The organism is Winogradskyella ludwigii, assembly GCF_013403985.1.
Classification (GTDB): domain Bacteria; phylum Bacteroidota; class Bacteroidia; order Flavobacteriales; family Flavobacteriaceae; genus Winogradskyella; species Winogradskyella ludwigii.
In genome coordinates this window covers 1038088-1153430 of the sequence record NZ_JABFDF010000001.1, presented here as the reverse complement: position 1 = coordinate 1153430, position 115343 = coordinate 1038088, and the positions used below count along the sequence as shown (strand labels likewise).

Genomic DNA, 115343 nt, shown 5'->3' with positions numbered 1-115343 from the left:
GTTAGGCGTGACTCTGAAGTTTTAAGAGAACAAGCTGTTTTTGCGCACGCTAAGTTCGAAAATGAAAACAAAAATCTTAGTGTAAAATTAGGATCTAGAGTTAATTATATCGAAAAGTTTGATGAATTAATTATAGAACCTCGTTTAAGTATTAGAAAAGCATTAGGACATCATTTTGAATTAGAAGCTTTAGGCGAATTTAAACATCAAAACACCTCTCAAATTATCAATTTTCAAAATGATTTTTTAGGAGTAGAAAAACGACGATGGCAACTTACGGATAATGATAGCATACCTATTATTAAAAGTAAACAAGCGTCAATAGGATTGCTTTATAAAAATAAAGGCTGGTTATTAGATGTTAAAGGGTATTATCAAAACGTAGATGGCGTTACCACACAAAGCCAAAGTTTCACTACCAAATATGAATTTGAAAAAGAAAAAGGTAGCTATGATGTTTTTGGTGCTGAGTTTTTAGTCCGAAAGAGCTTTTATAATTTTAATACATGGTTAAGTTATTCCTACATAAAAAACGATTACACGTTTAAAATGCTTGAAGAAATAGAATTCCCTAGTAATTTTGATATTACCCACGCCTTTACATTAGGAGGTACCTATAGTAATAAGTCTTGGAATATTTCTGCAGGACTCAATTATAGAGTTGGAAAACCAACATCAATACCAATATTAGATAACGACGTTGTAAATGATGCCGTAAATTTCAATAGTGCTAATAATGAAAGATTAAAAGATTATTTAAGGATTGATGCTTCGGCACTTTATAAATTTAGAATAAATAGAAGCTTACGTTCGGAAGTAGGAGTTTCTGCTTGGAACATCTCTGATATTAAAAACCCCATAAATAATTATTATAGAATTGATGATGTTGATAATGCGATAAAGTTTACAAGATATTCTTTGGGCATTACGACTAACGCAGTTCTTCGGATTTATTTTTAGAAACCATTGGCAGTTAAACGCTTATTTTGTGATTTGAGCCTGTTCAGTGTGTCGTTTATATATAATAAGTATTATATTTGTGGCTGTGTGAAATTAAGAGATGTAAGTGTCTTCCCTAATTTAATTTCGTATATTTGCATTTTATCGGTAAAATCTACCGTTTAAAGATGTTTTTACTCGATTTTATTTTGTCAGCTCAATTATTTTTATACTTTTACACCATATTTAAAAGAATGCATAAGAAATATATGTTAGCCTCAGTCTTAGTTTTTTTAGTTGGTTTTGTGTCTATGGCTCAGGACATTCCTCAGCCGCCAGCACCACCAAATCCACCAGGTCTTCCTATCGATGGAGGTATTGTATTTTTGTTTTTACTAGCCTTAGGTTATGGCATTTATAAATCTTATAAAATATCTAAACGAAGCGCTTAATTACGCAAATCATTTAGTCGTTTTACGTATTTCCCAATAACATCAAATTCTAAATTTATAGTATCACCTATTTTTAAGGTCTTAAACGTTGTATGACTAAACGTATAAGGTATAATTGCTACAGAAAAACTATTTAATTGTGAGTTTACAACCGTTAAGCTTACTCCATTTACAGTAATAGAACCTTTTTCAATAGTAATATTATTCAGACTTTTATCATATTCAAAAGTAAATACCCAACTGCCATTTTCTTCCTTAATAGTAGTGCAAGTAGCAATTTGATCGACATGGCCTTGTACAATATGTCCATCTAAACGATCACCAAGTTTCATGGCACGTTCTATATTAATAAATTCTTTTTCCTTAAGTAACCCTAAATTTGTTTTATCTAAAGTTTCTTGGATTGCTGTAACAGTATAGCTATCTTCTTTAAGATCTACAACCGTTAAACAGACTCCATTGTGAGCCACACTTTGATCAATTTTTAATTCATTAGTTATTGAGGTTTGTACTGTAATATGAAGATTTCCACCATCTTTTTCCAGTTTATCAATTGTACCTACATCTTCTATAATACCTGTGAACATAATTTGTACTTTATTTAGTTAAATTTGCAAATACAAAGTTAAAGACAAAAAATGAAAAAAGACGAAAAGATAATTGTTGGAATTTCGATTGGAGATCTCAATGGTATTGGTGCAGAAATAGTAATTAAAGCATATGAAGATCCTAGGTCTTTAGAATTAAATACACCTGTAATCTTTGCTTCGGCAAAAACAATGCAATTCTTTAAGACTCATTTTAACAGTAAAATTAATTTTTTCAGTATTGATAGTCCAGAAAAAGTAGTTCACGGAAAGGTAAATGTGGTTAATGTTTGGAATGAGCCTGTAAAAATTCAATTTGGTACAGAAGATAAGAAGATTGGAGAATATGCGATAAAATCTCTTGAGGCTGCAACTAAAGCTTTAGTAGAAGGAACTATTGATGTTTTGGTAACAGCTCCAATTAATAAGCATAATATCCAATCTGATACATTTAATTTCCCCGGACATACAGATTATTTAGCAAAAGCATTAAATGGGAAAAGTTTAATGTTTATGGTTTCAGATAGCTTGCGTGTAGGACTTTTAACAGATCACGTTCCGCTTAAAGACGCTAGTGAGGCCATTACAAAAGAACTCATTAATGAAAAAATCGCGACCGTTACTAAATCTTTAAAACAAGATTTTGGTATTAGGAAGCCTAAAATTGCGGTTTTGGCTATTAATCCACATGCTGGAGATAATGGTGTTATTGGTAATGAAGATGATACAATTTTAAAACCGACGTTAGAAAAAATAAAATTAGATGGTACCTTAGTTTACGGACCATATTCTGCCGATAGCTTTTTTGGTTCTAGTAATTATACAAATTTTGATGCTATAATTGCTTCGTATCATGATCAAGGATTAATTCCTTTTAAAACTATTGCTTTTGGCAAAGGAGTAAACTATACTGCAGGTTTGAGTAAAGTGAGAACATCACCAGATCATGGAACAGCATACGAAATTGCAGGAAAAGGAATCGCTGATGAAAGCTCAATGAAGCAAGCCATCGTAACAGCGATCCAAATTTTTAGGAATAGAAAAGAGTATAATTACTATAGTAAAAACCCTTTAAAAAAGGCTTCTCGATAGTTATAAACAAAATTTGTTGATATCTAGGTATTAAGTAAGGAATATTTTATATATTTGCACGCTCAAAATGAATGTGATAATGAAGGCATTAAAATCTTATACGATCCCTTTTGTAGGATTAAAAGTAGGAGAACATCATTTTGATTATCAAATTGATAATACGTTCTTTCAACATTTTGATTATGATGAATTCAACGCAGTTGATATAAAAATTGACCTGAAATTTGAAAAAAAATCAACACTTATGGAGTTGTATTTTTCGGCAAAAGGGTCAGTAAATGTAAATTGTGATATTTCAGATGAGCCTTATAACCAGGCTGTTAATGATGATTTTAAATTAGTCGTTAAGTTTGGTGATGAGTATAATGATGAAAATGAAGAAATCTTAATTGTATCACACGGCGAGTATGAAGTTAATGTGGCACAATATATATATGAACTTATAATTTTAGCAGTTCCTATAAAAAGAATTCATCCAGGTATTGAAGATGGCACGTTGCAATCAGATATACTTTCAAAACTAGAAGAATTAAGTCCTAATAAGGACCATAAAGTAAAAACATCAGAGGATATTGATCCTCGTTGGAATAATTTAAAGAAACTATTAACGGATAAATAACATTTAAAATGGCACATCCAAAGCGTAAAATATCGAGAACAAGAAGAGATAAAAGAAGAACACATTATAAGGCTTCTGTACCTCAAATAGCAACTTGCCCAACAACTGGTGAGGCACACTTATATCATAGAGCTCATTGGTTCGAAGGTAAATTATATTACAGAGGTCAAGTACTAATTGACAACTCTGTTGAAGAAGAAAATGTAGCATAATTACTATGCATGCATACAAGAAAACGCTCCTATGTGAGCGTTTTTTTTGTTATTATTTTTTCAATACCGCAAAAACCACTTACTTTGCATTGCAATTTACATTCACCAAAATAAAGGGAAATTGATAAAACGTTATAAACGTTGTCAATTTTTCATACTTTTAATTAATCTAAAAGCTAATAATGAGTAAAATCACAGCGGCAATTACAGCTGTCGGAGGCTATGTTCCTGAGTATGTTTTAACTAACAAGATACTAGAAACAATGGTCGAGACTAATGACGAATGGATTACCTCGAGAACAGGTATAAAGGAGAGAAGAATCCTTAAAGAAGAAGGACAAGGCACATCGTTTTTAGCTATAAAAGCAGCGGAAGATCTTATTCAAAAAAAAGGTCTTGATCCTAAAGAAATAGACTTAGTTATTGTTTGTACAGCTACACCAGACATGAAGGCCGCAGCAACTGCAGCATATACAGCAACTCAAATAGGTGCAGTAAATGCATTTTCTTATGATTTGGAAGCTGCATGTTCAAGTTTTCTTTTCGGCATGTCAACGGCCTCTGCATACATAGAGTCTGGTCGTTACAAAAAAATTCTTTTAATAGGAGCTGATAAAAATTCATCATTTATAAATTATAAAGACAGAGCAACGTGTATTATCTTTGGAGATGGAGCAGGTGCTGTACTTTTTGAACCTAATGAAGAAGGTTTAGGTTTACAAGATGAATTATTAAGAAGTAACGGAGAAGGTAGAGATTTTTTGCAAGCAACCTATGGTGGTTCTGCATATCCTATAACTGAAGATACTTTTAAAGAGGGCAAGCATTATGTTTTTCAAGACGGAAAAACTGTATTTAAAAACGCAGTTTTTAATATGGCAGATGTTTCAGAAAAAATAATGAAAAGAAACGATCTTAAAAATGATGATATTTCTTGGTTGGCAGCACATCAAGCTAATAAACGTATTATTGATGCTACAGCCAGCAGAATAAATCTTGAAGAAGATAAGGTAATGATGAACATACAGAAGTATGGTAATACAACATCTGCAACCTTACCTTTATTATTATTTGACTACGAATCACAACTTAAAAAAGGTGATAAAATTATATTTGCTGCCTTTGGTGGTGGATTTACTTGGGGCTCAATTTATTTTAAATGGGCTTATAATTCCTAATAAAAACTAACTAACAAATATCTAAACATTATGGATTTAAAAGAAATTCAGAACTTAATAAAATTTGTAGCAAAATCTGGCGCAAGTGAGGTTAAGTTGGAAATGGACGACATTAAAATTACCATTAAAACAGGTTCAGAAGATACTACAATTGTACAGCAAATACCAATGCAGGCAGCACCAGTTATGCAGCATCAAGCACCTGTACAAGGCGCAGCAGCTCCAGTACATGAAATTCCTGTGGTAACAGCAGCAGCTGAGGATTCAAAATATGTTACTATAAAATCACCAATCATCGGTACCTTTTATCGTAAATCGGCTCCAGACAAACCTGTTTTTGTTGAGGTAGGAACTGAGATTAAAGAAGGTGATGTCCTTTGTGTTATTGAAGCAATGAAGTTATTCAACGAGATAGAATCAGAAATTTCTGGTAAAATTGTAAAAGTACTCGTTGACGATGCATCTCCAGTTGAGTTCGATCAACCATTATTTTTGGTAGATCCATCATAACAATTAAAAATTCCAATCCATATTCCGGTAGCTATCGGATCCTAAAATCTTTAATTTTTTAGGAATTGGAGCTTGGAAAATAAATTTTTAAAACTGAAGTTATGTTCAAAAAAATACTAATTGCCAATAGAGGAGAAATAGCACTGCGTGTTATTAGAACCTGTAAAGAGATGGGTATAAAAACTGTAGCAGTTTACTCTACAGCAGATGCAGAAAGTCTTCACGTTAAATTTGCTGATGAAGCCGTTTGTATTGGACCGCCATCAAGTAGTGAATCTTATCTAAAAATATCAAATATTATTGCCGCTGCAGAAATTACAAATGCAGATGCTATACATCCTGGTTATGGGTTTTTGTCTGAAAATGCAAAATTCTCTAAAATATGTGAAGAGCATGGTATAAAATTCATTGGAGCATCTGAAGAGATGATTGACCGAATGGGTGATAAAGCCAACGCTAAAGCAACAATGAAGGAAGCAGGAGTTCCTTGTGTGCCAGGAAGTGATGGTGTTATTGAAACCTTTGAAGACTGTAAAAAGGTCGCTAAAGCAACTGGTTATCCAGTAATGCTTAAAGCATCTGCAGGTGGAGGAGGAAAAGGAATGCGTGCGGTTTGGAAAGCTGAGGACCTTCAAGATGCATGGGAATCTGCGAGAGCAGAATCTAAAGCTGCATTTGGTAATGATGATATGTATATGGAAAAGCTTATTGAAGAGCCTAGACATATCGAAATACAAATTGTAGGAGATTCTCGAGGTAAAGCTTGTCATTTATCGGAACGAGATTGTTCAATACAAAGACGTCATCAAAAGTTAACAGAAGAGGTACCTTCTCCTTTTATGACTGATAAGCTAAGAAATAAAATGGGTAAAGCTGCTGTGAAAGCTGCTGAATTCATTAAATATGAAGGAGCCGGAACTGTAGAATTTCTAGTCGATAAGAATAGAAATTTCTACTTCATGGAGATGAATACGCGTATACAAGTAGAGCACCCTATTACAGAACAAGTAATTGATTTTGACCTAATTCGCGAACAAATTTTAGTGGCTGCAGGTATTCCAATTTCTGGAAAAAATTACTTACCACAACTGCATTCTATTGAATGTAGAATAAATGCAGAAGATCCATTTAACGACTTTAGACCTTCACCAGGAAAAATCACAACATTACATGCTCCAGGAGGTCATGGAGTACGTTTAGATACTCACGTATATGCAGGTTATACAATTCCTCCAAATTACGATTCTATGATTGCAAAGTTAATAACTACAGCGCAATCTAGAGACGAGGCTATTAATAAGATGAAACGTGCATTAGATGAATTTGTGATAGAAGGTATTAAAACTACAATTCCTTTTCACAGACAATTAATGGATCATCCAGACTATTTAGCGGGTAATTATACTACTAAGTTTATGGAAGACTTTAAAATGCAAAAAGTGATTGAAGATTAATGTAAAGAAGATTTATAAAAAAAAGACCATCTATTAATTTAGATGGTCTTTTTTATAAACAAATTCTAAGAGCATAAATTCTTTCAAGGAATATTATTGCTATAAAAATGAAAAAAAGGTTGTCTATTAATTTAGACAACCTTTTTTGTATGTTCAATTTGTTAGTGTCTAGTTAATCACTAACTTTTTATTTACTGTACTTGTACCACTTTTAATTTTTACCATATAAACACCAGTTGATAGGTCGCTTAAATTTAGTTCTTCATTAAATTGATTACCGGTATGTTTAAAATAATTTGAATATACAGATCTTCCTCTAATGTCATATAAATCTACATTCACATCATCTAAAGAGTCAAACTTAATTGTTACTGAACCATTAGATGGGTTTGGGAACATTGAAAAGCTGTTTTCTAGAGAGTTTTCATCAATAGAAAGTAATGTTTCAACTTGTTCACAAACAGTTAAAGACCAAGAGTTTAATACTCCAGTATCTTGAGCAGCTGTATCTACCAAAGCTAAAATCCATTGCCCATTTACAGATTCTCCATCATATGCAGAGAATGAATTTGACGTTAATACATCTCCAACGGTAGGATTAGCACAAACAATACTTGGTGCTGTGTCAAAAAGTTGAATATTTAAATTATCAAAATCTCCACATGTACCCGCAGAAAAAGCAATTACTTGTGTCTGATTAGGCGTAGGTGATTGAAGTAAAAATTGTAAATCTGAAATATAAGTGTGCGTAACATCTAAGCCAAGTTTTAAGAATTTAGTTCCACCAAGTGTACTTGTAGAATTTGTTGTTAATCCTAATGCGCTATAGCTAGTGTCATTATCTGGTATAGCAAAATTGGTAGTAGAAGTATAAACCTCACTACAATCTGTAGTAACTGTATAATCAATAGCAAAATCAATAGTGTTAATCGCAAAGAAAGGTGCATTTGTAGGTTGTATTCTAACTCTACAATAAGGTGCTGGATTATCAGGAACCGTTATTGTAGCCGATCCATTATTTGCAACATTTGAAGCTAGTGTTATAGGGTAAGTTAATCCTCCATCAATAGATAATAAAATATTAACATTAGATGCACCTGTCATTGTGTTCGTGCTATTCACATCCCATATAATATTTTCTGTTGTATTACGATTCCAAATAATACCTTCTGTACTTTGAGAAGTAACTTCTAGAGGCCCTTTAGTAGCATCCCAAGTAATTCTCATATCATCAAAACTATTTGCGCCTCCATTGGCTGCGTTGTCTCTAACCGTTAATCTAAAATCTGCGAAACGTCCAACTGTAGGAACTTTTTCCCAAACATTACCATTGACTCCATTATCAAGTAAATCTTCTAGTTTTGGAAATGTTCTCGATGTATCAGTAGAAGGATTATATGATCTAAATAAAGGTTCATTACTATTTGTACTAGTAGGACTTGGATAAGCAGTTGATCCGTTATTCTCGTCAAATTGTTCCCAACAGTAGTTTAAGTTGTCTCCAGGATCTCCATCGGTTGCAGAACCAGTTAAAACAAAAGGAGTTCCTACTGGAAGCGTTATATCAGTACCAGCATTAACATTTGGGATAGCATTACCTGTAGCTGTTTCAACATCACATGATCTTGATTTTGCATGTGTTGTAATTTGTTGTATACTGATAGCATGAAAATAAGGGTCTGAGACGTCTTGTACGTCTGTCGCTCCAGTTATACCAGCATAACCCATTATAGTTGTTCCAGAACCAGGTTCCATTTGTGATATGCCATTACCTTCGCTTTGGTGAGTAAATGTATGAACTCCTCCAAATTGGTGACCCATTTCATGAGCAACGAAATCGATATCCCAGCGATCTCCTATAGGCACTGTACTAGTTGTGAAACCACTTCCTTTATGGTTGAAGTTTTGTACAGTACCATTTATACACACACAAGCAATACATCCAGCGTTACCATTATTACCAATACCAGCATATAAGTGTCCAACGTCATAATCACTATCATTTAAGTTAGCATCTAATGTATCTGCTAAATCTTGATTATAATCACCATCATTAGTTCCGCTATAAGGATCAGTTGCTCCATTTAAATAGATATTGACGTCATTTCCTCCTATTAATATTAATCTAACTGCAAAATCAAGTTCATAAACAGAATTTATCCGTGCTAAAGATGTCGTGATTGCAGCATTTACAGATGCCAAAGTTCCACCATGGTAATCTGCATACTCTCCTGTTGTAGATATCGCTATTCTAAAGGTTCTTAAAATGCTGTCATCAGCAGCTCTATTAGTTGAATTGGTAACATTTTCTTCTTCAAAGTTTTCAGGAGTTGAACATTCAAAATCTTTTCCAAATTTCGCATCATTTCGTTTGTATATAGCAGATTTATTTGTGCCTGGTATATTTTGAACGATAAGAGAGTTTGAGCGATCACTAGTGATGATAATTCCATTAACACCATTATAAGGAGTCGCAGTAAGTCTTATATATTCTCCATTATCTCCATAACCAGCATACGATTTAATTTCTGGGTATTTCGTTTGTAATTCGTCTTCCATTAAAGAAGACTCCTTCAAATTATAATTTATAAATTTACCTTCCGAATTTGGAAAATCAAATTCAGTGTAGGATACACTATTCAATTTTTCTTGTAACCTAGCAACATCAAAGTCATAGACACTAGCCGTTAAAGGCACATTAATTTCTAACATTTTAGAAACATCTTCTTTACTTATTTTCACTTCCGTGAAGGTACTTTGTGCAAAACTCACAAGTCCTATAAACGATAATGTAAATAGTAATGAAATCTTAAGGGTAATTCTTTTCATAAAACAGTTTTAAGTTAAACCATAATTGTTCTTATGTAGGGGGAAAAATTATGGTGAATAAAAAATAATGTACTAAGGTAATTATATTTTAATAAATAGAGAAAAAATAGGCAGGTTCGTTAAACATCACTTATTTTTATCCAATGAATTTATCCTATTGGGAAATAAAAAACTGGTTATCTAACATCGATTATACAATTGTTGGAAGTGGCATCGTGGGCCTTAATTGTGCCTTGCAACTCAAACAGCGATTTCCAAACGCCAAGATTTTAATTCTTGAAAAAGGAATACTTCCGCAAGGAGCGAGTACTAAAAATGCAGGTTTTGCATGCTTTGGAAGTTTAAGCGAAATTATAGATGATTTAAACCACCATTCGGAAATTGAGGTTTTAGACTTAATTAAAAATCGAATTGAGGGACTTCAATTACTTCGTAAAACACTAGGTGATGACGCTATAAGTTATAGAAATCTTGGAGGTTATGAATTGTTCTTAGATTTTGATGAACGGTTATATAATTTATGTCTTAATAAGCAGGAATACATTAATCAACTTTTGCACCCCTTATTTAATAAGGAGGTATTCTCATTCAAAGACAATAATTTCGGATTTAAAAATATACAATCACAATACTGTTTTAATTCATTTGAAGGCCAGATTGATACAGGGAAAATGATGGATGCTCTATTGTATAAAGTGCAATCCTTAGGCATTAAAATATTGAATAATTGTGTTGTTGATGATTTTTCAGAAGATTCAAATTCTGTAAAATTAAAAACGAATCATTTTACGCTTTCAACTCAGAAACTTTTTATAGCCACAAACGGATTTGCTGAACAATTAAATATCTCTGATGTTCAACCAGCAAGAGCACAAGTTTTAATTACTAAACCCATTGATAATTTACATATTGAAGGAACATTTCATTTAGATGAAGGGTATTATTATTTTAGAAATATAGACAATAGAATCTTGTTGGGTGGAGGCCGAAATCTAGATTTTAAAACTGAAGAAACTACGGTATTTGGAGAAACACAAATCATTCAAAATAAACTAGACGACTTGTTAAAAACAACTATTTTACCTAATACTAAATTTGAAATAGACCATCGTTGGAGTGGCATAATGGGAGTCGGAAAGCAGAAAAAAGTGATAGTAAAACAATTATCAAACAATACGTATTGCGGAGTACGTTTAGGAGGTATGGGAATTGCAATCGGTAGCACCATTGGAAAGCAGTTAGCTCAATTATTAGATTAATTTATGAAAAAATTATTTCGGTTTTTTGCCAAACTTCTCTTTTGGAGTATCATTTTTTCTGTTGGTTTGGTGGTTTTATTTAAGTATGTACCTATCCCAACAACACCATTAATGGTTATTCGTTATTTTGAAAATACTGATGATACTAAAAATTGGAAACACGATTGGGTTCCCATAGAAAAAATATCAAAAAATATACAACTCGCTGCTATTTGTAGTGAGGATCAAAAGTTTTTAAACCATAGCGGTTTTGATATTGAAGCCATTGAAAAAGCCTACGAATACAATAAAAAAGGAAAACGTATTAAAGGAGGAAGTACCATTAGTCAGCAAACGGCAAAGAATGTATTTCTGTGGCCGGAGCGTAGTTGGTTGCGAAAGGGTTTAGAGACTTATTTCACCTTTTTAATCGAACAAATTTGGACTAAAGAACGTATTCTCGAAGTGTATTTAAATAGTATTGAAATGGGACCAGGTGTTTACGGTGTGGAAGCTGCTTCACAGTATTGGTTTAAAAAACCGGCTTCTCGTTTAGATGCTTATGAAGCTGCCGCAATTGCTTCTATATTACCAAACCCAAGAAAATATCGTGCAAATCCAGCGACATCATATATTCAAAAGCGAAAACAATGGATTGTAAAACAGATGAAATTCTACGGAAAATTTGACTTAAAGAAGCAAAAATGAATTTAAAAGAAGAATTATATAAGTCCTGTATAAAGTTTATTGACGACCGATTATTAACGGTTACAACAACGATTTCAGACATCCAAAATTCACTGCAATCTGAAACCAAAAGTAGTGCAGGAGACAAGCATGAAACGGGTAGGGCAATGTTGCAATTAGAACGTGAGAAAGCCGGTCATCAATTATCTGAAATTGAAAAACAAAAAGAAATTCTTCAGAACATTAATACCGAATCTAAGCATCAAAGAGTCGCATTTGGCAGTGTGGTGTTCACATCAAAAGCCAATTATTTTATAGCTATTAGTGCAGGTGAAATCAGTTTAAAAGATTGTAAAATTTATGCCATTTCGGTGGCGACACCAATGGCACAATTATTACTTTCAAAAATGGTCGGTGATACAATACAATTTAGAGATGACGTGTTTACTATTACTAAAATAGAATAGAAAACGTTAAACTATTTTTCTTTTTTTGAATTCTTATGTAACTTAACAAGATAGATGTCATAGCAAATAATGTTATGCCCTACTTAAAGATTCAATGAAGAAAAAACACTTTGATGTTATCGTTATTGGTGGTGGATTAGCCGGATTAACAAGTGCAATTCATTTAGCGAAATCTAAATTAGAAGTCTTACTCATTGAAAAAAATGAGTATCCAAAACATAAGGTTTGCGGAGAGTATGTATCTAACGAAGTATTGCCTTATTTAGAATTTTTGGGTTTTAATCCTTTTGAATTCGGTGCAAAACAAATTTCTAATTTCGAATTAACCACACATAACAATAAAAGCATTGTAGCTAATTTACCGCTTGGAGGTTTTGGCATGAGTCGCTATGAGATGGATTTTCAACTGTATAAATTAGCTATTAAAAACGGTGTTTCCGTACTTCAAGATTCTGTAGTGGATGTGAATTTTGAAGCAGATAACTTTCAAGTTAAAACAAAAACGAATCAAAGTTTTCAAGCAAGAATAGTTATTGGAGCATATGGCAAACGCTCAAATTTAGATGTTCAGTTTAATAGAAAATTCATTAAAAAGAAGTCACCATATTTAGGAGTTAAAATTCATGTTTCAGGAGATTTTCCTGAGGATAAAGTTGCATTACATAATTTTAAAGGAGGTTACTGTGGTGTTTCAAAAGTAGAAAATAACCATATTAACTTATGTTACATTACTAATTTTGAAGCTTTCAAAACCTACAAAGACATTGCAACATTTCAAGAAGAAGTACTTTTTAAAAATTCCGAATTAAAGACACTTTTTAAGACTACAATACCACAATTTGAAAAGCCAATAACCATAAGTCAAATTTCTTTCGAAACGAAACAACCTGTAGAAAACCATATCATAATGTGCGGAGATACAGCTGGTATGATTCATCCATTATGCGGAAATGGTATGGGAATGGCAATAAGAAGTGCCCAATTAGCATCTGAATTGATTATTGATTATCTTCAAGGAAAAATTGAATTGCGCAAAACACTAGAAAATCGATACACTAAAAGTTGGAAGAAAACTTTCGGTCTAAGGTTAAAAGCAGGACATAGCATTGCGTATTTGTTTAGACAAGATTGGTTAGCACCAAAACTGTTAACGGTATTGCGATGGTTCCCGTTTTTAATGCCAATGATTATTAAAATGACACACGGTAAACCTATGAAAGTGAAATGAGTTTATTTTTAGATACCAAATTAAGAAGTAACAAAACCGAAATCATGGACGATTTTTCTCTTAATGGAGAATTGCTTCGTGATACTTTGGATAAACTCGGTAACATTAATAAATGGTTGGGTGGCAATCGGGTAACTCTAAATGGCATTGCTCAACTTTTAAAAAATCAACCTAAAAATAAAACCTACACCATTATAGATTTAGGTTGTGGTCATGGAGATATCTTAAGGTTAGTCGCAAACTATGGAAGAAAGCATCAGTACAATTTTAAATTAATTGGAATAGATGCTAATGCAGATGCTATTGCTTATGCTAACGAATTGTCAACTGATTTTCCGGAATTAAGCTTTGAAAGCATTGATGTTTTTTCAGATCAATTTGAAGTTTTAGATTTTGATATCGCTTTAACCACCTTGTTTTTGCATCATTTTAAGGATAAGGATATTTTAAGCTTATTAAAACGTCTTTCAACAAATGCTAACTTAGGAATCGTGGTTAACGATTTGCAGCGTAGTAAAATAGCTTATAGGTTATTTCAATTATTAGGATTAACAATTTCTAACGATATGATAGTTGAAGACGGATTAACTTCAATTTTAAGAGCGTTTAGTCGAAAGGATTTGGAAACATATTCTAATACATTACATCTAAAATCAGAGATTCGTTGGCAATGGGCTTTTCGTTATCAATGGCTTATTCGAAGTTGAGTATTTATGCAAGTTTGTTTAAAAACGAAAAATAAAAATCGCCTTTAATAGAAAATATATGGCAGTAAAAATAACAGCAGTAGCAAAACAATTACCAAAATACAGCAGAGAAACTAAAGATATTTTACCCTTTGTTGAGTTATGGTTAGATGGCCAAGAAGAACGTTTTAAACGAAAAGTCTTAAAGATTTTTGAAAATGCAGCGGTAGATAAGCGATATTCTATTATGGATCCTGAAGAGGTTTTTGTAAGTACCTCTTTTGAGGAAAAAAATGATATTTATATTAGAGAATCTATAAAATTAGCGGAAGCGAGTTTACAGAAAGTCTTAGATAAAGCAAATTTACAACCTACAGATATCGACTATATTATTACAGTAAGTTGCACAGGGATTATGATTCCGTCGTTGGATGCTTATTTAATAAATAGCTTAAAAATGAAACAAGACATTGTTCGTTTACCAGTGACAGAAATGGGATGCGCAGCAGGAGTTTCGGGAATAATCTATGCTAAGAATTTTCTAAAAGCAAACCCGAATAAAAGAGCTGTTGTTATTGCAGTAGAAGCGCCAACTGCAACTTTTCAGCTTAATGATTTTTCTATGGTAAACATAGTCAGTGCAGCTATTTTTGGAGATGGCTGTTCAAGTGTAATTCTATCATCTTATGATCATGAAAAAGGACCCGAAATCAAAGACGAAGCCATGTATCATTTTTATGATGCCAACCACATGATGGGTTTTAAATTGAAAAACACAGGCTTGCAAATGATTTTAGATCAATCTGTACCACAAACCATTGCAGATCATTTTCCAAAAATTATACATCCGTTTTTAGAACTAAATAATTTAACTATTGAAGATATTGATCATTTGATATTTCATCCTGGTGGAAAAAAAATAGTGCAAACCGTTGAAGATTTGTTTGGTGCTTTGGGTAAAAACATAGATGATACCAAAGAGGTTTTAAGATTATTTGGTAATATGAGTAGTGCCACTGTTCTCTATGTTCTAGAGCGTTTTATGGATCGAGATTTACCAAAAGGAGATAAAGGAATTATGCTAAGTTTTGGGCCAGGTTTTTCCGCACAACGTATTTTGTTAGAGTGGTAATGATATGATAAAGGAAGACATCATAAAACGGCTACCTTACCAAGCACCATTCTTATTTGTTGATGGTATTGATGCTATTTCAGAAAATGGAATAACAGGGCACTACACATTTAAGGAAGATGAAAGTTTTTACGAAGGCCATTTTAAAGATCATCCCATAACACCAGGCGTGATTCTTATAGAATGTATGGCGCAAATTGGTTTAGTGTGTTTGGGTATTTATTTATTGAACGACGAATTAAATGTTTCAAGTCAGACAAAAATAGCTTTAACATCTCATCAAATGGATTTTTATTTACCTGTTTTGCCTAATGAAAAGGTAACTGTAATTTCAGAAAAGGAAGTCTTTCGTTTTAATAAGTTAAAATGTAAAGTGAAGATGCTAAATGAAAAGGGAGAATTGGTTTGTAGAGGTACAATATCAGGAATGATTAAAGTTTAATTTATACGGAGTTGTCAGCTTTCAAAAATCAGATAGCTTTTCAGAATTATAAATTTTTCCCTTTTAGAAAGGTTAAAACAAGATGAAAAATAGAGTAGTCATAACAGGATTAGGAGTTGTAGCACCCAATGGAGTTGGAGTTCCCGATTTTACAAAAGCTTTAAAAGAAGGTAAGTCCGGAATCACAGGTCACGACAACTTAAAAGATTTTAAATTTTCATGTCAGATTGGTGGTATTCCTCAAATTTCGGACGAAAAAAAAGCACAATATTTCACGGATTTACAATTAAGAGGATTTAATAGTTCAGGGATTTTATATGGATGCATCGCAGGTATTGATGCATGGAAAGATGCTGGTTTTGATATGGATTCTGAAAGCCAATTAGATTATGATACAGGATTAATTTTTGGAGCAGCAACCTCAGGCGTTGAAAAATTTAGAGAGGCAATTTATGGTGTGGACGATGGTAATGTAAGACGTTTAGGAAGTACAGTAGTTTTGCAAACCATGGCAAGTGGTGTAAGTGCTTATTTAAGTGGTATGTTGGGTTTAGGAAATCAAGTAACCACAAATTCTTCAGCCTGCACTACAGGAACAGAAGCGTTATTAATGGGTTATGAGCGTATTCAAAATGGAAAAGCCAAACGTATGTTAGTTGGTAGCTGTAGTGATCATGGTCCTTATATTTGGGGAGGCTTTGATGCCATGCGCGTTATGACGTATAAACACAATGAAAGCCCAGAAGAAGGATCGAGACCAATGAGCGCCACAGCTAGTGGTTTTGTGCCAGGAAGTGGTGCGGGAGCTTTACTGCTTGAATCATTAGAAAGTGCTTTAGAACGTGGTGCTAAAATTTATGCTGAGGTGTTGGGAGGTGAAGTAAATTCTGGTGGTCAACGACAAGGTGGTACACTAACAGCACCAAACGCTGAAGCTGTGCAACGTTGTATAAAAAAAGCAGTTGAAAACTCTGGAATTACAGCAAAGGAAATTGAAGTGATTAATGGACATTTAACAGCAACAGCAAAAGACGCATTAGAAATTGAAAACTGGACGAAGGCTTTAAATAGAAGTGGAACTGATTTTCCATTCATCAATTCTACAAAATCGATGATTGGGCATTGTTTGGCTGCTTCAGGCTCTATTGAATGTGTTGCAAGTATTATTCAGCTGAAGAATCAGTTTGTAACACCAAATATTAATTGCGAAGATTTACACCTAGAAATTGAAGCGCTTGTAGATTCAAATAAAATTCCAACAGAAAAAATGGATGTCAATTTTGATATTATTGCGAAGGCAAGTTTTGGTTTTGGTGACGTGAATGCGTGTGTAATTTTCAAGAAATTTAGCCATTAGCCATTAGTAATTTGTAATGATATCGCAATTAGATCTTAGAAATAGTTATTAATTATATTGTAATCACTTTATGTAACTTTACAATACAGCATTACACAAAGTTTAATTTAGCCAACATTCTCTTTTGTAAAAGAAATAAATATGACGAACGACGAACTCATAACAAAATTAAAAGCCATCATTGCACCTTACGTTCAGGATGAAAAAGCTTTTGAAAATCTTACTGAAGACACAGATTTTATAAATGATCTAAAAGTTAATTCAGCAAATCTCGTAGATATCATTTTAGATATTGAAGATGAATTTAATATTAGATTAGAAAATGAAGACATGGAAAAAATGCTCGATGTTAAAGCTGCTATGCTAATTATAAACACAAAATTAGAGGCCTAATGGTTGGCAATGATATTGTTGATTTAGAGGAAGCAAATAGAATGTCTAACTGGGAACGACCTCGTTATTTAGAAAAACTATTTACCTCAAAGGAACTGCAATTCATACGCGATTGTGAAAATCCATTTCTTACGGTTTGGAGATTGTGGAGCATGAAGGAAGCAGCTTATAAATTATATACACAGCAAAATCCAAGTAGATTCTATAACCCTAAAGGTTTTGAATGTGATATTAGTGACCTCAATGGAATTGTAAAATTTAAAGATTTTGAATGTAACGTTAAAACTCAAATAGCTTCAAAATATATTTTATCTGAAGCCCGATTTATAGATTCTGAAATGACTTCAAAAATTATAGAATTAAAAGGTAAACTTCGAAAGAGTCACAGCGATATATTGAAAGAAGCATTGTTAATTCAGCTTTCAAAATTACATCAGCTTTCAAAAGAAAATTTCAAATTTCAAAAATCAGAATTTGGTATTCCTACAGTATTGTGTAATTCGGTAAAAATTCAGGTCAGTATAAGTCATCATGGTTGTTTTGGTACTTATGCGATTTAGCATAAAAAAACCGAGACTTTTAGAAAAGACTCGGTTTTTTAATTTATAAAATTTTATAGCTTATTTAGCTTCTGCGTATCTACGCTCAACTTCGTTCCAGTTAATTACATTGAAGAATGCTTCAATATAATCTGGTCTTCTATTTTGGTAGTTTAAATAATAAGCGTGCTCCCACACATCTAATCCTAAAATTGGTGTTCCTCCACAACCAACTCCAGACATTAATGGGTTATCTTGGTTTGGAGTAGAACATACTTCAACTTTTCCACCTTCGTGCACACATAACCAAGCCCAACCAGAACCAAATTGTGTTGCAGCTGCTTTAGAAAAAGCATCTTTAAAAGCATCAACAGAATCAAATTCTGCTTCAATAGCATCTTTTAAGTCTCCAGATAAACGTCCTTTTCCTTCAGGATTCATAACCTCCCAAAATAATGAGTGATTGTAAAATCCACCGCCATTATTTCTTACAGCTTTATTGTCTTTATCAAGGTTAATAAGAATGTTCTCTATAGTTTTTCCTTCTAAATCTGTACCTTCAATAGCTGCGTTTAATTTATTTGTGTAGCCTTGGTGATGTTTAGTATAATGAATTTCCATTGTGCGAGCATCAATATTTGGTTCTAAAGCATCGTAAGCATATTTTAATTTCGGTAATTCGAAAGCCATAATAGTAGTTTTTAATTGGTTAATAAATTGTCTCAACCCAAATTTACAATTTTGTCAGTTAATTTCTCTTAATAAACTATTAAGATTCCCTATTTTGGTATAAAAATTATCTCTTGCAAAATTCAGCCTTTAAAATATATAATGCTTCGGCAGGTAGCGGAAAAACATTTACGCTGGCAAAAGCCTATCTAAAAATCCTTGTTCAGTCTAAAAGTTTAGATCAATTTAAATCTATTTTAGCCATAACCTTTACCAATAAAGCGGTTGGTGAAATGAAAGAACGCATTGTAGATATGCTCAAATCTTTTTCTTCGGAAGAAAGCTTAAGCAAGCCACATCCAATGTTTGTTGCGATTTGCGAAGAATTAGCAATTAAGCCCGAAGTACTTCATGTTAAATCAAAACAAATTTTAAAGCATATTATTCATAATTATGGTGCTTTTGATATTTCTACCATCGATGGTTTTACGCATAGAGTAATTAGAACTTTTGCGCACGATTTAAAATTACCAATAAATTTTGAAGTTGAACTCGATCAGGAAAGACTTCTCAATGAAGCCGTTGATAGTTTGATTGCCAAAGCTGGAAGTGATAAAGCTTTAACTAAAATTTTAGTAGATTTTGCCATTGAAAAAGCAGACGACGATAAGAGTTGGGATATTAGTTTTGATTTTAATAAAATTTCTAAATTATTAGTAAATGAGAATGACCTTTTTGCAATTAATACGCTAAAAAAGAAAACGCTCGAAGATTTTAAGGTTTTAAAGAAGCAATTAGCACAACAAGTTATTGAGGCAGAAGACCGTATTGTAAACACGGCAAATTCGGCTTTAATTTTAATAGATGAATCTGGTTTACAATACAATGATTTTAGTGGTAGTTATCTCCCTAAATATTTAAATAAAGCCAGCTCTAGACAGTTTAATCTAACATTTGATACAGCGTGGCAGAATACGTTGGTTGAAGGTAACGTGATATATCCAAAACGAGTTAAGGGAGATGTAGCATCAACAATAGACAGTATTCAACCACAGTTGGCAGAGGCTTTTTTAGAAATTAAAGCTTCATATTATCAGTTGCTACTCAAAAAAGGGTTTTATAGAAATATCACTCCACTTTCAGTTTTAAATGCGATTAAAAATGAATTAGACGTTTTAAAATCGGATCAGAATAAAATGTTGATTTCAGAGTTTAATACTATAATAAGTAAAGAAATAAAAAATCAGCCAACACCGTTTATATATGAACGTCTAGGTGAAAAATTTAAACATTATTTTATCGATGAGTTTCAAGACACCTCTAAAATGCAATGGGAAAATTTGGTGCCTTTATTAGAGAATGCTCTTTCTGCGGCCAATGGTTCTGCCATGTTGGTTGGAGATGCCAAACAAGCTATTTACAGATGGAGAGGTGGTGAGGCAGAACAATTTATTAAACTTTATAATAAAATTGATAACCCGTTTCAGCTTGAAGCAGATGTACTTCCGTTAGAAACCAATTACAGAAGTACAAAAGCTGTAATTGACTTTAATAATTCGTTTTTTGAATTTTTAAGCTCACATACGTTTAGTGAAATAGTGTATGCAGATCTCTATGAAAAAGCCAAGCAAAACAAAAATAATACAGAAGAAGGCTATGTAAATCTTAATTTTTTAGACATTGATAAAGAAGATGATGTCCATGAAATGTATGCTAATCAAGTATTAGAAACCATAAATGAATGCCAAAACAATGGGTTTCCATTAGACGATATTTGTGTATTGGTAAGAAAGCGAAAAGAAGGTGTGGCAATTGCGAATTTTCTTAATGAGAATGGTATAAAAATTACATCGTCTGAAACGTTGCTTATAAAGAATTCTGATAAAGTAAATTTTATCAATTCGTTTTTAAAGTTGCTTATTCAGCCTAATAATGATAGCCTTAAAGTTGAGGTGCTATCTTTTTTAGCAGAACAACATCACATAGAAGATAAACATCAATTTTTTGTCACCTATCTGAAGGATAATCTTGATGATATGTTTACAGAATTAAAAGAATTAGATATTTACATAGACAAAAGACAATGTCTACAATTACCACTTTATGAACTTGTAGAACATATTATTAGACTCTTTAATCTTAACGAAGTTTCAGATGCTTATCTTCAGTTTTATTTGGATGTTGTTTTAGAATTTACACAAAAGCAAAATTCAGACCTATCTGCTTTTATTAATTATTTTGAAAAGAAAGAGGATAATTTAAGTGTGGTAACACCTGAAAATATGAATGCGGTTCAGATTATGACTATTCATAAATCAAAAGGATTAGAATTTCCAGTGGTTATATTTCCTTATGCAGATCTTAACATCTATCGAGAATTAGAACCTAAGGTTTGGTTCCCGGTAAAAGCAGAAGATTATAATGGCTTTAATACGCTTTTGTTTAATTATAATAAAGATGTAGAACATTTTGGAGATGCAGGAGCACTTATTTATAATACACACCAATCGCAATTAGAGTTAGATAACATTAATTTGCTTTATGTTGTGCTAACCAGAGCGGTTGATCAGTTGTATATTATTTCAAAAAAGGATATTAGTTCTAAAGGTGTTGTAAACGAAAAAACGTACGCTGGTATGTTTATTAATTATTTGCAGCATAAACAACTTTGGAATGACGACCAATTAAATTATAGTTTTGGAACGTTGAGTCCCAACTTAAATATATCTGAAACAGAAATAGGTTCTCAACCTCTTAAAATGATTTCTGTACCTAAAGAAGCTCATAATTTAAATATTGTAACTAAATCCGGATTACTCTGGGACACACAGCAAGAAGCCGCTATTGAACGTGGTAATTTAGTACACTTAGTGTTATCTAAAATAAAGACGAAAGAAGATATTGATTTTGCCTTTAACGATTTATTAGTTTCAGGAGATATTACTAAAGAGAACAGCGAAGAACTTAAAACCTTAGTGTTATCTGTGATGGATCATCCTAAATTAAAGGCTTATTATCAAGACGGTTTTAAAGTTTATAATGAACGGGATATTATTACCAAATCTGGTCAGCTTTTAAGACCAGACAGACTAAATATAAATTATAAAAAGGAAGCTATTATTATAGATTACAAAACTGGTAAAGAAGAAGAGTCTCATTCTAATAAGCTTAATGAATATGAAGCAGTTTTAAATGAAATGAATTTAAATGTAATTCATAAATTATTAGTGTATATAAATGATACTATTGATGTTCTTGAAGTATAAATTTCATAGTATCTTTGTTTAATAATCAAAATCTAAACGATGTACGGAGATATCAAATACCAATTACAGCAAGAAATAGAATCTATAAAAGAAGCAGGCCTTTTTAAGGAAGAGCGTATAATTACATCTCCTCAAGGAGCCGAAATTACACTTAATACAGGACAAAAGGTTTTAAATTTCTGTGCAAATAATTATTTAGGATTATCCTCTCATCCTGATGTTATTCAAGCGGCAAAAGACACAATGGACACACATGGTTTTGGCATGTCTTCAGTTCGTTTTATATGCGGTACTCAAGATATTCATAAAGAGCTAGAACAAAAAATTGCGGATTTCTATGGTACTGAAGATACTATATTATATGCCGCGGCTTTTGATGCTAACGGTGGTGTTTTTGAACCTTTATTAACTAAGGAGGATGCTATTATTTCAGATTCTTTAAACCACGCTTCAATTATAGATGGAGTAAGATTATGTAAAGCAGCAAGATATCGTTACCAAAATAATGATATGGCAGATTTAGAGACACAACTAATTGAAGCTAATGCCAATGGTGCACGATTCAAAATTATTGTAACCGATGGTGTATTTTCAATGGATGGTATAGTCGCATCATTAGATAAAATATGTGATTTAGCAGATAAATATGAAGCGATGGTCATGATTGATGAATGTCATGCTACAGGTTTTATTGGAGAAACAGGTATTGGTACCTTAGAAGAGAAGGGAGTTCTTGGGAGAATAGATATTATAACCGGAACTTTAGGTAAGGCATTAGGTGGTGCCATGGGAGGTTACACAACGGCTAAAAAGGAGATAGTTGAGCTTTTACGTCAGCGTTCTAGACCTTATTTGTTTTCAAACTCTTTAGCCCCAGCTATTGTAGGTGCATCTATTAAAGTGTTTGACATGTTAAAAAATGACACCACTTTACGAGATAAAGTAGATTGGAATACAAAATACTTTAAAAAAGGAATGAAGGCAGCAGGTTTTGATATTGTAGACGGAGATTCTGCCATTGTACCTGTAATGTTATATGATGCAAAATTGTCACAAACTATGGCTAATATGCTCTTAGAAGAAGGAATTTATGTTATTGGTTTCTTTTTTCCTGTTGTTCCAAAAGATAAGGCGAGAATTAGAGTACAACTCTCTGCAGCTCACGATAAAGAGCAATTGGATGCGGCAATTTCGGCATTCATTAAAGTTGGACAAAAACTCGATATTATCTAGAATCAATCAAATCTTAACTCATACACCTTATTTTAGGCTACTATTGCAATATTTTTATACTTTTGTCTTTGTTAATAAACTTTAACAACTTATTTTTGCAAACAATTAACACTTAAAAAATTAAAATTAATTAGATTATGAAAAATCTTAGCAGATTATTTTTTGTCGCAGTGCTTATCGCAAGTTTTAGTACTACTAACGCTCAAGACAAGAACAATCCATGGGCCATTGGATTTGGAGCCAACGCAGTTGACTTTTTCCCAGTAGGAGAAGATGCGCCTCAAGGAGAATATTTTGACGAATATTTTAACGTAACTGATCACTGGAATATTCTTCCTTCACTTTCAACAGTATCTGTTTCTAGATACCTTAGCGATGGTTTTACGTTTACTGCAACTGGTGCTATAAACAGAATTGACAAATTTGGATCTAATTCAGACCCTATTACAGGAAAAGAATCAACTAATAAGGTTGATGATTTAACTTACTATAGTTTAGATGGTAGAGTTTCTTATAGCTTTATGAATATTATAAACTCTAAAACATTTGATCCTTATTTAGGTGTTGGTGGTGGTTACTCTTGGTTAGATGAAATAGGAGCTGGAACTTTAAACGGAACTTTAGGTTTTAAATACTGGTTAACTGAAAACTTCGGTTTTGATGTTCAGTCTACATATAAGCATTCATTTGAAGATTACTTACCAAAGCATTTCCAACATTCAGTTGGTGTTACATTTAAGTTTGGTGGTACTGATACTGATGGTGATGGTGTTTATGATCAAGATGATGCTTGTCCGGAAGAAGCTGGTTTAGAGATCTTCAATGGTTGTCCAGATTCTGATAATGATGGTATCCAAGATTCTAAAGATGATTGTCCATATACTGCAGGTTTAGCTGAATTTAACGGTTGTCCTGATACTGATGGTGATGGTGTTGTTGATAAAGATGATAAGTGTCCAGAAGTTGCTGGTCTTAAGTCTTTAGCTGGTTGTCCTGATGCTGATGCTGATGGTGTTGCTGATGCAGATGATAAATGTCCTAACGTAGCTGGTCCTGTAGCTAACAATGGTTGTCCTTGGCCAGATACTGATGGTGATGGTATCTTAGATAAAGATGATAAATGTCCTAACGAAGTTGGAACTGTTGCAAACAATGGTTGTCCTGAAGTTAAGCCAACAGAAGAAGTAATGGAAACTTTAAATAGTTATTCTAGATCTATCTTATTTAACTCTGGTAGAGCTACTTTCCAAAAGCAAACTGACCAAGTATTACAATCTATGGTAGCTATCTTTAAAGAATACCCTAGAGCTAATTTCTCTCTTGAAGGTCATACTGATTCTGATGGTTCTAAATCTATGAACCAAGCGTTATCTGATAGACGTGCAAATGCAGTTAGAGATTATTTAATCGCTAATGGTATTGCTGCTGATAGATTAACTGCTACTGGTTTTGGAGAATCTAATCCAATTGCTAATAACAGAACAAGAGCTGGTAAAAAAGAAAACAGACGTGTAGAGGTGAAGTTGAAAAACTAATTATATCTCTAAAATATATTTTAAAAACGCTCCGAAGTTCGGAGCGTTTTTTATTTTTATAGAATGATACCTTTTATAAAAACAGTACTACAAGATCTTCATTCCAAAAAGTTAAATCTCGAAGACTTACACTTTATTCTACCAAGTAAACGTGCAGGTGTATTTCTTAAACATCATCTCTCTACTTTAATAGAACAACCCATATTTACACCAGAAATTCTTAGTATAGAAGAATTTGTAGAGGAATTATCGGGACTTCAAAATTTACCGAATACAGATTTATTATTCAGACTCTATGAGACCTATAGAAGTCTTACTCCAGAAAACGAACAAGAAACGTTTGAATCGTTTTCTAAATGGGCTCAAATCTTATTACAAGACTTTAATGAGATTGATCGTTACCTTATACCTCAAGAACACATTTTTAATTACTTAAATGCTATTAAAGAGCTTAATCATTGGTCTGTGGAAGCCAATCAAACAGATCTTATAAAAAATCATTTAAAGTTCTGGAAACATCTCAAAGAATATTACGCTGTATTTACTGAAAACCTTTTAAATTCAAAAAAAGGTTATCAAGGACTTATTTATAGAGAGGCAGCAACAAACGTTGAGCATTATATAGAGAACTCTAATGGTAAGATTCATGTATTTTTAGGATTTAATGCTTTAAATACGTCAGAGTCTCAGATTATCCAGGCCTTGCTAAAAAATAATTTAGCACATATCTATTGGGATATTGATAAAGCGTTTATAGATGATGCCGTACATGATGCTGGTTGGTTTACCAGACAACATAGAAAACAATGGAATTACTTTAAGACGCAACCTTTCAATTGGGTTACTAATCATTATAGCGATAAAAAGAGCATTCAGTCTATTGGTATTCCTAAACACATTGGTCAAGCCAAGTATATTGGGCAATTGCTAGAAGACTTAACGCAGAAAGAAACGAATTTATCCAATATTGCGGTGGTTTTAGGTGAAGAGCATTTATTACTTCCTGTATTAAATTCAATACCTAAAAATATATCTAAGCTTAATGTTACTATGGGTTTGCCTTTAGAGTTTGTTCCTCTAGCGTCATTATTTGAGCAGTTGTTTGTGCTTCATAAAAACAACCCAAAACAATTTTATTATAAAGACATTATAGCGTTGTTATCTCATCCGTCAGTTTACCCATTATTTGATGAGGATACATTTAATACTGCAAGTAATATTGTAGCACATATACAAAAGAATAATCTAGTATATATTACAGAGAGTGAATTAAGAGAATTGGCCAAATCTCATACTAAACAAATTGATTTATTATTTAAATCTTGGGTAGATCAACCTGAAATAGCTTTAGAGCACTGTTCAGATCTCATTTTTGAAATGAAAGCCAATCTTGATAGCAATAAGCAAGATAATAGTCTCGAATTAGAATATTTATATCGTTTTAACACGTTGTTTAATCAACTTACACAATTGAATACAACCTATAAATATCTAAATTCTATTACATCCTTACAGACGATATACAGGGAGCTATTAAGTTCAGAAACTTTAGATTTTAAAGGAGAACCATTAGAGGGACTTCAGATTATGGGAATGTTAGAATCTCGCGTTTTAGATTTTGAAACCGTTATTATAAGCTCCGTTAATGAAGGGATTCTTCCATCAGGAAAAACAAATAATTCCTTTATTCCATTCGATGTAAAAATTGAAAATAATTTACCAACATTCAAAGATAAAGATGCGGTTTATACGTATCACTTTTACAGACTTCTTCAACGTGCTAAAAATGTGTATATATTATATAATACGGAAATTGATGCTTTAAAAGGTGGTGAAAAGAGTCGGTTTTTAACACAACTAGAAATTGAAGGCATTCATGATATAACAACTACAGTTGTCTCCCCTAACGTTCCTATTATAGAACAAAAGTTCACGGAAATAATTAAAACACCCTTAGTTGTAGAGCAAATAAAAGTATTGTCTTCTAAGGGCTATTCACCGTCATCTTTAACCAATTACATTAGAAATCCGATAGATTTTTATTATGAAAAAATATTAGGTATTAAAGACTTTGAAGAGGTTGAAGAAAACATTGCTGCGAATACTTTAGGTTCTGTTATTCATAATTCTCTTGAAGATTTTTACAAACCCTTAGAAGGATCACTTTTAACACTAGATTATCTTAAAAAAATGAAGAGTCAGATTAAAGATATGGTGACTTTTCATTTTGAAAAACTCTATAATAAAGGAGGTTTTTCTAAAGGTAAAAATCTAATTATCTTCGAGATAGCGCAGCGTTATATTTTAAATTTTATTAACTTAGAAATAGAAAGTCTTAAGGCTGGTAATGAAATAAAAATCCTTTCGATTGAGGCAGACGAATCTATAGATATTCAAATTGAAGGTTTAGATTTTCCTATTAGATTAAAAGGAAAAGTTGATAGAATAGATCAATTTAATGGAGTTACAAGAGTTGTGGATTATAAATCCGGAAAAGTAGAGCAAAGCAAAGTAGAGATTGCAGATTGGGAAGATTTAACTAAGGACTATGTAAAGTACAGTAAATCGTTTCAAATTTTATGTTATGCCTACATGATGCGACAAAAAAACTTGATAGAGTTACCTATTGAAGCTGGGATTATTTCATTTAAAAACTTAGGTGAAGGCTTTTTAAAATTCGGTAAAAAAGAATCATCTACCTCAAGAAAAAAAGACCAATTAATAACCGATGAAACTCTAGATAATTTTGAAATAGAACTCAAAAAACTGATTATAGAAATTTGTAATCCAGAGGTTAAATTCATTGAAAAAGAACTTGATTAATGCATATTGATAAAAACATAGTATTAGAAAGAAATGGTAAAAAGCCCATCTTGATTGATGCGTTTTATTCTGAAGAGAAAATTAATCAACCTTTAATTATATTTTGTCATGGCTATAAAGGTTTTAAAAATTGGGGAGCTTGGGATTTAATGGCAGAAACTATTGCAGAAGGAGGATTTTGTGTTATAAAATTCAATTTTTCACATAATGGTGGTACTATGGAAAACCCAATTGATTTTCCAGATTTAGAAGCTTTTGGAAATAACAATTACACCAAAGAGCTAGATGATTTAGATGCTATTATTACGTGGTCTCAAAATCATTTTAAAAATATTTTAAATATAAATACTAACGATATTTGTTTAATTGGTCATAGTAGAGGTGGAGGAATTACGATACTAAAAGCCTCAGAAGATATACGAATTACAAAACTAATTACTTTGGCTAGTGTAAGTGATTTTGGGACTAGATTTGGCTCTGACGAAGAACTAAAGAATTGGAAAAAAGAGGGCGTTAAGTCCGTTTTAAATGGAAGAACCAAACAAGAAATGCCACATTATTATCAGTTCTTTGAGGATTTTAAGGTTAACGAGAATCGACTAGATATTAAATCTGCTGAAGAACGATTAAAAATTCCACATTTAATCATTCATGGATCTAATGATACTTCGGTAAATCTTAGCGAGGCCAGAGCATTGCACCAATGGAATCCTAAGAGCGAATTAAAGATTATTGAAGGTGCAGATCATGTTTTTAATACAAGACACCCTTGGGAAGAAAATGAGCTTACTAGTGAATTAAATAAAACGATCAGTGAGATTATATCATTTTTAAACTGAGAAACGAAATGTTTTAGGCGACATTCAGATTATGTGTAAGGATACAAGCACTAATTTTTTCAAACAGTAAATCTCTTTTAACCGGTTTAGTAATATAATCATTCATCCCTAACCTTAAAGCACGTTGTTTTGTCTCTACTGTAGCGTCAGCAGTTACAGCGATTATTGGTATATTACTTATTATTTCGCCTAAATTACCACTTCTAATTATTGCTGTCGCTTCATAACCATCCATTATAGGCATTTGTAAATCCATAAGGATTAAGTTGTAAGTTATATTTTTAAGGGAGGTTAATGCTTCTTTTCCATTTTCAACCAAGGTGATTTTGACATTAGGAAAACTACTTAATAGCTTTTTTATAACCAATTGATTAAGCTTATTATCTTCTACAACAAGTATATTTAAAGCAGGATTTATAGTCGTAATTGCTTTTATCTTTTCTGCAGGAATTTCATCAACTATACTTTTTAGAGGAATTTCAATATACACTTCAGTACCTTTTCCTGCTATACTCTCAACTTGTAAATTTCCATTAAATAAATTAATCAAATGTTTTGAAATGGTAAGACCAAGACCAATACCACCAAATTGACGTTTATTATTTAACCGCATTTGATTAAAGCTATCAAATATGTGTTCTTTATTTTCTTTGTCCATTCCAATACCGGAATCAGAAATTTGAAAATAGAATCTAGAAATACCATTAGATTGTGTTAAACACTTTAATTTAAAATGCACATGTCCTTCAGTTGTAAATTTTACTGCATTGGTTAAAACATTATTTATAATTTGGGCAAAACGGTCAGGATCACCAGAAACTTTGGTAGGAACTTCAGAATCCATTCGAAAGCTGTAATCTAGCTTCTTTTTTTCTGCTTCTAATTTCCAGTTATTGCTAATTTCTTTTAAAATTATCAATGGATTAAATTCTTCTTCATTAAGTTGAAGTTCATTTTTCTCTATAAGTTCAAAATCTAAAACGTCATTTACGTGACTAAGTAAACTCGTTGAAGCATTTTTAATAATTTGATACTTCTCATTATTTTCTTCATTGAGATTAGAATCTGAAAGCGCAGATTCTACCATTCCCATAATGGCATTGATAGGTGTTCTTAATTCATGACTAATATTAGACATAAAATACGTCTTTAGTTCACTGATTTCTTCAGATTTCTTTAGCGCTAATGCTTGCGATTTTTCATTCTCTTTTCTTAATTTTTTTATAAGATTAGTCATAGATAATGATAAAAGAATGACTTCTATTCCTGATCCAAACTTAGCGCTGTTTAATGTGTAGAAATTACTTGGTAAAAACCCTAAATTATTCATTATAAATCCAAGTAATCCCAAAACCAAAAACATAATCCCTAAACTAAAAAAGGTATCTACAGAGATGCGTTTGTGCCACATTGTAAACACAGTAGCTAAAATAAGTATTAAACTAAATAAACCATTTATATTACTCAATACATAAGCTATTTCTAAAGTCTTTGTATTGATAAAAACCATTAGTAATACAACCGCTAGACTTATATAAATAGCGTTGTATAATTTTTTAAAATGTGATAGATTAAGTGCCGCTTTCAAAAAATATTCACAATATTTAAGTAAAAAGAAGTTTGAAGAAATAGCTGTAATTAGTACCATTCTACTATTAAAAAAACCGCCATTTGGAAATATGTATTGATAAATAAAGCCATCTAAAGCCGCTTGCATTAAGGCAATAGAAAATACATAAATGCCATAATACAAAAAGGTTTTATTTTTTAAACTGTTATAGAAAAAGAGGTATATAAAACCGGCTAATAGTAACACACCATAAAATAGACCTAAAAAGAATTGTTGTTTATAGTTGGTAATAAAAAATGAGGTTTCATCGTATAAAGTAAGCGGAAGATTTATAGCCTCTCCGTCACTGGATATTTCCATGAAGTATAATTGTTCACTATGAGCTTTAAGCGTTAGTTTAAAAATAATTTGTCTATGTTGTACATTTCGTGAACTAAACGCATTTTGATCACCATTCTCGTATTTAATTATTTCAGGTTTTATCTCATACAAATTTATAACGTCTGTAATGGGTCTGCCTGTTTGAAAATAATACGTTTTATCTGTATTAGAACTGTTTTTTAATATAAATCGAATCCAATAATTATCTGAAGTAAAGCCAAAATCATGGTTAGCAGATTCTAATTTTTTATATGCTAATTGTTCATTATTTAATATAGCATCTATAGTGTAGATTGTTTTATCTACATCGACATATTCAGAATATTGAAATAATTGACCAGTTGAACTTTCAGGATCGAAAGCTGGTTGTTGAGCATACAAATTGCATGCTAATAAGTAGGTTATTAGTAGTAGGATTCGTTTCATGTAGGGCATTAAACTTCTGCAAACATACAAAAAAAATCAGCCATTTACGTTTTGACGATAAAAAACGTTTTTAAACGATATTTTTATTTCGGTTTTGTGCCAGAACTATACAGTAGCTTCTTTAAACCATACTTATGTATAGCCTCTATTAGCATATTGTTTAATTATATCTCTATTATACGTTTCTGCTACTGCGCTCCATACGATATTATCATCTCGGTTTTTCGTTTGATTGTATGCTCCTTGCATAAAAGTCTGTGATTCTATGGCATGTGCATTTTCTTGCTCAACACCTTCACCGCGGATAGGTGCATATAATGTTAAGATTTGCGTTGGATAATTCAATTTTTTGAAAATTCTGATATATTGAATATAAAAAAAGGTTTCAAAGTTAAAAAACTCTGAAACCTCATATCTTATAGTGGAGAAGATCGGGCTCGAACCGACGACCTCTTGACTGCCAGTCAAGCACTCTAGCCAACTGAGCTACATCCCCAAATTTTAAATTATTTTAAGCCACTTAATACTAAAACAGGAATTTTAGTACTGTGAAAGTCTTTCTTTAAAATGGTATTGTTTTCCCAAAGCTTTTTAAAGAAACCTCTTTTACGTCTAACAACGCATAGTAAATCTGGATTATTCTCTTTATGATGCTCTAAAAAGGCCATAAATGTTGTTGGGCTATCAGCTTTTTTTGTTGTAGAAATAATAGACTGAAGTTCTTCATTAACATCAAAATCATGTTTTTTATGATGTGGTGTTTTTACTAAAAGTAAAGTTACAGCAGCATTAAATTGTGTTTTTATAGACTTTAAAGGATACAATACATTCTCTTTTTTAATCGTAGCAGATTTTAAAGCCAATAACAGCTTTTCAAATGGCTGAAACGAATAACCTTCAGGTACAATTAAAGCTGGAATTTGGGTTTGTTTTATAATCTTGCCAGACGTTTTTCCTAAATAAACTTCGTCTTTTATAGAGTTGGTACGTGGTTCTAAAATTATTAAATCAACATCTAAGGCTTTACATACTTTCTCTATAGTATTAATCAATTTTCCTTTAAATGTTCTGGCAACTACATTAACACCTTTAGTATCAATTGATGCAATATGACTTTCTAAAAAGGATTTAGACTCTGCTTCTAAAATATGATCAATCTTAATCATTGTACCTGCTTTGGTGTAAACATTATATATTTGAACCACATATACTTTAGCGCCAAATGCTTTAGCGAAATCTACAGCATATTGCAAGTGCGATTGTGCGTTTTTTGAAGAACCAACAGGGACTAATATCGTTTTCATAATTAGAAAATTGAAATTTATAGTAACAAAAATAAACATTATTAATGATTCGGATAGCAGAAGAAAAAGATATTGATGGCATTATTAGTATTACAAAAGCTTGCGCCAAGGCTATGATTGCCAATAAAATTTATCAATGGAATGAACATTACCCAAATACCTCTGCTTTTAAAAATGATATAAAACGAAATGAACTTTATGTTATAGAAATCGAAGCTGTAATTATTGGTTGTATTGTTATTTCTACGTTTATGGATTCAGAATACAAACCAATACAATGGTTAACACCAACTCACAACGCTATTTATATTCATCGTTTAGCCGTTCACCCAAATATACAAGGAAAAGGTTATGCTCAAAAATTAATGCTATTTGCAGAAGAATTTGCTATTGAAAATAATTATAGCTCTATTCGATTAGATACCTTTTCTCAGAACAAAAGAAACCAAAAGTTTTACGAACTTCGCGGCTATAAAAAATTAGGAGATATTCATTTTCCAAAACAAAGTGAATTCCCTTTTCATTGTTACGAATTAGTATTGTGAGTATAACACTAAAACAGATTAATAAATTAGCGATTCCAGCCTTAATTTCTGGAGTGTCAGAGCCTATTTTGTCTTTAACAGATGCAGCCATTATTGGAAATATGGAATATAATGCCACAACATCGTTAGCAGCTGTTGGTATTGTTACCACATTTTTATCGATGCTTATTTGGGTTTTGGGACAAACTAGAAGTGCTATTTCATCAATTATATCTCAGTATTTAGGAGCAGGAAATATTGAAGCCGTGAAAACCCTTCCTGCTCAAGCTATTTTTGTGATTACAGCGCTGAGCTTACTAATTATAGCTGTGACCTATCCCTTTGCTTCTCAAATATTTCAGCTTTATAATGCTAACGGAGCCATTTTGGATTCTTGTGTAGATTATTATCAAATTCGGGTTTTTGGGTTTCCATTTACCTTATTTACTATTGCAGTTTTTGGAACGTTTAGAGGGCTTCAAAACACCTATTTTCCTATGTTAATTGCCATAATAGGAGCTTTGGCTAATATTGTCTTAGATTATATTTTTGTTTATGGTATTGAAGGCTACATGCCAGCCATGCATATAAAAGGAGCGGCTTACGCAAGTGTTATTGCACAACTAATTATGGCGCTACTTTCGGCATTTTATCTACTAAAGAAAACAGATATTCCTTTAATCTCAACATTGCCTATTAATCCAGAAATGAAACGTTTTACACTAATGATTTTTAATTTATTCATTAGAACCATCGCGTTGAATATCGCCTTATATTTTGGAACTAGTTTTGCCACAAAATATGGTGACACTTATATTGCAGCCTATACCATCGCTATTAATTTGTGGTTTTTAGGTGCTTTTCTTATCGATGGTTACGCAAGTGCTGGTAATATTTTATCAGGAAAATTATTTGGTGCAAAAGATTATAAAAGTCTTATTGATTTGAGTAATAAATTAATTAAATATGGAATTATAATAGGATTATTAATAGGTTGCTTAGGTGCGGTTTTTTACTATCCAATAGGACATATATTTAGTAACGATGCAGAAGTTCTAGAAGAATTCTACAATATATTTTGGATTATTTTAGCGATGCAACCCTTATGTGCCTTAGCTTTTATTTTTGATGGCGTTTTTAAAGGACTTGGTGAAATGAAATATTTGAGGAACGTTTTACTGTTTTCAACACTTGTAATTTTTACACCTATTATCTTTTGGATGGATGCTTTAAACTATAAACTTTATGGCATTTTTATAGCATTTACCTTTTGGATGATTGCACGTGGTTTACCTTTAATTATAAAATTTAGAAAAACATTTATTCCCCTAGCTCAAAACACTTAAATTTGGTCTATAAATTATTTTCTATAAATGAACTTATTAATTACTTTACTACAAGACGTTAGTGTTAACGAGAAACTAAAAAATGCACCAGACGATAGTTATGGCATTGGTGTCTTTATTGGCACATTATTACCTTTTGTTGTTTTGGTTATTATAGCATTTGTAATTTATAGATATAATAAAAATAGATATAAAGATGAATAGTATGCTTCAGCCTAATAGCATACAAAACTCAGACATTTATAATGTTGGTTTCGGTATTGGCTATATTTTAGGAATACTTATTCCTTTTATTATTTTAGGAGCAATAATTTTTTTCGCTTTCAGATATTTTAAAAATAAATCAAAAAAATAAATATGGATTTTTTTAGCTTTTTAGGAGGAAACGGGTTATTTCTTATCTTAGGTTTGGTACTTATTATTGTATATTTCTATAACAAAAAGAAACGACGATAACACGTTTACTAACGTGTTTTTAACCAACCTGTAATACTCAGTCTTTGCGTATTTACGGGTTTTACTTCGTGCTCTAATTCTTGGCTTTCAAAAATTACGACTTTACCAGGAAAAGGATACACTATTTGGTCTTCACCATCTAAATATAGTACTAATTCACCACCATTTTCTGGTTTCCAGTCTTCACTATTTAAATAACAAACAAAAGATAATTTACGTCTATCATCATTCTGAAAAGTATCTAGATGACGTTTGTAATACGTGTCTTTAGGATAAATAGCATAATGAAATTCTTTCAGGTTAATTCCAAGAAAACACGTGCGATTAAGATAATCTTTTAAATCGTTAATTTTATTGAAGAATAACTCTTCTGCAGAATTGATAGCGCGTTCATCTATCCAAAGAATTATATCACCACGTACCGCTTTTTTTACCAATTCATTAGTTCTGTTGCCAATTGCCGATTTTTTAAACGCATCTTCATCATGCTTTAAGAGCAACGAATGTCGCAATGCAATAACCTCATCCTCTGAAAAAAAGTCATCAACAATGCTATATTTTTGTAATGAAATATCTGAAATAATACGCTCGTACAGCAGATTTTCAGCAAACGGAATAGCTTCAAATAAACTATTCATGGTAAACTAATATAACAATTGAAATTCATAGTTTCTAAAAAAATTGCGCAAATGTAATCTAAAAACTGATTCGCTTAACATTTATAATATCTTTGCAGCACAAATAAATTCGCATGAGCAACATACGCATTACAAAACAGTTTTCTTTTGAAACAGGTCACGCACTTTACGGTTACGACGGCAAGTGTAAAAATGTACATGGTCACAGTTATCATTTAAATGTTACTGTTATTGGTAAACCTATTTCTGATTCTAATAATGTAAAATTTGGAATGGTTATAGATTTTGGCGATCTCAAGAAAATTGTAAAAGAAGAAATTGTCGATGTGTTTGATCACGCTACAGTTTTTAATAAAAACACACCACATGTAGAGCTGGCTAAAGAATTACAAGCTAGAGATCACAACGTTTTGTTAGTAGATTACCAACCAACAAGCGAGATGATGGTCATTGATTTTGCTGATAAAATTAAACAACGCTTACCAGAAAATATAGCCTTACATTCTTTAAGACTTTCAGAAACTACGTCTAGTTTTGCTGAGTGGTATGCTTCAGATAATGAATAAACCCAACCACATTATACTTGCCAAAGGAAAAAAAGTCTACTTCTCATCAGACAATCATTTAGGTGCACCAACACCTGAAATGTCTCGACCTCGCGAAAAAAAATTCGTGGCTTGGTTAGATGAAATAAAAGAGGATGCAGCAGCAATTTTTCTATTAGGTGATTTATTCGATTTTTGGTTCGAGTATAAAACTGTTGTCCCAAAAGGATTTACAAGAACATTAGGAAAACTAGCTGAAATTTCAGATTCAGGAATCCCAATTTACTTCTTTGTAGGCAATCATGATTTATGGATGACCGATTATTTTAAAACCGAATTAGGTATTACTGTTTTTCATAAACCACAAGAATTTACATTTGGTTCTGGTACGTCTACTGCGCTCAGCGACCAAACAATTTTTATTGGTCATGGTGACGGCTTAGGCCCAAAAGACAAAGGTTATAAACGCATGAAAAAGGTATTTACCAATCCGTTTTTTAAATGGCTATTTAAATGGATGCATCCAGATATTGGACTCAGAATTGGGCAATACATGTCTGTAAAAAATAAAATGATTTCTGGCGATGACGACGCTAAATTTTTAGGTGAAGACAACGAATGGTTAGCCATTTATGCTAAACGTAAACTTGAAGAAAAACATAGAGATTACTTTGTGTTTGGACATAGACATTTGCCATTAGAAATTCAATTGAACGAAAAATCAAGATATATTAATCTAGGAGATTGGATTCAGTATTATACCTATGGCGAATTTGATGGGAATTCTTTTGTATTGAAAAAATATTAAACTGTTTCCTCCTCTTTTTCGTGTTCCTCAATATCTTGTCGCAAATCTAGTTTTCTAAATGATGGAGAAACCACAGCAGTTGTTATAACAGTAATTAAGGTCATGGTTCCTCCAAAAACAACTGCAGTTGCAGTACCCATTAGTTTTGCGGTTAAGCCACTTTCAAAAGCACCTAGTTCGTTAGACGAACCAACAAACATTGAATTCACAGAAGATACACGTCCACGCATATGGTCTGGTGTTTTTAACTGAAGAATGGTTTGTCTAATCACCATAGAAACTCCATCTGTAACTCCACTAAAGAATAAAGCGACAACAGATATCCAAAAGGTTGATGATAATCCAAAAACTACAATACAAGCTCCAAATCCAAATATGGCAATCAGTAATTTCATACCTGCATTTTTGCTAATGGGAATATAAGCTGTAACCAACATAGTTAAAAATGCACCAACAGAAGGTGCAGCGACTAAAACTCCAAACCCTCTTGGACCTACTTTTAGTATGTCTTCAGCAAACACAGCTAAAAGTGCTACAGCTCCGCCAAATAAAACAGACACCATATCTAGAGTTAAGGCTCCTAAAACGGCTTTAGTTTTAAATACAAAATTGACACCTTCTTTTAGGCTTTGTATCATCGGTTCTCCAATATTAGGATTTAATATTGGCTTCTTTTTTACTTGAAATAAAACGACTAATGCAAATATTATCAACCCAAAAATGATACATAAAGACCAATGTACACCAATCCAACTTATAGAAAAACCAGCAAAACCAACACCCAAAACACGCGACATTTGCCAAGTTGAGCTATTCCAAGTGGCAGCATTTGGATAGATTTTTTTAGGTACAATTAACGCTACTAATGAAAAAATTGATGGTCCAAAAAACGAACGTAAAAAACCTCCAAAGAACACCAACCCATAGATAGAGTACAAAATCGCTTTGGTTGACCATGATTCAGAAATTTCTGGTGATGTTAACCAAAATAGACCAAAGCTAATTAAAGAAAATGCTGCAATGCAAAGTGCTAAAAGGTTTCGTTTTTCTTTCTGGTCTACAATGTGGCCTGCAAATAAGGCCATTCCTAAGGCCGGAATAATTTCCATTAAACCAATTATACCTAATGATAATGGATCTTTGGTTAATGCGTAAACTTGCCATTCTATAACCACAAACTGCATAGACCAACCAAAAACCAAAGCAAATCTAACTAGTAAAAAAATATTGAATTCTTTGATTCTTAATGCTGCGTATGGGTCGTTTTTTGCCACTCTAATGTAAAGTTAAGAGACCTAGCAGGTTTTAAAAACCTAGCAAGTCTGCAAATGATTGGGTACAAATGTAAAATAAGCTGAGGTTTATTTTACATTTCAATTAACTTAAAAGCAACACGTCTATTTAATTGCTGACCTTCTTTGGTTTCATTTGTTGAAATAGGTTGTGTACTTCCAAAGCCAAAGGATGTAATTCGGGTTACATTCAAACCCTTTTCAATTAAATAATCTACAACAGCTTTTGCACGTTGCTCTGATAATTCTTTATTCCTTTTATCTAGACCAACATTATCTGTATGACCATAAATTTCAACTTTTAACTTGGGATTAATTTCTAAATGCTTGTATAGTTCATTGAGTTCTACTTCAGAAATAGCTAACAATTCGGCTTTATCAAAATCAAATAATACATTTTTGAAGGTGTAAATCTCATTAGTGTTTATAGTCGGTTCTTCAGTCGTTTTGATAATTTTTTTTCTGACGTTATCTTTTCCTGATGGTTCAATTGTAACGTCATCTATGTAGTAATAAGAAAACAAATAAGGACTATTAGAAAGTTCTTTCTGTTTTTTAGTCTTAGAGTTTTTATGAAAATTACCAATAGAGAAGTAGTTCTCGTAACCTTCGGCTGTAAATTCGAAAGTATATGCCATCCAAGACTCTTTATTAGAAAAATAAATATTATCAGGATTTGAATACATTTTAAACTTTCCTTCAGTCGCTTTAGACGGTTTAATAGCCTTATCACAAGCATTAGAATGATGACAAGGTTTTAGTTTTTCTTCCGTAATTAAAACTTGAATATCTTTTAAAGCATAAGACGATTTATCTGCTAAACTCAAATAAAAAGTCATTTTGTATTTCTTTCCTTTTATTAATGTTTTAGAAAGTTCTCCTTGAACATATTCTCTGTAGTTTTTGTCTGTAAAAAAATACATACCAGCATAAGTAGAACCTGTTTTAGGCATTTGAAAACCATTATAGTTTTTGGCACCATTATCCTCACTGCAGGTATCAAAGAAATCAGTAGAACCATAATTTGGAATAGACCAATCTAAAATACCATCATTAAATCCTCCTAAATATATTTTGCATTTATAAGATGAATGCGCTTCAAAACTTGGGTTTAAAACTAAGTTTTGACTCGTTGAAATGAAGCAACAAAAAAGAAATAAGAATCGAATTGATTGTTTCATGTCTAATCAACGAAGAGTTGTAAGTTTTATTCTTTTATATCCTTCAATTTCAATTGTAAACTCACATTGCCATTCCAATGGTTTTCGTCTATGGAATACGCTGCGCTAAATGGTCTTTTGCTTTTTATGATATCAATTTTATCGCCTAAGCCAAAGCCAATACAAACAATTTTATCATTGAATGATTGGGTTACAGTTAATCGAATATGCTTATTGTCTTCGCCAACACATTTTCCCCAACCTGTATCTTTAAGGTTTTGCGACATAAAGGTTGGTGACAAGTTTCCTGGCCCAAAAGGTGCAAATTGCTTTAGGATTCGCATGAGTTTATCATTGATTTCGCCTAACTCAATATTCAAATCTATTTTTAGTTCGCGTGTTAATAACTTGGGGTCTATAGTTTCTTTGACTACACTTTCAAACTTGGCTTTAAAAGCTTCGTAATTTTTTGGATCTAAAGTTAATCCAGCTGCATATTTATGACCTCCAAATTGTTCAATATGTTCTGAGCAGGCTTCCAATGCATTATAAACATCAAAACCAGAAACTGAACGTGCAGATGCTGCTAATTTGTCTCCACTTTTTGTAAATACTAAGGTTGGTCTGTAATAGGTTTCTATTAAACGGGAAGCAACAATACCTATAACTCCTTTGTGCCAAGTTTCATGATAAACAACGGTTGTAAAACCTTTTTGTTCATTATCTTTTTCAATTTGTATTAGAGCTTCTTCTGTAATGCGTTTATCGGTTTCACGACGGTCTGTGTTAAATTCGTCAATGTCCATGGCATATTTTGCCGCTAAGTTAAAATCAGTTTCTGTTAAAAGTGTTACAGCATGGTTGCCGTGTTTCATTCGTCCGGCTGCATTAATACGTGGTGCAATAATAAAAACTACATCTGTAATGGTGAGATAGTCTTTTTTTACCTCAGCTATAATAGCTTTCATGCCTGGTCTTGGGTTGGTATTTATAACATGTAAACCCATATAAGCCAAGGCTCTGTTTTCATCAACAATTGGTACAATATCTGCACCAATTGCTGTGGCTACCAAATCTAAATATTCTACTAAATCTTCAACCGTTTGACCTTGGTTTCCGGCTAAAGCGGTAATTAATTTAAAGCCAACTCCACAACCACAAAGTTCTTTAAAAGGATAATTGCAATCGTCTTGTTTTGGATCTAAAACAGCAATGGCATTTGGGATTTCTGCACCTGGTCTGTGGTGATCGCAAATAATAAAATCAATACCTTTTTCATTCGCATAAGCAACTTTGTCTATGGCTTTTATACCACAATCGAGCGCAATAATTAACGAAAAATCATTGTCGTCTGCAAAGTCAATGCCTTTATAAGAAATTCCGTAACCTTCATCATAACGATCTGGAATGTAGGTGGCAATTGTGTCAATTCTTGTTTTTAAATATGAAGACATTAAGGCTACAGACGTTGTGCCATCGACATCATAATCTCCATAAACCATAATGTTTTCGCCTGCTTCAATTGCTTTTTCAATTCTAGCAACCGCTTTGTCCATATCTTTCATTAAGTATGGATCGTGAAGTTCATTAAAACTTGGTCTGAAAAAAGTTTTGGCAGCTTCGTATGTATCAATGCCGCGTTGCAGTAATAATGTTGCAACGATATCATCAACGCCAAGTGCTTTCTTTAGTGTTGCCACTTGTGTAGTTTCAGGTTTTGGTTTTAATGTCCAACGCATAAAATTTATAATTGATTTTATTTTGCTATTATGTGAAAATGAATATTGGTTTCTACGGTTGCAAATTGTCTAAACATTTCCATAACTCCGCAATATTTATCGACGGATAAGTTTACAGCACGTTCGCATTTTTTTTCATTTAAATCTGAACCATAAAAATGATAATCTACAATTACTTTATGGTAAATCTTTGGATGTTCTTCGGTTAATTCGCCTGAAACTTCAATTTTAAAATCATCAATTTCAACTTTCATTTTATCTAGAGTAGAAATTACATCTAATCCAGAGCAACCTGCTAAAGATGATAGCATCATTGCTTTAGGAGCCATACCTGAACCAGTACCTCCAAATTCTTCTGAAGCATCCATCATTATTGAAGACCATCTAGGATTATCAGATTCAAAGGTCATGTTTCCTCTCCAGTGTGTTGTTATTTTATCAGCCATTTTATTTTAGTTTAAAAATTAGAACGAGTATCTTGTCCAATCAAAAATACTACTAAAAAAATAACTATGGCATTAGTAACACCTTTGTCTGCGGACCATGATTTAGAAACCAAAGAATTAGCTGAATTTTTTAATGAAACGCTTGGGTTTTGCCCAAATTCAGTTTTAACCATGCAACGGAGACCAGCAATAAGCAAAGCTTTTATTAATTTGAATAAGGCTGTTATGGCCAATGAAGGTCGCGTAACCTCTGCTTTAAAGCGAATGATTGCTTGGGTAAGTAGTAACTCTACGGGTTGTCGCTATTGCCAAGCCCATGCCATTAGAGCTGCAGAACGTTATGGAGCAGAACAAGAGCAGTTAGATAATATTTGGGACTACAGAACACATTCCGCTTTTTCTGAGGCAGAACGTGCTGCACTCGATTTTAGTTTAGCAGCTTCACAAGTGCCAAATGGAGTAGATGCAGATATTAAAAAGCGTTTATATGAGTATTGGGATGAAGGTGAAATTGTAGAAATGTTAGGTGTAATTTCTTTATTTGGATATTTAAACCGTTGGAATGATTCTATGGGAACTTCTATTGAAGAGGGTGCTGTTGAAAGTGGAAATCAATATTTAGGAAAACACGGTTATGAGGTTGGTAAGCATGATGGGTCGCAATATTGATTTGAATAAAATTGACAATGAAATTTTTAAAATTCACACTCTTAATCTTAATAAATTCATTATTGCTATTTGGCTGTAAGTCTTCTGAAAAGGATAAGAATGATGATTCTTTCACTTTTATAGAAAGAGGTGCTTACACAATTAATAACTATAATGGAATAGATTATTATATACTGAATAAGACGAGAGAATTTATGGATGGCTACTATGTCGTAGGAGATAAAATGTCTAAATGGGAGGAGTTTGAATTTAAAGAAGGGGTGTTAAATGGTGATTATATTGTTTTTCATCCCAATGGAGAAATGTTTTCTCACACAAAATATTTTAATGGTAAAAGACATGGTGATGAGTTGATGTATTACATTGATGGAGTTCTAAACAAAAAGAGTAGCTATAATAATGATATCTTAGTGGGTAGTCAATATTCTTATTTTGATAATGGAAAAATACAATCGGAATCAAAAATTGAAGACGGAGAACCTATAGAAACGCAAAATTTTAATTTGTTAGGGCACATAGTGTCTCAACGTTTTATAAAAGACAGTAGAACAATAACGCAAAAAATTGTTGAAGGGAAAATCTATTCTGAAATGGTATCATCTAATTATGATAATTATGAAACTGTAAAATTTTATAATGAAGATGGTACAACTCACTTGTACTTACAACGTGTTGAAGAAAATGATACCATGTTTATACTTGAATTAAATGAGGATGGTAAAGAAATAAAACGTGTTGATGTAAAGGCTAATCCGCAAGACGGTTTGAAATATTTTAACTTGTTTAATTAAAATAAAAGCACAAGATTTTATAAATGACCTCACTAGAAATAGTGAGGTTTTGTTTTTTTTGAAAAAAAAGTTAGAATGAAATCCTTACAAAAAAACTGTATTTCCGTTATATAGATAAGTGGTCAAACCATATCAATTCTGATATAAAATGACAGATTTAATTTATCTTAAAATTGAAGGGAATATGGAACGATATTTAATATTAATAGCAATAGCAGTGATCATAGATAGATTGGGAATTGGAAAAATTTTACAAATTATTTTTTTAAGAAATCTATATCTAGAGGCTGATATTAAAGACTTGGAAAGCTTTATTAAGAATACTAAAACAAAAATTACTTTTCCAAAACTATGGAAGTAATGAATTTACCTTCTTCTGCAATTCAGGGACTACCAATTCCTCAAACCAAGGATTTTTACTTCTCCAAAACCGATTGGTTGGTGATGGATGTGGAATCGGAAAATAGGTTGGTAAATAGTCTTTATAATCTCCAACGGTTTCTGTTAATGTTCGTTTTGCTTTCTCTTTTAAATAGTATTTCTGTGCGTAGGCGCCAATTAAAATAATTAATTCAACCTTTGGCATTTTATCTAATAAGGCATCGTGCCACTGTGGTGCACATTCAGGTCTTGGTGGTAAATCTCCTGTTTTCGCTTTTCCAGGATAACAAAAGCTCATTGGGATAATCGCAAAATTTTCTGTGTTATAAAATTGCTCGTTAGTAACATTGAGCCATGTTCTTAATTTTTTTCCGCTTTGATCATCCCAAGGAATTCCAGATTCGTGAACTTTTGTTCCTGGTGCTTGACCAATAATTACAATTTTAGAATTTATATGTGCTGTAGCAACTGGTCTTGGACCTAACGGTAAATGCGCTTTACAAATGGTGCATTGGCTTATGTTGTGCAGTAAGTTTTCCATTTTTTATTGTTCATCTTTCATCATACTTTTTAAATCATTAGTATAAGAAGGGTATGTAAATATCTGTTTTTTAAAATCGCTAACCGTTAAACCATTATTTATGGCCATTGCAAACATATTAATATTTTCATTGGCTTGATTGCTTAGTAAGCTTGCACCTACTATTTTTTGAGTACGTTTATTAACTATAATTTTATAAGCATAAGCTTCTGCATTTTCTTTTTTGGCATTGTACCAATCAGTAGCCTCTCCTTTATATATAGTTACGTTTTTATACCTGCTTTTTGCGTCTTCTTCAGAGTACCCAACATTTGCTAATTGTGGTTTGGTAAAAACTACAGAAGGCACTAAAGGGTTTTCAAAAGCTTTAGAATTCTCCTTAATAATATTGTGACCTGCTATATAACCTTGCAGACCAGAAAGTGGTGTTAATGGTAAAGATTTACTAGATACATCTCCACAGGCATACACATTTTTATGACTTATACTTTGCATAAAATCGTTGACCAAAATTCCAGATTCATCTGCTTTTATATTGGCATTTTCTAAACCTAACATTTCTGTTGCAGGAACACGACCTGCTGTATTGAAAATTTTTCGAGCTTTTATCGATTTTGTTTTTCCTTGGTTTTCATACGTTAGCTTTAGGTTTTTCTTTAATTTTTCAACAGCGATAGGTTTGGTATTAAACATAAATTTTACTCCATTATTTTCTAAAACTTCAGTTAGCTTTTCAACTAAAAAAGAATCAAATTGTGTGAGTGCTCTGTCTCCAACGTCAACCATTGTGACCTTACAACCCATTGTAGAAAGCATGTAACAGAATTCCATACCTACATAACCAGAACCAATGAATATAGCAGAATCGGGGATTTTTTTCAAGTTAAGAATGTCATCGCTAGTTTTTAATAAGTCAGAACCTTTAACCTTTAATGTTCTTGGTACATATCCTGTAGCAATTACAAATTTATCTGCTGAAACAGTTTTGCCTTCGACTGTAATTTCATTAGGACTTATGAATTTTGGGGATTGATGATAGAGGTCAATGCCTAAATCCATTAAATTATTTTCGGTTGAAGCAGGAATAGATTTTGTAAATGACGCTTTGAATTTCTGAACGGCTTTCCAGTTAATTTTTGGCGATTTAGAAATACCTAATTTTTTAAGTTGATTAGAGTGTTGCACTAAGTCTGCAAACTGCATCAATACCTTTTTTGGATCGCAACCTCTTGTAGCGCACGTACCTCCAAATTCACGATTATCTGAAATAGCAACTGATAATCCTGCTGCAACAGCTGCTTTGGCAGCAGTCTGACCTGCAATTCCACTGCCAATTACAAAAATGTCATAATGTTTCTTTTTACTTTCCATGCTTTTTCTAATTTGAAATAGAAAATTATGAAATATGATTGAAAAGAAATGATGCAGTAGGTTTAAAGCTTAACCCAAATACGAAATATCTAATATTATTTTTTATTTAACGGAAAGGTTTCAAAATGTAATCCTTTAAAACCTGTCTTTATAAAATTTCTAATATTTTGATGTCCTGTTTCATTTGGATTGGTTAATACATCATCAAAGTAATGGGTTCCAAAACACGCTAAAGTTTCTTCTTCTGTTAGTTTTTGGTCTATTGCAAAGGCAAATAGCTTACAAGATCCAGAATTTTGTTCTTCAGTATTTTCTAAGGTTCCATTGGTGAAAGCTACTGGTGTAAATTGGTAATAGGTTTCAATTATAGCCATGGTCTCAGAAAAATTAATCTGTTTTGGATTAGTTTTAAGCTTGATTAAAAAATCTTCTAAACTCATATTTTATTTATGTTTTCCTCCAACGACTATGACAATTTCACCTTTTGGTGGTTTATTAGTATAATGTTCTAAAACCTCTTTTGCAGTTCCTCTAATGGTTTCTTCGTAAAGTTTCGTAATTTCTCTGGATACAGAAACAGGTCTGTCTTCTCCAAAATACTCACAGAAATGACCTAATGTTTTTATTAGCTTGTGTGGACTTTCATAAAAAATGATGGTTCTTGTTTCTTCTGCTAGTAATAACAATCTGGTTTGTCTTCCTTTTTTAACAGGTAAAAACCCTTCGAATACAAACTTGTCATTAGGTAAACCGCTATTTACTAAAGCAGGTACAAAAGCTGTTGCTCCTGGTAAACAATCGACTTCAATATTATGTTCTACACAGGCTCTAACTAATAAAAAACCAGGATCAGAAATGGCAGGAGTACCAGCATCGCTAATTACAGCAATGGTTAATCCTGCTTTTAATTTTTCTATTAAATGATTCACCGTTTTATGCTCGTTATGCATATGATGGCTTTGCATTTGGGTGGTGATTTCAAAATGCTTCAAAAGTTTTCCTGAAGTTCTGGTGTCTTCGGCTAAGATTAAATCCACTTCTTTTAGAACATCAACTGCTCTAAATGTAATGTCTTTTAAATTTCCTATTGGTGTTGGGACTAGGTATAACTTCATATTTCTAACGTACTTAAAACCAAATTTACAATCTTTTCTATATCTTAACGCAACCAATTGTAATATTTGACGTCTTTATATAAAGTTAAAGGATTTGGTAGGGGAATTTGGCGTTTACCTGTTATATAATTGAGATTTCACTTGATAAATTGAATTAATCAAAACCACCATTTTATGATTGGAAAACAATTCCGCTTATTGTTTTTATTTTTTTTCTGTTTACAAGTCCATAGTCAAACCACAGATTTATCTATTGTTATTGAGGCCCAGGATTTGGGAGGTACAGCAATCTCACAAATAAATGTTTATGAAGATTTTCAATATGTAGTTACGGTTTTAAATTCCGGAAATGCTGTTGACGATGTCGCTATTTCTATAAATTTTGATCCAGATTTAGCGATCATTTCATATAATTCTCAAAATAGCAGTGTTGGTGCTTCAGACATTTCTAATATCTCTGTAATGGGTAATGTTTTAGCAGCTTCAATTGCTACAATGCCCAATAACTCAAGTGTAGAATTACTTGTTTTAGTGACTTCGCCAACAAGTGTAGGTGGTATTACTGCTAATGGAACTGTGAGTCCACCATCTACAACTCAAGATATAAATATGAGTAATAATCAATCTATAATATCTATAGATGTATTAGATATTGAGGTTGATTTTTCTGTGACACATTCTCAAATTCAACCCAATGAAGGAACAGCGATTAATGCATGGGGAGATGAGGTAACTTATCAATTTGTAATTACTAATAATAGTCCTATTGATTATCCTGTTTCAATAATCAGAGGTAATTTAAGCTTAGGTTCACCTCTAGAAAATGGTCAACCTTTTGCTGAGTTTATCTCTCTCAATTGTATTGAAACGACCAACGGAACTTTGTGTCCGGATTTAAATGGTTTTACAGGAGTGTCATCAGTTGTTAATAATTCCAATTTGTTATTTGCCTACGGAACAGCTTTAGAAATAACGGCTGGAGGAAGTATCACTTTTGAAATGGTTTACAGATATACCAATTTTTCTTGTTCTTCAGACCCAATGCCAATAGCTGTAGATAGTGTAATTAGTGTTGAGTTAAATACAGGAAATACAACTTCTGTTTCTTCAAATAGCGTTACTACAGATTTGCTTTTAGCAGATGCTTGTCCTGAAACGGACCTTTGTATAGCGACGGTTCAGACGAATCCAGATATTTCCGTAAGCTTAGATTATGGACAAGACATTACGTTTTTAACTACAGTTTGTAATAATGGACCAGCAGGAACACCTATGCGTTTCTTTTTTCAGAATTTATCTCCGTTAACTTGGACAATCAGTTCTGTTAATTGTATAGGAACTACAGGTCCTGTGGCTTGTAGCGATTTTGGAATATCTAATAATGGACAAATTTGGGTAAGTAGTGATTTTTATTTAGAAGCTAATACTACTATCACTATTGAAACAGTTGTAAGTTATATGGAGCCAGAGTGTAGTACGAGTATAAATGAAGTTCAAGCTTTAATACGTAGTGCAACTAATATTTTAGATAGCCAATTAGTAGACTCTAATCCTGATGATAATTATTTTTCAAATTTGCTTAGTTTTCCGTCTGTAGATCCATGTCCAGTTGAAGATCCAATAGATTTACAGGTTACTAAAATCCAAACGAGTCCTGAATTGCCTAATGGAAGTTCTCTGCAAAATACTGCCGCATGGGGTTTAGTAAGTTATGAGATTACGGTTACAAATTCTAGTGAAGAAGATGCTAGTATTGAATTGCAAGATTATCTTCCTAATCCTGGGAGTTCTAACCCTTTAATGTATGGCACGTTGGTAAGTGTTGAGTGTATAGAAACAACAGGAACAGCGGTATGTTATGCCATTGAGAATGCTAATGTTGGTGAGACATTAAACGGAATATCAGATAACGGAGGTTATGATAATTTCTGGGAAATTACATCCGATGAAAATTGGGAATTACCAGCAAATAGCTCAGTAAGTTTTAGTGTTACTGTAGATTGGTTGCCCACATGTTCTTCAGGTGCTATCATAGGAACTAATATGGTAACGGTTGGTTTTACTAATGGTTTAGAGGACAGTAATCTTGAAAACAATACGGCTTCAGTAAATACCTATTTTGCTCCTTGTTTAGATTTGGTGGTACAAACGTATCCAGAATTCTCCCAAGTTGATATTAACCAACCTTTTAATTGGATAGTAGATATTAGCAATAGTACCGCAAGTTCTAATGCTGTAAATGTTGTTTTAGAAAACACATTAAATCCTATGTTTACCATTGTAGGCAATCCAACATGTATGGTAACTTCGGGTAATGCAACATGTATTACTAATTTTAGTATTGTTGGTAATTTTATAACCGGAATAATTCCAATAATGGATGCTGGCTCTACAGTTAGGATTAGTATTCCTGTAACAGCTCCAAGTGTTGGAGGTGCTTTTAATAATATTGCAGAAGCTATTCCTGATGCTACTAGCAATCAGGAACTAACGCCAGAATCTAATATTTCAATTAATAGTGTTCAGGTTATTGCACCTGTTTTACAGAAATCATTTACTCCAGATACGATTGTTGAAGGAGGCCAAAGTGAATTAACCTTTACAGTTTTTAATGTTGCTTCTAATCCTATACAAAGTAATATTTCATTTACGGATAATTTACCAATGGGTTTGTTGCTTTCGAGTACTCCAATGTGGATAGTATCTAATGGTTGTACAGCCACATTTGTAGGTGCTGCTGGAGATGCCTTTGTTGGTATAGAAAACTTAGTTTTCCCTGATGGTGTAGAAAGTTGTACATTTTCTGTTTTAGTTACTGTGGCTAATGCAGGAACATATCTTAATAATTTTCAGAATTTCTCTAATAACAATAATATAGATACGTCTCAAACTAATGCCACGTTAAACGTTACTACTGATACGTCTGATGTGGATATTGAGATTATTAAAACCGTTATGCCTAGTGAAGCTGCTTATGGTCAAAATGTTGAGTTTACCGTTTTAGCAACTAATTTAGGGACTACAACAGCGACATTAATTGAAGTTGTAGATGCTTTACCTCAAGGTTTTCAATATGTTTCGGCAACCGTAAGTTTTGGTGTTTTTGATGCTATTAATTTAAGTTGGAATATCCCAAGTCTGGATGCCAATACATCGGAAACTTTAGTCTTAACAGCACGTGTTGTTTCTTCTGACGATTTAACTAATGTTGCACTATTGAATAGTGTTAATGAAGTAGATAGAGATGCTACAAATAATGAAGACGATGCAACCGTAGAAATTTCTAATTGTTTAACAATTCCTGAAGGTATTTCACCAAATAATGATGGTAGCAATGATGTGTTAAGTATTCCGTGTATAGAAGACTATCCGGAAAACACATTTAAAATATACAATCGTTATGGCACACAAATTTATGAAGCCAAAAGCTATTTGAATACTTGGGATGGTAAAGCTAATATGGGACTTTTAAAAAGCTCGGGTTTATTACCTGTTGGAACTTATTTTTATGTGCTTGAAATCAACGGTTTTAATAAACCATTGATAGGTTATGTTTATTTAAATTATTAATTAAATTTCCCTTCAACTATTTCCATAAATCGCGCTTCATATTCTTCTTTGCCTTTCCAATCGTTATAATCTGGTTTTACGTATTCTAAAATTAATTTTTGGGCTTCTTCTAAAGAATTCGTTGTATTAATTTGAGAAATTACACGATCGTAATCTTCGTTTTGTCCTTCAAATAAATGCTTTATAAATGCTAATTTATCATTAAGTCCAATATTTAAACGTTTGCCTTTTAGCTTATCGTTTAGAGATTTTTTTTCTGATGCTTCTTCGCGTTTTTGTGCATCTTCAATCGGTTCAAATTCAGGGATCTTTTCAAAACCAGACGTAATGGTTTCAAATTCTATAGCAGCAGGAATTTCTACTTCTTTGGGTGTTATTTTTTCTAAAATAGGCTCTTCAGGTTCTGGTTCTTTGGGCATGTGTTCAAACATATCCTTAATTTTGGTCATCACAGGCTCCATGATGCCATCGTCTTCAACCTCATCTAAATTTATGTAAGTTCTATCTTCAACTTCTACATTGTCGCTTACTTTATTATTGAAAGCTGTATCTAACATTCCAAAAAATGAAGAGTCATGACCAATGGTTGGCATTTTATCTTCAAAATTATCTTGAGCGAACTTTAAAATGGTCAGTTTTTCGTAAAGTTCAGAAACTTCTTTATGTAATTGTACTACATCTTCTCGTCCTGTTAGTTTTAGAATCCTGTGTGCAATACTAACTAATTCTGATTCTAATTTCTTTTTCATCTTTTCCTGAATTTTACTTTTGATTTTTAATAAATTTGCATGACCTTTATAAAAACGAAGACTAGCTTCGATTTAGTGCTAAAATTACAAAATGTTTCTCGAAAATACAGTAAATCAGAAAGAACAATTTGGGTGGATTGAAGTCATCTGCGGATCTATGTTCTCCGGTAAGACCGAAGAGTTAATTAGACGATTAAAACGCGCGCAATTTGCAAAACAAAAGGTGGAAATTTTTAAGCCTTCTGTAGATGTACGTTACGACGAAGAGATGGTAGTTTCTCATGACGCTAATGAAATCCGATCGACTCCAGTGCCTGCTGCTGCTAATATTCCAATTTTAGCAGATGGTTGTGACGTAGTTGGTATTGACGAAGCTCAATTTTTTGACGACGAGATTGTACGTGTTTGTAACGATTTAGCTAATAAAGGTGTGCGTGTTATTGTTGCAGGATTAGATATGGATTTTAAAGGCAATCCGTTTGGTCCAATGCCATACCTTATGGCAACTGCAGAATATGTTACCAAAGTACATGCCGTTTGTACAAAAACAGGAAATTTAGCACAATACAGCCATAGAAAAACTTTAAGCGACGAGTTGGTTTTACTTGGTGAAGTAGATGAGTACGAACCTTTAAGTAGAGCAGCTTATTTTAAAAGTATACAAAGAGATAAGCTAAGGCAGTTAAAAGTAAGTGATGCTAAAGAAATAGACTCTAAAGAATAAAATACCTAATGTCTAAAGCTCAAGAAACTGTTCTCGAAATTGATTTTAGTGCACTTACACATAATTTCAACTATTTAAAATCTAAATTACAACCAGACACTAAATTTTTAGCGGTTGTTAAAGCGTTTGCTTACGGAAGCGATTCTGTAGCAGTTGCAAAACATCTAGAAACGCTTAACGTAGATTATTTTGCAGTCGCGTATACTAATGAAGGTGTTGCTTTAAGAGATGCCGGAATTACAACTCCTATTATTGTACTTCATACGCAGCCCGTAAATTTTAAAACGCTTATAGAGCGTTGCTTGGAGCCAAGTATTTATAATGCAAATGTGTTAACTGAATTTATAAAAACAGCAGAAACACTATCACAGAAGAATTATCCAATTCATATCAAATTTAATACAGGTTTAAATAGACTCGGTTTTAAAGAAAATGATATAGACACTATTGTTTCTAAACTAAAAAATACAAACTCAATTATAGCTAAGTCTTTACTTTCGCATTTAGCAGCTAGTGAAGATGCTAACGAATTAGATTTTAGTAACCTTCAAATTAATCGTTTTAGAGCTATTGCTGAAAAATTTAAAGATCAAATAGGTTATAAGCCTTGGTTGCACCTTTGTAATACGTCAGGAATTCTTAATTATCCTGAAGCGCATTTTGATATGGTTAGAAGTGGGATTGGACTTTATGGATTTGGAAACTCTGATAAGGAAGATAAAAACCTAAAACCAATAGCCAGTTTAAAATCTGTGATTTCTCAAATTCATAACATTGAAAAAGATGAAACTGTTGGTTATAACAGAGCTTACATATCTAAAGGTTTTGAAAGAACGGCAACCATTCCTATTGGTCACGCAGATGGTATTAGTCGTATTTATGGTAACGAAAAAGGTTATGTCATTATTAATGGAAAAAAAGCATATATCATTGGAAATGTATGTATGGATATGATAATGGTGAATGTTACTAATATTGATTGTAAAGAAGGAGATGAGGTTGTCATTTTTGACTCTACCAATGTTGCAAGCACAATTGCAGAATCTGCAGGAACAATTTCTTATGAAATATTGACCGCCATATCACAACGTATAAAACGTGTCTTTAAACCTTAAAAAAGACCTTTTTAATTATGATGTGACTTTTTTAATTAACTTAGTGTCTTACTAACACATTAACTAACTATTAAAAATACAGAATTATGTTAAAAGAATTTAAAGAATTTGCAATGAAGGGCAACCTTGTAGACATTGCAGTTGGTTTTGTAATGGGTGCTGCTTTCAAAGAAGTAGTTACTGCATTTACAGGAGGTATTGTATCGCCATTAATTGGTATGATCTTCGATTCCGATTTCAAAGCACTAAGATACCAATTAAAAGAAGGTACATTAAATGATGCTGGTGAAGTTGTTGGAGATGTTTTCTTAGAATACGGAACATTTTTAACTAATGTTATCGACTTTATCATTGTAGCATTTGTAATGTTTCTTGTTGTTAAAGGTGTTAATAACATGAAGAAAAAAGATGAGCCAGCTCCAGCTGCTCCTGCAGGACCATCTGAACTTGATATCTTAAAAGAGATTAGAGATTCATTAAATAAATAACATACGTATAGCGTTATCGCTACACTATAATTTTTAATTAAACCCAGACTGAAAAGTCTGGGTTTTCTTTTTAGGGTAAATAATTGTTAAATTAATAATTGAAGCCTATAATTTTTATCACATGTTTAAGGTTCTATTAACTAATTTAGTAAGGAAATAATATAATTTTGTAAACTTTAAATTTATGACCGTCAACCAAATCGTTTTTAATGACGGTTTTACGGGTTTAAATTTCGAACAACAATAAATAGAAACAAATGAAAGTAGCAATTGTAGGTGCAACAGGTTTAGTAGGAAATGTAATGCTTAACATATTAGAAGAGCGTAATTTCCCAGTCGATGAATTATTATTAGTAGCTTCAGAGCGCTCTGTAGGTAAAAAAATAAAGTTTAAAGGCAAGGATATTGAGGTTATTAGTATTCCTACTGCTATTGAAGCAAAACCAGATATTGCACTCTTTTCTGCAGGAGGTAGTACATCTTTAGAATGGGCTCCAAAATTTGCAGAAGTTGGTACTACGGTTATCGATAATTCTTCGGCTTGGAGAATGGATGGATCAAAAAAATTAGTGGTTCCAGAAATTAATGCGAATGAATTATCTAAAACCGATAAAATTATAGCTAATCCAAACTGCTCTACCATCCAAATGGTAATGGCATTAGCACCTTTGCATAAAAAATTTAAAATTAAGCGTATAGTTGTTTCTACGTATCAATCCGTTTCTGGTACAGGTGTAAAAGCAGTTGAGCAGATGGAAAATGAAATTTTAGGTAAAGAAGGTGACATGGCTTACCCTTACCCAATTCATAAAAATGCTATTCCACATTGTGATGTTTTTGAAGAGAATGGTTACACCAAAGAAGAAATGAAATTGGTAAATGAAACTCAAAAAATATTAAGCGATCCTTCAATTGCTGTAACGGCAACTGCAGTAAGAATTCCAACAGCAGGAGGCCATAGTGAAGCTATCAATGTAGAGTTTGAAAATGATTTTAATATTGCTGAGGTAAGACAGCTTCTTAGTGATACAGATGGTATTACAATACAAGATAATTTAGAGACAAATTCGTATCCAATGCCAATGTATGCGCATGGTAAAGATGATGTTTTTGTTGGTCGTTTAAGACGAGATGGCTCACAACCTAATACTTTAAATATGTGGGTTGTAAGTGATAACCTTAGAAAAGGTGCTGCCACAAATACGGTTCAAATAGCAGAATACCTTATTAAAAATGCGTTAGTTTAAATCTAAAGTATTTGGTTTAGAGTATTTAAAAAAAGAGCAGTAAAACTATTGCTTTTTCAAATTAGAGTAAGACTTTAGGATTTTGATTTTGTCAAAAAACTAAAGTCTTTTTTTTTAATGTTTTATTATGTTGAAAAAATCGAATTACAAAAAGTTATCACGCCTTTCCGGTGGACTATAGTATTTTTGTGTTTTGTAAAACTGAAAGTATGAAAACCACTCCTGTAGATTACCCTAAAACTAATAAAACAGATACAATTGATAATTATTTTGGTCAATCTGTAGCAGATCCTTTTCGTTGGTTAGAAGACGATCGAAGCAAAGAAACTGAAGCTTGGGTTAAATCTCAAAACGAAACGACAAATAAGTATTTAAAGAACATTCCATATAGAGAAGCGTTAAAAGAACGCCTTACTACACTTTGGAATTACGAAAAAATAGGATCTCCATTCAAGGAAGGTGATTACACTTACTTTTATAAAAATGATGGTTTACAAAATCAATATGTCATTTATAGATATAAAACAGGAGACGACCCAAGCACAGCTCAAGTATTTTTAGATCCTAATACATTTAAAGAAGATGGTACTATTTCTTTAGGAGGTATAAGTTTTTCTAAAAATGGAAAAATCTTAGCTTATGCTATTTCTGAAGGAGGAAGTGATTGGAGAAAGATCTTAATAATGAATACCGAGACTAAAGAAATCATAGAAGATACTTTAGTGGATATAAAATTTAGTGGCATGTCTTGGTTTAAAAACGAAGGTTTTTACTACTCTAGCTACGATAAACCAAAAGGTAGCGAATTGTCTGCAAAAACAGATCAGCATAAAGTTTATTATCATAAATTAGGAACAAAGCAATCTGAGGATCAATTAATTTATGGAGGTACAGTAGCAGAAAAGCATCGATACATTTACGGAGGTGTTACAGAAGATAATCATTATTTAGTAATTACTCCTCGTGTTTCAACCTCAGGAAACAAGCTTTACATAAAAGATTTAACAGTTGAAAATGCTCCATTAGTTGAAATATTAGGACACACGAATTCTGATTCTAATATCATAGAAAATGTTGGCTCTAAACTATACATTATGACAAATTTGGATGCTCCAAATCAAAAAATTGTAACAGTTGATGCCTCAAGTCCAAGTCCAGAAAATTGGGTGGATTTTATTCCTGAAACTAAAAATGTATTGAGTCCTTCAACAGGAGGTGGTTACTTTTTTGCCAATTATATGGTAGATGCCGTTTCCAAAGTATTACAGTACAATTATGATGGTGAATTAATTAGAGAAGTTAAATTACCTGGTGTAGGAAGTGTTGGTGGTTTTAGTGCTAAGAAAGACGATAAAGAATTATATTATTCATTTACCAATTACGTAACTCCAGGAAGTATCTATAAATATGATATAGAAAAAGGAGTTTCAGAACTCTACAGAAAACCAAATATTGATTTTAATCCTGAAGCTTACCAAAGTAAGCAGGTGTTTTTTAGTTCTAAAGATGGTACTAAAGTGCCCATGATAATTACACACAAAAAAGGATTAGAGCGCAACGGAAAAAACCCAACAATTCTCTATGGTTATGGCGGATTCAATGTTAGCTTAACTCCAAGTTTTAGTATTGCAAATGCCGTTTGGATGGAACAAGGTGGTATCTACGCTGTACCTAACTTAAGAGGTGGTGGAGAATATGGAAAAGCTTGGCACGATGCTGGGACAAAATTTCAAAAGCAAAATGTATTTGACGATTTTATAGCCGCTGCAGACTTCCTTATTTCAGAACACTACACATCTTCAGATTACTTAGCTATAAGAGGTGGTTCTAATGGTGGATTATTAGTTGGTGCAATAATGACGCAACGTCCAGACTTAATGAAGGTAGCATTACCAGCTGTTGGTGTTTTAGATATGTTGCGTTATCATACATTTACTGCTGGTGCTGGTTGGGCTTATGATTATGGAACTGCAGAGGACAGCAAAGAAATGTTTCACTACCTTAAAGGTTACTCACCTGTTCATAATATTAAAAAAGGAATTGAATATCCTGCAACATTGGTAACTACAGGAGATCATGACGATAGAGTAGTGCCTGCGCACAGTTTTAAATTTGCCGCCGAGTTGCAAAGTAAGCAAACGGGTAACCATCCAACACTTATAAGAATAGAAACAAATGCTGGTCATGGAGCAGGTACACCTGTTAGTAAAACTATTCAAGAATACGCAGATGTATTTGGGTTTACGCTTTACAATATGGGTTTAGATGTATTACCAACTAAATACACAAAAAAAGTGAAAAGTTAGTTTGAATCAAATCGTTTTAGGAGTAAAAATGTACGCTGTAAATAACTGAAAGAAAAGAGTCTAAAAAAACGTTTATATTTGGTAGGGATTTTAGGACCTAAACTGTCTTATTTAATAGTACAAGATTATTGCAAATGAAAAAAAAGTACTTAAGTCTCTTTCTAATAGTTTTATTTTTGTTTTCATGCGGTGAAGATGATGGCTTAGTGCCTTTAGTTATTGAAACCAATCCGGATAGTTTAACTATAACCCAAAATTCAGAAATTGAGATCTTTATATTTTTAAACGATTTAAATATTCCTTCCATTGGTGAGTTGTCTTTGAGTCTTCCTGCAAAAGGAACTGTAACTATAATTAATACTAATAATACACCCAATAATCCTAGCGATGATCATATTAAATACACCGCTAACCCAAACGAAATAGGTTTAGATAATTTTGAATATACAATTTGTAATGCTTCAGGAGATTGCAAAACCGAAGAAATTTCTATTACAATTACTTCAAGTTCAAATGTACTTTATGATATAGAAAGTATGCCATTCTCATCCTTATCCGATTATCAGTTTTTTGAAGGTGATCTAAAAAACCTAGAACCTACCTATGGTGTAATTCCTTATACATTAAACTCAACATTGTTTAGCGATTATGCTAAAAAGAAACGTTTTATATGGATGCCAAATAACAGCAAAGCATCATTTGTAAATGAAAATGAACTTTTAGATTTTCCTGTTGGAACCATTTTAATAAAGAATTTCTATTATGATAATGTGCTTCCAAATAACACAACCCAAATTTTAGAAACCCGATTAATCATCAGAAAACAAGAAGGTTGGGTATTTGCTAATTATGCGTGGAATTCTGATCAGTCTGAAGCAGATTTAGATATGAATGGAAGTTTTAAAGATTTACAATGGGAACAGGATGGCGAAGTAAAATCGGTACAATATAGAATTCCTTCAGGAGCAGAGTGTCACACGTGTCATAAAGTGATGGAAGTTGCAAAACCTATAGGTCCTAAGGTTAGAAATTTAAATTTAAACTATATTTACAACGATGGTGTTGTAAATCAATTAGATAAGTTAGTTAGTGTTGGTTATTTAGAAAACACGCTTCCAGATGTAATTAGCAAATTGCCAGACTATTACGATACTAGTGAATCATTGGATAATCGAGTAAGAGCCTATTTAGATATTAATTGTGCGCATTGCCATTCAGATGAAACACATTGTGCTTATCGTCCAATGCGCTTTGATTACTCTGAAACAAGCGATTTTACCAATATGGGTGTTTGTGTAGATGCAGAAACGGATTTAGGATTTGGCCTTGGTAATATTGTAGAACCTGGTGATCCTAGAAATTCTGTATTATACTTTAGATTAAGCTCTACTGAACCCTCAAATAGAATGCCTTTACTAGCACGTACAATTGTGCATGAAGAAGGTGTGCAACTTATAGAAGAATGGATAACCACACTAAACATAAACTGTAATTAATATAATTAATATGAAAAGACTATTACTTTTTACAATACTATTTATTTTGTATAGTACGCATAGTAGTGCACAACAATTAAATCAATCTGCAAATTGGCCTAATAGTCAGTGGGTACTTTCTGGAATCTATGACGGAACTTATTTATACGAAGATCCTACAGCGTCTAGTGCATCATTTTCTTTTGATGATGACAATGCTGGAAGTGGTTCTAATAATACTATAGCAACGGAGTCTCCCATTATTAATCTTTCTGATGCTTACAATGCAAATGAAAATGAAATAATAGTAGATTTTACTTATGTTTTGAATATTTACACCTCAAATGGTGCTAACCAATTATTGTACTTACAATATTGGGATAGTGATACTAGTTTATGGACCAATTGGGGAAGTGAACTTATAGCTAATTCAACAAGTTCAGTTGATTATTGTAATGCTATTTCTAGTGACTATATGAGTGACCCACTTAATATATCTGGTTTTTCAATCGCACAATTAACCGGATTTAAATATCGTTTAGTATATGAAGATTTAGAGTCTTGGGGTTGGGGTTTTTGTGTTAGTTCTCCTTCAATTAGTTCTTCTATTCCACCTGCTTGTCCAAATGTAAGTTCAGTTTCGTTGAGCAATATTAATGCAGTAAGCGCAATGGTTAACTGGAGTGCAGGTGGATCTGAAACGTCATGGCAAGTAGCAGTACAATTGGCTACAGACGGAGTTCCAACAACCTTTAATACTTCAGTAAATGCGTCTTATAGCTTTACTGGGCTTTCTCCTATGACAGATTATAAGGTGTATATTAGAGCAAATTGTAATGGAGGTGGTAATAGTAATTGGATTACAGCAAGTTTTACAACTGGAATAGATGTTTCTAGTTATCCTGTAGCATTTACACCAAATCCAATAAGCACTTCTGGTTCGTACGATATCGCACTTGTAGATTTAAATGGTGATTTTTTAGATGATATTGTCTCTGTTAGTTCTAGTAATTTAAATATTCATTACCAATTAGCTTCTGGAGGCTTTAGCATGAGTAATGTAGCAACACCTAATGCAGATTTTTTACCAAGTTGGAGCTTAGCTGCAGGTGATTTTGATCGTAATGGATATAATGATCTTGTATATGGAGGTGGATCAGGGGTTACATTTATGAAAGCAAATAACACAGGTACAGCTTATACCGAAATATCAGGATCGGATTATGTATTCTCTCAGCGTTCTAATTTTGTAGATATTAATAACGATGGGAATTTAGACGCTTTTGTATGTCACGATGTTCAGGCAAATGTGTATTATATTAATGATGGTTCTGGAAATTTAACCTTTTATCAAGGTCCTAGTTCTGAAGCACCAAATGGAATAGGTACAATTCCTGGTGGAGGAAATTATGCAACAGTTTGGATAGATTATGATAATGATAGAGATATGGATATGTTTATTGCCAAATGTCGTGGTGGATCGTCTACAATTAGTACAGATGAATTATGGAGAAATGATGGTAACGGAGTCTTTGTAAACGTTGCAGATACAGGTTGGTATAATACTAATTATCCTGGAGTAGGTCATAATAACTCTTCAAATTTAGGAGATAATATACAAACATGGTCATCTGCATGGGCAGATTTTGATAACGATGGTGATATGGATGTGTATGTAGGAGCAAGTAGTACTGAAAATGGAGATTCTAAATTGATGCGTAATAATGGAGATGGTACATTCACTAATGTAACTGCTGGTTCCGGAGTTTTAGATGCATCATTGGGTATAGAAAATGCTCCAGCAGATTTTGATAACGATGGTTATGTCGATATATTGAGTAATGGAAATATCTTATTTAATAATGGAGATTTTACATTTACAAATTATGCAGATAGTGGTATTGAACAAAATATACCACCAAGTGGTGCGATTGGAGATGCTAATAATGATGGTTTCTTAGATGTGTTTAGTAATGGTCAAATTCATCTTAATAATTCTAATTCTAACAATTGGATAAAAATAAATACTGTAGGTACTATTAGTAATATAAATGGTATTGGTGCTAGAGTAGAAATACAAACAACCAACGGCACTCAAATTAGAGATGTTAGAAGTGGAGAAGGTTTTGAGTTTATGAGTTCACTAAATACCCATTTTGGTATTGGTGCATTAACCAGTATCAATAGCATTACTATTTATTGGCCATCTGGTACCGTAGATTTTATTGCAAATCCAGCGATTAACACTATGCATGTTATCACCGAAGGTTCTGCGTTAAAGGTTATAGATGAAACTTTAGTAGATGTTTCTATATATCCTAATCCAGTTGAAGATATACTTACAATTAAGACATCTGCAGATGTTATCAGTAAAATAGCAACAGTATTTGATATTAATGGAAGACGTGTTCTTAGCATGAAGCTTAAATCGAATACCATTGATGTCTCAAGTTTAACAGGTGGAGTTTATTTTTTAAGATTAGAATCTGAAGGTAAAATCATGAAACGAAAGTTTATTAAGAAATAACCTTAGGTTATAAATATTTAAAAACCGTTTGAGAAATCAAGCGGTTTTTTTTATTCTAAATCTTTCTTGAAACCTTATTTTTGTAAGATGCTTCAAGTAAAAAACGTCACTTTCGGATATTCTAAAACAAAGGTTTTAAAAGCTATAGACTTTAAAGTTAAAGCAGGGGAAAATCTAGCCATTATAGGAGAAAGTGGCTCTGGGAAAAGTACCTTATTAAAACTTATTTACGGGGAATACGATTTAAAACAAGGAAACATTTTCTGGAAAGATGAAGAGATTCTCGGTCCAAAATATAACCTAGTTGTGGGTTACGATTTTATGAAATACGTAACTCAGGAATTCGATTTAATGCCCTTTACAACAGTAGCTGAAAATATTGGTAAATTTCTTTCTAATTTTTATCCTGTAGAGAAACAAGAACGTACAAAAGAACTCATAGAGGTTGTAGAGCTTGAAGCGTTTGCAAACACTAAAGTAAAGCTTTTGAGTGGTGGCCAAAAACAGCGTGTTGCTATTGCAAGAGCCTTAGCCAAGCAGCCCGAAATTTTGTTGCTAGATGAGCCGTTTAGTCATATTGATAATTTTCAAAAGCAAGGATTGCGACGCAATGTTTTTAATTATTTAAAGGCTAAAAATATAGCTTGTATCGTTGCTACTCATGACAGAAACGATGTATTAGGATTTGCGGATCAAATTATAGTCCTTAATGAGTCGGAAATTATAGCTAAAGACACTCCTCAAAATTTATATAAAAATCCTAAGCTTCCATTAATTGCATCATTTTTTAGCGAATTTAATGTGATCGAGCCTTATGGGATCGTTTATGCTCACCACATTAAAATTGTTGATAAATCGGATTTAAAAGCGGTTGTAAAAAGATCTTATTTCAATGGAAATTCTTGGTTAGTTGAAGCCATTTATAATTCAGGTTCTATTATTGTAGAGCACCATATTGAATTAGAAAAAGAGAAGCTAATTTGTCTAAAGGTTTTAACCTGATGGGTTTGTAATAAAAAGTTAATGTTTTTTTTAATTTCTTGTCTTAAGATTTAGTAAAATAACTTCATTTACTAAACGACAGAAAATGAAAAAGGATGAACAGTTGTTCACCCTTTTTGCCCCAAATCTACCATAAACTTAACCTACTTATGTTATGGTGACTCAAATATAAGCGGACATTAGGTTACTATTCAATTTTTTGGACAAACGACCTATATATTAGTCTAAACGTGGAAATAAGCTTATTTATAAAAGAATAAGAGTAGGATTTAGCGTTATGTTGGAATCAAGAGTTAAAAACACTATTTAAATTATGGGCATAAAAAAAGGTGAACAGATGTTCACCTTTTTTTGCCCCAAATCTACCATGAACTTAACCTACTTATGTTATGGTGAGACCAATGTAAATTTAATTTGTTAAAACGAATCAGAAATCGGACTAAATACATTTTAATCCGACTAAAGACTTATTTTATCGGATAATATGTCTTTTAGGTATCAATTAGTAAGCACGTTCGTTATTTCCTTCGTAAAAATTAATAAAAGCTCTATTGACTACTCTATTACCACCAACAGTAGGGTAATCTCCTGTAAAATACCAATCCCCTAAGTTTTTAGGACATGCTTTGTGTAGGTTTTCAACAGGTTGAAAAATAATTTTAACTTCAGCATTTATATCGTCACCTCCAAGTAATTCTGAAATCTTATCTGAAATCTGTTCGTCTGTAAAATTAGCATAGATCTCTTTTACATAATTTATAATATTCTTATCCTTCATTTGAACTTGCGCTATACATTTCTTATAAATATCCTCTACAATATGATATTGATTATTATCTTTTAATAATTCTAATGCAGCTTTAAAAGCAATAAGCGTTTCAAGGTTTGCCATGTCTATACCATAACAATCGATATAACGTATTTGAGGAGCAGAGGAAACCACAACAATTTTCTTTGGGTTTAATCTGTCCATCATTTTAATAATACTCTTTTTAAGTGTTGTACCTCTCACAATACTGTCATCAATGATAACTAAATTGTCTGTTGGCTTTATAACACCATAGGTAACATCATAAACGTGAGCAACCAAATCATCTCTACTACTATCTTCGGTAATAAAGGTTCTTAGTTTTACATCTTTAATGGCTATTTTTTCAATTCTTGGACGTTCCGATAGGATTTCCGTTACCTTTTCGGAAGATAATTTTCCATCTCCATTTAGAATAGATTCTGTTTTCTTTTTGTTAAGATGATCTTCAACCGATTCAATCATCCCAAAAAATGACGTTTCTGCAGTATTAGGAATATAGGAGAATACACTATTCTTAGTGTCGTTATTAATCGCCTTAAGTACCTTAGGCATTAATAAGCGGCCTAACATTTTTCGTTCTTGATAAATTTCCGCATCACTACCTCTAGAAAAATAAACACGTTCAAAAGAACATGCTTTGCGTTCTAATGGTTCTAATATTTTCTTGATTTTAGTTTCTCCAGATTTCTTTGTAATTATAGCATGACCAGGATCGAGTTCTTTAACCTCCTCAAATGGTACATTAAATACAGTTTGTATTACAGGACGCTCTGATGCAACAACTACAATTTCATCATCTTTATAATAATAAGCGGGTCTAATTCCAGAAGGATCTCTTAATACAAAAGAATCTCCGTGACCTAACAAACCTGCCATGGCATAACCTCCGTCCCAATTTTTTGCAGCATGTTTTAATATTTTGCCCACTTTTAAACGCTCTGCTATTAAAGGTGAGCACTCGTTTTTATTATATCCCTCTTTTTTAAGGTCTTTGTAAATTTTAGAAACAGCATCATCTAAAAAGTGACCGATTTTTTCCATTACAGTAATAGTGTCGGCTTTTTCTTTTGGGTGCTGTCCTATTTCAATTAAATTATCAAATAGCTCATTAACATTAGTCATGTTAAAATTACCAGCAACAATAAGGTTTCTGTGCATCCAATTGTTTTGTCTTAAAAACGGATGAACACTTTCTACACTATTTTTTCCAAATGTTCCATAACGCACATGACCTAATAGCACTTCACCGATATATGGAATATTCTTTTTTTGTAATGCAACATCGTCTTGGTATTCTGGATGCGTCGTTAACTCTTCGTTAATACGTTCATTAATTTGAGCAAAAATATCCTGAATAGGTTGTTGCGCAATAGATCGTACACGGCTAATGTATCTTTCTCCAGGTGCTGTATCTAATTTAATACTTGCAAACCCAGCTCCGTCTTGTCCACGGTTGTGCTGTTTTTCCATCATTAAATACATTTTATTAACACCATAAAAAGCACTGCCATACTTTTCTTTATAGTATTCTAAAGGTTTTAATAGTCTGATAAGTGCAATTCCGCACTCATGTTTTAAAGCGTCGCTCATGATTAATTTTCCGCTACTTGTTAATTTATATTTGGAACAAAAAACGCGCTCAATTTAGAGCGCGTTAGTTTAGTTTAATTCGATATCAAATTGTGTTAGACTCTTAAATTGGTCTAAGCGTTTATATATTTCTTTATCTGTTATGGTTTGCATACGCTCTGTGCCAAATTTTTCCACACAAAAAGAAGCTAACGTAGAGCCGTAGATTACAGCTGTTTTCATGTTTTCAAAAGAGAAATCGCCTGTTTTTGCTAAATATCCAGCAAAGCCACCAGCAAATGTATCACCAGCACCAGTTGGATCAAAGACCTCTTCTAATGGTAAAGCAGGTGCGTAGAACACATTGTCATCATGAAACAATAAAGCTCCATGCTCTCCTTTTTTAATAACTACATATTTTGGACCCATTTCTTGGATCTTTCTCGCTGCAACTACCAATGAGTATTCGCCAGATAATTGTCTAGCTTCTTCATCATTAATAGTAATAACGTCTACGTTTTTAATTACCGAAAGCAAATCGTCTAAAGCGATATCCATCCAGAAATTCATGGTATCTAAAATGGCTAATTTAGGCTTTTCAGTCATTTGGTTTAATACACCTTGTTGTACAGCTGGATGTAAATTACCTAGCATTACAACTTCTGCATCTTTATAATTCTCTGGAACAACAGGATTAAAATGTTCTAATACGTTGAGCTCAGTAACTAAAGTGTCACGAGAGTTCATATCGTTATGATATTTACCACTCCAAAAAAACGTTTTACCTTCTTTTACGACTTCTATTCCCTCAATATCAACATTCTTGTTTTTTAAGAGGTCTAAATATTCCTGAGGAAAATCACCACCAACAACAGAAACTGCTGCAGAATCAACATTAAAATTTGAAGCTGATAAACCTATATAGGTTGCTGCTCCACCAAGAATTTTATCGGTTTTACCAAAAGGTGTTTCAATAGCATCAAAGGCTACAGTACCAACAATTACTAATTTACTCATAAAGGAAGTTTGAATTAAGTTGCAAATTTACGTAAAATATATTCCTTGTGAAACACGAAACGTGACAATACCAATTGGGTTTTAATTCTTGCGTAAGTAAATTGTGTCTGCTTTATCTAGAAGTGAGATTATGAGCATTTAACTTATTAATGATATGCTGTGTTTACTGAAAATAGTACAGCGGGTATTAAGATTTTATAACGAGAAAGCCACAATTTTTAAATTGTGGCCTTTTATATATGTTAGTACTTAATTAAATTAACTTATAATTTAACAATACCTATGTGTAATAAATCACCATTGACGCTGCCGGCAGTATTACCAATATAATAACTAATATCTATTACATCGTTAGCCTCAAACACATATTGAAATGTGCCAGAAGCTCCAAAATAATCTGGTGAAGGCAGGTTTACGACACCTCTTGTCATGTATCCAGTACGTGTTCCGTTTGTAAACACTGCAAAAATGTATTTTACACTACCGGCTTCTAAATTTCTAGTAGCCCAACTTGCATTAATTAAATAACTTCCTGCTTGAAGAATTTTTATTTCACCATCACCCAACACTTCAAAATAATCTAAATCATTTTCTGTAACCTCAGAAGCACCTAAAGGAAAATTATCAAAATTAGTAGTGTTACTTGATGTTGTAAGGCTAGCTGCATTCAGATTTTTATACATTGTTAAGGAAGGGGTGCCTTCAGATTCTGTAGTTAAACGCTTCCAACTTGTTGAGCTTAATTCAAAGACTTCAAGGCTCTCTGTAGTTGTATTATAGATAGTAAGACCTTCTGCTGGTGATGCAATAAGATCACGTTCTGCAGTTGTAAGTCTAGGTAACAGTAATCCTTTGTCTGTACTTTGTAATTCTAAAATACTAGATGCATCTGGAGTGTCTGTGCCAATACCTACTTGAGCAAAAGAAGCAGTTGTGAGTATTAAAAATAGGCCTAATAGGGATAAATTTGATTTCATTATTCTTAAATTATAGGGATTAACCGACAAATAAACATTAAAAAACATAAAGTATCAAATCTCATAGAGTATTATTTTTTAATATTAACTTATTAAGTCTTACGTATCAATATGGATATTAATATTTTCCTATTAATCAGGTTTGTATTTATTTTGGTATAACTATCTGTTTTGTAGTGTTTTATTGTTTTTTTATATTTTTAAATATTAGAAATTAGTCTCATTTCATTTGAATAATATAAAATATTAGCGTTTATTTGTTGGTTAATCCCTATAATTTACTGAAGATGAAATATTTCTCTTTTCCCCTATTGTCTATTCTTTGTTGTTTAAATCTTAATGCTCAAGATTTATCTAGTACAATGACTGTGACTGCAGGCACACCAATTATTATAAAATCTGGTACTACATTTGATGCCGGCGAATTAAACCTAAAATCTAATTCAGATAGTTTTGCTAGTGTACTAAGTGAAGCTGGAACTATTACTACAGCAACAGTTGTTAATTACGATAGATACGTAAATGAAGTTGGCTCAGGTGCCACTGGAGGAAATGATTTAGTGTCATTACCAGTTAAAGCCTCAGGAGCTACGTTTGGCGATCTTTTAGCTTATACTGCAGATTATGGTGTAACAACGAATTCAACGACAATGCCAACTAATGGTGCTGTTTATGCTTTTGGTCCTTACAATAACGTTAATCAATCTTATACAAACTATGCTAACGCTACTGTTGGAAATGGAGATGTATTAGAGCGTGCTGTAGGTTATAGAGCAGCATCTAATGTTGCAGGTGGTGAAACATTACGTTTTACAGGTACAATTTCTACAGATACAGAAACCGTTAGTATATCAACATCTGGTATTAATTATTGGAACTCTGTAGGAAATCCATATCCTACGTATTTAGATTCACAAGCTTTTTTACTAGAAAATGCATCAAGTTTAGATGAAGATGCTACTGCAATTTATGCCTTTCATGGCGGAACAAATGCTGGTGGTATAGGTACTATTGGGAATTTTACAATAATTAACAATGTGTCTAATACGTCGTTAAAAATTGCACCTGGTCAAGGGTTTTTAGTTGCTAATTCAGGAGCTTCTGCAAACGATATCAACTTTACAACAGCAATGCGTGTTTATAGTGGTGGAGACGATTTTATATTAGGAAGAACTGAAGAGGTTAATAAAATGTTGAGATTAAAAGCAGAACATGCTGATGCTAACTTTGCGACGGAAATTTATTTTAATAGTAACTCTACTCAAGGATTAGATCCTGGTTATGATGCTGCAGTATATGAAGTTGGATCTTTAAGTTTTGAATTGTATTCTCATTTAGTAGCAGATAATGAAGGTAAAAATATGGCAATTCAGAGTTTAGCAACTGACGATATTAATGATGTTGTTATTCCTTTAGGTCTGGAAACAGTAGCAGGACAACAAGTGACTTTTAGTATAGAGCATTCTACATTACCAGAAGATGTTGAGGTTTATCTTGAAGATAATGTTGCAAATACATTTACCCTATTAAATACAGGTGATTATACGTTTACAGCAAATACTGCCATTTCTGGAACTGGAAGATTCTATTTAAACATAGGTGCTATTACGTTGTCTCAAATTGATAATACTAGTAATGATTTAAGTTTATATACTAATAATCAAATGCTATTTGTAAAAGGTCAATTGTTAGAAACAACACAAGTAAGTATTTATGATACTCTAGGACGTTTAGTAATGTCTTCTAATCTTGAAGCAGGATTAGATACTAATACTATTGATGCGAACCAATTAAGCACAGGAATTTATGTTGTTAAATTAGCAAACGGCACACAAGAACTTAGTCAGAAAGTGATTCTTAAATAATCAGAACAATACATTTTTTTTAAGGGTTCGTTACTAAGCTAAAAACTTAATAACGAACTCTTTTTTATTTGGATAGAGAAGTAGGTATATTTATTTTCTGCCGAAATCCGCAGGGATTTCTCCCCAAGCTTTTGTTTCCCATTTTACAATAGTCGTAGAGTATTCATTTGTTTTTAACCATTCTACAGCACGATCTACTAAATCGTAAACGGGTTTATTTTTTGCACTACGTGGAAGCTTAGAATTACATATTTTTTTACGTACCCAACTCATTGCCGTTCTAGAATCTGTGTACATAATGCGTTGGCTATTGTGTTGTTTTAAGAAAGCGAGACCATGAACTAAAGCTAAGAATTCACCAATATTATTGGTGCCTTGTTCAAAAGGACCTTGAATAAATAGTTGCTTTTTTGTTTTAGTATCCACACCTCTATATTCCATGATACCTGGATTACCACTAGAAGCGGCATCTACAGCTATAGAATTATAGTTAGGTAAGCCAATTTTTTTAAGTTCTGCGGCAGACAGTCCGCTACTAAAAGTTTTGTTTTTTCCTATAAAATCAAAGTAATTTCCTTTTAATGCATTTTGAGCTTCAGTAAGTGTTGGAAACGATTTGTATTGCGCACCTTGGTAATCTTTAATTTGCTTTTTACAGGCATTCCAGGATTCAAAAACTCCTTTTTTATGACCGTTCCAAACCGTATAATATTTTTTTTTCTTTTTACTCATCGTCAGTTTCCGTGAAAACGGAAATCCTATTTTAGATTCTTACTTTAATAATTTATTTACAATTAATGGAAAATGCTCCATTTCTAATAAATGAATTTTTTCAGCGACATCTTCAACAGAATCCGTAGGCAAAACACTACATTTTGCTTGAAAAATAACCGCTCCTTCATCATAATTTTCATTTACGTAATGAATAGTTATACCTGTTTCTGTTTCTTTATTATGAACTACAGCATTGTGAACATTCATTCCAAACATCCCTTTTCCTCCATGCTTTGGTAAAAGCGCAGGATGTATATTAATAACCTTATTATTGAACTCTTTTAATATGAATTCAGGAAATTTCCAAAGAAAACCAGCTAAGACAATTATGTCTGGTTGAGCTGCTTTTAAAATATTTAAGACATCTTCAGATTTAGAAAAAGCAATTCTATTAAACGATAATGCACTAACATTTAGTTTCTTACAGCGGTCCAGCACTTTGGCATGAGGATTGTTAGTTAGTACTTGAATAACAGACGCAGTATCGCTGTTGTGAAAAAACTTAATTAAATTTTCAGCATTAGAGCCACTTCCGGACGCAAAAATTACAACACGTTTCATTTACAGGTATATTTCTTCTATAATTATTCCAACAAAAAAAAGAATAATAATTAACAATTAGGGCAAAACAAAAATACTTTATCTTTATTTTTACTAAATAAAAAAACACATTTTAACGGTAAAGGTGAATATTCAAATAAAGTTTTTTACTTTTGCCATCTAATTAAAACTTAAAATTAAATAAATTATGTCAGACATTGCATCAAGAGTAAAAGCGATTATCGTAGACAAGTTAGGTGTTGATGAAAACGAAGTTGTAACTGAAGCAAGCTTCACAAACGATTTAGGAGCGGATTCATTAGATACTGTTGAATTAATAATGGAATTCGAAAAAGAATTCGATATCCAAATACCAGACGATCAAGCTGAGAACATAGCAACAGTTGGTCAAGCAGTTTCTTATATCGAAGCAGCAAAATAATAACTCTATTTTATGGAATTAAAGCGAGTAGTAGTAACGGGTTTAGGTGCACTTACACCAATAGGAAACACAATAGATGAATATTGGGATGCTCTTATTAATGGTAAAAGTGGTGCCGCTCGTGTAACGCATTTTGACCCTGAAAAGTTCAAAACACAATTCGCTTGTGAAATAAAAAACTTTGAAGTTACTGACTTTATTGATAGGAAATTAGCACGTCAAATGGATAAGTTTTCGCAGTATGCAATGGTCGCTTCAGATGAAGCAATTGCAGACTCAAAACTAGATCTAGATGCGGTAAATAAACTTAGAGTTGGAGTCATTTGGGGAGCAGGTATTGGTGGTTTAGAAACATTTCAAGACGAAGTGTTAAACTTTGCTGCTGGTGACGGAACACCTCGATTTAATCCACGTTTTATTCCAAAAATGATTGCTGATATAGCACCAGGAAACATATCTATAAAATATGGTTTTATGGGGCCTAATTATACCACAGTCTCTGCATGTGCTTCTTCTGCAAATTCAATGATCGATGCTTTAAACACTATACGTTTAGGGTCTTGTGATGTGATTATAACAGGAGGAAGTGAAGCTGCAGTTACTATTGCTGGTATGGGAGGGTTTAATGCTATGCACGCAATGAGTACTCGAAACGAGAGTCCAGAAACAGCTTCTAGACCATTTGATGCTACCAGAGATGGTTTTGTATTAGGTGAAGGAGCAGGAGCTATTGTTTTAGAAGAGTACGAACACGCAAAAGCTAGAGGAGCTAAAATCTACGCAGAAATTGTAGGTGGAGGTTTATCTTCTGATGCGTATCATATGACAGCGCCTCATCCTGAAGGAATAGGTGTTGTTGCGGTAATGAAAAATTGTTTAGAAAATGCTGGTTTAAAGCCTGAAGATGTAGATCATATAAATACTCACGGTACATCAACACCTTTGGGTGATGTTGCCGAGTTAAAAGCTATATCAACAGTATTTGGCAGCCATGCTAAAAACATAAATATTAATTCTACAAAATCTATGACAGGTCATTTGTTGGGTGCTGCTGGAGCTATTGAAGCAATTGCTTCTATTTTAGCGATGAAGCATGGTATTGTACCACCGACAATTAATCATAATACGGTTGACGAAAACATAGATCCTGAATTAAATTTAACACTCAATAAGCCTCAGAAACGAAATATTAAAGTCGCAATGAGTAATACATTTGGATTTGGCGGTCACAACGCTTGTGTAGTATTCAAAAAATTAGATTAAATCCCGAATGAACTTCATTCGTAACATATTAAATTCCCGCTCTCAACAAGAAGACGGGAATTTTTTTTTAGAACTCAAAGAGATTTTAGGCTTTAAACCTAAAACAAAATCACTATATATTACGGCATTTACCCATCGTTCCATGAATATTAAGGACGATAAAGGGGATGCCATTAACTATGAACGTTTAGAGTTTGTAGGAGATGCTATACTTGGCTCTGTAATTGCTGCTTATTTGTTTGAAACAGTACCGCATGGTGATGAAGGTTACCTCACCAAAATGCGTTCTAAAGTAGTAAGTAGAGAGCACCTTAATAAATTAGGTGAAGAGTTACGGCTTATTGATTTTGTAGAAACTAGAATTCCGAAATCTAATTTTGGAAACAATATTCATGGCAATCTTTTTGAAGCTTTAGTAGGTGCTATTTACCTTGATAAAGGTTATGGTTTTTGTAAGAAATTTATCTATAAACGTGTCATAAATCCACATGTAGATATAGAATCATTAGAAGGTAAAGTAATTAGTTATAAAAGCTTACTGATAGAGTGGTGCCAAAAAGAGAAGAACACTTTTAATTATGAAGTGTATGATGACACAGGCAAGGATGAGTTAAAACATTTCTCTGTGAAATTGAGTATTAATGATAAGGTGATTTCAAAAGCAAGAGCGACCTCTAAGAAAAAGGCAGAAGAAAAAGCATCTAAACGCGCATTTTTTGCATTACAAAAACAGATAACTAAGTCTCAATAGAGTATTTTCTTTTTTGAGCAATCAAATCAATTCAACTATATCGTTTTCGTAGATTTTAAGAATTAATCTTAACTAATTCTTAATAAAATTGAGCGTTAATTATACTATATTTACCGTTTAAGGTTATAATTGCATGGCTTTACACAAACTTCTGGTAGATGATTTTGACGATGATTCCTATAAACTAATAGCTATTCATACTAGGTTAGAAGATTATCGATTGGCTTATTTACTTAATAAGTATTTAGGTCTTAAGTTTAAGCGTAAGGATCACGATATAGACTTTAAGTATTTAGAGTCTTCGTACAGTATTTTTGAATGGGATAATGAAAGCGAATACGTACTGTGGAATTTAATTTCTAACGTCTGTAAGAAAGAACAAGATAGTTTATATAGTACAGGAACATTATTTAGCGATAATCAAAAAGTGCTCACAACATTTAATCTAATTTCAGAATACAAAAACGTAGATTATTTTCTTAAAATTTCAGAAGAAATACAGAATGTGGATGAGAAACTCATCTTGAATAAGTTAAAAGCTATTCCTCAAATTATAACAAGTTATACGGTAGATCCGTTAAAAATAAAGTCGAAAGACCATTTAATATTTTGAATTGATGTTAAACAAGAAAACAAAAATAGTTGCAACCTTAGGTCCAGCAACAAGCACGAAAGAAGTATTGAAAGCAATGCTAGATGAAGGGTGTAACGTATTTAGAATTAATTTCTCTCATGCAGATTATAAAGACGTTGAAGAGCGTGTTAAAATGATTAGAGAGCTTAATGAAGAGTATGGTTACAACGCATCAATTTTAGGAGATTTACAAGGTCCTAAATTGCGTGTAGGTGTTATGAAAGGCGAGGTCATTGTTAATCCAGGAGATGAGATTATTTTCGCTACAGGTGAACGTTTTGAAGGTACAAAAGAGCGTGTTTACATGACTTATGATAAGTTTCCGGAAGACGCAAAACCTGGTGAACGAATTCTGTTAGATGATGGTAAGTTGCATTTTGAAGTGGTTTCAACAGATGGGATATCTGAAGTAAAGGCTAAAGTTATTCAAGGAGGACCACTTAAATCAAAAAAAGGAGTTAATCTTCCTAATACAGATATTTCACAACCAGCTTTAACTGAAAAAGATATTGAAGATGCAATTTTTGCATGTAAATTAGGTGTAGATTGGATAGCGTTATCTTTTGTGCGTCATGCCGAAGATTTAATGCAATTAGAAAAGTTAATCTCTGAATATAGCGAACATAAAATTCCAATTATAGCTAAGATTGAAAAACCAGAAGCTGTTGAGAATATCGATAAAATCGTTGCCTATTGTGATGGTTTAATGGTAGCTCGTGGTGATCTAGGTGTGGAAATTCCTGCAGAGGAAGTGCCATTAATTCAAAAGCAATTAGTGTTAAGAGCTAAGCGTGCTAGAATTCCTGTAATTATCGCAACACAAATGATGGAAACGATGATTACAAGTTTAACACCAACACGTGCAGAGGTAAATGATGTTGCCAATTCTGTTATGGATGGTGCAGATGCTGTAATGTTATCTGGTGAAACATCTGTAGGTCAATATCCTGTGCAAGTGATAAGACAAATGGCAAATATTATACGTAGCGTTGAAGATTCTCCGCTTATTGAAGTGCCACAATCTCCTCCGCATATTCGTACTAAACGTTATATTACAAAAGCAATCTGCTATCATGCCGCAAACATGGCAAACGAAATTAATGCAAAAGCGATTTCTACGTTAACAAATAGTGGTTATACAGCATTTCAAATTTCGGCTTGGAGACCATCTGCTCATATTTTAGTATTTACATCTAACAGACGTATATTAACGCAACTAAGTTTACTTTGGGGTGTTACAGCATTCTACTACGACAAATTTGTAAGTACAGATGAAACTATAGAAGATGTAAACGCTATGGCTTGTAAAAAAGGCTATTTAGAAGTGGGAGATATGCTTATTAGTTTAGCAGCAATGCCAATACAAGATAAAGGTATGGTAAATACATTACGTGTTTCTGAAATTGAAAGTTGTAGTTTTTAGTATAATTTGACTAACTAACTTTCTGTAATACACTTCAGATTTTTATACATACAAAAGCCTATCTAAATACTACTATTTAGATAGGCTTTTAATTTATACAATACGTATTTATTTTTCATCAATCCAACCCATAATAGCATTGGCTACAAATCTTGGTTCTGGTGGTAAGGCATAAATATCTTTTTCGTAATTTTTATTGTATGGCGAAATATTCATAATATTACCATCTACGACAAGTGTACTACTTCCTCCTGGATCAAAGCCCATAGCTTTATCCATTCCGTATTTTAAAAGAATATCTACCATATCAAAATGTGTCGCACCAACAGATTCTCTTATTCTACCATTTACCATTAGTACCATTAATTTACCTTCTTTAGTAATACCTACGGCAATTTTTGGTCCACGCATATCTGTAAAATCTAATCGTGCTGCCTGAGTTTTTATAGAATTAGTAGTTTTCCAGCCCTCTTCTTCCATATCAAGAATCTGTTTACCTTGATCAATTAACATAGGTCCAGCTTCAATAGCATATGAGATTTCATCCCATTTGTAAGGGTTTTCATTTGGCTCTAGTAAGTGTATTGATAATGGTTTGCCTTCTGTAAACATGGCATCAGAAAATAATGCGGCTGGAATGGATAACGTAATCCCAACAGGTATCACAGCAACCGTTTCTTTCGGCTTTGTTTTAATAATTTCTTTTACAGTATTACCTGCTATTCTTACAATGACATTTCCATTGCCTTCAAATGTACTTTCAGCATAAGATAAATCATAAAAACAAGGCTCTGTACCATTATGATTATTATAATTAGAGCTAGCAAAAGTGAGCTCTTGCTTTTTCTCTTTAATTATAAAACCTGCTTTACTATTCACTTTTCTGATATCTACGTCACCATTTTTATAAATGATAAAGGCTGGTTTATTGAAAAGAGGTGGACAAAACACCTTATTATCCATAATTAATAAGCCTAAAGGCGAACCAATATAGGTTTCAGGTAGACCTAATTTTCCAACCAATTCTGGATTTAAAATATAACCACCATTCCAGGCTAATTCTATTTTGTTAGGGTTTTTGCTTTTCTTTTTATACTCTTTAACAAGCGCTGGTACATTTTTAGGTTCCTTGTTGGCAATGTGTGCAGCAAATTTCCAATGGTGTTTTTTAGTGTCAATTTCAGCTAAAACACCACTCCAAGGTAAACCGTCTTCATAAACACCACCTGCATAAGATGATTTTACCTTTTCAACCGTTTTAGATAATTTTAAGCCCTCTTTAATTTGAGTTAATAATTTAGCAATAGGTGTTCCGTTTTCAATAGCATCTTTAGTAATTAAACTTAACAATTCCTTTTCGCTTAACGTATCTTTTAAATCTTGGTATAAATCACTTTTAAGAACGATATCAAAATCTTTGGCCGTTTGTATTGGCGTCGGATATGCTAAAGTTGTACGTACTCCTGCTGGTACAAACTGAATAAAACCGCTGCCTTTAGGAATACCCATAATTTTGGCTGTCATTTCATACAAGACTTTACCTATATGAAAATGATCGATTTCTATAATATCGGTCATCATAGCAGCAGACTCTCCGTTGGTAATTAAAAAACCATCTGCAGCTTTAATATCTCTTAAAATCTTTATAGCTTTAGCTCCCATTTGTGGAAAATGTACACCTTCTGACCACTGTTTTGTTTCAATAATTTGAACAACGCCTGCTCTATACAATAAACCTAACTCTGGCTCTTTTCCGCTTTCTAAATAATCTTTAATATCTGCACTGGAGAACCATTTTGTAATTCTTGGCTCGTGTATAAAAATGTAAATTTTCTCTAACTTATCTACATTTGCTTCAAGTATTGCAGAAGTTAACTCTTGCTGTATGGTTAAATTTAATTGTGCACGGATTGGTTGTAGTACAAAATACTCTAATTCATGTTTGATATAACGACCAGGAAAATAGCCTTTAGGTACATTTTTCTTTAAATTCTTGGTAAGGATTTTTCGGTCATCAATACCTAAATACTTACTATTGGTAAGCTGAAAAAGCGCTAATTCCCAATCGGCAAAAAACTGTGGTGCTAAAGTTAAATCGGGTAAGTTTTTTGGTTTAAAAACATCTGTATAAATCATGTTTACTAAACCAGTAATTTCCTGAAGTGTAAAGGCTTGATACGCATACGATTTTTTGTTTCTATGACGATAGGCTAGAGCATGATCATGACGAATAGAAATTTCGCCATCTACGTATTTAAAAATATCATCGATAGCATTGTAGTATTTGTGTATAACTTCGAGATTAGTATTTACCAAATCTGGAATGTCATTTTCCATAGTTCTAGCATAACGCATTACGCGTCCTTTTACCAATTGCTGTTCAACCCTAAAAAAACTAGGATCAATTAACGATTTTAAATAATGCATAAACGATAAACGACCATAACCAGGTAAGTAATGTCTCGTTTTTTTATTAAGAATAGCATTGAGATCTTCGTTTTCAAAATCTACAGAAGCTTTGTATTGTTTTAGCAAAGTAATTACTTGAGTATTATCTTCTATAGAAACTGAAGCTAGCTGATAGTCCATACGTTGTAAAATATAGCGTATGTTTTCTTCCAGAGATTCTAAACTGTAACGCTTTTTAATTACACTTCTATTATGCGTTACATCTACCATTCTGTTTTGTGGATAAAACACATGGTCACAGATTTTTTCTGCTAACTTCTTAGGTACTTTAGAGCCTTTAAATTCTAAAACATTAAGTCTAAGCGATTCATCTAAATGACGACCAATAACTTCATCATAAACCTCTCTTGGTTCATATTGTCTACAGAAAATTGGTGTACCACAGGCTGCTGCTTCTATAATTGGTAATCCGCGTCCTTCGGTCTGGCTTGGTAATAAAATTAAAGAGGCGACATCAAAAAGCTGTTTAATATCTAATGGTTTCTTATGTTTCTTTTTAAAATCATGTTTATCGAATTCACTAAATAGAAATCCAAGTAATACTCTAGACTTAAATTCCTTTGGAAGTTCTTTTAAGAATTTTTTAAAATCTTTTTTTAAATCGTGATAATAGTTTTGTTGTCCATGCGGAATTGGTCCAGAAACAATTAATGATAATTTTAATTGCGGATTGGTAATGAATTTTTCAGCAAAAGAATCGTAAGAAAATAAACGGGTTATAAGTTTGAAATTTAACTCAATAGATTTTCTACTTATAACTCTTGTTGGTTGTAAAAACACGATGTTGTTATTTACAAAATCGAATTTTTTAATGTTTTTATGACCTAATAATATAGGTTTTAATGATCGTTTACTTTCGGTATGATGTGCTGCTGTATGAACTGTAATGGTATCTTTCTTGTTTGCAAAAATTGAAGATACTTGCATAAACGCTTTTATAATATCGCGTTTACTCATTTGGTGTAATTTGGTATCTACTGCTGTACCCAACAAAGCGACATTGGCAGGATTATGACCATTAATATTTATTAAATGATCTTGCTGAATTCTATTTATATTCACATTCATCCAAGAACGACTTTCCCAAGGGTAAACCGTTTCTATAATTGAGAAAAATTCACCTACATGTGCATTATGAAAAAAGAAATCTCTTGGTCCTTTTTTGAGTCCTTTTTTCTTAATTTCTATGGCTCTGTTACCACCTTCCCAATAAAAATCATGATTATTATTAATTACAGGAATCCCTAAATATTCTGAAATTAAAACCGTTGCTAATGCTAAAGAGACATTACCAGGATTTGAACAGACATTAATAAGGTATAATAATGAAATGTCATTTTCTTCGATATAACTTCCTAGTTTTTCTACAAGGACTAATACTTCTTGCCAAAACTTACCAATAAGATTATTGTAGGCTTCACTACCTCGTTGCATTTTAATTTGAAAGAAGTCTTTATATAAAGGCCAAGCATCAAAAGCTTCCATTTCTGGAATTACTTTCTTAAAAGCAGTTTGTGGTATTAACTCATCTGCTTCCTCTTTAATTTCTCCCGCAATAAAATGAATAGGAATATCTGGGTATATATTTTTAAATGTTTTGGCATACTTTTCAGTCTCTACAGTAATACCATCTATGGTAAAGTAAAAGGTTAGAAAAGCGATACCGCCTTTTTCTACGCGTGAATCAAATGTAGACGTGTTATCTTTTAAAGATGATGATAAGTTTCGCTCTTTAAATTTATCAATAAATAAACCGAGATCAAACCACGTATTTATTTTTTCATTTTTAAGTTCATTTAAAATAGTAGAGATTCTTGTTGTTTTATCAGTCATTCTTTTGTTTTCTTAAAATGTAAATAGGCTACTTAATTTTTCTTCTAATACTTCATATGAAAAATGTTTTTTACCAATATTAAAATTGTATTCTCCAATTTCTATGCATCGTTTTGGGTTGTATATAATGTCAGACATTTGTTTTACACTTTCTGGTGTGAGATTACTGTCTTTAATCATTACGGTTTCAAAACCTTTGTTTCCAATATCTTGACTATAAACAGGTTTGTAGTCATTTACAAAAATTGGTTTTTTAGCTAGTACTGTTTCTACAAATGCATTTCCAAAACCTTCATACGTACTAAAATATGTTGCTGCTCTTCCGTGTGCATAAACATCAGATAAATCTTTATGATCTAAAACCTTATGTGCGGCAAAAATGACTTGACTAGATAAGTTTAACTCATGAATTTGATCTATTAATTCATTGTAATATTCTTTATTTTCATCGTCATTATTATTACCTGTTATTACTAGTTTTAATTTCTTATCGTTTAATTGATCTATTAAAGAAATAGCAGTTTCAATACCCTTACGTCTTACAATCCGTGTTACTTGTAATAGCGCAATTTCATCTTCTAAAACACCAACATCTCTAAGGAAAAATTCATTGTCTTTCGTTGGTACCCCGTACACACGATTAAAATCCATAACATTTGGTACCAAGGTGGCATCAATATCAAATCGGTTTTTAAAGGTTTCTACGCCAAACGTATTAATAACAGCGTGTTTAACATCTGGTAGTAGTAATGGAAAATTATTATCTACATAAGTATTTATTTCTTGATGTACAGATACATAGCGTTGTCCGCGTTCCCAATGAAAATCGTGATCATGAGTTACAACAGGTATGCCGCTTGTTTTAATTAATTTTTTAATAGCAACACCCATAGATAAGTGGCATGGCAAAGCAGATGCATTTTCTGAGAGTATAACATCAATCTTCTTATCAGCAACCCATTTTCGCATGGCTAGATGAATCTTGTTAGAGGCTTTCTCAACATGTTCTAGTAAGGCATCAGGATCTCTATCTGGTTCAAAAAATGCTTTACGTTGTCCCCATTCTGCTTCTACAGAAAAGAACGATAAAGCAGGAAACAAATAATCGTGATCATAATCCATGTCCCAGGATTCAAATTCTCCAGACATGATAAATATCTCATGACCGAGTTTTTTTAATACATCTATCCATTTCTCCGTTTCTAGAGCAACACCATCTACACCACCAATTCTTCCGATAATAATACCTATTCTCATGTTTTATAAATAAAGATTCGTATTCTTTAAATATACATTTTTAAGAAAGGTTGAAACTATTTTTAAAAACGGTGTTTAATTAATTATCACTTCTAAAATTTAGGTAAGTTTAAATTGTGTGTAATGAAATATATGTTGTGTATCTTGATAAAATGACAATTACAAATTTCATTTTTTTTAAGAAATATGAAAATATCCACTAAAAGGACGTGAGTAATATTTGTATTATATTAACAAAATATATAGGAATATGATATGTTTTAGATTAAAACTCAAATTTTAATTGAACAATAACAGCCGTTTTGTCTTTTTTTGAAGCTGTAGATTTTTCTGATTCAGTATTTAAATTTGATAGTGAAATACCTAATAGCCTCACAGAATTTTTTAAGGTGTCTTGATATAATAATTCTTTAACCGTTTCTAAAATTAAGTTCTCATCACTTACAAAATAGGGTAGGGTTTTACTTCGTGTTTGTAAAGTGAAATCGCTATATTTTATTTTAAGTGTTACGGTTTTTCCTGAAACTTTACTTTTCTGAAGTCTTTTGGAAACTTCAGCTGAAATATGTTCCAATTTTTCAAGCATAAAAATTTCAGACGATAAGTTTTCACTAAAGGTACGTTCTGCAGCGAGCGATTTACGTATTCGATTTGGTCTTACTTCACTTCTATGAATTCCTCTAACCACGTTGTAATAGAAACTACCCGATTTACCAAAATGTTCTGTTAAATACTCTAAGGATTTTGATTTTAAGTCTTTACCAGAAAAAATTCCTTTTTGGTACATTTTTGCCGCTGTAACTTTACCTACACCATAAAACTTTCTTACATCTAAATCCTCTAAAAACTGAATAACATCTTCTGGATTTACGGTTTTCTGTCCATTGGGCTTATTATAATCACTAGCTATTTTAGCTATAAATTTATTTATAGAAATGCCTGCCGAAGCCGTTAAGCCTACTTCATCAAAAATCTGTTGTCTAATCTTTTTAGCAAGTAATGTAGCGCTTGGTAGGCCTATTTTGTTTGCTGTAACATCGAGATAAGCTTCGTCTAAAGATAAAGGCTCAACGAGATCTGTATACTGATGAAATATGGCTCTTACTTGGTTAGAGATGTCTTTATAGCGTTCAAAATCTGTTTTGACGAATATAAGATGAGGACATAATTTTATGGCTAATTTGCCAGACATAGCACTTTTTACGCCAAATTTTCGTGCTTCGTAACTAGCAGCACTGATAACTCCGCGTATACCTCCGCCACCAACAGCAATTGCTTTACCTTTAAGTTCAGGATTATCCATTTGTGCTACGGAAGCATAAAATGCATCCATATCTACATGAATTATCTTTCTTATTGGTAAATCGTTAAGCATGCTGTAAATTTAGGCATTATATGTCTTCTATATATTAATTAACAATCACTTGTAATGTTAGAAATTGAAAGAAAATTTTTAGTGAACTCAGAAGCTTTTAAATCAGAGGCTTTTAATAGTTATACTATAAAACAAGGTTTTTTAAATACGGATAAAGAAAGAACTGTCCGTGTGAGGTTAAAAGGAGATAAAGGATTTTTAACTGTTAAAGGGCAATCTACAGCAAATGGTTTATCTCGTTTTGAGTGGGAGAAGGAAATTTCTAACACAGATGCTGAAAGTCTTTTACTTATTTGTGAAAGTGGAATGATTAATAAGACACGTTATGAAGTGAAATATGGGAACCATATTTTTGAAATCGATGAGTTCTATGACAATAATTTGGGTTTGGTTATTGCCGAAGTAGAGCTGAATTCTGAAACCGAAACTTTTGAAAAACCGAAATGGTTAGATAAAGAAGTTACGGGTGATATAAAGTATTATAATTCTCAATTAAGTAAAAAACCTTACACTGAGTGGAAATAAAAAAAAGCCTATCATTCTAAGAACGATAGGCTTTTTTATGTAATTAACGTTTTACTTATTCTGCTGGTGTACTTCCACTAACAATAATAAACTCTGAACGTCTATTTTCTGAATGCTGTTGTTTAGTACAATTAGTACCACAATCTATTTTAGGTTCAGATTCACCTTTACCTTCTCCTGTAATTCTAGCTTCATCAATTCCTTTCGAAATTACATACTGAACAGTAGTTTTTGCTCTACGATCTGAAAGACCTTTGTTATATGATGCTGGTCCTCTTACATCTGTATGAGAAACTGCGTTAATCACTAACTCAGGATACTTTGTCATAATTTGAACTAATTTATCTAATTCGAAAGCTGCTTGAGCTGTGATGTTAGATTTGTCAAATTCAAAGTATATAGGTGCTAGTTCAATACTTGCAGGTGCTATTAACACTTCAATTGGATCTAAAGAAATTTGAACATTATTTTCTTCTTCGTTAGAACCTTTTACAGCTACTTTTTTACTGTCAAAACCGTCCATTACAACTTCTAGTTCCGTTTCTTCTTCACATTCAACCATGAATTCAGCAATACCTTCAGCATTGGTTGTTTTTGAAACTAGTTTATTTCCTTCATCATCTAATAGAGAAACAGCTGCTCCACTAATTGGCTCACGTGTTTCATCGTCTAAAACAGTAGCGCTAATTAACACATCACAAATGGGTTGTAATTTTTTAAACTGGTAAATATCATCACTACCTTTTCCGCCTTCTCTGTTAGAAGATACAAAACCATCGTTGTTTTCTTCATCTATAAAAAATGCGAAATCATCTGCATTACTGTTCACGGGAATACCAACATTTCTTATAGGTGCTATTTTACCGTCAACTTCTTTGGTGTAAAAGACATCTAATCCACCAAGACCTAAATGACCGTTTGATGAGAAGTATAATGTGTTGTTGCTACTAATGTATGGAAACATCTCTTGTCCTGATGTATTTACTTTCTGACCCATGTTTACAGGTTCACCTATAGTTCCGTCTGTATCTATTGCAGCTTTATATATATCAAAGTCACCAAAACCTCCTGGCATATTTGAAGCAAAGTATAATGTTTTGCCATCTGGACTTACTGATGGATTTTTAACAGAATAATTTTCACTGTTAATGTCTAAGTTCTCTACCATATCCCAATCGTCACCTAATTTAGTCGCTTTGAATAAATATAATTGGCTAAATCGTGTGCTGCTTAAAGAATCTTTTTGGTAATCTTTTTCAAAATAACTTTCTCTAGAAAAATACATTGTTTTACCATCTGGAGTAAAAGTTACTAAACCTTCATGATATTTTGTATTGATCCATTTATTGGCCAACGTCGCTTCTTGGTATGTGCTATCTGTATTTTTAGTTAGTGTATAGATATCTAAAAATGGCTGATCGTTCCATCCATATGTCTTACGACTATCATTTCTACCAGAAGTAATATATAATTTACCATCGTTCATTGTACCTCCAAAGTCTGATTGTTCAGAATTAAAGTCTGCATTTTGAACATTAAACTTTTTACCTTGTTCTAGTATTTTTGGAAGGTAATCAGGATTTTTTCTAAATGCTGTAGCTCTATCATCTGCAGGACGCATCGTTGCAAACTTATCCATTTGTTGGTTTGAAGCTTCGTATTTACCGTTTGCTTTCAACATTTGTGAGTACTTATAAACCATTTCTGGTGTATCAGATGTCTCTAATGCTTTAGCATACCAGCGTTCTGCTGCTTCTGTATCAAAAATATTGTAATAGCTTTCTGCTAATTGTCCGTAAACGTATGTGTTAGCGTTTCCGTTTTCTATAAGCTTATTGTAGCTTTCGGCCGCCTTCACAAATTCGAAACGTGCAAAGTATTTATCTGCTTTTTTAGTTGCTTTACTTTGAGCAGTTAAGCAAAAGCTACTCATCAACGTAATAAATAATAGTGTATTAAAGTTTTTCATAATTGGTATAGCTTAACTGATTAAAAGTATCTAGGTGAACGAGAAACGCGTCTTGGGAAATTAAGATCAAATAAGAACATAATCTCGTGAGATGCTGGTGCAAATGCTTTGATATCAGAAGATATAGCATCATAAGCATAACCTATTCTTACTGATGGTGATAATGCGATATTTACTAACCCTGAAAATGAATCGTCTAATCTGTACGATGCTCCAATTTCAAATTTCTTAAAGAATCTTGCATTTACGTTAACATCAAATGATGTAGGTGCATCAAATGCAGATTTAACCATAACCGATGGTTTTAACTCTGTATTTGGCGAAAGATCAAACACATAACCACCAGTTAAGAAGTAGTGTTGTGTTTCTGATCCTATTTTGCGTCCATCATTATCTAAATGTACTGATGATAATAAATTAGGTACAGATAATGATACATAGTATTTTTCTGTGTAGTAAAAGAATCCTGCTCCAATATTTGGTGTAGTAGAACTAATGTCCTGAGCAAAAAATGGATCTGTATTATCTACCACTTCTACATCAGAATTTAAGCCTATATCGTGAAATGTAGCTCCTGCTTTAATTCCAAAAGCTAAGCGATGTTCTCCACCTAAGTTTAAGGTATATGAAATATCTGCATAAGCATTAGTTTCGTTAACAGGCCCAACTTTATCTGAGATAACAGACAAACCTATACCCAAATTGTTTCCAATTGGTGCATGTCCAAAAAATGTTCCCGTTTCTGGTCCACCATCAATATTGGTCCACTGATTTCTGTATAATAATCCAAAAGAGAGATTTTCTCTTGATCCTGCATAAGCAGGATTGATAATATTCATATTATACATGTACTGTGTGTACTGAGGGTCTTGTTGCCCATGCATCTGAAAAGCTAAAAGCAAGACCGCTATAATAGAGAGTTTTTTCATTATAATAAGTTGATTCTGTTAATTGATTATCTGTTTATGTATACCCAAGCACTTTTCGAATTGTTACCACCTTCGTAAATTACAGTATAGAAGTATGTTCCTACTGGTAATTCGTTACCATCATTTGTCTGTCCGTTCCATTCATTTGTATAGTTTTTCTTAGAATATACAAGTTTTCCGTATCGGTTATATATGTTTAATTCAGTAACACCAAAACTACTTAGATCAAAATAGTCGTTTATCATATCATTGTTAGGTGATATACCTTCTGGGAAGATACAAGACTCTAATTCAATCACTGATGTTGATATAAATTCATTTGTACAACCAGAATCATTAAACTGAATCACGGCACTGTATTCTCCTGCTGTAAGTACAGTCTCTAATGTTAAACCAGTTTGACCTGAAACTAAAACATCGTCTTGGTACCATTCAATGGTTACATCAGCTGCTGTAAAGTTTGTTGGTGTAAGACCAATAGTTACAGGAACTGTTGCATCTGGACAAACTTGGTAAGCGTATTGAGGATCAAAAGTTGCTAATGGTACGATGTTAACTTCAATTTCAAAGTCTATTGTTTCATAACACTCAGTAACAGGATTTTCTACTCTTGCATAAAGTGTTCCTCCATCACTGTTATACGGACTTGGTAATGCATTATCACCTGAATCAGCATCTTCTTGAGATGTGTGGTATGTAATATTCATCCCTGTTTCTGTAGTTACAGCATCATTAATAGCGATTAAATCAAAATCTGTAAAGCCATCAACAGCCCCATCTAAATCATCACAAACAGGTGCTATAGTTGGTTGTGTTACTGTTGGTCTTGAATTTACTACTAATTCTACTTGAGAGAATGCACGACATCCAAAATAGTAATCATTTGCAATTTGATTAGTGTCTTCAATTCTTATAATTAATGTTTCACCTCCAGCTGAGTTGTAAGTAAGTGGTAAAGGGTTCTGTGTTGAATTTGCATCAGATGTATTTGTATAAAAACTAATAGTGAAACCATCTACAGCAAGTTCTGCTGATAATGCTGCTAAATCAAAATCTTCAATTCCATCTGCTTCTGGACCATCACAAACTGTAAGAGTTTGAGGTGCAATTGGGTCTGGTGCCATATATAGGTTTACAACTACAAGTTGAGACAAGGCAGAAGAACCACATTGATTATCTGTTGCTTGGACTTGGTAATTTGCAGATTCTGTTACTGTAAGTGATTCCGAAGTTTCTCCTACCATTACTTCTCCGTTCTTAAACCAGATATATTCATCAGCAAAAGGTGAGTTAGTTTCAATTACAACAGAAGCAGTGTCACAAAGATTAGCTTCTACAGGTGTACTTGGATCAGAATCTACATCTTGAAACAAGACTTCGTTACTTACAATCTCTGCTGAAATGTCTGCAGTTACTGTTCCTACATCAGTTCCGCCTAGATTTGTTTGCTTCACTTGAATTACACCACCATGTTCGTTGGCTATAGCGTCAAAAGTATAATTAGTTACAAGTAATACATATATTTCTCCTTCAAGAGCATTAGTTAAAGTAATGTTTTCAGTTGCAAGTCCAGAATAGCTACAGTCAACTATATTTCCAAAAGGATAGAATGAAGCATTCCCAGTGTTAGAAGGACAAGTAGGGCAATCAACTTCTAAATTTAAGGCACAATAATCAGTATCTGTATCAAAAGGTCCCCATAAAACAAAATCAACATCTAGTTCATCACCAATTGGGTTATCGTTTGCATCAAAGGCCGTATTTTGAACGATTTCGATTAATATTTCTCCAGAACTACCAATCTCTAAAAGACTATATGTTGGGTTTGGAATTGTTCCTAAACAAGCCACATCTGTATCATTGTCGATTCCTACAGTGTTAGGTGTATATAGTATATCACTATCTGTACCACTGCAATAATTCTGTGCCAAATCACAAGCAATATTTACAGGAGCTGTGTAAGGTGTAATACATAAATCAAAATTTGTTGTTTCATCGTCAGAACCTCCAGAAAACACTCTTACATAGTAAGTGTCTCCTATGGTTAGGGCTGGTGTAATTGTAGAGTACTCATTACCTTTACAAGCTAATTCTACTAAGTTATCACATGTACCTCCGTATACGGCATGATCTATATCGCTAAAATCTGGGAAGTTAGCAATTGATATAAGTTGAAACTGATCTTGTGCAACAAACTGAAACCAAACATCATCGTCAGGGTTTCCTCCACATGAAGATGCGGGAACACCAGAATCTGTCGCTGCTAATAAGGTTCCTGGAGTACTTTGTACACAAATAAAGTCACTGTTTACGGCTGCAATAGTTGCATCACAAGGATTGTCATTATCTGGTGGACAAGCTAAAAGTTGAATCGCTGCACTGTTTATTATACAGTTAGCATCGTCATCATTACTTACAGTAATAATTACATCTATACCAAAATCAAATGGTCCAACTTGGTATACAGCCTCTGCAGTAACAGGCGTAGTATCTGCGTTAATATTGTTCGATATTGTTAAACTGTTAGCATCTCCAAGACTCGATACATCTACATCGATTAAAAACTGATCTCCGTTTTCACAATCATCAATAACAGTATACGTTGCTTGAGGATTAATACATGTCGCACAAGATACGGTGTAATTAATTCCACCATCCATCTGTGTACTACCATCTGCACAACTAATTATGTTATCAGAATTGATATAGTATGAAATAGTATCTCCTGTTGATTGAAATGTTAAGCCAGAGATATCACCAGCATTTCCAAAATTTCCATTTCCAAAACCTGGAGGTCCTGGTTCGTAGCCAATGAATGGTGTACCATCAGAGTCTAATACAACTAATTCATCATAGTTGTTTTCTATAAAACCAGAATTGAACGTTAAGTTTAGAGGAGTTGATCCATCAGAACTTGTAAACGTAAAAATTAGAGGCGTTGTCTCTCCGTCGTTATCGTAACAGTAATCTTGAGTAAGTGGTCCGTCTACAGCACAGTCTAATACAAAGTTAGATTGTGGTGTTGTAGTAAAAGTAAAAGGCCCTTCAAAGTCTGAATTTTCACTTCCACATATTGCTTGAACATAAAAGTCATAACTCGTGTTTTGAGTCAAACCTGTTAAGTTATATGGGTTATCAGTAGTGTTATTAACTATTGTACCTGTACCAGGAGTAAAGCCTTCAATTTCCCATTCTATATTCCATGAAGTTGCGCTACCATTTTCTGTCCATCCTAAATCTGCAGAACTTTCAGTTAGGTTAGCAGCTTCTAAGTTAATAGGAAAAGGACAAGTAGGTCCTTCTTCGATACAAACGTCTGCTGTACCACTTTGAGCATCTCTCCATATTACGGCGTAATACGTATCTCCTGGTGTTAAACCACCAATAATACCTGAATTTTCACCTGCATCTAATGTGTTATTTGTACAACCAGAAACGGCAGTACCACCACAAGCATCTAAAACCTCTAAACCTATACCAGCAGCAGCGCCACTAAAATTAAAAACTACAGAGCCTACAGCTGGTGCTGTAAAGCTTACCCAATAGCCATAATCTGCAAAACCATCACATGAAGCATCCTCGCCACTAGCGGCTAAATCTGCTCCATTAGCAAAATTTAATGTTGTTGGAGTCGCTGTATCACAATCTACTTCTACAGTCATTGGAAAGGCATCTGCACAAGTTTCTCCAGGTGTTGCTGTGAAAAATGTAGATGGCCCAGATACTGTTGATGTTTCTGATCCAGCACAATTACTTGATACATAAAAGTCATATGCTGTACCAGCAGATAATCCGGTTAATGGATATGTTTCTGTAGTTAGACCACTAACTGGTGTTCCGGCGCCAGGTGTGAAACCTGTTGGTCCCCATTCTAAGTCCCATGATTCTCCTGATGCACCACCATTCCAAGTTAAATCTGCAGCGTCTTGAGTAATAGTATTAGCTACAAGAGTAGAAGGTGGAATACAATCTGGTGCATCAGTTACGTTAATAGTAAATTCCATTGTAACTCCCCAAGCAGCACTAAAGCATGGATTTGGAGGGTTTTGTACAAAATCTGAAGTGCTAATTCTCATATTGTATACACCTAATGGTACATCTGGCATAGTAAATGAAGCATCTAATGTAGATGGAATTCCAGGTGCACTTAAGCCAGTATAAAATAGTTCGGTTGCAGTGTCATAAACTAAATCGTTATTAAAATCTATATAAACATACGTATTGTAGTCGGTGAAATCTCCAACAGCAAATGTAATTTGTAAATTAGCCGTAATTGCTGCAGCTAAATCTACAGTAGGTGATGTGAAATCTTCATAAAATACATCTCCTGCAGATATAAATGTTTCGTTACCTAGTACCACTTGGTTAATACCTACTCCGTCATTTGATATTGGTAAAGACTGACAATAAGATGTAAAGAAGTTAAAAGGACCAGCCCATTCGCTTGTTCCATCAGCAGCACCACAATCTGCTTGGTAATACACATAATAATCTGTAGCTTCTGTAAGACTTGTTAATGACATTGCAGGAGTTCCTGTAACAGTCGCAGATCCTTCTTCTTCACCATTTCCTGGTGTAAAATCTGCTCCGCTACTATATTCTACATTCCATATGGTCTCGGCATCACCTGCGTTCCAAACTAAGTCAACAGCAGTTGTTGTTAAAGTACTTGTTGCCATACCTGAAGGTACCACACATGTAGGGCTTTCAAATAATGTAACTACTATATTAGACCAATTGGCATCAGATCCAGTCCAACTTTGATTAAAAATCAATTCTAAATAACCATCGGTTGATGGGTTGTAAATAGCGGCAAAATCACCAACAAAAGTTACTACTGCGTCGTTACCTAGGGCACCGCTAGTTGTAGGTGGAGCTATAAATACAGATCCAGCAGTTGTGTTCACAGTAAGTTCAGCCTCGTTAGAATAAGGGTTACTAGCACCTGCAGTCCAATCAAAAGTGATTGAGAAAGAGTCATACGAGCCTGATGACGATGCTGGTACAGCAGCTGAGTTAGCTAAATCGTTTAGATTAATCGTAACTGGTGATCCTTGAGGTACGTTTATTGGGCCTACGATCGGATCAAAATCATACTGAGCATTAGCTGTGAGGAAAAACCCTAGCATAATTAAAAATAGAGTAATCTTTTTCATTATTAATCGGTTTGTTAGAAATTATTTTATTTTCCTTATAACTGGTTGATTATAAAGAGTTTTGTTGGTGTTTGCGATAAGTTGTATTGTATTTTACACAGTAAGCGCTGGTTAGACGATTCTACTATGCGAATTCGAATATATAAAAAATGAGTATTAACAGCTTGTTAACACTTGTAAAATAGATTAACTACCGTATTAATCGACAAAGGGATATAGTATTTTTTAAGAAGGCTTCAATTCAATAAAAACGGGGAAATGATCACTATAACCTCCCTTATATTTTTTGCCTACAAATGTCCTAAATGGCTGTCCTTTATACTTACCATGATTCTGTGTAAGTATTTTACTGTTAAAAACTTTAGCGTTACTAAAAATTAATTTTGAATTATTAGTATCAAAGAAATTTGTAGTGAATAAAATTTGATCAAACAAATTCCATTGAAAATTATGACTTAGACTACCGTTATCCCGAGACCAGACCGTTTTAAATGGATTATAAAGATTACTTTCTTCTTCGAGTAGTTTTATACTTTTACTATTTGGATTATCATTAAAATCTCCCATAACAATAATTTTGGCATCAGAATTTTCTGTTTTCAACGTTTTTATAATCGCATTTACAGCATTTGCACCAGCAATACGTTTAAATTCGGTTTCCTTAACCCCTTCTCTTCGAGATGACCAATGGTTAACTATAATATTAATGTTTTCATTATTTAATAAGCCTTGTACCAACAGAATGTCTCTTGTGTAGTCTTGCATTCCTTTTTCATTTTCGAGATATACAGAAAAGGTTTCGGAATGTTCCACTTTAAAAATGTCGGGTTTATAGAGTAAGGCGACATCTATACCTCTTTCATCCATAGAATCGTAATGAATAAAATCATAGTTTTCTTCTATTAGATTCTTACTGTTTATTAAGTCTGAAATTACATTTGCATTTTCAACTTCGGCTAAACCAATAATTACTGGAGCAATTTGATTATCTTCATTTCCTATTTTAGGAATTATAGAGCCTAATTTTAATAGTTTTTTTTGATAGCGTTTTGGAGTCCAGCGTTTTTGGGATGTTGGCAAAAAATCGTTATCATGTGTGTGTGGATTGTTTTTTATGTCGAATAAATTTTCGATATTATAAAATGCAATAGTATAAGGGTTAGAATTATTATCCATAGGATTAAATATAGGTTTTTAAAATAATAATAGGACTAATCCATTTGCTTAACTTTGTACTTTAATTAATTATGATAGAAAAAAAAGATATAAATTTAGAAAAAGCAGTACTTATAGGTGTTGTCACCCAAGATCAGAACGAAGAAAAGTCTAAAGAATACTTAGATGAATTAGAGTTTTTGACCTATACTGCTGGTGGTGAGGTTATAAAACGTTTTACTCAAAAAATGGCACTACCAAACCCTAAAACCTTTATTGGTACAGGGAAAATGGAAGATGTAAGGCAGTTTGTAGAAGCCAATGATATTGGTACTGTAATCTTTGATGACGAGTTAACTCCGGCTCAAGAACGAAATATTAGTAAAATTTTAAACTGTAAAATTCTAGATAGAACAAATCTTATCCTCGATATTTTTGCTCAACGTGCGCAAACTAGTTATGCGAGAACGCAGGTAGAATTAGCGCAGTGCCAATACTTACTCCCGCGATTAAAAGGGATGTGGACACACCTTGAGCGTCAAAAAGGGGGAATTGGAATGCGTGGACCTGGTGAAACCGAGATTGAAACGGATAGACGTATTGTACGCGATAAAATTGCACTTCTAAAAGCTAAGATAAAGACCATAGATAAACAAATGGCAGTGCAACGTGGTAATCGTGGTAAAATGGTTAGGGTCGCATTAGTAGGTTACACCAATGTTGGTAAGTCTACTTTAATGAATGTGATTAGTAAAAGTGATGTTTTTGCAGAAAATAAATTGTTTGCAACACTAGACACCACGGTTAGAAAAGTAGTTATTGGAAACTTGCCTTTTTTAATGAGTGATACTGTTGGATTTATTAGAAAATTACCAACACAATTGGTAGAATCTTTTAAAAGTACACTTGATGAAGTTAGAGAGGCAGACTTGCTACTTCACGTTGTAGATATTTCACACACTAATTTTGAAGAGCATATTGATTCTGTAAATCAGATTTTAGACGAAATTAAAAGTAAAGACAAGCCAACCATTATGGTTTTTAATAAGATTGATGCTTATGAACCAGAACCTTTTGATGAAGAAGATTTGGTAGAAGTCCGTACAGAGGCCAATTTTACTATTGAAGAATGGAAAAAAACTTGGATGTCTAGAGTAGGTGATAATGCTTTATTTATTTCGGCAATAAATAAAGAGAACATGGAAGAGTTTAGAAAACGAGTTTATCAAGAGGTTAGAGAGATCCACGTAACGCGCTTTCCATATAATCATTTTCTATATCCAGACGTTGAGGATATAGAATAACCAAGTTATACGAATGCTTTATGAGTGCTTACCTAAGTCGCACGATGTCTATGATAAAAAAAATCTGGAGTAATAAATGGATAAAATGGATGCTTATTTTGGCCTCTGTTGCTGTGCTATTTCTTATTGGTCTATATATTAGCATATATGTTGGTTTATTCGGAAAAGTTGCAAGCTTAGAAGACATTAGTTCTATTAAACAAGAACAGGCCACCCAGCTCTTAGATAAGGATGAGAAGTTAATAGGTAAATATTATATCTACGACAGGCAACCTGTAACGTTTGAAGATTTACCCAAACATCTTATTGAAGCCTTAGTTGCAACAGAAGATTCTCGTTTTTATGAGCATGATGGTATAGATAATATTAGTCTAATGCGTGTGTTTGTTAAGAATTTAATTCTTCAAGACAAATCTGCAGGTGGTGGAAGTACCATAACCCTTCAGTTGGCTAAAAATTTATATGGAAGGACAGATTATGCGTTTTTCAGTATGCTTATCAATAAATTTAAAGAATCTATTGTAGCACAACGTATTGAAGAGGTTTATTCTAAAGATGAAATTTTAACCTTATACCTTAACACCGTTCCATTTTCAGATAATACTTATGGTATAGAGAGTGCATCGCTTAAATTCTTTAATAAATCGGTTAAAGATATTTCTGTTAATGAAGCCGCTACTTTGGTTGGCACACTAAAAGCCAATACCTATTACAATCCTAGAACGCATTTAGATCGCAGTAGAGATCGACGGAATATAGTTTTAAGTCAGATGAAAAATTACGGTTATCTTTCTCAAGATTCCCTAGCTTATTATTCAGATCAAGCATTAGAATTAGATTATCGATCTTTTAATCATGATTTAGGTTTGGCTCCCTATTTTAGAGCCGAAGTAAAGAAACAACTCGAGTCTATTTTAGATACATTAATAAATCCTGAAGGTGAAAAATACGATCTTTATAAGGATGGCTTAATTGTTCATACAACGTTAGATTTTAAAATGCAACAGTTGGCAGAAGCGGCAACGAGAGAGCATATGAGTAAGCTTCAGGCTAATTTTGAAAGGTCTTATGGTAACAATTCGCCTTGGGAAACCAACTCTAAGTTATTAAAAAGTGCGATCGCTAAATTACCTCAAGTAAAAACTTATAAAGCAAATGGACTCAGCGATGCGCAAATTAAAGATTCCTTAAGTGTTAAACGATCTACAGATTTATTCCGTTGGAAAGGGGATACCATTAAAAAGATATCTACGATAGACAGTTTAAAGCATTATCTGAAATTCTTAAACACTGGAATGTTATCTGTTGAGCCAACCACGGGAGCAGTAAGAGCTTATATTGGAGGTATAGATTATCGCTATTTTAAATACGACCACATTTCGCAAAGCGAACGACAAGTAGGCTCAACTTTTAAACCCTTTGTGTATACAGCAGCTATTGATAATGGTTTAGATCCATGTACTTATTTTTCATTAAACAAAGTAACGTACACGGATTATGATAATTGGACACCAAGCAATTCCGGAAGTGATGAAGAAGATATTTATATCAATTATACTCTAGAGAATGCCTTAAGTAATTCTGTAAACACCATTTCAGTTAAGGTATTGGAAGAAGTTGGTATTAAAAAAGTGTTAGAGCAAGTTAAAAAAATGGGTATTTCAAAGCAACTTCCTAATGAACCATCGTTGGCATTGGGAGTTGCAGAAATTAGCTTGAAGGATTTAACAGGTGCTTATGCAAGTTATCTTAATAACAGTAAAGCGGTAACTCCATATTTTATTACTAAAATTGAAGATAAATTTGGAAACGTTATAGCGACTTTTAAGCCTGAAATCTCAAAAAAAGAAGCGTATAGTGATTACACAAGACAAGTGCTCTTAGAGATGATGAAATCTACAGTAAATAAAGGAACAGCATCTCGATTAAGAAGTACGTATGGTTTAAATAACGAAATTGCAGGAAAAACAGGTACCACACAAAACAATAAAGATGGCTGGTTTGTTGGCTTAACACCAAATTTAGTGACTATAACTTGGGTAGGTAACGACAATCACAGTATTGGATTTAAGTCTACAGGAATGGGACAAGGAGCTAATTCTGCTTTACCAATTTTCGCTAAATTTTATCAGAAATTAAATAAGGATAGCGATTATAAATCTATAACGGGAGCCAAGTTTGAAAAACCATCAGAACAAGTTTTAAGCGATTTAGATTGCGAACCTACCAAACGTGATGGTTTTATAAAAAGACTCTTTAAGAAAAAGAATAAGAAGAAAAAGTTCAACTAAAGTAATATAAAGGCATAAAAAAACCTGTCTAGATAACATCTAGACAGGTTTTTATTTATAAAAAGTTGTTGTTAGAAACCGTAGCTTAAACCAACAGTGTAATAAGATTGTAACTTGTTGTCAGCATCTTTTAAATCAACAGCTTGGTAATTAGCAGCTTCTTGTTTGTTGCTTCTTAACGCAAAATCAAAACCTACACCAATCATTTTCCATAACTTGTAGCTAAATGAGTTAGTCCACGTAAAGTTAGATAGATCGCTATCTTCATAGCTTTGGAATGTTGAGAAGTTAGATTTGAAAGAAATTGCTCCAATTTGTCTTGTGTAATCTGCTACAATTTTAGCACCTGCAGAAGATTCAAAAGCTGCATCATTATCAGCAAATACAAAGTTGTAGTTTAATGGGTGAATTACCACGATTAAATTATTAATTGGAGTCCATGTTGCACCAACACCAAGATCTAAAAATCCGGGATCATTAAAGTTATCTAAAAGTGTTGTTCTATATTCTGCTAAACCAGAAATAGCCCATTTTTCATTTAATTTACGACCGTAAAGAGAAGATATATTGAATACATCTGTTGTTGATTCGAAGTCTTCGCTATCTGTTTCGATATCTTTGTTGTCTAACTTCACCCAGTTTAGGTTCATTGTTAATGAGTTTCTCCAGAAATATTTGTCTTCAATCTTATTCGCGAAACCGTTAAAAGTAACACCAATGTTTCCAGAAGAGTTATTTGGAGCAGCTTGAGAATACCACTCGCTAAAATTAGATAAGCTACCACCTATAGTACCAAAAGCACCCAATTTCCAACCTGGAAGGGCATCAATTTGTGCTTGTAAAGCATTAGCTTCTCCTTGAAACTTATCTGCTTCAGCTTGTTTTTCAGATTTTTGTGTTTGTAATTCTTCTTTAGTTTGCGCAAATGCAAAGGTCATAGCAACTAAAAAGAAAGCTGATAAAATTAATTTTTTGTTCATAATGGATTAAAATTTAATAAGTAATAATTTTTTTTAATTTGAATTTACAAAAATAAGTGATTATTGATTTTAGTGAAATGATTTAAATCATTTACTCACTACTATTAAGACCCTAAAACTTTAAGAAAGTCACAATTTTAAGGTGTTATTTTTTTTTAAATAAAGGAACGGAAGAACAGGCCTCACCAAACATAATAGACTTTGCAATTGGCTTTAATTTTTGCGATAATAATACAAGTGCATTTGTAGGTACAGGTTTGTGAGAACAGCCTTTAATTATTACAGGAGAATCTTTGTATTCTGAAACATCTAAATTAGATATAATTTCAGCATATAAAATAGATTCTAAGTTTTCTAAAGTACCAGCAATAGCCAGTTTAGAATAGTTTTGAAGCTCAATAGAAATTAGCATGTAAGCCCAATCTGGTACAATAGCATCTGTAGAGCAATGCAATGCCATATAACAATCTTGGTATTGCGACCAATTATGTGCAGAAACAAAAGCTCTAAACTCTTTTTCGCGAAGTACTAAGCCTTCAAGTAACCAGTCTGAAATATCAAAAAGAACACGCTTACCATTTGGATAAAAGTCTTCTAAATCTATAACTTTTAGCTTGCTGTTGGCAACTCTATTAATTATTTCGTTTTCCATTTTTATATCTAGAGTTCGAGTGGATGTCTAAATCTATTACTAAGATTAGCAACTGAAAATGGTCTGCTTGTTTAAAGCATTCCAAGTTCTAATTTTGCTTCTTCGCTCATTAATTCTTGAGTCCAAGGCGGATCGAATGTGATTTCTACTTCAGCATTTTTAACTTCGTTAATAGACTTCACTTTTTCTTCAACTTCTAGAGGTAGCGTTTCTGCTACAGGACAGTTTGGTGTTGTTAAGGTCATTAAGATTTTTACTTCTAAATCTTCATTTACAAAAACATCGTAGATTAATCCTAATTCATATATATCTACAGGAATTTCTGGATCGTATATAGTTTTAATGACTCTTAATATTTTTTCTCCTAATACTGCTGTATCTACAGTTTCTTTACTCATAATTTTATGGTTGAGAGGTTAAGATATTTAATAAATGCCAACTTCGCGTAAGCATAATAAAAACTTATTTTAATTGTGTTTGGTATGCAATAGCATACAGTTTTAGTTGTTTTATCATGCTTACTAGGCCATTTGCTCTAGTTGGTGATAAATGTTCTTTTAGTCCAATTGCATCAATAAAATCAGTGTTGGCTTCAAGAATGTCTTTTGGATGCTGATTAGAAAATACTCTAATTAATATAGCAATAATCCCTTTTGTAATAATAGCGTCGCTATCTGCCGTAAAGTTTATTTTGTCTTCATCTAAATCTGCATGAACCCAAACTTTGCTTTGGCAACCTTTAATAATATTATCGTTGGTTTTGTATTTTTCGTCAATTAAAGGTAAGTCTTTTCCTAAATCTATCATGTATTGGTAGCGTTCTTCCCAATCTTCAAACATAGAAAACTCATCAATAATTTCGTTTTGAACTTCTTCAATGGTCATAGTCTCATTCTTTTCTGCAAAATTACAAAATAGCTACTGTTTAACTGTGTTTTCTTTAACGGATAACACTTTATTAACTAAAGCTTCAATAGCTTGTGGTGGATTGCCATGATCAAAAGTAGGTACAAGATATTCTACATCCTCTATTTTTATGGTTAACGAAGCGTGAGGTGCTCCATCAAATTGAAACTTTTTAGAAGGTGGTATTAAATCTTTAATAGATTCTAAATCCAAATCATCAATCAACTGTTGTATCGTTTCCCAATCTTCAGTTTCAGTTTTATATTTATTTGCTTTTTGAATGTTTCTGTCTTTGTAGATTAAAATTTCAGATTTTGAAATGATAACAAAATCAAACAGATTTCTTGATGAAGCTTTATAAGTAACCGTTGTATTATCAGTAGAATTTAAAGCTAAATCTTTTTGGAAATCTATGACCTTGTGTGTTGCATTTATTAAAATCTTGTCGTTTTCTGAAAAAGAAATACTACTGTCTTTAATTGAAAATGAATTAACCGAATTTAAAGATTTAAAAAATTGATTTTCAAAAGCCATTATATCTTTTTGACACATTTTTTTTGACGAACCAATAGTTCCAAATTTTATGGTGTTGTTTTCGGTTTGATAAGTTCCAAAGAAATTGTTACAAGCTGCATATCCTGAGACGCTCTTTGTGGCATCATCAAAAGTAATAACCATCTTGTTAGTAGAAACATCAGTATCTCCAAGTTGGGTTATATAATAAGTTCCAGAAAGTGTTTGTTGCATCTTATTGCTGTTTTCAATAGCTTTCTTCGAAGAATCACAAGAATTCAATGTGGTTAAAAGCATGAATAAACTAAGTAAAATTTTCATCTATATATTGTTTATCACTGTAAGTTACATATTTAATGCCAAAGTTTAAGATAGCATCATTATTGCTTTTTTAAGTGCAATAATAAAAGCATCAATTTCTTCTTTAGTATTATAAAACATAAACGAAGCTCTAATGGTGCCGGGAATTTTATAGAAATCCATTATTGGTTGTGCACAATGATGACCTGTACGTACCGCAATTCCCATTTTATCTAAAATGGTTCCAATATCATAAGGATGAATATTAGCAACATTAAACGAAATTACAGATGTTTTTTCTTTTGCTGTGCCATAGATTTTTAGACCTTCAATTTTAAGTAATTGCTCAGTTCCGTATGCTAAGAGTTCATTTTCGTATGTGGCAATATTTTCAAAACCTATACCATTCATATAATCTAAAGCAGCTCCAAAAGCAATGCCGCCAGCGATGTTTGGTGTTCCTGCTTCAAATTTATGTGGTAAATCTGCGTAGGTTGTTTTCTCAAAAGTAACTTCGGCAATCATTTCGCCTCCTCCTTGGTATGGTGGTAATTTATTAAGCCACGCTTCTTTTCCGTAAAGCATTCCAACGCCTGTTGGACCACAAATTTTATGAGCGGAACATACATAAAAATCAACATCTAAGGCCTGAACATCTGGTTTTAAATGCGGACAAGATTGTGCACCATCTACCAAAACAGCTGCACCAACAGCATGTGCTTTTTCTATAATATATTCAATAGGGTTTATAGTTCCTAAAGCATTCGAAATATGATTAACAAAAACTAGCTTGGTGTTTTCGTTTAAAAGGGCATCATAAGCAGACATAACTAATTCGCCATCTTCATTCATGGGAATGACTTTCAAAACCGCTCCTGTACGCTCACAAAGCATTTGCCAAGGCACAATATTACTATGATGTTCTAATGCTGAAACAATAATTTCATCTCCCTTTTTTAAGAGTGAAGAAAAGCCGTTAGCCACTAAATTAATGCTATGCGTTGTGCCAGCTGTGTAAATAATCTCGTGAGCGTGCTTAGCGTTAAAATGTTTCTGAATTTTTAGACGTGCTTGCTCGTAAGCATCCGTTGCTTCTTGGCTTAAACTATGTACGCCTCTATGAATATTAGCATTGTAATTACTGTAATAATCTACAATAACATCAATGACTTGCTGAGGGGTTTGCGAAGTTGCAGCATTATCGAAATAAATGAGTGGTTTTCCATTAACCGTTCGATTAAGGATTGGAAAGTCTTTTCTTATTTTTTGTACGTCTAACATGTGTTTCTTTTAAAGCTGAAACCTCAAAGGTTTTAAAATCTTTGAGGTTTTTTTTATATTAAAATTTCAAGTATAATTAGCCTAGATAGATAATGAAACTAGCCAGAACCGTTTATTTAAACTTTACAAATCAAACCCAATATTTACACCTAATTTTTTAGCGATAATCTTAGTAATTCTATTTTTAAGTTCTGGTATTTTAACTGAATCCATAACGTTATTACTAAATGCAAACATTAATAAAGCGCGTGCTTCTTTTTCTGGAATACCTCTAGAACGTAAATAAAACATAGCACTTTCATCTAACTGACCAATAGTACAACCATGAGAACATTTTACATCATCTGCAAAAATTTCAAGTTGAGGTTTGGTATTGATGGTAGCCTTGTCGCTCATCAAAACATTGTTGTTAGCTTGAAATGCATTAGTTTTCTGTGCTAATTTTTCAACAACAACTTTACCATTAAAAACACCTGTTGAGCTGTCGTTAAAAATACCTTTGTAATCTTGGTGGCTTTCGCAATTTGGCTCAATATGATGCACTAAAGTGTTATGATCCACGTGTTGCTTATCTCCAATAATGGTGATGCCTTTCATTGTGGAATCAATACGCTCACCATTTTGATAAAAGTTAAGATTGTTTCTTATTAATTTTCCACCAAAAGAAAACGTGTGCACTTTAGCTAAGCTTTCTTGTTTTTGATTAATGTAAGTATTATCAATTAATGACGCACTCTGCTTATCATTCTGAATTTTATAATAATCTACAATGGCACGTTTATTAGTAAATATTTCAGTCACCGAATTCGTTAAAACAGGATTGTCTGTTAAACTCTGATGACGTTCTATAATCTGAACATGTGCATTTTCATTTACAATAATTAGGTTACGAGGTTGTAGCATTACTGCAGCTTCGTTTCCTGTAGAAAAATGTATGATTTGAATCGGTTTTTCAACGACTTTATTCTTTGGGATATTAATATATGCACCTTCATGAGAAAATGCTGTATTTAAAGAAGATAAACCGTCTTTTGTAGCAATTTTATTGAAATAATTATCAATAATCACCTTGTATTTTGGTTTTGTTAAAGCAGCAGACATTAAGCATACATCCAAACCGTCATGTGTGGTTTGTGATAAGTGCGAAGCATATTTTCCGTCGATAAAAATTATTTTATAAGCATCAATTTCATGTATAAAATATTTCTTTACATCTTTAAATTCAATGTCGTTTTCAATCGTAGGAAAAACGCTGTAATCGGGTTTTAAAATTGAATTCAACGATGTGTATTTCCAATCTTCTAATTTCTTAGTAGGGAATCCTTCTGCTTCAAAGGTCTTTATAGCTTCAGTACGAATGTCATGTATGGGCGAGTTCACATCGACTGTGTCTTCAAAAGCCATAAATGACGATACTAATTTTTCTTTTAAACTCATGTTTGTCAGTTGTTAGTCGTTAGTTCTTAGTCTTTAGTGGTTTTGTATTCCATATAGACTTATTACTACTTACTAAATTATGCGTTTACTTCTTCTTTAATCCAATCGTAACCTTTAGCTTCTAACTCATGTGCTAATTCTTTACCACCAGATTTTACAATTTTTCCATTTAATAAAACATGAACAAAATCTGGAACGATATAATCTAACAGACGTTGGTAATGTGTAATTACAATTACAGCGTTGTCTTTAGATTTTAGTTTATTAACTCCATTAGAAACAATACGAAGTGCATCAATATCTAATCCTGAATCTGTTTCATCTAAGATAGCAAGTTTAGGCTCTAACATTGCCATTTGAAAAATCTCGTTTCTTTTTTTCTCACCACCTGAAAAACCTTCATTTAAAGAACGTGATAAAAATTTACGATCGATTTCTAATAATTCGGATTTCTCACGAATTAATTTTAGCATTTCTTTAGCAGGCATATCTTCTAAGCCTTTTGCTTTTCTTGTTGAGTTTATCGCTGTTTTAATAAAGTTAGTAACACTAACTCCCGGTATCTCTACAGGGTATTGAAACGATAAGAATACACCTTTGTGTGCGCGTTCTTCTGCAGCTAATTCTTCAATGTCTTCATCGTCTAACAGTATAGAACCTTCAGTAACTTCGTAATCTTCTTTACCTGCGATTACAGAAGCCAAGGTGCTTTTTCCTGAACCATTTGGTCCCATAATAGCGTGAACTTCCCCTGGTTTTACTTCTAGATTAATGCCTTTTAATATGGCTTTGTCGTCTATACTTGCGTGCAAGTTATTTATTTTTAACATAGTCTTAATTTGCTAATTTTATAACGTCTTTTGATTCTGGATCAGGTGCTTCTACCTTTAAAATTTCTTTTATTTCAACGCGGTATTGCCAACCTTCCTCGTCTTTATTCTTTTCTGTTTTTTTAACTCGAACTGTAACAGGAACCATATCTGTAGGTTCTGTTTTAAATGCTTTTACTTGCGCTTCTAGCAATTTCATGTTCTCATCAATTACCACACCGTAAATTTCACCAGTTGTTTGCAACACAGCTGCATCTCCGTAATAAACAAAGTCTCCTTTTAAAGTAATAATTCCGTCGTTTTGATCGTAAGATTTTGCACGATTCTCTTCTAGATTTACTTCTGATTTAGTTTCGTTTTTACAAGCGAATACCACCAAAGCAAGGATGATAATTAGGTAGGTTTTTTTCATATTAATATGTATTGTTCGTTACTTAAGAAGTGTGTTACCCAACACTACCTTCTAAACTAATTTCTAATAATTTTTGAGCTTCTACAGCAAATTCCATTGGTAATTTATTGAGTACCTCTTTACTAAAACCATTAACGATTAAAGCAATTGCTTTTTCTGTATCAATACCTCTTTGGTTACAGTAAAATATTTGATCCTCTCCAATTTTACTTGTCGTGGCTTCGTGCTCAATCATAGCACTTTTATTTTTTGCTTCTATGTATGGAAACGTGTGTGCACCGCATTCATTACCCATAAGTAAACTATCACATTGTGAAAAATTACGCGCATTATCTGCACGAGAACCAATTTGAACTAATCCACGATAAGAGTTTTGTGAATGACCAGCTGAAATTCCCTTAGATATAATAGTTGATTTTGTGTTTTTACCTAAGTGAATCATTTTGGTACCTGTATCTGCTTGCTGGTAATTATTAGTTACCGCAATTGAGTAAAACTCACCAACAGAGTTATCACCTTTTAATATACATGAAGGATATTTCCATGTTACAGCAGAACCAGTTTCAACTTGTGTCCAAGAAATTTTTGCGTTTTTCTCACAAAGTCCTCTTTTGGTTACAAAATTGTAAACTCCACCTTTTCCTTCTGCATTTCCTGGATACCAGTTTTGTACCGTAGAATATTTTATTTCAGCATCATCCATAGCAATTAGCTCCACAACGGCTGCATGCAATTGATTTTCATCTCTACTTGGTGCTGTACAACCTTCTAAATAACTCACATAACTACCTTCGTCTGCAATAAGAAGCGTTCTTTCAAACTGACCTGTTCCTCCTTGATTAATTCTGAAGTAAGTTGATAATTCCATAGGACATTTTACACCTTTTGGAATATAACAGAAAGACCCATCACTAAATACAGCCGAATTTAAAGCCGCATAAAAGTTATCTTTTGTTGGTACAATGGTACCAATATATTTTCTTACAAGTTCTGGATGCTCTTTAATAGCTTCCGAGATACTCATAAAAATAATGCCTTTTTCAGACAATGTTTTTTTAAATGTTGTTGCAACAGAAACCGAATCAACTACGATATCCATAGCTACATTATTCATTTTCTTTTGCTCATCTACTGAGATACCTAACTTTTTGTACATCGCTAAAAGATCTGGATCTACATCGTCTAAAGTTTTATTGGGATCTACAGCAACAGGCGCAGAATAATAAGCAATGGCTTGAAAATCTGGTTTTTTGTAATGTACGTTTGCCCATTCTGGCTCAGCCATTTCCTTCCAGAGTTTAAAAGCTTCAAGTCTCCATTCCGTCATCCATTCTGGCTCTTCTTTTTTCTTAGAAATAGCACGAACAATATCTTCATTTAATCCAATAGGAAAGGTTTCAGATTCAATATCTGTAAAAAAACCATATTCGTATTCTTTGGTTTTTAATTCTTCCCTTAAATCGTCTTCAGTATATTTTGACATAATTCTTTATAGTTGTTTGTAATAGCCTTCATTTAAAGAAGGTTGAAATAGGATTTTTATAACGAAAATGATTCGCCACATCCACATGTGCGATTTGCATTTGGGTTATTAAAAACAAAGCCAGTTCCATTTAAGCCTCCAGAATATTCTAGAGTAGTGCCAATGAGATAAAGAAAGCTCTTTTTGTCTACGATTATTTTAATATCGTTAACTTCAAAAACCTTGTCATCTTCGGCTTGGGTTTTATCAAATTTTAAATCATAAGATAAACCAGAGCAGCCACCACTTTTAACACCGACTCTTACGTAGTCTGTACTTGGGTTGTAGCCGTCGTCAGTCATAAGTTCTATGACTTTCTTTTTTGCGTGTTCAGATACTTTAATCATACCAGTTAATCTAGATTAGTTCTAAATAAAATGCAAATATACGATATAACAAATGCATTACAATAGGAGCTAACATTATATTAGCATATGACCTGATAAGGTTTAACTATTAAAGCTTATATAATTTTGAAAATAAGGGTTTACAATTAAGCGTGTTTGTGTCTTGCCTTGAAATAATATATAAGAATATTAGGCAATACATGTCTAGGGAAGTGTTGTTAGATGAAACGACACTTTTGCAATGTTTTTGGCTTGTTAACAGAAAAGAGTACTGTTATATGGCGATTTTTGTCTTTGGATAACGACGTGTTAAGCGATATAATTCCTCTAAAGTGTCTTTAATTTGGCTGTTTTGAACTGTATTTGTTTCAAAATTTCCATGATGATCTGTAACAGTTGTAGTACCGCAATTTGAACATGTAAGTTCAATTGTATGGTCCATATTGGTTTTGGATCTTTCATAGTTATGGCCAAATATGGCGCATGGTAAAACTCTGGTAGAAGTAGGTTTCATAATTTAGGGTATTTTGGGGCTTGCAATTAAATAAAATCATATTTAAATCAGGTCGAAATACGTGTTTTTTCGATGAAATACATCAATTTTATAGATTTTGACATAAAAAGTAGTTTGTGATTAAAGAATTCTCATCAAAATAACCACTCGTTTTTATAAACTGAATAACGGTTGAAGCTCCTCTATCATAATTAGTTTGCGTTTATGTTGTAGTAGGTCATTTTGCACAATGGGTTATAGGTGATTTTGCGTCTTTAATATTTAATCCAATTAATAAATTTGGTATTAAATAGATACTATTCAAAAAAAGCACAATATTTTTGCAGTATGATTGAAGATAAAAACCCGCAACGTACTCCGTTAAGTGAATTAGGTGAGTTTAAACTCATAGAGCATTTAACTAAACATTTTAAAATGACTCATAAATCTACTATAAAGGGGATTGGTGATGATGCTGCTGTGCTTAATTTTGGAAAGAAGCAAGTGGTGGTCTCTACAGATTTGTTGGTAGAAGGTGTGCATTTTGATTTAAGTTATGCTCCATTAAAGCATTTAGGTTATAAAGCTATAGTGGTTAACCTTTCTGATATATACGCTATGAATGCTGTAGCCACGCAAGTTACTGTCTCTATAGCGGTTTCTAATCGTTTTCCTTTAGAGGCTCTAGAAGAGTTGTACGCAGGGATTACTATGGCAGCTAAATTGTATAATGTAGATGTGGTTGGTGGTGACACAACCTCTTCAACTTCTGGTTTAATTATTTCTGTAACGGCTATTGGTGAAGTAGAAAAAGGTCAGGAAGTATTAAGATCTGGTGCAAAACCAAATGATTTGTTGGTTGTTTCTGGTGATGTTGGTGGTGCTTTTATGGGCTTGCAAATTTTAGAACGTGAAAAAGAAGTGTTTAAAGTAAATCCGCGTAATCAGCCAGATTTATCAATGTACACTTATATCATTGAGCGTCAGTTAAAACCTGAAGCTCGAAAAGATATTGTTGAATTACTAAAAGAGCTAGACGTTAAACCTACGAGTATGATTGACGTTAGTGACGGTATTTCTTCGGAAGTTATACATCTGTGTAAAGAAAGTAAGGTTGGAGCAGATGTTTATGAAGAGAAAATTCCATTAGATCCTCAGGTGATTTCTAGTTGTGAGGAATTTAATTTAGACAGTACTACAATTGCTTTAAATGGTGGTGAGGATTACGAATTATTAATGACCATTGCTCAAGACGATTTTCTTAAAATTAAAGGCAATCCAAATTTAACAGTTATTGGATATATAACTGAAGAAGACAGAGGAATGCATTTGGTAACACGAGGAGATGAAAAAATTCCGATTATTGCTAAAGGTTGGAATGCACTTAAAGATCAATCATAAAAAGCTTTTGTCCTTTTTCTAGACGCTTATTATGTACACGATTTAATACGGTGTTAATTTCTTTGAATTTTGGTGTTAAGGGAATAAATTTTCCATTGCCATCAATGGTCATTTCAGACTTACAATTTTTACACTTATACTCTTTTACATGATAAGTAACATTTTTGGACACTTTATAATCGTGGCCAAATAATGAGCAATAAACATTTTTCATTAACTAGTTTTCTTAGAGAGTTTAGGATCAATTGTCAGGGATTCTAAATATAAGAAAATTAGCTGCTTAAAGGTTGGTCGCAATTAATAAATCGACGAACTGAGTCTTTTTTGCTTTAAAAGTATTAATCTGTTGTTGTAAATACGTTCTAAAGCCGAGTTTATATCTTGATGTTTCGGTGTTAGCTCTGTAAGTTTACCATTGCTATTTGTTGTGAGTTGTTTTTTACAACATTTACAAGTGTACTCTTTTACGTGGTTGGTGACTTTTTTGGTTATTTGATAATTATGACCAAATAAATCACAGAAGATTTTAGTAGGTGCCATATTAAACTTGTTTACAATATATTTTTATTTCATATCATAAACTTATAAAAATAATTGAAACAAAACGTTAAAGGGTTTTAATTTTCGATAAAGAGTAATAATTTGTAAGTCAATTCTTTAGTATTTTCAATATAGCTCATGTGTCCTTCAGAAAACACTATGAAATCAATATCTGTTTCTTTAATGTCTAGAATAAGTTGGTCTTTATTAATTAGGGTATCTTTTTTTCCGATAATAATTAATTTTTTACATGGTAAGTTTTTGAAAAGTTCAAAACAATTAGGTCTTAGTTTCATGCCTTCTTGTGCAGCCATGTAGCCTTGAAGTGATATTTGTAACGCTATCTGAAGTGCTTTTTTGTAGGCGATATTAAATTTAGCTTTACTTTCTGGCGTGAATAAATTAGAAAATGACAAGTTAACAAGAACCTCAAAATTTTGCTGTGCCATTTTACAAGCTCGAGTTCTAAGTTCTTTTCTAGTTTCGTCATCGGCTTCAAACGTAGAATTCATTAAACATAGTCCTTTAAATAATTTAGGATGTTTGTCTGCCAAAGCCAAAGCCACATAACCTCCCATAGAGTGGCCTATAAAATGAGCATTTTCAACATTTAAAGATTCTAAAACGGCTAAAACAGCATCAGCCATTTGCTCCATGGTATGTACATAGCCTAAACAATCTGTTTTGCCATGTCCTAAAAGATCAATACATATAACTTGATGGGATTTTGATAAGTCAGGAATTAATTGGTCCCACATTTCTACAGTTTCAAGAAACCCATGAAGTAAAACAATACAAGAACCTTGTCCGTAGACTGTATAATGAATATTGCTGTTTTTATAGTCTAAAATCATAGCTGCAAAGATAAATTTTGAAAATAGTTCTACCTATAATCATTTGTACATTTAGTATATTTACCCATTGCAGTAATTATTAATGATAATTCGATGGGATTATATGCCAAAATTGGTATTGTAATTAAGTATAATAATGCTTTTAAAAATTTTTCGGACGATCTAATAAATAACAATACAAATGATTAGAAAACAACTACTCACTTTTATCTTTTTTATAAGTGTTCTTTCAATAACAGCTCAAATTGAAGAAGCGCAACTTGATATTTTAATTAAAGAAACTTTAACCACTTTTGATGTACCTGGTATATCTGTTGGGATTTTTAAAGATGGAAAAGTAGTTTATGCTAAGGGTCATGGAGTTCGGTCTTTAACGAATAAAAAGGATATGAACGACGAAACTTTGGTTGGTGTCGCTTCAAATAGTAAAGGATTTACGTGTTTTGCTTTAGCCATGATGGTTGATGCTGGTAAATTAAATTGGGACGATAAAGTACGTCAGCACATTCCAGAATTTCAACTATATGATGCTTGGGTAGCTGAAAATTTTACGGTTAGAGATTTAGTAACACATCGCAGTGGCATGGGATTAGGAGCAGGAGATTTAATGTTTTTTCCTGAAGGAAGCGATTTCGATATTAATGATGTTATTAATAATGTGAAATACCTAGAGCCTGAAAGTTCTTTTAGAAGCGAATTTGCATATAACAACAATATGTTTATTATCGCAGGTGAAGTTTTAAAACGTGTTAGTGGTTTGTCTTGGGAAGAATTTATTGAAACCAAAATTATGAAACCTGTTGGGATGACGAGTAGTAAGGCGTCTTACAACCGTGTTTCGGATAAATCTAATATTATCGATGCGCATACAATGGCTGAAGGTAAGGTGATTCAGATTCCTCACGATTGGAGTGAAACTGCAAATCCTGCAGGTGGTATTGTGAGTAATGTGCCAGATATGTTGGCTTGGGCAAAATTCTTAATGGATGATGCTGTTACTTTAAATGGTGAGCGTTTATTGAGCGAAAAACAATTTCACGAGCTTTGGCAATTACAAACACCATTAAGTGTGTCTCCAAATGATTCTTATAATTCTAATTTTAAAGGTTATGGTTTAGGTTGGTTTCTTGCTGATGTAAAAGGTGGTCATAAACAAGTTTATCATACAGGTGGATTATTAGGAACTGTGACACAATTTACAATGATTCCAGATCTCGATTTAGGAATAGTGGTATTAACCAACCAAATGAATGGTTCTGCTTTTAATACTATCACAAATACAATTAAAGATTCGTATTTAGGTTACGAAGATAGAAATTGGTTAAAAAAATATGGTGATCGAAATACAGATTATATTACATATAACGATAGTATAAAAGCTGCTGTTTATTCTAAAGTTGAAAAGGCAAAAAAACTTAAAAGTTTGCCAAAACCAGAACAGATTGTTGGGACTTATACGGACGATTGGTTTGGAGACGTCATTGTTTCTCATGATGTAAAAAAAGGGTACACTATTAAGAGTGAACGTTCTACAAGATTGATTGGAGAGTTGTTACCTTTAAACGCGACAACCTTTGTTGCTAAATGGAATAACAGAAGCTACGATGCAGATGTTTATGTTCAGTTTACTTTTAATGAGGAAGGTGAAGCAGTTTCCGCTACCATGAATTATATTGCGCCAATTACCGATTTCAGTTTCGATTTTGGAGATTTAGAACTTAAAAAAACCAAATAATTGAATATTCAACGTAAAGAACTCTTAATTACAAGTTTTGCTTTGTTCTCTTTATTCTTTGGAGCAGGAAACTTGTTGTTACCTCCTTTATTGGGCTATAATTCTGGTGAAGATTGGATTTGGGTTACGATTGGTTTTATGATTACGGCCGTGGTAATTCCTATTTTTGGAATTCTCGCACATGCCAGATTACAAGGAACTTTATATGACTTCGGAAAAAAGGTATCTCCTGCATTCAGTTTAATTTATTGTATTTTAATTTATGTTATTGCAGTTGCAATTCCATCTCCACGAACAGCTGCAGCAACACATGAGATTGCTATTTTTCCTGCTTTCGGAACCTCTCCTTTACTTACGAGTGCTATTTATTTTTCGCTGGTCTTAGTTTTTGTGCTTAACCGTTCTAAAATATTGGGTCTTATTGGAAAGTTTTTAACACCATTTATAGTGTTGATGTTACTGGCTGTTATTGTAATTGGTTTATTTTCTTCGTCACTAAACACAGGAATCGCTCAGTTTGAAACACCAATTATTACAGGGATTTTAGAAGGCTATCAAACTTTTGATGCCATTGGAGCTGTCGTTGTTGGCGCCGTGATTATTATATCCTTGAATTTTAAAAACATGGAGGTTGAGGTTTACAACTCTAAGCGGACTTTAATCCGAAAATCAGGATTTATAGCCGGTTTGGCATTATTTATAATTTACGCTGGTTTAATTGCTATTGGTGCTTATTATGGCTCTGAAATTAATATCAATTCAGAATTAAGTAGTGATATGCAACGGGCTAATTTATTGCGTGATATTAGCATTTCGTCCTTGGGTGAATTTGGAAATACCGTTTTAAGCATTTTAATTTCTCTGGCTTGTTTTACCACTGCAATTGGAATTATAGCTGGTGCTGCAGATTATTTTAAAGGTTTACTCAACGATTCTCAAACTGTTTATGTTGTCACAGCAATTTTGGCGAGTGTTCTAGGAGTGGTTGTAGGTCAGCTCGATTTTAATTCAATTATTGTCGTTGCTATTCCGGTGTTATTGTTTATTTATCCTATTACGATTGTACTAATTTTGTTGAATGTATTGCCCGAAAAATTAGCGACATCATTAGTTTTTAGGGCCGTTGTAATTGCTACGTTTATATTTAGTATTCCAGATGTTGTTGGTTTTATTAGTCCATCAGAAGGTTTAAAAACGTTAACGAGTTATATTCCATTTGCAAATCAAAGTTTGGGTTGGGTTTTACCTGCATTTTTGGCTTTTGCTATTACTTCTATGTTTCAATTAAAAATGAAAAGCGAGTAATGAAATACATGGGAAGTAAGGCGCGTTTTGCCAAAGATTTATTGCCAATTATTCTAAAAGACCGAAAACCTAAACAAACATATCTCGAACCTTTTGCAGGAGGTATGAACATGATTGATAAAGTTGATGGCATAAGAATTGCCAATGACCAACACCAGGAACTCATGGAGATGTGGCAAGCATTGATTTATGAGAATTGGGATCCACCAAAATCGGTAAGCGAAGACGACTACAAGAAAATAAGAACCAACCAAGACCAATATCCAAAACATCTAGTCAGTTATGTTGGTTTTAATTCCTTTGGAGGTAAATGGTTTTCGGGTTACAGGCGAGATAAGCAAGGTAAACGTGATTATTGGAGCGAACATTATAGAAATATTACTAAACAAGTCCCAAATTTAGAAGGTGTCATTTTATCTTGTAAATCGTATACGGAATTAGAGATTCCAAAACAAAGTATCATCTATTGTGATCCTCCGTATGAGTCTACAACGAAGTATCGTGACGGATTCAACCACGAGCAATTTTGGGAATGGTGCAGACAACAAAGTAAAGCGGGTCACCAAGTTTTTATAAGTGAATATAATGCACCAGAAGATTTTGAGTGTGTTTGGGAAAAGCCGGCAAAAACAACATTTTCATGGCATGCGGAGAATTTAGCTCCTAAGGTTGCTTTAGAGCGATTGTTTATTTTTAAAGGCTAAAGTCCGTGTAAAAATTTAATATTCAAAAAAAAAACTCAATTACCAATATTTTAGTCCTGTCACTTACACGTCTTTATTAAACCTCCTAAAAATTGTAATCTTCTTTTTGGTGTTAATGAAATAGACTCCAGTAAGTAAAATTGCTGCGGCTATTATGGATTGCATAGAAAAGGTTTCACCTAAAAAGTACCATCCTAACATTAGAGCTACAATTGGATTTACATATGTTGAGGTCGCTACTTTTTCAGGCGATACCTTACTCAATAAATAATTAAAAGCAGTAAAAGCAACGATACTTCCAAAAATGATAAGTATTCCCATGGAATTGATGATCTCAGTATTCCAGCTAGAAAAAGGGAGTCGTTCTTCACCAACACCAAAGCTGCCAATTAATAATATACTACCTCCAAATAGCATTTGGTACCCTGTGTTAACAAAAAAGTTGGAAGGTAAGTCGGCTTTTGAAACAAACAGGCTGCAATAGGCCCAACTTAGCATACAGATAAAAATCATAATCATTCCGGTAACCATACCTTCTTTTCCAATCATTTCACGTTGACTGACTAATAAATAAATACCGATACACCCAATTACAACACCTAGTATAGACATGGGTTGAATCTTTTTACCTTCTAGAATTCGTAATAGTATTAATACAACCAAGGGTTGTGCTGAGATTTCTAAAGCAGCAAAACCGCTATCAACAGACTTTAATGCCCAAACGACTAAACCATTTCCGATGGTTAAAAACAAAAAACCGGCAATTGCTGTATTTCGTAATTGTCGCTTTGTGATTTTTAAAGGGATTTTTAAAAATTTGGCAATAGTGAAAATCAAGATACTTGCGGTAATAAATCGAATAGAAGCAGCATATAGAGGTGCTAACTGACTAACTAAAATTTTGTTCAATAAATATGTGGAGCCCCAAATGACATAAATCGAAAAAAATGATAGTAGTATATAAAGACGTTCTTTAGTCAATTTCATGTCCTATAATTTAGGGATTAGCGGTAATCAAAAAAACTTGCAAGCTACATAATGAACTTACAAGTTTTTTAATATTTAAAGATATTTTAGAATTAAGAATTCATGATGTCCTCAATCTCTTCTGCTTCAATAGGAATATTACGCATTAAATTAAAAGGTTCTCCTGAATTTTGAATAACCACATCATCCTCTAAGCGTATGCCAAAACCTTCATTAGGAATGTAAATTCCAGGTTCAACAGTAAAGACCATATTGGCTTGCATTGGTTCTGTTAAAATGCCGTAGTCGTGCGTATCTAATCCCATATGGTGAGATGTTCCGTGCATAAAATATTTTTTGTACGCTGGCCAATCTGGATTTTCGTTTTGCACATCGGCTTTATCTAATAAACCTAAGCCTAAAAGTTCTGAAGTCATCAGTTTACCAACTTCTACATGATATTGTTCCCATAATGTTCCTGGAACTAGCATTTTTGTGGCATCATTTTTTACGCGATTCACGGCATTATAAACGGCTTTTTGTCTATCGTTAAATGTCCCTGAAACCGGAATAGTACGCGTCATATCACTAGCGTAATTTGCATATTCTGCACCAGCATCAATCAATATTAAATCACCAGCTTTACATTCTTGGTTGTTTTCAATATAATGTAAGACGTTAGCATTGTTTCCCGATCCAACAATAGGAGTATATGCAAATCCTTTAGAGCGGTTGTTTAGGAACTCGTGCATAAATTCGGCTTCGAGATTGTATTCCCAAACTCCGGGTTTTGTAAATTTTAAAACACGTCTAAATCCTTTTTCTGTAATATCGCAGGCTTGCTGAATTAAGTCTAATTCGATCTGGTCTTTTACAGAACGCAGACGTTGTAAAATAGGATTGCTTTTTGCGACACTATGCGCAGGATATTTATTAAGTAGCCATTTTGTAAAACGATCTTCGCGTGTTTCAGTTTCTACATTAGCTCTGTAATGTTCGTTGGTGTTAATGTAAACCGTGTCGCATTGCGTCATTAATTCAAACATCACCTTTTCCATATCTTGTAGCCAATACACGGTTTTTATACCAGAGGTTTCAAATGCTTTTTCTTTGGTTAGTTTTTCGCCTTCCCAAACAGCAATATGCTCATTGGTTTCTTTTAAGAATAAAATTTCACGATGTTTTGCTTTTGGACAATCTGGAAACAAAACCAAGATGCTTTCTTCTTGGTCTACACCACATAAATAAAAAATATCACGGTGTTGTGCAAAAGGTAAAGTACTGTCTGCGCTTATTGGGTAAATATCGTTAGAATTAAAAACGGCCAAACTGCTAGGCTTCATTTGAGCCATAAAGTTTTTGCGGTTTTTTATAAAGAGTTGTTTGTCTATTAAATTGTATTTCATGAGAATAACATTTTATGTTTTGTCACACTGAGTGCAGTCGAAGTGAATTCTATGTAGGAGTGCGAAGTTTTTGTTGATTTCAGTTCAATATCAAAAGTAATGAAACTAAAACCGCAAGCAAAAGACAAAGCTTACAATCTGATAAATTTTAGGAGGATTTTAAGACGTTTTATTCTGAAAAGCTTAATTTCATGGCATTAAAAATCCAACCACTATGTATAAGTCAAAATTCCTCTCGCTCACATTTTTTATAAGTTCATTTTTTGCCTTTTCTCAACAACCTGCAACTTCTGCAGAAATGATTAAGGAAGCATTAATTCAGAAACAAAAAATGACGGAAACATCATTAGTGAAAAATGTGCCTTTTAAAAATATTGGACCAACAGTTATGAGTGGTCGTGTGGTAGATGTGGATGTGAATCCAGAAATGCCATCCGAATTTTATGTTGGTTATGCATCTGGAGGTGTTTGGTATACAATTAATAATGGAACAACATTTGCTCCGATATTAGATAATTCTGCAACACAAAATGTTGGAGATATTGCTGTAGATTGGAAAAATAGAACCATATGGGTTGGTACAGGTGAAAATAATAGCTCACGATCTAGTTATTCAGGCATCGGAATTTTAAAATCTAACGATAACGGTAAAACTTGGCAACATGTTGGTTTGGAAGATTCGCATCATATAGGTCGTATTCTTATTAATCCTAAAAACCCAGAAGAAGTGGTCGTTGGTGTTACAGGTCATTTGTATTCGCCAAACGAAGAACGTGGTATTTACAAAACTACAGATGGAGGAAAATCATGGAATAAAACACTATTTGTAGATAATATGAGTGGTATAATTGACGTACAACATGCACCGAATAATTTTGATATAATGTTTGCTTCGTCTTGGACAAGAGATCGAAAAGCATGGAATTTTACAGGAAGTGGAAACAATTCAGCAATATATAAAAGTGTAAATGGAGGCGATACTTGGGAAAAGGTTTCAACAAAAAACAGTGGATTTCCAGTAGGAGAAGGAGTTGGTAGAATTGGAATCGCGATGTTTGACGAAAACACGATTTATGCTTTACATGATAGTCAATTCCATAGAACAGATAAATCTAAAAAGACAGAATCTTCAGGATTAACAAAAGACGATTTTAAAACCATGAGTGTTGAAGCATTTATGAAATTAGAAGATAAAAAACTGAATGAATATCTTAAGACTAATGGTTTTCAGGAAAAATATAGAGCCTCTAACGTCAAACAATTGGTAAGTAGTGGTTCTGTAAAACCTATAGATTTGGCACATTATTTAGAAGACGCAAATGCGATGCTGTTTGATACACCTGTGATTGGTGCTGAGGTTTATAAAAGTACAGATGGAGGTGGAACTTGGAACAAAACTCACGAGGATTTTATCGATGGTTTGTATTACAGTTATGGTTATTATTTTGGTGAAATTCGAGTAGATCTACAGGATAAGAATGGAATTTATATTATGGGAGTTCCAATATTGAAGTCAAAGGATGCAGGTCAAACCTTTACATCTATTAGTCGTGAAAATGTGCATTCAGATCATCAGGCGCTTTGGGTAAACCCTAAAATGCAAGGGCATTTAATTAATGGAAATGATGGTGGACTCAACATGAGTTACGATGATGGTGAAAATTGGATAAAGTTAAATTCGCCATCTGTTGGTCAATTTTATGCGATTAATATTGATAATGAAAAACCGTATAATGTTTATGGAGGTCTTCAAGATAACGGAGTTTGGGTTGGTGCAAATAATGCAAGAGAAGATAAAAGTTGGCATCAACGCGGTCAATATCCTTGGGAATCGATTATGGGTGGCGATGGTATGCAAATTCAGATTGATAGTCGTGATGCGAATATTGTTTATACTGGTTATCAGTTTGGGAATTATTTTAGAATTAATAGAGACACTGGTAAGCGGGAATACATTCAGCCAAAACATACTTTAGGAGAAACACCTTATCGATTCAATTGGCAAACACCAATATTATTATCACCTCACAATCAAGATATTTTGTATTTAGGAGGTAATAAATTGATGCGATCTATGAATAAAGGCGATGATTTTGAAGCTATAAGTAAAGATTTAACCAATGGAGGGAAAAAAGGCAATGTGGCTTATGGTACATTAACATCTATTAGTGAAAGTCCATTTCAATTTGGATTAATTTATACAGGAAGCGATGATGGAGTTGTAAGTATTACTAAAGATGCAGGTGGCAGTTGGACTAATATCTCAACCACATTACCAAAAGATTTATGGGTAACTAGAGTTGTTGCTTCTCAGCATAAAAAAGAACGGGTTTACATCACTTTGAATGGTTATCGTTGGGATGATTTTAAAGTTTATGCTTATATGAGTGACGATTATGGGCAAACTTGGAAAGACATTGGAGTAAAAATTCCAACGTCTCCAGTTAATGTAATTAAGGAAGATCCTGAAAATGAAAACCTATTGTATTTAGGAACTGATAATGGAGCTTATGTATCTTTTGATATGGGGAAATCTTGGGAAGCATTTTCAAAAGGCATTCCAAATGTTGCTATTCATGATATTGTGATTCAACCCGAAGCTAAAGATTTATTATTAGGAACTCATGGACGTAGTATTTATAAAACCAATATTGAAGCTTTACAGGTCTTAAATTCGGATATGAAATCACAACCTATTGCATTTTTTGATCTGGAATCTGTAAAGCATTCTGGCCGTTGGGGAAGTGCTTGGAGTTCTTGGGATGATGGTTTTGAGCCTGAAATAACGATTAAATTTTATAGTGATTCTTCAGGTGAAAAAACTTTAAAAATCTTAACTCAAAAAGGAACAGAATTACATCGTATCCCTGTTGGTGTAGATAAAGGGTTTAATTATGTGAATTATAATCTAGAGCTCACCGAAAAAGGAAAGAAAGCTTTAATGAAGGAAAATAAAGAGATTCACTTTAAAGAGACAGGTAATAAAAAGCAGTATTTGCCAAAAGGTGACTACGTAATTGAAATTGAAAAAGGAAAAACAGCTCTAGAAATCAAGTAATAGAGGGTTCTAGATTAAATTCATTCTAAATAATTTAATTATACTATGGCACAGTTGGGAAAATGTTAATTGCGCTGTATCTTTGTTAGACTAAAATAAACTAGATTTACAATGAGCGGAATTCTAAATTCGTCGATTGGAAGAAAGTTTGCCATGGCACTTTCGGCACTCTTCCTAATGATTTTTGTACTACAACATTTTGTTATTAACCTTTTTTCTGTAATAAACCCGGATACTTTTAACGAAATATCTCATTTTAT

The 115343-nt window shown here is 32.9% G+C and carries 98 protein-coding genes and 1 tRNA gene (2 of these 99 only partly in view); 54 read left to right on the top strand and 45 right to left on the bottom strand.

The window, feature by feature from the left end; genetic code table 11:
• Positions 1-960, top strand: partial view of a TonB-dependent receptor gene (locus HM981_RS04825; RefSeq protein ID WP_179337439.1) — the 3' portion only. 1539 nt of this gene lie to the left of the window's left edge; the window shows 960 of its 2499 coding nt (coding positions 1540-2499); its start codon lies beyond the left edge, outside the window; its stop codon occupies positions 958-960.
• Between the two features lie 233 nt (positions 961-1193).
• Positions 1194-1391 carry a PID-CTERM protein-sorting domain-containing protein gene (locus HM981_RS04820; protein WP_246286106.1) on the top strand — a complete coding sequence of 66 codons (198 nt, stop codon included), beginning with the start codon at positions 1194-1196 and terminating at the stop codon, positions 1389-1391.
• Here HM981_RS04820 and HM981_RS04815 read toward each other — a convergent pair.
• The gene (locus tag HM981_RS04815; RefSeq protein ID WP_179337438.1) at positions 1388-1978 is read right to left on the bottom strand and encodes a riboflavin synthase; all 591 of its coding nucleotides are present in this window, start codon (positions 1976-1978) and stop codon (positions 1388-1390) included. The two genes, HM981_RS04820 and HM981_RS04815, sit on opposite strands and share 4 nt — an antisense overlap.
• Positions 1979-2029: 51 nt before the next feature.
• On the opposite strand from HM981_RS04815, the gene pdxA reads away from it, so the two are divergent.
• From pdxA to accC, 6 genes are all read left to right on the top strand, one after another.
• The gene (gene pdxA / locus HM981_RS04810) at positions 2030-3070 is read left to right on the top strand and encodes a 4-hydroxythreonine-4-phosphate dehydrogenase PdxA (protein WP_179337437.1); all 1041 of its coding nucleotides are present in this window, start codon (positions 2030-2032) and stop codon (positions 3068-3070) included.
• A 79-nt stretch (positions 3071-3149) separates the two neighbouring features.
• Positions 3150-3689: a YceD family protein gene (locus HM981_RS04805; protein ID WP_179337436.1), complete on the top strand. Its 540-nt coding sequence runs from the start codon at positions 3150-3152 to the stop codon at positions 3687-3689.
• An 8-nt stretch (positions 3690-3697) separates the two neighbouring features.
• The gene (gene rpmF, locus HM981_RS04800; RefSeq protein ID WP_179337435.1) at positions 3698-3901 is read left to right on the top strand and encodes a 50S ribosomal protein L32; all 204 of its coding nucleotides are present in this window, start codon (positions 3698-3700) and stop codon (positions 3899-3901) included.
• Between the two features lie 182 nt (positions 3902-4083).
• The gene (locus HM981_RS04795) at positions 4084-5079 is read left to right on the top strand and encodes a beta-ketoacyl-ACP synthase III (protein WP_179337434.1); all 996 of its coding nucleotides are present in this window, start codon (positions 4084-4086) and stop codon (positions 5077-5079) included.
• Between the two features lie 30 nt (positions 5080-5109).
• A complete protein-coding gene (gene accB / locus HM981_RS04790) occupies positions 5110-5589 on the top strand; it encodes an acetyl-CoA carboxylase biotin carboxyl carrier protein (protein WP_179337433.1) in 480 nt (159 codons plus the stop codon).
• A gap of 101 nt (positions 5590-5690) precedes the next feature.
• Positions 5691-7043 carry an acetyl-CoA carboxylase biotin carboxylase subunit gene (accC, locus tag HM981_RS04785; RefSeq protein WP_179337432.1) on the top strand — a complete coding sequence of 451 codons (1353 nt, stop codon included), beginning with the start codon at positions 5691-5693 and terminating at the stop codon, positions 7041-7043.
• Positions 7044-7211: 168 nt separating this feature from the next.
• Here accC and HM981_RS04780 read toward each other — a convergent pair whose 3' ends face one another.
• On the bottom strand, positions 7212-9872 hold the full coding sequence (locus tag HM981_RS04780; RefSeq protein WP_179337431.1) for a zinc-dependent metalloprotease: 2661 nt from the start codon (positions 9870-9872) through the stop codon (positions 7212-7214).
• A gap of 143 nt (positions 9873-10015) precedes the next feature.
• On the opposite strand from HM981_RS04780, the gene HM981_RS04775 reads away from it, so the two are divergent.
• From HM981_RS04775 to HM981_RS04730, 10 genes are all read left to right on the top strand, one after another.
• Positions 10016-11131, top strand: coding sequence for an NAD(P)/FAD-dependent oxidoreductase (locus HM981_RS04775; RefSeq protein WP_179337430.1), 1116 nt, complete (start codon positions 10016-10018; stop codon positions 11129-11131).
• Between the two features lie 3 nt (positions 11132-11134).
• Positions 11135-11818 (top strand): monofunctional biosynthetic peptidoglycan transglycosylase, encoded by a 684-nt coding sequence (gene mtgA / locus HM981_RS04770; RefSeq protein ID WP_179337429.1) that lies wholly within the window; start codon positions 11135-11137, stop codon positions 11816-11818.
• A complete protein-coding gene (locus HM981_RS04765) occupies positions 11815-12264 on the top strand; it encodes a GreA/GreB family elongation factor (RefSeq protein ID WP_179337428.1) in 450 nt (149 codons plus the stop codon). The genes mtgA and HM981_RS04765 overlap by 4 nt, the downstream gene beginning before the upstream one ends.
• Before the next feature lie 94 nt (positions 12265-12358).
• Entirely contained in the window at positions 12359-13492 is a 1134-nt protein-coding gene (locus tag HM981_RS04760) for an NAD(P)/FAD-dependent oxidoreductase (protein WP_179337427.1), read from the top strand.
• A complete protein-coding gene (locus tag HM981_RS04755) occupies positions 13489-14199 on the top strand; it encodes a methyltransferase domain-containing protein (protein WP_179337426.1) in 711 nt (236 codons plus the stop codon). Before HM981_RS04760 ends, HM981_RS04755 begins: the two co-directional genes overlap by 4 nt.
• A 58-nt stretch (positions 14200-14257) precedes the next feature.
• Complete coding sequence (locus tag HM981_RS04750) at positions 14258-15310, top strand: type III polyketide synthase (protein ID WP_179337425.1); 1053 nt, start codon at positions 14258-14260, stop codon at positions 15308-15310.
• 4 nt (positions 15311-15314) lie between these two features.
• Positions 15315-15752, top strand: coding sequence for a 3-hydroxyacyl-ACP dehydratase FabZ family protein (locus HM981_RS04745; protein WP_179337424.1), 438 nt, complete (start codon positions 15315-15317; stop codon positions 15750-15752).
• A gap of 82 nt (positions 15753-15834) precedes the next feature.
• Positions 15835-17109 (top strand): beta-ketoacyl-[acyl-carrier-protein] synthase family protein, encoded by a 1275-nt coding sequence (locus HM981_RS04740; RefSeq protein ID WP_179337423.1) that lies wholly within the window; start codon positions 15835-15837, stop codon positions 17107-17109.
• A gap of 141 nt (positions 17110-17250) precedes the next feature.
• On the top strand, positions 17251-17502 hold the full coding sequence (locus HM981_RS04735) for an acyl carrier protein (protein WP_179337422.1): 252 nt from the start codon (positions 17251-17253) through the stop codon (positions 17500-17502).
• On the top strand, positions 17502-18062 hold the full coding sequence (locus tag HM981_RS04730; RefSeq protein WP_179337421.1) for a 4'-phosphopantetheinyl transferase family protein: 561 nt from the start codon (positions 17502-17504) through the stop codon (positions 18060-18062). Before HM981_RS04735 ends, HM981_RS04730 begins: the two co-directional genes overlap by 1 nt.
• 60 nt (positions 18063-18122) lie before the next feature.
• Here HM981_RS04730 and HM981_RS04725 read toward each other — a convergent pair whose 3' ends face one another.
• Positions 18123-18731, bottom strand: coding sequence for a superoxide dismutase (locus tag HM981_RS04725; RefSeq protein ID WP_218846278.1), 609 nt, complete (start codon positions 18729-18731; stop codon positions 18123-18125).
• Between the two features lie 113 nt (positions 18732-18844).
• Here HM981_RS04725 and HM981_RS04720 point away from each other — a divergent pair, with 113 nt between their 5' ends.
• The 5 genes from HM981_RS04720 to HM981_RS04700 all read left to right on the top strand — a co-directional run bounded on the left by HM981_RS04720 (position 18845) and on the right by HM981_RS04700 (position 28406).
• The gene (locus HM981_RS04720) at positions 18845-21976 is read left to right on the top strand and encodes a UvrD-helicase domain-containing protein (protein WP_179337420.1); all 3132 of its coding nucleotides are present in this window, start codon (positions 18845-18847) and stop codon (positions 21974-21976) included.
• A 39-nt stretch (positions 21977-22015) separates the two neighbouring features.
• Positions 22016-23209 carry a glycine C-acetyltransferase gene (gene kbl / locus HM981_RS04715; protein ID WP_179337419.1) on the top strand — a complete coding sequence of 398 codons (1194 nt, stop codon included), beginning with the start codon at positions 22016-22018 and terminating at the stop codon, positions 23207-23209.
• 137 nt (positions 23210-23346) lie between these two features.
• The gene (locus HM981_RS04710) at positions 23347-24744 is read left to right on the top strand and encodes an OmpA family protein (RefSeq protein ID WP_179337418.1); all 1398 of its coding nucleotides are present in this window, start codon (positions 23347-23349) and stop codon (positions 24742-24744) included.
• A 63-nt stretch (positions 24745-24807) separates the two neighbouring features.
• The gene (locus HM981_RS04705; RefSeq protein WP_179337417.1) at positions 24808-27567 is read left to right on the top strand and encodes a PD-(D/E)XK nuclease family protein; all 2760 of its coding nucleotides are present in this window, start codon (positions 24808-24810) and stop codon (positions 27565-27567) included.
• Complete coding sequence (locus HM981_RS04700) at positions 27567-28406, top strand: alpha/beta hydrolase family protein (protein WP_179337416.1); 840 nt, start codon at positions 27567-27569, stop codon at positions 28404-28406. Before HM981_RS04705 ends, HM981_RS04700 begins: the two co-directional genes overlap by 1 nt.
• Positions 28407-28419: 13 nt before the next feature.
• On the opposite strand, the gene HM981_RS04695 is transcribed toward HM981_RS04700, so the two are convergent.
• From HM981_RS04695 to HM981_RS04680, 4 genes are all read right to left on the bottom strand, one after another.
• Entirely contained in the window at positions 28420-30783 is a 2364-nt protein-coding gene (locus HM981_RS04695; protein WP_179337415.1) for a hybrid sensor histidine kinase/response regulator, read from the bottom strand.
• 132 nt (positions 30784-30915) lie between these two features.
• Positions 30916-31128, bottom strand: coding sequence for a hypothetical protein (locus tag HM981_RS04690; protein WP_179337414.1), 213 nt, complete (start codon positions 31126-31128; stop codon positions 30916-30918).
• A 77-nt stretch (positions 31129-31205) separates the two neighbouring features.
• A tRNA-Ala gene (locus tag HM981_RS04685) sits at positions 31206-31279 on the bottom strand.
• Positions 31280-31289: 10 nt separating this feature from the next.
• Complete coding sequence (locus tag HM981_RS04680; protein ID WP_179337413.1) at positions 31290-32087, bottom strand: universal stress protein; 798 nt, start codon at positions 32085-32087, stop codon at positions 31290-31292.
• A gap of 44 nt (positions 32088-32131) precedes the next feature.
• Here HM981_RS04680 and HM981_RS04675 point away from each other — a divergent pair, with 44 nt between their 5' ends.
• The 3 genes from HM981_RS04675 to HM981_RS04665 are packed head-to-tail and all read left to right on the top strand — an operon-like array spanning position 32132 to position 34161.
• On the top strand, positions 32132-32632 hold the full coding sequence (locus tag HM981_RS04675) for a GNAT family N-acetyltransferase (RefSeq protein WP_179337412.1): 501 nt from the start codon (positions 32132-32134) through the stop codon (positions 32630-32632).
• Positions 32629-33957, top strand: coding sequence for an MATE family efflux transporter (locus HM981_RS04670; RefSeq protein ID WP_317167161.1), 1329 nt, complete (start codon positions 32629-32631; stop codon positions 33955-33957). Before HM981_RS04675 ends, HM981_RS04670 begins: the two co-directional genes overlap by 4 nt.
• Before the next feature lie 27 nt (positions 33958-33984).
• Entirely contained in the window at positions 33985-34161 is a 177-nt protein-coding gene (locus tag HM981_RS04665) for a hypothetical protein (protein ID WP_179337410.1), read from the top strand.
• Between the two features lie 260 nt (positions 34162-34421).
• Here HM981_RS04665 and HM981_RS04660 read toward each other — a convergent pair whose 3' ends face one another.
• Complete coding sequence (locus HM981_RS04660; protein ID WP_179337409.1) at positions 34422-35051, bottom strand: 2OG-Fe(II) oxygenase; 630 nt, start codon at positions 35049-35051, stop codon at positions 34422-34424.
• Positions 35052-35164: 113 nt separating this feature from the next.
• Here HM981_RS04660 and HM981_RS04655 point away from each other — a divergent pair, with 113 nt between their 5' ends.
• On the top strand, positions 35165-35617 hold the full coding sequence (locus HM981_RS04655; RefSeq protein ID WP_179337408.1) for a 6-pyruvoyl trahydropterin synthase family protein: 453 nt from the start codon (positions 35165-35167) through the stop codon (positions 35615-35617).
• Positions 35610-36404 carry a UDP-2,3-diacylglucosamine diphosphatase gene (locus HM981_RS04650; RefSeq protein ID WP_179337407.1) on the top strand — a complete coding sequence of 265 codons (795 nt, stop codon included), beginning with the start codon at positions 35610-35612 and terminating at the stop codon, positions 36402-36404. The genes HM981_RS04655 and HM981_RS04650 overlap by 8 nt, the downstream gene beginning before the upstream one ends.
• On the opposite strand, the gene HM981_RS04645 is transcribed toward HM981_RS04650, so the two are convergent.
• From HM981_RS04645 to HM981_RS04630, 4 genes are all read right to left on the bottom strand, one after another.
• A complete protein-coding gene (locus tag HM981_RS04645) occupies positions 36401-37678 on the bottom strand; it encodes an MFS transporter (RefSeq protein ID WP_179337406.1) in 1278 nt (425 codons plus the stop codon). The two genes, HM981_RS04650 and HM981_RS04645, sit on opposite strands and share 4 nt — an antisense overlap.
• A 92-nt stretch (positions 37679-37770) precedes the next feature.
• Entirely contained in the window at positions 37771-38877 is a 1107-nt protein-coding gene (locus tag HM981_RS04640) for an OmpA family protein (protein WP_179337405.1), read from the bottom strand.
• A gap of 26 nt (positions 38878-38903) precedes the next feature.
• Positions 38904-40595: a single-stranded-DNA-specific exonuclease RecJ gene (recJ, locus tag HM981_RS04635; protein WP_179337404.1), complete on the bottom strand. Its 1692-nt coding sequence runs from the start codon at positions 40593-40595 to the stop codon at positions 38904-38906.
• A 17-nt stretch (positions 40596-40612) separates the two neighbouring features.
• A complete protein-coding gene (locus HM981_RS04630; protein WP_179337403.1) occupies positions 40613-41041 on the bottom strand; it encodes an OsmC family protein in 429 nt (142 codons plus the stop codon).
• A gap of 66 nt (positions 41042-41107) precedes the next feature.
• Here HM981_RS04630 and HM981_RS04625 point away from each other — a divergent pair, with 66 nt between their 5' ends.
• Positions 41108-41710, top strand: a complete 603-nt coding sequence (locus HM981_RS04625; protein ID WP_179337402.1) for a carboxymuconolactone decarboxylase family protein — start codon at positions 41108-41110, stop codon at positions 41708-41710.
• Positions 41711-41727: 17 nt separating this feature from the next.
• Positions 41728-42501, top strand: a complete 774-nt coding sequence (locus HM981_RS04620) for a toxin-antitoxin system YwqK family antitoxin (protein ID WP_179337401.1) — start codon at positions 41728-41730, stop codon at positions 42499-42501.
• 349 nt (positions 42502-42850) lie between these two features.
• Here HM981_RS04620 and HM981_RS04615 read toward each other — a convergent pair whose 3' ends face one another.
• The 4 genes from HM981_RS04615 to rsmI all read right to left on the bottom strand — a co-directional run bounded on the left by HM981_RS04615 (position 42851) and on the right by rsmI (position 45909).
• Positions 42851-43423 carry a uracil-DNA glycosylase family protein gene (locus tag HM981_RS04615; protein WP_179337400.1) on the bottom strand — a complete coding sequence of 191 codons (573 nt, stop codon included), beginning with the start codon at positions 43421-43423 and terminating at the stop codon, positions 42851-42853.
• Positions 43424-43426: 3 nt separating this feature from the next.
• Positions 43427-44794 (bottom strand): dihydrolipoyl dehydrogenase family protein, encoded by a 1368-nt coding sequence (locus HM981_RS04610; protein ID WP_179337399.1) that lies wholly within the window; start codon positions 44792-44794, stop codon positions 43427-43429.
• 95 nt (positions 44795-44889) lie between these two features.
• Complete coding sequence (locus HM981_RS04605; protein ID WP_179337398.1) at positions 44890-45234, bottom strand: HopJ type III effector protein; 345 nt, start codon at positions 45232-45234, stop codon at positions 44890-44892.
• Positions 45235-45237: 3 nt separating this feature from the next.
• Positions 45238-45909, bottom strand: a complete 672-nt coding sequence (gene rsmI / locus HM981_RS04600; RefSeq protein ID WP_179337397.1) for a 16S rRNA (cytidine(1402)-2'-O)-methyltransferase — start codon at positions 45907-45909, stop codon at positions 45238-45240.
• Between the two features lie 174 nt (positions 45910-46083).
• On the opposite strand from rsmI, the gene HM981_RS04595 reads away from it, so the two are divergent.
• Positions 46084-49479 carry a DUF7933 domain-containing protein gene (locus tag HM981_RS04595; RefSeq protein WP_179337396.1) on the top strand — a complete coding sequence of 1132 codons (3396 nt, stop codon included), beginning with the start codon at positions 46084-46086 and terminating at the stop codon, positions 49477-49479.
• On the opposite strand, the gene HM981_RS04590 is transcribed toward HM981_RS04595, so the two are convergent.
• Positions 49476-50228, bottom strand: a complete 753-nt coding sequence (locus HM981_RS04590; RefSeq protein ID WP_179337395.1) for a hypothetical protein — start codon at positions 50226-50228, stop codon at positions 49476-49478. The genes HM981_RS04595 and HM981_RS04590 overlap by 4 nt on opposite strands.
• Positions 50229-50319: 91 nt before the next feature.
• Here HM981_RS04590 and HM981_RS04585 point away from each other — a divergent pair, with 91 nt between their 5' ends.
• From HM981_RS04585 to HM981_RS04550, 8 genes are all read left to right on the top strand, one after another.
• The gene (locus HM981_RS04585; RefSeq protein ID WP_179337394.1) at positions 50320-50952 is read left to right on the top strand and encodes a thymidine kinase; all 633 of its coding nucleotides are present in this window, start codon (positions 50320-50322) and stop codon (positions 50950-50952) included.
• An 8-nt stretch (positions 50953-50960) separates the two neighbouring features.
• Complete coding sequence (gene alr / locus HM981_RS04580) at positions 50961-52067, top strand: alanine racemase (RefSeq protein WP_179337393.1); 1107 nt, start codon at positions 50961-50963, stop codon at positions 52065-52067.
• 86 nt (positions 52068-52153) lie between these two features.
• Positions 52154-52555, top strand: a complete 402-nt coding sequence (mscL, locus tag HM981_RS04575; protein ID WP_179337392.1) for a large conductance mechanosensitive channel protein MscL — start codon at positions 52154-52156, stop codon at positions 52553-52555.
• A 257-nt stretch (positions 52556-52812) separates the two neighbouring features.
• A complete protein-coding gene (locus HM981_RS04570; protein WP_179337391.1) occupies positions 52813-53802 on the top strand; it encodes an aspartate-semialdehyde dehydrogenase in 990 nt (329 codons plus the stop codon).
• A gap of 209 nt (positions 53803-54011) precedes the next feature.
• On the top strand, positions 54012-56108 hold the full coding sequence (locus tag HM981_RS04565; RefSeq protein WP_179337390.1) for a prolyl oligopeptidase family serine peptidase: 2097 nt from the start codon (positions 54012-54014) through the stop codon (positions 56106-56108).
• Between the two features lie 134 nt (positions 56109-56242).
• Complete coding sequence (locus HM981_RS04560; protein WP_179337389.1) at positions 56243-57604, top strand: Ig-like domain-containing protein; 1362 nt, start codon at positions 56243-56245, stop codon at positions 57602-57604.
• Positions 57605-57614: 10 nt separating this feature from the next.
• A complete protein-coding gene (locus HM981_RS04555) occupies positions 57615-60110 on the top strand; it encodes an FG-GAP-like repeat-containing protein (protein WP_179337388.1) in 2496 nt (831 codons plus the stop codon).
• Positions 60111-60197: 87 nt separating this feature from the next.
• On the top strand, positions 60198-61112 hold the full coding sequence (locus HM981_RS04550; RefSeq protein WP_179337387.1) for an ABC transporter ATP-binding protein: 915 nt from the start codon (positions 60198-60200) through the stop codon (positions 61110-61112).
• Positions 61113-61614: 502 nt separating this feature from the next.
• On the opposite strand, the gene HM981_RS04545 is transcribed toward HM981_RS04550, so the two are convergent.
• The 3 genes from HM981_RS04545 to HM981_RS04535 form a co-directional block, all read right to left on the bottom strand.
• Positions 61615-63513 carry an amidophosphoribosyltransferase gene (locus tag HM981_RS04545; protein ID WP_179337386.1) on the bottom strand — a complete coding sequence of 633 codons (1899 nt, stop codon included), beginning with the start codon at positions 63511-63513 and terminating at the stop codon, positions 61615-61617.
• Between the two features lie 69 nt (positions 63514-63582).
• On the bottom strand, positions 63583-64509 hold the full coding sequence (locus HM981_RS04540; protein ID WP_179337385.1) for a PfkB family carbohydrate kinase: 927 nt from the start codon (positions 64507-64509) through the stop codon (positions 63583-63585).
• 263 nt (positions 64510-64772) lie between these two features.
• Positions 64773-65486, bottom strand: a complete 714-nt coding sequence (locus tag HM981_RS04535) for a hypothetical protein (protein ID WP_179337384.1) — start codon at positions 65484-65486, stop codon at positions 64773-64775.
• Positions 65487-65773: 287 nt separating this feature from the next.
• Between HM981_RS04535 and HM981_RS04530 the strand changes: the two genes are divergently transcribed.
• The gene (locus tag HM981_RS04530; protein ID WP_179337383.1) at positions 65774-67351 is read left to right on the top strand and encodes a T9SS type A sorting domain-containing protein; all 1578 of its coding nucleotides are present in this window, start codon (positions 65774-65776) and stop codon (positions 67349-67351) included.
• Between the two features lie 90 nt (positions 67352-67441).
• On the opposite strand, the gene HM981_RS04525 is transcribed toward HM981_RS04530, so the two are convergent.
• Complete coding sequence (locus HM981_RS04525) at positions 67442-68083, bottom strand: ribonuclease H1 domain-containing protein (protein WP_179337382.1); 642 nt, start codon at positions 68081-68083, stop codon at positions 67442-67444.
• 39 nt (positions 68084-68122) lie between these two features.
• Positions 68123-68686: a phosphoribosylglycinamide formyltransferase gene (gene purN / locus HM981_RS04520; RefSeq protein WP_179337381.1), complete on the bottom strand. Its 564-nt coding sequence runs from the start codon at positions 68684-68686 to the stop codon at positions 68123-68125.
• Positions 68687-68873: 187 nt separating this feature from the next.
• Between purN and HM981_RS04515 the strand changes: the two genes are divergently transcribed.
• From HM981_RS04515 to pyk, 5 genes are all read left to right on the top strand, one after another.
• Entirely contained in the window at positions 68874-69107 is a 234-nt protein-coding gene (locus HM981_RS04515; protein ID WP_013869581.1) for an acyl carrier protein, read from the top strand.
• A 12-nt stretch (positions 69108-69119) separates the two neighbouring features.
• Positions 69120-70370, top strand: a complete 1251-nt coding sequence (gene fabF / locus HM981_RS04510; protein WP_179337380.1) for a beta-ketoacyl-ACP synthase II — start codon at positions 69120-69122, stop codon at positions 70368-70370.
• Positions 70371-70377: 7 nt separating this feature from the next.
• Positions 70378-71121: a ribonuclease III gene (rnc, locus tag HM981_RS04505; protein WP_179337379.1), complete on the top strand. Its 744-nt coding sequence runs from the start codon at positions 70378-70380 to the stop codon at positions 71119-71121.
• Positions 71122-71254: 133 nt separating this feature from the next.
• The gene (locus HM981_RS04500; protein ID WP_179337378.1) at positions 71255-71734 is read left to right on the top strand and encodes an IPExxxVDY family protein; all 480 of its coding nucleotides are present in this window, start codon (positions 71255-71257) and stop codon (positions 71732-71734) included.
• 4 nt (positions 71735-71738) lie between these two features.
• Positions 71739-73178 carry a pyruvate kinase gene (gene pyk, locus HM981_RS04495; RefSeq protein WP_394351694.1) on the top strand — a complete coding sequence of 480 codons (1440 nt, stop codon included), beginning with the start codon at positions 71739-71741 and terminating at the stop codon, positions 73176-73178.
• 108 nt (positions 73179-73286) lie between these two features.
• On the opposite strand, the gene HM981_RS04490 is transcribed toward pyk, so the two are convergent.
• From HM981_RS04490 to dinB, 3 genes are all read right to left on the bottom strand, one after another.
• Entirely contained in the window at positions 73287-77480 is a 4194-nt protein-coding gene (locus tag HM981_RS04490) for a phosphodiester glycosidase family protein (protein ID WP_179337376.1), read from the bottom strand.
• A 12-nt stretch (positions 77481-77492) separates the two neighbouring features.
• On the bottom strand, positions 77493-78737 hold the full coding sequence (locus HM981_RS04485) for a glycosyltransferase family 4 protein (RefSeq protein WP_179337375.1): 1245 nt from the start codon (positions 78735-78737) through the stop codon (positions 77493-77495).
• Positions 78738-79002: 265 nt separating this feature from the next.
• Positions 79003-80112: a DNA polymerase IV gene (dinB, locus tag HM981_RS04480; RefSeq protein ID WP_179337374.1), complete on the bottom strand. Its 1110-nt coding sequence runs from the start codon at positions 80110-80112 to the stop codon at positions 79003-79005.
• Between the two features lie 54 nt (positions 80113-80166).
• Here dinB and HM981_RS04475 point away from each other — a divergent pair, with 54 nt between their 5' ends.
• Positions 80167-80637, top strand: coding sequence for a CYTH domain-containing protein (locus HM981_RS04475; RefSeq protein WP_179337373.1), 471 nt, complete (start codon positions 80167-80169; stop codon positions 80635-80637).
• A 55-nt stretch (positions 80638-80692) separates the two neighbouring features.
• Here HM981_RS04475 and HM981_RS04470 read toward each other — a convergent pair whose 3' ends face one another.
• The 4 genes from HM981_RS04470 to HM981_RS04455 all read right to left on the bottom strand — a co-directional run bounded on the left by HM981_RS04470 (position 80693) and on the right by HM981_RS04455 (position 89867).
• Positions 80693-82606, bottom strand: coding sequence for an OmpA family protein (locus tag HM981_RS04470; protein WP_179337372.1), 1914 nt, complete (start codon positions 82604-82606; stop codon positions 80693-80695).
• A gap of 20 nt (positions 82607-82626) precedes the next feature.
• The gene (locus HM981_RS04465) at positions 82627-83535 is read right to left on the bottom strand and encodes a PorP/SprF family type IX secretion system membrane protein (protein WP_179337371.1); all 909 of its coding nucleotides are present in this window, start codon (positions 83533-83535) and stop codon (positions 82627-82629) included.
• A 26-nt stretch (positions 83536-83561) separates the two neighbouring features.
• Positions 83562-88691 (bottom strand): T9SS type B sorting domain-containing protein, encoded by a 5130-nt coding sequence (locus HM981_RS04460; RefSeq protein WP_179337370.1) that lies wholly within the window; start codon positions 88689-88691, stop codon positions 83562-83564.
• 225 nt (positions 88692-88916) lie between these two features.
• Positions 88917-89867 carry an endonuclease/exonuclease/phosphatase family protein gene (locus HM981_RS04455; protein WP_179337369.1) on the bottom strand — a complete coding sequence of 317 codons (951 nt, stop codon included), beginning with the start codon at positions 89865-89867 and terminating at the stop codon, positions 88917-88919.
• A gap of 71 nt (positions 89868-89938) precedes the next feature.
• On the opposite strand from HM981_RS04455, the gene hflX reads away from it, so the two are divergent.
• Together hflX and HM981_RS04445 are read left to right on the top strand one after the other, a co-directional pair.
• A complete protein-coding gene (gene hflX, locus HM981_RS04450; protein ID WP_179337368.1) occupies positions 89939-91150 on the top strand; it encodes a GTPase HflX in 1212 nt (403 codons plus the stop codon).
• A gap of 50 nt (positions 91151-91200) precedes the next feature.
• Entirely contained in the window at positions 91201-93441 is a 2241-nt protein-coding gene (locus HM981_RS04445; protein ID WP_179337367.1) for a penicillin-binding protein 1A, read from the top strand.
• A gap of 71 nt (positions 93442-93512) precedes the next feature.
• Here HM981_RS04445 and HM981_RS04440 read toward each other — a convergent pair whose 3' ends face one another.
• The 12 genes from HM981_RS04440 to HM981_RS04385 all read right to left on the bottom strand — a co-directional run bounded on the left by HM981_RS04440 (position 93513) and on the right by HM981_RS04385 (position 103135).
• The gene (locus HM981_RS04440; RefSeq protein ID WP_179337366.1) at positions 93513-94421 is read right to left on the bottom strand and encodes a DUF3078 domain-containing protein; all 909 of its coding nucleotides are present in this window, start codon (positions 94419-94421) and stop codon (positions 93513-93515) included.
• 145 nt (positions 94422-94566) lie between these two features.
• Positions 94567-95073 (bottom strand): DUF2480 family protein, encoded by a 507-nt coding sequence (locus tag HM981_RS04435; RefSeq protein ID WP_179337365.1) that lies wholly within the window; start codon positions 95071-95073, stop codon positions 94567-94569.
• Between the two features lie 71 nt (positions 95074-95144).
• Complete coding sequence (locus HM981_RS04430; RefSeq protein WP_179337364.1) at positions 95145-95471, bottom strand: iron-sulfur cluster assembly protein; 327 nt, start codon at positions 95469-95471, stop codon at positions 95145-95147.
• A gap of 64 nt (positions 95472-95535) precedes the next feature.
• On the bottom strand, positions 95536-95958 hold the full coding sequence (locus tag HM981_RS04425; RefSeq protein WP_179337363.1) for a SufE family protein: 423 nt from the start codon (positions 95956-95958) through the stop codon (positions 95536-95538).
• 33 nt (positions 95959-95991) lie between these two features.
• Positions 95992-96813, bottom strand: coding sequence for an META domain-containing protein (locus HM981_RS04420; protein WP_179337362.1), 822 nt, complete (start codon positions 96811-96813; stop codon positions 95992-95994).
• Between the two features lie 45 nt (positions 96814-96858).
• Positions 96859-98073, bottom strand: coding sequence for an aminotransferase class V-fold PLP-dependent enzyme (locus HM981_RS04415; protein ID WP_179337361.1), 1215 nt, complete (start codon positions 98071-98073; stop codon positions 96859-96861).
• A gap of 123 nt (positions 98074-98196) precedes the next feature.
• On the bottom strand, positions 98197-99510 hold the full coding sequence (gene sufD, locus HM981_RS04410) for a Fe-S cluster assembly protein SufD (RefSeq protein WP_179337360.1): 1314 nt from the start codon (positions 99508-99510) through the stop codon (positions 98197-98199).
• Positions 99511-99587: 77 nt separating this feature from the next.
• A complete protein-coding gene (gene sufC, locus HM981_RS04405; protein WP_179337359.1) occupies positions 99588-100340 on the bottom strand; it encodes a Fe-S cluster assembly ATPase SufC in 753 nt (250 codons plus the stop codon).
• Positions 100341-100344: 4 nt separating this feature from the next.
• Complete coding sequence (locus HM981_RS04400; protein ID WP_179337358.1) at positions 100345-100752, bottom strand: hypothetical protein; 408 nt, start codon at positions 100750-100752, stop codon at positions 100345-100347.
• Positions 100753-100786: 34 nt separating this feature from the next.
• On the bottom strand, positions 100787-102235 hold the full coding sequence (gene sufB, locus HM981_RS04395; RefSeq protein ID WP_179337357.1) for a Fe-S cluster assembly protein SufB: 1449 nt from the start codon (positions 102233-102235) through the stop codon (positions 100787-100789).
• 56 nt (positions 102236-102291) lie between these two features.
• On the bottom strand, positions 102292-102621 hold the full coding sequence (locus HM981_RS04390; RefSeq protein WP_179337356.1) for a HesB/IscA family protein: 330 nt from the start codon (positions 102619-102621) through the stop codon (positions 102292-102294).
• A gap of 274 nt (positions 102622-102895) precedes the next feature.
• Positions 102896-103135: a hypothetical protein gene (locus HM981_RS04385; RefSeq protein WP_179337355.1), complete on the bottom strand. Its 240-nt coding sequence runs from the start codon at positions 103133-103135 to the stop codon at positions 102896-102898.
• A 327-nt stretch (positions 103136-103462) separates the two neighbouring features.
• Here HM981_RS04385 and thiL point away from each other — a divergent pair, with 327 nt between their 5' ends.
• The gene (gene thiL, locus HM981_RS04380; RefSeq protein WP_179337354.1) at positions 103463-104515 is read left to right on the top strand and encodes a thiamine-phosphate kinase; all 1053 of its coding nucleotides are present in this window, start codon (positions 103463-103465) and stop codon (positions 104513-104515) included.
• Between the two features lie 297 nt (positions 104516-104812).
• Here thiL and HM981_RS04375 read toward each other — a convergent pair whose 3' ends face one another.
• Both HM981_RS04375 and HM981_RS04370 read right to left on the bottom strand, forming a co-directional pair.
• Positions 104813-105055, bottom strand: a complete 243-nt coding sequence (locus tag HM981_RS04375; RefSeq protein WP_179337353.1) for a hypothetical protein — start codon at positions 105053-105055, stop codon at positions 104813-104815.
• Positions 105056-105132: 77 nt separating this feature from the next.
• On the bottom strand, positions 105133-105909 hold the full coding sequence (locus tag HM981_RS04370; RefSeq protein WP_179337352.1) for an alpha/beta fold hydrolase: 777 nt from the start codon (positions 105907-105909) through the stop codon (positions 105133-105135).
• A gap of 181 nt (positions 105910-106090) precedes the next feature.
• On the opposite strand from HM981_RS04370, the gene HM981_RS04365 reads away from it, so the two are divergent.
• The 3 genes from HM981_RS04365 to HM981_RS04355 are packed head-to-tail and all read left to right on the top strand — an operon-like array spanning position 106091 to position 109653.
• On the top strand, positions 106091-107644 hold the full coding sequence (locus HM981_RS04365; RefSeq protein WP_179337351.1) for a serine hydrolase: 1554 nt from the start codon (positions 106091-106093) through the stop codon (positions 107642-107644).
• Positions 107645-108949, top strand: coding sequence for a branched-chain amino acid transport system II carrier protein (locus tag HM981_RS04360; RefSeq protein ID WP_179337350.1), 1305 nt, complete (start codon positions 107645-107647; stop codon positions 108947-108949).
• Positions 108949-109653, top strand: a complete 705-nt coding sequence (locus tag HM981_RS04355) for a DNA adenine methylase (protein WP_179337349.1) — start codon at positions 108949-108951, stop codon at positions 109651-109653. Before HM981_RS04360 ends, HM981_RS04355 begins: the two co-directional genes overlap by 1 nt.
• 63 nt (positions 109654-109716) lie before the next feature.
• Here the strand turns inward: HM981_RS04355 and HM981_RS04350 are convergent, their stop codons facing one another.
• Both HM981_RS04350 and HM981_RS04345 read right to left on the bottom strand, forming a co-directional pair.
• Positions 109717-110640 (bottom strand): EamA family transporter, encoded by a 924-nt coding sequence (locus HM981_RS04350; RefSeq protein ID WP_179337348.1) that lies wholly within the window; start codon positions 110638-110640, stop codon positions 109717-109719.
• 92 nt (positions 110641-110732) lie between these two features.
• A complete protein-coding gene (locus HM981_RS04345) occupies positions 110733-112025 on the bottom strand; it encodes an aminopeptidase P family protein (RefSeq protein WP_179337347.1) in 1293 nt (430 codons plus the stop codon).
• A 214-nt stretch (positions 112026-112239) separates the two neighbouring features.
• Between HM981_RS04345 and HM981_RS04340 the strand changes: the two genes are divergently transcribed.
• The gene (locus HM981_RS04340) at positions 112240-115083 is read left to right on the top strand and encodes a WD40/YVTN/BNR-like repeat-containing protein (protein ID WP_179337346.1); all 2844 of its coding nucleotides are present in this window, start codon (positions 112240-112242) and stop codon (positions 115081-115083) included.
• Between the two features lie 111 nt (positions 115084-115194).
• Positions 115195-115343, top strand: partial view of a succinate dehydrogenase cytochrome b subunit gene (locus HM981_RS04335; protein ID WP_179337345.1) — the 5' end (the start) only. Its footprint extends 523 nt past the window's final position; 149 of the gene's 672 nt are visible here — the first part of the coding sequence; it begins with the start codon at positions 115195-115197; its stop codon lies beyond the right edge, outside the window.

What these genes read in the sequence shown, in the direction of transcription:
- HM981_RS04820 (WP_246286106.1), top strand. Translation starts at nt 1,194, where the DNA reads ATGCATAAGAAATATATGTTAGCCTCAGTCTTAGTTTTTTTAGTTGGT.
- HM981_RS04815 (WP_179337438.1), bottom strand. Translation starts at nt 1,978, where the DNA reads ATGTTCACAGGTATTATAGAAGATGTAGGTACAATTGATAAACTGGAA.
- pdxA (WP_179337437.1), top strand. Translation starts at nt 2,030, where the DNA reads ATGAAAAAAGACGAAAAGATAATTGTTGGAATTTCGATTGGAGATCTC.
- HM981_RS04805 (WP_179337436.1), top strand. Translation starts at nt 3,150, where the DNA reads ATGAAGGCATTAAAATCTTATACGATCCCTTTTGTAGGATTAAAAGTA.
- rpmF (WP_179337435.1), top strand. Translation starts at nt 3,698, where the DNA reads ATGGCACATCCAAAGCGTAAAATATCGAGAACAAGAAGAGATAAAAGA.
- HM981_RS04795 (WP_179337434.1), top strand. Translation starts at nt 4,084, where the DNA reads ATGAGTAAAATCACAGCGGCAATTACAGCTGTCGGAGGCTATGTTCCT.
- accB (WP_179337433.1), top strand. Translation starts at nt 5,110, where the DNA reads ATGGATTTAAAAGAAATTCAGAACTTAATAAAATTTGTAGCAAAATCT.
- accC (WP_179337432.1), top strand. Translation starts at nt 5,691, where the DNA reads ATGTTCAAAAAAATACTAATTGCCAATAGAGGAGAAATAGCACTGCGT.
- HM981_RS04780 (WP_179337431.1), bottom strand. Translation starts at nt 9,872, where the DNA reads ATGAAAAGAATTACCCTTAAGATTTCATTACTATTTACATTATCGTTT.
- HM981_RS04775 (WP_179337430.1), top strand. Translation starts at nt 10,016, where the DNA reads ATGAATTTATCCTATTGGGAAATAAAAAACTGGTTATCTAACATCGAT.
- mtgA (WP_179337429.1), top strand. Translation starts at nt 11,135, where the DNA reads ATGAAAAAATTATTTCGGTTTTTTGCCAAACTTCTCTTTTGGAGTATC.
- HM981_RS04765 (WP_179337428.1), top strand. Translation starts at nt 11,815, where the DNA reads ATGAATTTAAAAGAAGAATTATATAAGTCCTGTATAAAGTTTATTGAC.
- HM981_RS04760 (WP_179337427.1), top strand. Translation starts at nt 12,359, where the DNA reads ATGAAGAAAAAACACTTTGATGTTATCGTTATTGGTGGTGGATTAGCC.
- HM981_RS04755 (WP_179337426.1), top strand. Translation starts at nt 13,489, where the DNA reads ATGAGTTTATTTTTAGATACCAAATTAAGAAGTAACAAAACCGAAATC.
- HM981_RS04750 (WP_179337425.1), top strand. Translation starts at nt 14,258, where the DNA reads ATGGCAGTAAAAATAACAGCAGTAGCAAAACAATTACCAAAATACAGC.
- HM981_RS04745 (WP_179337424.1), top strand. Translation starts at nt 15,315, where the DNA reads ATGATAAAGGAAGACATCATAAAACGGCTACCTTACCAAGCACCATTC.
- HM981_RS04740 (WP_179337423.1), top strand. Translation starts at nt 15,835, where the DNA reads ATGAAAAATAGAGTAGTCATAACAGGATTAGGAGTTGTAGCACCCAAT.
- HM981_RS04735 (WP_179337422.1), top strand. Translation starts at nt 17,251, where the DNA reads ATGACGAACGACGAACTCATAACAAAATTAAAAGCCATCATTGCACCT.
- HM981_RS04730 (WP_179337421.1), top strand. Translation starts at nt 17,502, where the DNA reads ATGGTTGGCAATGATATTGTTGATTTAGAGGAAGCAAATAGAATGTCT.
- HM981_RS04725 (WP_218846278.1), bottom strand. Translation starts at nt 18,731, where the DNA reads ATGGCTTTCGAATTACCGAAATTAAAATATGCTTACGATGCTTTAGAA.
- kbl (WP_179337419.1), top strand. Translation starts at nt 22,016, where the DNA reads ATGTACGGAGATATCAAATACCAATTACAGCAAGAAATAGAATCTATA.
- HM981_RS04710 (WP_179337418.1), top strand. Translation starts at nt 23,347, where the DNA reads ATGAAAAATCTTAGCAGATTATTTTTTGTCGCAGTGCTTATCGCAAGT.
- HM981_RS04705 (WP_179337417.1), top strand. Translation starts at nt 24,808, where the DNA reads ATGATACCTTTTATAAAAACAGTACTACAAGATCTTCATTCCAAAAAG.
- HM981_RS04700 (WP_179337416.1), top strand. Translation starts at nt 27,567, where the DNA reads ATGCATATTGATAAAAACATAGTATTAGAAAGAAATGGTAAAAAGCCC.
- HM981_RS04695 (WP_179337415.1), bottom strand. Translation starts at nt 30,783, where the DNA reads ATGAAACGAATCCTACTACTAATAACCTACTTATTAGCATGCAATTTG.
- HM981_RS04680 (WP_179337413.1), bottom strand. Translation starts at nt 32,087, where the DNA reads ATGAAAACGATATTAGTCCCTGTTGGTTCTTCAAAAAACGCACAATCG.
- HM981_RS04675 (WP_179337412.1), top strand. Translation starts at nt 32,132, where the DNA reads ATGATTCGGATAGCAGAAGAAAAAGATATTGATGGCATTATTAGTATT.
- HM981_RS04665 (WP_179337410.1), top strand. Translation starts at nt 33,985, where the DNA reads ATGAACTTATTAATTACTTTACTACAAGACGTTAGTGTTAACGAGAAA.
- HM981_RS04660 (WP_179337409.1), bottom strand. Translation starts at nt 35,051, where the DNA reads ATGAATAGTTTATTTGAAGCTATTCCGTTTGCTGAAAATCTGCTGTAC.
- HM981_RS04655 (WP_179337408.1), top strand. Translation starts at nt 35,165, where the DNA reads ATGAGCAACATACGCATTACAAAACAGTTTTCTTTTGAAACAGGTCAC.
- HM981_RS04650 (WP_179337407.1), top strand. Translation starts at nt 35,610, where the DNA reads ATGAATAAACCCAACCACATTATACTTGCCAAAGGAAAAAAAGTCTAC.
- HM981_RS04640 (WP_179337405.1), bottom strand. Translation starts at nt 38,877, where the DNA reads ATGAAACAATCAATTCGATTCTTATTTCTTTTTTGTTGCTTCATTTCA.
- recJ (WP_179337404.1), bottom strand. Translation starts at nt 40,595, where the DNA reads ATGCGTTGGACATTAAAACCAAAACCTGAAACTACACAAGTGGCAACA.
- HM981_RS04630 (WP_179337403.1), bottom strand. Translation starts at nt 41,041, where the DNA reads ATGGCTGATAAAATAACAACACACTGGAGAGGAAACATGACCTTTGAA.
- HM981_RS04625 (WP_179337402.1), top strand. Translation starts at nt 41,108, where the DNA reads ATGGCATTAGTAACACCTTTGTCTGCGGACCATGATTTAGAAACCAAA.
- HM981_RS04620 (WP_179337401.1), top strand. Translation starts at nt 41,728, where the DNA reads ATGAAATTTTTAAAATTCACACTCTTAATCTTAATAAATTCATTATTG.
- HM981_RS04615 (WP_179337400.1), bottom strand. Translation starts at nt 43,423, where the DNA reads ATGGAAAACTTACTGCACAACATAAGCCAATGCACCATTTGTAAAGCG.
- HM981_RS04610 (WP_179337399.1), bottom strand. Translation starts at nt 44,794, where the DNA reads ATGGAAAGTAAAAAGAAACATTATGACATTTTTGTAATTGGCAGTGGA.
- HM981_RS04605 (WP_179337398.1), bottom strand. Translation starts at nt 45,234, where the DNA reads ATGAGTTTAGAAGATTTTTTAATCAAGCTTAAAACTAATCCAAAACAG.
- rsmI (WP_179337397.1), bottom strand. Translation starts at nt 45,909, where the DNA reads ATGAAGTTATACCTAGTCCCAACACCAATAGGAAATTTAAAAGACATT.
- HM981_RS04595 (WP_179337396.1), top strand. Translation starts at nt 46,084, where the DNA reads ATGATTGGAAAACAATTCCGCTTATTGTTTTTATTTTTTTTCTGTTTA.
- HM981_RS04590 (WP_179337395.1), bottom strand. Translation starts at nt 50,228, where the DNA reads ATGAAAAAGAAATTAGAATCAGAATTAGTTAGTATTGCACACAGGATT.
- HM981_RS04585 (WP_179337394.1), top strand. Translation starts at nt 50,320, where the DNA reads ATGTTTCTCGAAAATACAGTAAATCAGAAAGAACAATTTGGGTGGATT.
- alr (WP_179337393.1), top strand. Translation starts at nt 50,961, where the DNA reads ATGTCTAAAGCTCAAGAAACTGTTCTCGAAATTGATTTTAGTGCACTT.
- mscL (WP_179337392.1), top strand. Translation starts at nt 52,154, where the DNA reads ATGTTAAAAGAATTTAAAGAATTTGCAATGAAGGGCAACCTTGTAGAC.
- HM981_RS04570 (WP_179337391.1), top strand. Translation starts at nt 52,813, where the DNA reads ATGAAAGTAGCAATTGTAGGTGCAACAGGTTTAGTAGGAAATGTAATG.
- HM981_RS04565 (WP_179337390.1), top strand. Translation starts at nt 54,012, where the DNA reads ATGAAAACCACTCCTGTAGATTACCCTAAAACTAATAAAACAGATACA.
- HM981_RS04560 (WP_179337389.1), top strand. Translation starts at nt 56,243, where the DNA reads ATGAAAAAAAAGTACTTAAGTCTCTTTCTAATAGTTTTATTTTTGTTT.
- HM981_RS04555 (WP_179337388.1), top strand. Translation starts at nt 57,615, where the DNA reads ATGAAAAGACTATTACTTTTTACAATACTATTTATTTTGTATAGTACG.
- HM981_RS04550 (WP_179337387.1), top strand. Translation starts at nt 60,198, where the DNA reads ATGCTTCAAGTAAAAAACGTCACTTTCGGATATTCTAAAACAAAGGTT.
- HM981_RS04545 (WP_179337386.1), bottom strand. Translation starts at nt 63,513, where the DNA reads ATGAGCGACGCTTTAAAACATGAGTGCGGAATTGCACTTATCAGACTA.
- HM981_RS04540 (WP_179337385.1), bottom strand. Translation starts at nt 64,509, where the DNA reads ATGAGTAAATTAGTAATTGTTGGTACTGTAGCCTTTGATGCTATTGAA.
- HM981_RS04535 (WP_179337384.1), bottom strand. Translation starts at nt 65,486, where the DNA reads ATGAAATCAAATTTATCCCTATTAGGCCTATTTTTAATACTCACAACT.
- HM981_RS04530 (WP_179337383.1), top strand. Translation starts at nt 65,774, where the DNA reads ATGAAATATTTCTCTTTTCCCCTATTGTCTATTCTTTGTTGTTTAAAT.
- HM981_RS04525 (WP_179337382.1), bottom strand. Translation starts at nt 68,083, where the DNA reads ATGAGTAAAAAGAAAAAAAAATATTATACGGTTTGGAACGGTCATAAA.
- purN (WP_179337381.1), bottom strand. Translation starts at nt 68,686, where the DNA reads ATGAAACGTGTTGTAATTTTTGCGTCCGGAAGTGGCTCTAATGCTGAA.
- HM981_RS04515 (WP_013869581.1), top strand. Translation starts at nt 68,874, where the DNA reads ATGTCAGACATTGCATCAAGAGTAAAAGCGATTATCGTAGACAAGTTA.
- fabF (WP_179337380.1), top strand. Translation starts at nt 69,120, where the DNA reads ATGGAATTAAAGCGAGTAGTAGTAACGGGTTTAGGTGCACTTACACCA.
- rnc (WP_179337379.1), top strand. Translation starts at nt 70,378, where the DNA reads ATGAACTTCATTCGTAACATATTAAATTCCCGCTCTCAACAAGAAGAC.
- HM981_RS04500 (WP_179337378.1), top strand. Translation starts at nt 71,255, where the DNA reads ATGGCTTTACACAAACTTCTGGTAGATGATTTTGACGATGATTCCTAT.
- pyk (WP_394351694.1), top strand. Translation starts at nt 71,739, where the DNA reads ATGTTAAACAAGAAAACAAAAATAGTTGCAACCTTAGGTCCAGCAACA.
- HM981_RS04490 (WP_179337376.1), bottom strand. Translation starts at nt 77,480, where the DNA reads ATGACTGATAAAACAACAAGAATCTCTACTATTTTAAATGAACTTAAA.
- HM981_RS04485 (WP_179337375.1), bottom strand. Translation starts at nt 78,737, where the DNA reads ATGAGAATAGGTATTATTATCGGAAGAATTGGTGGTGTAGATGGTGTT.
- dinB (WP_179337374.1), bottom strand. Translation starts at nt 80,112, where the DNA reads ATGCTTAACGATTTACCAATAAGAAAGATAATTCATGTAGATATGGAT.
- HM981_RS04475 (WP_179337373.1), top strand. Translation starts at nt 80,167, where the DNA reads ATGTTAGAAATTGAAAGAAAATTTTTAGTGAACTCAGAAGCTTTTAAA.
- HM981_RS04470 (WP_179337372.1), bottom strand. Translation starts at nt 82,606, where the DNA reads ATGAAAAACTTTAATACACTATTATTTATTACGTTGATGAGTAGCTTT.
- HM981_RS04465 (WP_179337371.1), bottom strand. Translation starts at nt 83,535, where the DNA reads ATGAAAAAACTCTCTATTATAGCGGTCTTGCTTTTAGCTTTTCAGATG.
- HM981_RS04460 (WP_179337370.1), bottom strand. Translation starts at nt 88,691, where the DNA reads ATGAAAAAGATTACTCTATTTTTAATTATGCTAGGGTTTTTCCTCACA.
- HM981_RS04455 (WP_179337369.1), bottom strand. Translation starts at nt 89,867, where the DNA reads ATGGATAATAATTCTAACCCTTATACTATTGCATTTTATAATATCGAA.
- hflX (WP_179337368.1), top strand. Translation starts at nt 89,939, where the DNA reads ATGATAGAAAAAAAAGATATAAATTTAGAAAAAGCAGTACTTATAGGT.
- HM981_RS04445 (WP_179337367.1), top strand. Translation starts at nt 91,201, where the DNA reads ATGATAAAAAAAATCTGGAGTAATAAATGGATAAAATGGATGCTTATT.
- HM981_RS04440 (WP_179337366.1), bottom strand. Translation starts at nt 94,421, where the DNA reads ATGAACAAAAAATTAATTTTATCAGCTTTCTTTTTAGTTGCTATGACC.
- HM981_RS04435 (WP_179337365.1), bottom strand. Translation starts at nt 95,073, where the DNA reads ATGGAAAACGAAATAATTAATAGAGTTGCCAACAGCAAGCTAAAAGTT.
- HM981_RS04430 (WP_179337364.1), bottom strand. Translation starts at nt 95,471, where the DNA reads ATGAGTAAAGAAACTGTAGATACAGCAGTATTAGGAGAAAAAATATTA.
- HM981_RS04425 (WP_179337363.1), bottom strand. Translation starts at nt 95,958, where the DNA reads ATGACCATTGAAGAAGTTCAAAACGAAATTATTGATGAGTTTTCTATG.
- HM981_RS04420 (WP_179337362.1), bottom strand. Translation starts at nt 96,813, where the DNA reads ATGAAAATTTTACTTAGTTTATTCATGCTTTTAACCACATTGAATTCT.
- HM981_RS04415 (WP_179337361.1), bottom strand. Translation starts at nt 98,073, where the DNA reads ATGTTAGACGTACAAAAAATAAGAAAAGACTTTCCAATCCTTAATCGA.
- sufD (WP_179337360.1), bottom strand. Translation starts at nt 99,510, where the DNA reads ATGAGTTTAAAAGAAAAATTAGTATCGTCATTTATGGCTTTTGAAGAC.
- sufC (WP_179337359.1), bottom strand. Translation starts at nt 100,340, where the DNA reads ATGTTAAAAATAAATAACTTGCACGCAAGTATAGACGACAAAGCCATA.
- HM981_RS04400 (WP_179337358.1), bottom strand. Translation starts at nt 100,752, where the DNA reads ATGAAAAAAACCTACCTAATTATCATCCTTGCTTTGGTGGTATTCGCT.
- sufB (WP_179337357.1), bottom strand. Translation starts at nt 102,235, where the DNA reads ATGTCAAAATATACTGAAGACGATTTAAGGGAAGAATTAAAAACCAAA.
- HM981_RS04390 (WP_179337356.1), bottom strand. Translation starts at nt 102,621, where the DNA reads ATGATTAAAGTATCTGAACACGCAAAAAAGAAAGTCATAGAACTTATG.
- HM981_RS04385 (WP_179337355.1), bottom strand. Translation starts at nt 103,135, where the DNA reads ATGAAACCTACTTCTACCAGAGTTTTACCATGCGCCATATTTGGCCAT.
- thiL (WP_179337354.1), top strand. Translation starts at nt 103,463, where the DNA reads ATGATTGAAGATAAAAACCCGCAACGTACTCCGTTAAGTGAATTAGGT.
- HM981_RS04375 (WP_179337353.1), bottom strand. Translation starts at nt 105,055, where the DNA reads ATGGCACCTACTAAAATCTTCTGTGATTTATTTGGTCATAATTATCAA.
- HM981_RS04370 (WP_179337352.1), bottom strand. Translation starts at nt 105,909, where the DNA reads ATGATTTTAGACTATAAAAACAGCAATATTCATTATACAGTCTACGGA.
- HM981_RS04365 (WP_179337351.1), top strand. Translation starts at nt 106,091, where the DNA reads ATGATTAGAAAACAACTACTCACTTTTATCTTTTTTATAAGTGTTCTT.
- HM981_RS04355 (WP_179337349.1), top strand. Translation starts at nt 108,949, where the DNA reads ATGAAATACATGGGAAGTAAGGCGCGTTTTGCCAAAGATTTATTGCCA.
- HM981_RS04350 (WP_179337348.1), bottom strand. Translation starts at nt 110,640, where the DNA reads ATGAAATTGACTAAAGAACGTCTTTATATACTACTATCATTTTTTTCG.
- HM981_RS04345 (WP_179337347.1), bottom strand. Translation starts at nt 112,025, where the DNA reads ATGAAATACAATTTAATAGACAAACAACTCTTTATAAAAAACCGCAAA.
- HM981_RS04340 (WP_179337346.1), top strand. Translation starts at nt 112,240, where the DNA reads ATGTATAAGTCAAAATTCCTCTCGCTCACATTTTTTATAAGTTCATTT.